Source organism: Proteiniphilum sp. LBM24028 (assembly GCF_056629195.1).
Genome location: NZ_CM152817.1, coordinates 2,249,188 through 2,364,530 on the forward strand (window position 1 = coordinate 2,249,188; position 115,343 = coordinate 2,364,530).

Here is a 115,343-nt window from a genome sequence, read left to right on the forward strand (position 1 = left end):
GATAGATAATATATCTGAAAACATTTTATTGGATAAACCTTTAACTGTACAAGGCAAAATTTTACTTGAAAAACAGAGTGTGATGATGTGGGTGGTGAAAAAAGTGAAAAATTGAGATTATCAATTGTTCTTCTTTGAGTTTTTATTATTTATAATATTGCGATAAATAAACAATAAATGAGTCATTCAATAGGATTAGTAGTGTTAGAGAAGGATAATTTCTTAATACCTCCGATAATGTTTAAGGGTTAATTATGAAGAAGTAGATAAAAATTAAGGTTAAACGATATAAACTCAAAGTCTTGGGATATTGTAAGTTGCTGATTATGCTTGGACAAACAAGCTATTATTCAAAGGCTTTGTGTGGAGCATTGGTTCAAAAACTTTATTTAGGGTTTTATTCTTACAATTCACTTATTCAGTATTGTATAGAGAACTATTTCGGGAAACTATTCACTCTGGTAGATTTAACTCCAAATTCTTATCAATCAGGAATTGAAATAATAATTAAAAACAAATTACTGGAAGAAGATTATATTGTTTGTAATTAATCCTTTAACCACTACATTTCAATCCATTATTTAAACAGATTAGAGAGAATTTCTTTAATCTGTTTTTTTGTTTGTTCTAAAAAAGAAAAATTTTAATGTTAAAGACTAACTTAATTACTGTTTAGTAATTTATTTTATATACTTTTGTAACGAAGTACTATCAGTTATTCATTTTCCCTGAAGTATAGCTGGACAAAACATACAGACAACAAGATATAGATTTCGATTAAACGCAATAACATTGATATAATACTAAAAGTGAACATTTACTCTTTTTATAAATAACGTTATAAACCATAAGCTAAAATACTGATGAGGGAGGTTTTAAAAGAAATATTAGCCTCAATAAAAGTTCATAAAGTTCGCTCTATGCTTACTGGTTTTGGTGTTGCGTGGGGAATGTTTATATTAATTGTATTATTGGGTGCAGGAAACGGTTTTCGCTCCGGAATGCTATCCATGTTTAGTGGATACGCTTCAAACAGCATCTGGATTACCGGTCAATGGGTAAGTCATGCAAAGATTGGAGGAGTTCAATCCGGCTCCAGGGTTCATTTTGACAAATCTCTTGAAGGTAAACTAAAAAAGAGATTCCGTGAGGTTCAATATATATCTTCTGAAATCAGTTTGGAAAATGCAAATCCCGTTCGTTTTGAAGGTCTTAGTGGAAATTTTGATGTAAAAGGAATTGATCAGAATTACAATACGATTAAATTGCTTGAAATAGAAGAAGGACGCTTTTTAAATGATTTTGATTATCAGCAGAAGAGAAGAGTTGTTGTTATAGGAGACAGAATAAAAGAAACTCTTTTTAAGAACCAGAATCCAATAGGGAAACAAATTAGTATAAATGGAGTTTTTTTTCAAGTAGTTGGTATAATTAAAACGGGGACAATTTTCAGTATGATGGAGCGAAATAGTATTTATATACCTATTGTGACCCTACAGAATACTTTTAATTTAAACAACGATTTTTATACGTTTGGCGCTCTTTTACATCATAAAACAAAAGTTGAAACCTTTGAAAACGAATTACGCAATTTTATCGCCCAAGAAATAGGATTTGATAAAAACGACAGAGGAGCTCTATATGTAAACAATGTTCAACTGCAGGTTTCTGCATTTAATAGTCTCTTTAAAGGTATAGATATTTTTCTTTGGGTCTTAGGCATTTGCTTCTTATTAACAGGAATGATAAGTATTACTAATATTATGTTGGTTGTTGTAAAAGAAAGAACAACCGAGATTGGTATTAGAAAAGCTTTGGGTGCCACACCCGAAAGCATTAAATTTTTAATCATATATGAAGCTCTAATTATTACTATGTTGTTTGGTTTAATTGGGATATTCCTTGGGTACATTGGTATAGGTATATATAATTGGATTGTTTCGGCATTGCAAACGGGGCAGCAAGAAATATTTGCAAGTGCATCGCTTGGATGGCATATCGTATTTCCTGCATTTATTCTGTTGATTTTATCGGGTGTGTTTGCCGGATTATTTCCTGCTCAAAAAGCAGCAGAAATTATGCCTGTCGAAACATTAAACAAGGCTGTTTAAAAAACATGGCAAAGAAAAATAAGGCACATATAATCAGCATGGTTCTCTCATTTCTTATTTTGGGGGCAGGAGCCATTTTCTTTGCAGAGAAGCAATCTGAGAAGCAGAGACTTATTTCTCAGACCATTTCTCCCCAAATCATGACAATAACTCAAAAACAAGTCATTTCCGGCAATTTATATCCCATTAAAGAGATAGAAGTAAAATCAGCTATTGCCGGTATTTTAGAGACATATTATGTAAACATAGGTGATAGAATTCGAAAAGGAGAGCGTATTGCCAAAATAAAAATTCTTTCAGAACCCATACAAATTGAAAACGCAAAAACGAATTTAAAAACAACCGAGATAACATTTGAAAGGAATAGGTTAAGTTATGAGCGGGATAAGAAACTATATGAAAAAGGTATTATTACACCATTTGAGTTTGAGGAAATAGAGAAATCCTATCGAATTAGCAAAGAACAATATGAACACGCCCGAAATCAGTTACGCCTATTGCAAGAAGGCTATATTCCCTCCAGTAACGTTTCGAATGTTGTAGTAGCTACCGCCGATGGCACCCTTATTGATTTACCATTGGAAGAAGGTACACCTGTGGTAGAGCGAAATAACTTCAGAGATGGTACAACCGTTGCATTGATTGCGAGATTAGACTCGTTTCTTTTTAGAGGGAAAATTATTGAAAATGATGTGTTGGCTCTAAAGAAAGGTCTGAAATTGACTGTTTTACCCACTTCAATGCCAGGCTTCACTACAGAAGCTATAATTCGAAAAATATCGCCGAAAGGCTATTGGGAGCAAGGAACAATGAAGTATGACATCGAAGCTGTGTTTACACTACCTGATAGTGTACGGATTTATTCCGGCTTTAATGCAACGGCAGAGTTTATCTTGAAGGAGAAGAAAGATGTGATAGCTATTCCTGAAGCAAGTTTGAGTTTCCGGAATGACTCAACATTTACTCATGTCTTAATAAATGGCAAATTAAAAGAAAAATATGTCGATATTGGAATATCTGACGGAATAAATGCAGAAATAATAAGTGGAATAGGAATAAAAAGTAAAGTAAAGAAATAACCATGAAGTTAAGGAATTTAATGTATATTCAAGAAAAAGGAATTCGTATAATTGGACTCTTGACCCCACCTTTCTTTTGTCGGGTATCTGATATTATGTCTGAGTTTATCCAACTATGTGAAGTGAATAATATTGAAAATTCTATGGTTATTTTGAAAGAAAAATATCCGCTATCCGTTTTTCAAGAATTTCAGCAGCGTTTAAACAAAGTAAAAGACAAGTTTTTTGTGGATGATACTTATAAAGAATATATCCAAATTGACTTATCTCAAAAAGTAAGTACCTTAACATTAAATGTAACTAGAAAATGTAACTTAAAATGTTCTTATTGTTTTGAAGATAGTGAATACCGAAAATTGGAAGATATGTCTTTTGATATTGCAAAAAAAGCAATTGATACTTTTTTTACTGATAATAGCACAGATTGGGTTATAATATTTACCGGAGGAGAACCACTTCTTAATTTTAAATTACTAAAACAGGTTGCAGCATATATTAATAGTAAAGAGTTAAAAGTAGAATATCGCATCAAAACAAATGCGACATTAATTAATAATGAAAAAACAGATTTTCTCATTAGAAACAATTTTAAGATTCAAATATCTCTTGATGGGAATAAAGAAGCACATGATACGCATCGGAAATTCACTAACGGTAAAGGTAGCTTTGCTATTGTGGACAAAGTGATAAAAAATTTCATAGCAAATGGATACGGTTCTCTTTGGACTTGCAAACTTATTTGAGACATAAAGTTAAGCGACATTTTTAGTTGATTCTTTTTTAAGATTATACTGATTCCAAAATTCATCAATGGTTAAGTTACCCAATGCTGAGAATCTCCTTTTATGATTATACCAGGATTCAATATATTCAAATACATGCAAGCGCATTTGCTCTCTTGTTTTGAGTTTGGTACCATAGACCAATTCAGATTTGAAAGTTTTGAAAAAGCTTTCAGCCACAGCATTATCCCAACAATTTCCCTTTCCACTCATACTTTGCTCCAGCTTCAAGGATTTCAACAGGTTTACAGTTTGTTTGCAGGCATACTGGATGCCCCGGTCAGAATGAAATATCATTCCTTCTCCAAAAGGTCTGTTCCTGTTGGCCATCCTGATGGCCGGGACTACGGTATGGGATGCATTCATATGATCACTTATGGACCATCCGATCAGTTTGCGGTCAAAAAGATCCAGCACACAGGTCAGATAAAGAAATCCATCCTTACACGGAATATACGTCAGGTCAGAGACACACGCTTTCACAGGCTCATTCTGATTAAATTCGCGATTCAGCAGATTTGGAGCAACCTTATAGTTGTGAGAGGCATCCGTCGTCACTTTGAATCGTCTCGAAAGTTTGCTGCGCAAACCCATTTCTTTCATATGGCATGCTACAGTGGTTCTCGAGACAGGAATTCCGGATGCCTGCAAATCCTTCGCCAGCCGGGGGCTTCCATTGCGTCCTTTAGCCGTAAAATATGCATCCCTGATCTTTTCGTCCAACTCCATATACTTCCGCTTACGTTGTCCCTCTGGATCTTTAAGCCAGCGATAATAACTGCTTCTGGGCACTTTCAATACTTTACACATCACCTCGATCGTCCATTGTTTCGAGTTGTATTCCTTTATAAAGAGAAAGATCAACGATCTCTCATGGAGATGATGCTCAAAGCTTTTTTTAATATGTCACGTTCCGTTTCAGCCTCACCCAGACGTTTTTCCAGCTCAGCTATCCTTTTGGCGTCTTCACTTAGAGACGGGACTCCATTTCCGGGGAAACTGGCTTTCCCTTTCTGCTGGAACTCTTTCCGCCAACGATATAAAAGAAAGGGGGCAATACCCAATTCCTGCGCAAGCTCGGAAACATTCTTGCGCTCTAAACTGAGTTTGACCGCATTCTCTTTGAATGCCTTGTCAAAATGTGTTCTTTGTTTTCTCATATTACACAAAAATAAGCGTTTATGCTTAACTATGTGTCCCGGCAAAGTTAGTAATTCCACTTGTTTCCCTTTCCGGAACACTAACAAATCAAACTATTCAATATGTTGACAATTGTTATAACCATTTGAATTCCTACGTTGGAATATACAACTATTCTTTAAAACCAGTAATGCCTAATTCTCATGAAGGATACGCTTTTGATTTGAAAGACTATAGAAAATCATATATTGCTAATCTTAAACATAATCGATACTTAAAAGAAGTACAATCAAAAGTTTTTGAAAAAATTACTAAAAAGGAAATTTATAACGTGTGTGGAATAGGTATCTGGAATATTACAATTGATGTAGATGGCAAGATATATCCTTGCTATAGAATGTGTGGGAATGAAGAATATGTTATTGGGTCTTTGGATTCTTTAACTCTGCCCTTGAATTTACCTCAGGACCTTAAAAAGATTTATTGCTTGGAAGAGAATAATGAACAATGTTCAAAATGTTATCTAATCGATATTTGCAAAACAGGATGCTATACAGATAAACTGATGTATAAATGTATGGAACAACAATGTTTCCAACCTACAAAATTGGTAATTGAAGACTTGATTAAAAAAGAATTTATTGATAAAAAAATATATCTATCATTAGATATAGTGTGATTAACTTATTATTAATTTTTTAAATTTTATCATCATGAATGATTTATTTAGTGAGAAATTAGACAGTATGCAAACTGTAGATGAAGGTTATGCAACAGAAGGCGGGGTTGGAATTATAACAGCGGTATGTTATATTGTAATTGGAGCCATTGTTATTTCCACAACTTGTAGTGGGGGCGAATAAGGTTGAAATTGGGTGCTGTTTCAAAACGAGACAGCTCTTTTACCCACCTACTTACAAGCAAGTAGGTGGGTATTAAAAAAAGATTGGTAAATTTTCATAGATAATTCGAGTATAAATATAAATAGTGAGTCCCCTCCGAAAAATCTTTTTTTGCCGAAATTTCCCTAAAAACGCTTATTTGATATACTTTATTTTATGTATTCCATGCAAGGTTTGTACTAATTATTTAACACATTATACGATGAGATTTCTTTTTATAGATGGCTGGGCTGATTATTCAAATATATTTAATGATTATAGAGATAATTCAACAAATTCAGTCTTTTTATTATATGCCTCTGCATTCAAGAAAATAAACAAAGACACATTTTACATTAATGCAAGTGAGAAGGACTTTAATAAAGAAAAGCTATATAAATTCATAGAAGAAAAGAAAATAGAAGTAGCTATTTTTTATTCAAATATTGATAATATACTTCCCTTATTACGGTTAGACCTAAATAATTTCAAAACAAAAATAGATGTAATATTCCTATCAATTAATGAAAATCTATCATACTTACTGAATGGCAAATCTCCCCAAAATGTAATCTATAATGAAAAATATAGTTTGATTGAAAACATCAACATTCTATTAAATAAATTTAACCTTCATTTTGACAATAATCAATATAATTTAAATACAGATTTCTCCTTGATAAGGAATATTCAAGAAAAAACAATTACGATAAATACAGGAACTGGCTGTAAAGGCAAATGCAAGTATTGTAATATTAATGACTCCAAGATATTATATAGAAGTCTTGATATTATTATTGAAGATATTAGGACAGTTTTATCGTTGGGAATAAAATATTTCCATATTATAAATCATAATTTTGCTTGTGAAAGAGATTTTGTAGAAAAATTTTGTTCTAAACTAATCGAAATAGGAACAGAATACGATTTTGCCTGGTCTTGTTTTATTATGCCTAATTTTATTATTAATAATCTTGATTTAATAGAATTAATGACTGAAGCAAAATTGAAAAGAATTGAGATTGGTTGTGAAAGTGGAAATGAAAAATTATTGGCGAAAAACGGCATTTACCATTCTTTGATGGATGTTGAATCAATAATTAATTCTGCAATGGTAGCAAAAATACCTAATATAGTCTTACATTTCATGATAGGAATGCCTTCAGAAACAAAAAAATCCCTATTAGAAACAAAAGAATTCATAATGAGATTACTTTATTTGACAACTGCTTTATGTGACATTCATTTACATTGTTATTTCCCTGAAAAATTGCCAATAAATAATAAATATGAAGATATATGTCAAAAGAAAAGAGAATTCATACAAGGTTCGAAAGCTCTAAGTACTTTAGAACTTTCTATGTATAAAAAAGATATGCTGAAAGAAATTAATGCAACAAAGAATGAACTTAGGAAAAATATCCCCGTAAAAACACTTTATGAGCAATTTGAATTAGAACATAATTATAATATTAAAACTCAAACACAAAAAGAATTTATAAGAAGAACACAAAGATACATGGTATTTACAATTAAGAATGAAAGTTTTAATACATATTACTCGTGGGAAATAGAAGAAAATCTAGATGATTATACTCCAGTATTTTTTACCCAAAAGCAGTATCTCCCAGAAGAAAAATTAAAAAGTGATTTATCGAATTTAAATATAGTTCTAATCAATTATATTTTGAGTGGATTCTCTTTAGGCGAAATAGTGTCATTATTAAATCAAGAATCATCAGGTAAAGTTAACAAACAAACTATTATTTCAATTCTTAATGTCTGGGAAATGAACTTAGAACTAAATTACCGGAAATATTTAAAAATTTAAATATTTAAAGCAGCAATAATTAGTTATAATAAAAAACTTATTTGCATAAAAGGTTGTAATACTACTGAGGGGATCTAAGATAATTAAAAAAATTGAAACAAATTAATAAGCAATGAAAAACTCAGAATCTAAATTGAACATTATTTTCATAGATGGACTTGAACCACAAACTAATGTAAATGCAATGGTTCTTGGATATTTATTTCCAATAGGTGCAATGCTAGAGGAATACAATATGAGTTTTAAAGTGTTAAATGTAAAAACTCTATTAAATTACTCTATTCTGGGTATCATAGATGAACTTAAAAAATGGAATTTTGATGCAATAGGCATGACTACTAATTCGGATAATATTCGTTATGTATACAAGATTTGTAGTAGTATAAAAAATCAATTTCCTAAAACTACAATCATATTAGGAGGGCCTGAAGCTTCTTTTGCTGATGAAAAAACATTATCAAAATGCGAATGTGATGTAGTTGTACGAGAAGAAGGAGAAGTTAAGCTCGTAGAAATTCTTAAATGTATTAGTCAAAATAGATCATTTGAACATGTAAGAGGTATTTCTTTCAAAAAAAATGGCAAAATAATAAAGAATGTAGATGCAATGCCGCTTGATGTCAATTCGTTGCCAATCCCTCAATATGCGATATTATCAAACAAGAAGTATTGGATAATCCCATCTGGCGTAAAAGAAGATGACTATACTCACATTCTAGACAAGCTGAGGAAATCATATAAGTTTTTCATGTCTGGAAGAGGATGTCCTCACAATTGTGCTTTTTGTGTAGAAGGAAGTCTAAAAAGAAAATATAGAGCAAAAAAAGTAGAATTAGTAAAACAGGACTTAGAGTATTTCATTTCTCAAACAAATACCGATTATTTAATAATTTCAGACGATACATTTACGTCCTCTCCTAAAAGAGTTAAAGATATGTGTTCAATGATAAAAGAAGTCAGACAAAAATATAGATTTGTTTGGTTTTGTGAGGGAAGAATTGATGCTCTATCAAAGAATCCAGAATTGTTGTCTGTAATGTATGAAGCAGGACTTAGAAAAATTCAATTGGGCGTAGAATCTGGTAATCAAAAGGTATTGGATATTTATAATAAAAACATTACATTAGAACAGACAAAAAAAGTCATAAATGAAACTGCTAAATATGAACGTCTATTAGTACATGGTAATATACTATTAGGAAATCCCGAAGAAACTTTTAATGAGTTTAAGGATAGCTTAAATTTTATTAAGGATCTAATAAAGTTATCTGACTTTAAGTTAAATATTTCGAATGCTTATGTAACTCCGTTTCATGGAACTCCACTTAGAAATAATCCTGAAAAATATAATATAGAAATTTTAATTGATGATTTTGAGTTTGTACGCTTTGGAATGAATGATATTGTATGTAGACCAAAATCTCTGTCGCTAGATGAATTAATAGCTCTAAAACCATATACTGATGGAGAGATATTAAAATGTATCAATGAAAATATTTTTAAATATCCAAGGAACAAAATAATAAAATACTTTACAGAACCTAATCGAGTTACATTTCATCAAAATGGTATATTAGATACATTAGGTAGACTTGCGTCTTTTCAAAAGTATTTACAAATCGTAACACGATCCACAACAGTAGATTCAACTCAAATAGATGTTATTCAGAAATCTCATACTCTATCTCCTTTAAGGCTTTGGGAAATTGAATATAATAAAGATACGAACCAGTATAATTTTATTGATTTAAGTGGAATAAATACAATTATTGATGGGAAAAATGCTTATTTATGGGAAAAAGCAACAGGTAAAAATACACTATATGAAATATTTGCAAAAGCTGATGATTTATCTTTAGAATATATTGCAGAATTTTACCAGACTTTAGAAGCTAAAATGGCTATTGTTTTTGTTGAATTTTAATAATAAATATATATGCAAAGACTGAGTAGTGTTTCTTATTTAAGCAAAGAAAATAAATTTCATATACTGAAAAAAAAGAAGATAAAACGAGTTTTTTCAATTGTTATAATTATACTGTTGATAGTAATCAATGGTATATTATATGTATTTTCCCCTATTACCATATTCTTTTCAATAAGAAATATAATTTTAGGTGTTATGACTGGAGTTTTTGTTTTTTTTGTGAATTTTTCGATTACCTACCTTATTACCTTTTTCAGAAAAAAAATTAATCGTTCTGCTAAATTCATTAATAACTTGTCAATTTTAGATCTTGATCTTATTTCCTTTTCATTAATACAGACATTTTTAGTAATAACCTTGCTTGCATCAGTTGAAGAATTTATATTTAGGTCATTTTTACTCTCATTTTTTAACAGGCTGTTTTCACCCCTTATTTCTATTGCAGTAAATGCATTATTATTTTATTTATTTCATTTTAATAAAAAGGTTATTGAGCTTATGTTTATGGCTATTGTTTTTTCGGCAATTACCTTATATTCAAATAATCTCTTATCTGTAATTGTTGCCCATTCATTGAATAATATAATGGTTTACGTATACAAGAAGTATTTATTTAGTAAAACTAAAGTTGATATTATTGAATAAACTAGGGGAGGATATGTACCTCAATGTTAAATAGAATAGATTATGAAAATCAATAAAATTATTTTTATTACGTTGTTTTTTACGCTTCTTGACCAATTGATCAAAATAATAATCAACATTTATTTTTTTGAATGCCGATTTATTATATTGAATCCAATTTTGGAATTCCATCCAACATTTAACAATAAGTATAGCTATTTGAACCATTTGCTTCATAATAAATTTAATATTGATTTAGGCATGCCATTTCATTTAATTCTAAACATTATAACATTTATCGTGATTATTCTTTTATATTACTATTTACGGAATTTACAAAAAACAAGACTACTTGATATTTCTTTCATTTTTGCTTTTTCGGGGATAATATCTGTATTGATATCTACATATATTTGGGAAAATGGGTGCCTTGATTATATTTATTTAAAACCACTATTTGTATTTGATTTAAAAGATATATATTTAAATTGTTTCGCTATTCTTTTTTTGATTTATTTAAATAAGAATAAGGCTATAATAAATATAAAAGGTAAAAAATTATTTTAGAATATTTTCTCGATACACTATAATAAAATTAGTCAAACTTTGTGTCCAATTTCATGGCACGGATACTTAATCATTATTTATGAAGTTCTTATTTATACCATTTTATAAAAAATCACATCAAATTCCTTTACTGGTTTTGTACTATAAGTATTTTAGAAGTATAAAGGGAATTGAGTGTTCCTTTCTTCTTCCTAATTCTGACGAGTACTATAGTAAATTATACAAGGTCAATAGGTTGGATTTTGATTATTCTCCTCCTACTTTTAAAGAAAACACAAACTATATCAATTTAAAAGCAATCCATCCATTCTTAGATAATAGAAATAAAGTAATTGACCAATATAAACCTGATGTTATTATAGAAGATTTTTCTTTTGATATTTATCAATATTGCGAACAAAGGAATATTCCGGTTATATCCATACAGCGTACAGGGGTTTTTAGAATACTTAATCCTGCTATAAGAAATCCTTTACATGTACATTCAATTGAAAAAGAATTGATTAATGGTAAACGATTTATGATCTTCAGGTATAAAAATTACACTGGCAATTCAGATGATTTGACCAATAAAGAATACTACGTTGCAAAATATGCATTAGATTTAAAGTTAAAAAATGCCTTGAATCCACCTATAAAAATAATTCCAGGTATTGCTTCAATTGAAAAATTGCCACCTTTTGTAGATACAAAATCATATTACTTTTCTGGCCCTTTAATCCCAAATGATCAAATAGAAATTTCATTATTAGGTAGGATAAAAGCTTTTTTTAATGAGAATAAAAGTAAGAAAAAAATCTTTCTGACAACAGGTCTTGTTGAAAATCAAGATATATCTGGAATATTTAAGTATTTGATAAAAAAAGAATATGCAATAGCCACTACAGTATTTCCTCCATTTGATGTAGATAAAAGATGTATTTTTTTTAATCCTTTTTTCCCGTTACATTATATTTCAGAAAATGTTGATTTGATAATTCATCATTGCGGTAATGGAATTTATCATTATCCATTGCTCCATCTCAAGCCATTTATAACAATTGGCACACAATGTTATGATAGAGAAGATGTGGCTATTCAATTACAAAATATGAATATTTCAACTCATATACCATCACCATTTGATGATATAAATTATATGGAAAAGTTTATGGACTCTATAGAGAAATTCGAGAATGGAAATTTATGTAATTATGAAAGATTGAAACAAATAAGAAATGAAATTGAGACAACAATGAATAAATTTAATATAAAGACGATCTTAAAAAAACTATAGAAATATTATGATTCAGAGAGATTTTATATTGAAAGAAATAGAAAAAGTTGGAGTAATTATAAGTAATATTTATCAAAAGTTTTTAGGTGGTAAAGATAATTCGGCAATAACTATTGAAAAGCAGATTGAAAACATCAAAATGTTGTTGTTGAATGAAATTAGCTTCGATCTTGACAAATATTTAATTTTAGGTTGTGAAGAATCAAAAGAATATTTATCAACTTTTGTAGGATTCAATGTTGATAATATTGAACTTTTAGCTGATTTACTATTTCATACAGTTATTGATTGTAATTTTAGTGATTCTAATTTATATATTGAAAAAACGTTACAACTATATAATTTCTGTAACTTAATGTCGAAAACTTTTTCTTTAGAAAGAGAGGCGAAAATCATCAAAATTAAAGAACGACTCCAAGTATTAAATGTTAAAGATAATCAATTATGAAATTGACTCCTCACAAAATACTCCAATCGAAAAAGATATAAACAATGGGTTTTGCTTGAGATTTATATTAGGACAAAATAATCAACAAAATAAAAAAATGATAAATATAGAAAGAGTTAAAAAAGATTTTAGGTGTGTAAAAGCTTTAGATGGTGTCAATTTTAGAATACCTCAAAATGCTATCTTTGGTTTTTTAGGTCCTAATGGAGCTGGTAAGACTACGCTAATCCGTATCCTAACAGGTATTATTACTCCTGATTCAGGTCAAGTTCTTATTAACGAACAACCAATAAACAAATTAAGTATAAAACGGATTGGTTATTTACCTGAAGAACGTGGTTTATACAAAAAAATGAAAGTTGGCGAACAGGCTATTTATTTGGCGGTATTAAAAGGACTAACACATCAGGAAGCAGAAAAAAGAATAAAAGAATGGTTTGAAAAATTAGAAATAACCGATTGGTGGAATAAACGGATTGACACTTTATCTAAAGGAATGCAACAAAAAATTCAGTTTGTTATATCTGTTATTCATCAACCGGATTTATTAATATTGGATGAACCATTCTCCGGATTGGACCCCATTAACCGGGAAGTGTTAGGAAAAGAAATTTTAGAGCTTAATAAATCCGGAATGACTATAATCCTTTCAACTCACGACATGAATTCGGTTGAACAGTTTTGTGATCAAGTTGTGTTAATTGATAAAGGAAAGATACTTTTGTCCGGGAAAGTAAATGAAATAAAACAACAAAGAAAGTCATTCTTGTATGAGTTTTGTTTTAAACAACACGAAGAATTATTTAAGGATGAATGTCTTAAATATAAGTCTGATATATTGTTGATTCAAAGAAATGACAATTTTATTTGCGCAAGAGTAAAATTTCACAATGAATCGGAAGCGGAATCTGTACTCTTTAATATATTAAGGAAAGTTGGAATAATTTCGTATAAAGAAATTCTCCCTTCTATGCACGATATTTTTGTGGAATCTATCACTTCAAATAATGATATAAACAAATAATTATGAATGAACTACTACATGTGATACAGCGCGAATATGTAACCAGGGTACGAACGAAGTCGTTTATCTTGATTACGCTGTTAACCCCTCTGTTATTGTCTTCCATATTTGTGTTACCGGCATACTTTGCCAAGCAACATGAAGATTATAAGCAATTGAAAATTGGTATCGTTGATCCGACACATGCTTTGGACGGAACATTTAAAGACTCTGAATTCTCAGTTGAAAGGCTCGAAAATCAACCTATTGAAGAGATAAAGCAATTGTTATTGAATAATCAATGGGAAGGTATTATATATGTAGTGTCTTCTGATTCTACAGGAATGAATGTTCAATATTACAGTGCAAAACAACCAAGCATTTTTTTACAAAACAGAATTAAATCGGAAATAGAAAAAGTGATTGTTAACGATAAGTTGAGTGTTTACGGCATTCGTGACATAGAGTCACTAATTTTTACGGCAAAACAGTCTGTGAGAATAGAGAATATACGGGTTGGAACCGAAAATAAACAAACAGGATATGCCGGGTATCAGCGTTCTTTATGCTTAGCTTTAGGTGTAACCATTTATATGTTTATTTTTCTGTTTAGCTCTCAAGTAATGCGAGGGGTCTTGGAAGAAAAATCTAACCGGATTGTAGAATTAATAATAACTTCTATTTCTCCTGTAAAATTCATGATTGGAAAAATAATTGGCATAGCATTATTGGGACTTACCCAAATTGCTTGTTGGCTTATAATCATGTATTGTTTTTCATTATTTTTTTCAAGCGGTTCCGAAATGCTTCTTAACAACAAGATGATGAGTAACCGTATAAGCCCTGAAGATATAAATCAAATTCTAAGCAACTTGAGTCAGATTGACTTCAATGTAATTATTCCCGTTTTTTTATTTTTCTTTGTAGGAGGTTATTTGCTTTATTCATCCATATTTGCGGCCATATCCGCAACTGCTAATCACAGCGATGACATTCAGCAAGTAACAATGATCGTTACTATTCCATTAATTCTGTCTGTTTTCGTCTTATCTAACACGATAAATAGTCCCGACAGCACTCTATCCTACTGGTTTTCAATTATTCCATTTACATCTCCGATAATTATGACAAGCCGTGTGGTTTATGGAGCTCCCGTAAAAGATATACTCTTATCTATGGCACTTTTAGTTACAACCGTTTCTTTGATTATCTGGTTATCAGGGAAAATATATAAAACTGCTATTTTATTTACGGGTAAGAAGATAAATATAAAAGACATAATATCCTGGATAAGAAAAACTAATTAATACAATTTACATCTATGAATACTTTATTTTCGACACTACTTCGTCCTGCAAAAACTTTCAATGAAATAAAAACCGCAGGTAAATTTCCAACAACGAGCTTGATTATCGTTTTATTTTTGATGTTGCTTAATTTGATTTTAATGGTGCCTATTATGGAGAAAATAACTTCATTGACTTTTTCAACAATGAATATTCCCGAAAATCAAAGGGAAACCATATCACAGGTAGCGTATAAAATGAGATATTTGCAAGCCTTTGGTTCATTTATAATGTATGCTTTAACAATCTTTTTTTACGCTTTACTTTTATATGCCATTGGTGCTTTAGCAAAAGCCAAATTAAAGTATAAAGAAGCGCTAACATTAATTACGCTCAGCACATTTGTTATTGTGCTTGGTGATTTAATTAATACCGGGATTCTTTATATACGTAGCTTAGATGCAATAACAAATCCATATGAAATTGTCTCGACGGGAATTAATATGCTCACCTCTGTTGATCAAGTTGGTCCAACCCTATATACGTTTTTAGGCTATATAAATCCTTTTCAAATAGCATTTATCATACTATTGAGTGTTGGTCTAAAAATGTTTACCGATATTAAATATGCAAAAGCATTTTCTATCGCATTTTTATTGTGGATAATTACAATACTGATTCCTACTATGTCCGTGTATTTTTCTCAACTTACGTTGGCAAAATCAGGGATGTTATAGAACTATATTCACTAAAATTATGCGTAAGACGGAGTTAGTCTTGGATAAAAGTATCATGGCGTTTTTATGCCTCGTATTATGCGTAGACTTGTGGATTTTATCCATATTCTATATTCCTGTGCTGGTATTTATTCTTGGACTAACAGGTTTTACGGTCTTACGTAGCTTTTATGGGAAGTTGTGTATCTCTACTATTACAATTTCAGTAGCACTTCTTTTACTGTTTGAAGTTATCAATTATTTTTTTTCAGATTATAAACCAAATAGCATTTTATTTTTGAGGGAGCTTATTGTTATATTCTGTTTTTTTATAATTCTTGATTTTTTCTTGAAAAATAAGGCGAATAGGAAGTATAAAGTTTATTTAATCGGATTTATTAGTTTGCTCGGAGGGTTACTGGCATTATTCAATATACCCATTTTCTTTTTTAAATATTACGAGGCCAGCATTTACGGATTTAGTGATTTCACACAATTTCGTTTTTTATACAACCCCATGGGGTTTTTATCCAATGAATGGGTTACCATAATATTATGCTTTTTACCTTTCCCTTTTATGGGGCTACTCTTATTGTGGAAAAAGAAATATGTCAGATTAGTTTTTATTTTTATTATTGGAGTATTAATATTTAATATTCTGATTTCATTTTCAAGAGCAGGAATTTTAGCTCTTCTACTTTTTGTTATTTTGCTGAATATTTTTTTCATTTTCTATGAAGTAATTCCCATTAAAAAGATTCTAATAGGAAATGCAATTGCACTATTTTCTCTATCTCTTTTTATTTTCTGTTTTTTCGAAAGTTTTCAATCTTCTTTTAAGCAATCACAGAGTCATCAAAGAAGTGTAGATGGAAGGTTGAGCCAATGGGAGCAAGTGATAAATACAGCTAATGTTAAGCCTTTTTTTGGCATTGGATCAAAAAATTATGCTCTTCTTGGTCGCAATTCTCAAGAATTTAATGTTGAGTATGCGTTTACCGGACGAACGAACAATACATTTCTACAGTTAATTTTAGAGAAAGGATGGATTGGCTTTTCTTTATGGCTAAGTATTATCGGTTTTTTTTGTTTTCACTTAGTTACCGGGATCAAAAAAAGAAAAAATAAATTAAGTATAGCAACTAATAGTATTATTCTTATAGGTGTTATTTCAATTTTATTTAGGGAATTGTTCTTTTCATCCTTATTTTACAACAGTGGATTGTTGTTATTGTTTCTAGTTTTATTGTCTTTCAATTATTCACGTACTTATACTATATTTAAAAAGCCACTAATAATTAGTACAATGGCATTTGTGTTATTGATTGGTGTTTATTTTTACAAACAACCGGAAAATGCCTTGTCCATTGCAAAAAAAGGATTGGAGCATGAAAGAGAATTGAATATTCATTTCAAACAAGACATGACAAGAACACAACAAGATTCACTCGTAAAGGTCCTTCAGTTATTTCAAAGAGCCAATGAATTAAGTCCATCGGACGCTATGTTTCAGCATAATTTAGGGTGGCTTTACTGGTCAATTGAACAAAAAGATTCAGCTTATATATATTTATCTAGGGCTGTAAGAACAGAGCCAAATATTGCTTTATACCATATAAGTAAAGGGTTGATAGAAGAATCTATTGGCAATGAAGCAGAAGCATTTGCAGCTTTCAAAAGAGCAATATTATTATCGCCTGACATTGTAGATTCTCCTTTTTTCAATGATTTAAAAGAACGTAATCCCTTAGCGGCAGAGAAGTTATTGAGAGATATATCCGATGATTTATTACAAAGACTTGCTGTCCGATATAGTTCTATAATTGATGCCAAAAGTGGAAAATTATTATTGTCTATTGGAGAAACGGAACAAGCTTATAAAAAGTTTGTGCATGTAACTCAGTTCCATCCAAATTTAAGCCGACCTTGGTTTTATTTGGGATTGATTGAGCAAAAAAGAAAAAATTACGAAGCGATGAAAAATTACTATAAGAAATGTCTTTTCCTGTCCCCTTTTGACCATCTTCCTCTTTTTGCTTTTGCCACCTATTACAAAAATATTAATGATATTTCAAAGTATGAATCATATCAGAAGGCTGCCGAAAAGGCTTGGGAAAATAAACGTTCGGTACATTCATCGCAGAGCAAACGACAATATTTTTTAGAAACGAATAAAGATGATGTCATTCCCAACGGTTTATTGGACTATATTACCCCATCTTTTAAGTTAAGCTTTTATGATTAAAATTGAAAATTTACATAAAAGCTATTCAACGGCTCTTACTCCTTTGCATGTATTGAAAGGTATAAATTTATCAATTGAGTCAGGAGAAATGATTTCGATTATGGGAGCGTCCGGTTCCGGTAAATCTACCTTGTTGAATATTTTAGGAGTTTTAGACAATTATGATGATGGCTCTTATTTTTTTGACAATGTTTTACTGAAGAACTTAACAGAAAGAGAAGCTGCCATATATCGAAATAAATACATCGGCTTTGTATTCCAATCTTTTAATTTAATAGAATATAAAAATGCGTTAGAGAATGTAGCACTTCCTCTTTATTATCAGAAAATAGGGGAAAAAGAGAGAAACAAAGTGGCTATGTCTTATCTTGAACAATTAGGATTAAAAGAGTGGTGGCACCACAAACCCTCGGAATTGTCCGGTGGACAAAAACAAAGAGTCGCAATAGCCCGGGCATTGATTACTAACCCACGTTTAATTCTTGCGGATGAGCCAACTGGTGCTTTAGACTCCCAGAATTCGCGAGAAATTTTAAATCTTTTGAAAGCTATCAACAGAGAGGAGAAAATTACCATGATTATTGTAACTCATGAGTCGGAAATAGCCAAAGCAACTAACCGGATTATTAATATAAAAGATGGAATAATCTACTCTGCTAAATAGATATCTTCACTATGATGAGAAAATTATTTATACTAATTGCACTGTGTTTTTTATCCTTTTTATCCTATTCTCAAAAAAAGGTATATAGCCTTCATGAATGTATAGAAATAGCACAAAAAAACAATCTTGATATTCGGGAAAAAAGGCTTACACATGAACAGAAAGGAGTTGCTTACCAGCAAGCGCGTGCCAATTTGCTCCCAAACCTCAATGCTTCTGTTGGACAGAATTTTATTTTTGGTCGCTCTATTGGTATAGATAACACTTATCAAAACACAAATTCATTACAGACTAGTTTTGCGCTAAGCAGTAGTTTCACAATTTTCGATGGGTTAAAAATGAAACATGATATTGAAGCACGAAAAGCATATTTAGCAGCTTCAGATGCAGATTTAGATAAAATAAAAGAAGATATTGCAATTAATGTTTCAACTGCATTTCTACTTGTCTTAATGAATAAAGAGCTTGTGCAGATAGCTACCGATCAAATCGAACTGAGTAAATACAATATTAGTAGAAAAAAAGAGTTGGTTAATAGCGGAAAATCTTTGCATGGGGAGGTGCTTGAGCTAGAATCTCAATTAGCAAAAGAAAATTTCAACTTGGTTAATGCGGAAAACAAGTTAAAACTGTCGAAACTTGATTTGATGCAAATAATGGAATTAGAAGACCTGGAAGATTTCGACATTTCCATAGAAACACTTGACTCATTATTTGAAGAGGGTCTTATTTTCTTAAATAACTCGGTATATGAAAACGCATTTAACAATCGTCCGGAAATTCGGAGTATAAAATTTCAAATAGATGCGGCAAAGAATGAATTATTAGCAGCCAAGTCTCAATACTTTCCATCCATCTCTTTAGGTGCACAGATGAATACAGGCTATTATAAAATGAACGGGAGAGATAATATTTCGTTCAACTCACAAATTCAGAACAATCTTAGTAATTCCATTGGAGTAACTCTAAACATTCCTATCTTTAATCGGTTTCAAGTGAGAAATGCGGTAAAAAATATGAATATTATTTTAGAGAAAACAAAATTAAATGAGAGTAAGGCCAAAATCGAACTTCGTAAACATATTGATCAAGCTTTTTATAATGCACTTGCGGCTCAAAGTAGATTGGAGGCTGCTCAAAAATCTGAAACAGCAAATCGTGAAGCGCTTCGATTTGTTCAAGAAAAATATGAAAACGGACGTGCGACTTCCTACGAACTTTTCCAAGCTAAGAATATTTTAATACAGGTTTTGGGTGAAAAGACTCAAGCTAAATATGAATATGCTTTTCGTTTGAAGATATTAAAATTTTTAGTAAAATAAATTATGAAAGCCAAATTAGTAACATTATTGGGCTTTATTACCATTTTAAGTATTTCATTCATTCTTTTTTTAGAGAGTAATACTGAAAAAAAAATAAGAATAATTGAAAACTCTATTAAACAGCAAGATGATTCTTTGCTATCGAATTCTTATCTTTTCATAAAGGAAAATGCTTCTTTTAATAACAAGCTTTTAACAAGAAAGACAGATCTAAATTATACCATAATAGATGATATAAATTTCACACTACAGCAATGCAGAGATAAAATTGTAACCGGATTTTTACCATTTAATGTCTTTTGTGAATATATATTGCCGCCGGTAATCTATCAAGAATCATTTGAAAACTGGAGGTTGAGTTGTATTAAAGAATTCAGTTTTATTAATCCTAACTCCCATGATATCTTTTTTGTTTGTGATACTGTAAATAAATATTTAGGTAAGAATTTTAGTTTTAAAAATCGAGGAAATGAATATAAGGATAAATCTTGGAGTGATTATCAAAAAGGTATATCCGGAAATTGCTTTGATATGACTAAAGTTGTTCTTTATCCTCTCAGATCTTTAGGTTATGCCACAACGGTTGATTATATTTTAGGTTGGGGAAACGCGGATGGAAGTCATGCCTGGAATGTTATCTACGATGTTAATGAAAAGAAAATGGTTCCGTTTATGGGTTTACAAGAATCAACCACATATAATCCGTTTATTTTGTATGATTGCAAAATAGATTCTACAAAAAGTGGTTATAGGTATCCAGCAAAAGTATTTCGCAAAACCTTTTCTATTGATGAAAAATACAAGAAAATTAAACATCACTTTTTGCCTAAAAAGAACATTTTATTTAAAGAACTAAATTTTAAAGATGTTACTTCAGAGTATTTTAATGTAGCTGATGTTATTTTGGAAGTAGATAAAAAATATGACGGTGAAGTTTTATTCTTATGTGTTTATAACAGAAACAAGTGGGTTTCTGTATCAGCCGCTATTTGTGGCAAGAATAGTATAAAATTTGAAAACATGAATAAAGGTTTACTGTATATTTTATCTGACGGAACTAATACTATATCTGAGCCTTTTATACTATCGGAATATTCGGAAATGAAAAAGTTAAACCCATTAATAAATAGTCATATAGAGATTGAAATAAGGTTTCTAAGATCAAGAGAAGAAGAATATGCGCAAGCTTGGGGTGATTTGAATAATTTGCCCAATGATATATTTCAAGGTATTGCGAATGATTATTATAGAGAAAAACCAGTTAATGGCACAAAGTATCAAATATATATTTATAATCAAGGTTGGCAATTTATTTCCGAATCAATTGCTAAAAACGATAGGGTAATATTTTCACGTATTCCCGGTAATTGTCTCTATATTATTAAGTGTCAAGAAAAAACAGTAGGGAGACCTTTCACTTTCAAGAATAATATTTGTAAATGGTGGTAAAATACTAAATTTTAAATGTAAACATAGAAAACTTAATCTTGAATACGTAACAAAATAATAGACTGTCAGATCAAAATCTAAACTTTTACATATTAGTCTTTCTTCTCTTTGATAAGGTGCTTCAAATTATCGTCATTCTCTATGCGGTGTTTCTCCGATTTTACAATATTTTCCACATCCGCCTTTATTTGTCTGTAATTTTTTTCAATATCCTGTTGCATCGTATCGTTCCCGTTTTCATCGGTAAAAGAGACTATTTCGGGGATGTTGCAGTACGCTTTTGTTTCGGCGGCAACACGAGCATTATCCACCACGATTTCGCAATGAAAAATCTTCTGCTCGATACGTTCGTCGAAATTGTCCGAAACCGCACCCACGAACATTCCTTGTGTTAGATTACTGATTTTACTTGCCGGGATAAGGCTGTCCATCTGCGTAGAAATAGAAGTCGATTTATCCTGCCGGTTAATGGTCATTGATTGCCGTTTCTGCAACACTTTTCCGAAACGTTCCGATAGAGTTTTTGCAGTTTCGCCAACAACCTGCCCCGAAAAGATATTGCCTACCGTATTTTGAATAACCTTGCTTTCCTTATCGCCGTAATCGCGTGTCAGTTGCGAATAGTCCTGAAATCCCAAGCAAACAGCCACTTTATTGCTTCGTGCCGTAGCAATCAAATTATCCAATCCACGAAAATAAATGGTTGGCAACTCGTCGATTATTACCGAACTTTTCAACTGCCCTTTCTTGTTTATCAGCTTCACGATACGGCTGTTGTATAATCCCAATGCTGCCGAATAGATGTTTTGCCGGTCGGGATTATTGCCCACGCAAAGAATTTTCGGCTCTTTCGGATTATTAATGTCCAACGAAAAATCATCGCCCGTCATTACCCAATAGAGTGCGGGCGAAATCATTCTCGACAGCGGGATTTTTGCCGATGCAATTTGTCCCTGTAATTGGTCTTGTGCACCGCCTTCCCACGCATCCATAAAAGGCGAAAGGTAATTTTCCAATTCGGGATAGCTTGTGAGAATAGTAAAGGTATCAGCATATTTCTTATTCAGAAACTCGATAGCGTGCGGAAAAGTACAGTATTTGCCGTTTTCATATATTTTCAGATACCAAATAATCGCAGCCAATAAAATTATCGGACTTTCCACGAAGAAATCGCCCTGTTTCTGAATCCACGTTTTATTGAGGTTTAGCATTATTGTGTAAGCGCTTTCATAAGCATCCGAGATATCGGTCATAAATGCCGGATTAATTGGATTACAGCGATGGCTTTTGCGTGGATTATCAAAGTTTATTACATAAAATTTTGGCGGAACTTTGTACTTGTCGATATGCTTTAGCAAGTGGTTGTAGGCGATGGTGGAAAGGTCGTCGAACTTGAAGTCGTAAATGTACATGGAAAAACCTTTCTCTATTTGTTGTTTGATGTAGTTGTTAACCACGGCGTATGATTTTCCGGAACCAGGCGTACCTAAAACAATGCTCGCCCGAAACGGATTGACCACATTTATCCAGCCGTTGTTCCACTTTTTTTTATAGTAAAATCGTGTAGGCAAATTCACAGAATACTCGTTTTCCATCAGACGGGTTTCCTGCATAAAACTCTCGTTTTCGGTATTAAACACATCGTCCATCAGGTTGTTTTTCAAAAGGCGACTAATCCAAAGTCCTGCCATCAAGAGGCAAATATAACCTGCCGAAATTGTAAAAATATACCATACCGCAATGCCTGTTTTGGCAATCGGCAACGCCAATATCCAAAAGTCCAGAAAATACAGTGCGATGCCGAAACCCAACACAATCCAAATCTTCGTCCACGTGATTTTTTCATCTTTCATCCCTTTTGTTCCCAAGCAGGATAATGCCAGAAACAGCACCGAAAAGAATTTCGTAATCAGCGGATGTTTGTACAGTCCTGCTGTTCGATGAAAATTCATCAAAATTCTGTCTAACACGGCAATCGTTGCGTGCCATTCCCGAAACGCCTCATAACAGTACCAATAACAGTGGATAACCACAAATAAAATACTTACGGCCCGCATAAATTCCATTGTTTTGGCGAGTCCCCTTAAATCGTCTTCTTGTTGCATAATATGCCCCCCAGCCCCCTAAAGGGGGAGTTTTGGTTAGTAAAATTGATTATAGTTTTGGTTTCTTAATTGTTCTTCTCTTTTTTCGCATTTTACGTTTGAAAAGTTCATCTTCGTAATCGTCGCCGTGCATTTCGAGTAAAGAAACACCCGGAAAAACATCGTTTGTTTCCGGTGCTTTTTCCAAATCGGCAAACGGATTATATTCTTTTTCTTTGGATTGGATTTGAGTATCCGATTTTTGGGAAACTTCCGGCTTAATGCCGTTTGCAAACCACTCGTGAAACACGTTTGCCGAAAACTCTTTTCCCAAACGAGAACCGTTGAGAACAGTTTTACTTTGATGGTCGATAAACGTTACGCCGTAAATACGTCCTTGCTCATTCTCGCGGAACACCACTGAAATCCCCTTTTTAAGCAGATTTTTCTCGAAGTTTTTTCGTTTTTTTGAGTCAGAAATAGTTTTCAAAATATTCACTCGAAGTCGGTTTTTGGTTGCTTTATCCATTTTCCAAGTCTGTTTCTCTTTGTCCATTCTCTTATACAAAGCATCGCAACCGACCGATTTGCCAAAAAGCGACGATTTAAAGGGATTACCAACCTTTTCGCCCTTCTTGTTCAATACCGAATAAACCAATCCATTATAAGGTTTTCCTTTGTGTTCGCCTTTCACTTCTTCCGCTGTCAGATTAAATAATGATAACAGTGCCCGATACTCGCTAAAACTTTGAAAACGGTATGATTTTGCCAACTCACGAACCGCATTGGCAACTTGCCGTTTTACATCACCTTTCGAGTAATCCACTTTTTGAAGCGGAAGTACATTTTGCCGTTCCTGTTTATCGGCAGGAGTTAAGTTAAATTCCTGTTCCAACTTCCGGCAGATATCCATCGACCGCCGTTTCTCATAGGCATCGGAAATGCAACTTCCGTCGGCTTTCACCCTCACCGAAACAATGTGAATATGTGTCCGGTCAATATCGGTATGTTTGAAAACGATGTACGGTTGTTCGCCAAAACCGAGTTCGTCCATATACTGTTGAGCCATCTTGATAAAATTTTCGTCAGTTACTTTATCGGTTGGGTTTGGGTTTAACGAAATGTGAATTACCGGCTTTTCAGTACGTCTGTTGGCTGACAGATAAGGCTTGAAGGAGTGCAAAATGTCCGGCATTTGATATGTTCCGTCTGCCTGTTCTATGATATTTTGAGCGAAAAGCACCTTGCCGTTTTCATCATCCACCTTCAATTTATTGTACGAAATTGCCCCGAAAAGCGATGTTCCGTGTCCGATTTTCGCCACCATTATACACCGTATTTCTGTTTAAACTCGTTTGCCAGTGCCACGATTTTCTGCGACAGTTCCACCAATTTTATCGTCTCTTTTTCCAATTTGTAGAGAAAAGCCAATGCCTTTTTCTCTGTAAAATTTGTTTTTAACGCCTTAACAATCTGGTTGTAATTGACACCTATTGCTCGGAATTGCGAATGAAAAGTGGTCAGTCGCATATAAAAATCCTGTCCAGCTTTATCTATTTTCACCGTTTTAATTTTACGATTAAAGAGTACTGCGAGAATATATTCCGCCTTGGTCTGTAATCCCGACTCATCAAAAAGAGTCAAAAAACGAGCATTTTCATCGTCCGTCAGACGTACCACATAGCGATTATTTCGCTTTGAGAGTTTGGGTTTTCTGCCACCCGAATATTTTTTAGTTGTCATAATCAGTTCATTCTATAAAATCAGTCCGTTTCAAAAAAATCCCGACTTCGGAGAGGATTTTAAAGTTGGTTTTCAGGCACGGCGAAAGTTTCGAGTGCCTGAAAACACAACTTGCTCTATTCCGGCGAATAGAAAATCCCGACCGTGTCGGGATTAAAACCAGTCGATTGAAAAGAATGGGCAGATGATTTATCCGAAAAGGCACGTCAGCCTGCATCTGTTTCAATACAGTGCAAAATTAAGGGGAAAAATAGTCGTGAAAGCTCGTAGTAAAAACGCCAAATACTGCCAAACGACGCCACGAAACGCCAAAACCGACAAGCGCGTGAAGATTCTGTTTTTATTTGCAGAAAAAAAGAAAGTATGAAATTTCCGGCATTATAAATCAATGGAAGTTGAACTTTAAAAGTTGCCCTTTTAATTAATTCACAATTTCCAATAAGAATTATGAATGCAATATTGCTTGAATGCCATTTCATGCAAGCATTCAAAAAAAAGGGCATAAAAATGAGCAAACTAAAAATTTAAATCATTGATAATCAAGTTATAATAATTGGATTATTTAAAAAGAAAGACAGCATTATAGAACAATTTCTCTTTTAATAATTAGCGAAAAAGCAAATCAAAACATTAAATTTTTTCAAAAATGTGATTCAATACAACAAGAGAATTAAAACAGAATTATTCATTAAAAAAAGCATTGGAAAATGAAAAAAGAAACATTATTTATTGCCTTCACAACACAGAAGGGAGGAGTAGGAAAAAGTGCGATGACTACGATTACAGCAAGCATCCTGCATTACCGGATGGGGTACAACGTGGCTGTATTTGACTGCGATTATCCACAATGGAGTATTGTCAAAATGCGCGACAGGGACACCAAAACCGTGATTGAAAGCGAACGTTTCAAGCTGTTGGCTTACGAGCAATTTACCTCCATCAACAAAAAGGCATACCCTGTTATTTCGTGCAAACCCGATGAGGTAATCCAAAAGGCAGAAGTATTTTTAAAAGAGACACCGATTGATTTCGATTTCGTGTTTTTCGATTTACCGGGGACTATTAACTCGGCAGGAGTAATCAATTCCATTTCGCGTATGCACTACATTTTTTCGCCCATCATTGCCGACCGCTTGGTGTTGGAAAGCACACTTGCTTTTATGAACGTGCTGAACGGCGTGTTGGTAAAAGGCGGGGATACCGGCATCAAAGGGATTCATCTGTTTTGGAATATGGTGGACGGCAGGGAGAAATCGGAACTTTATGCTCATTATGACCATATAATCAAAGAATTGGATTTATCACTGATGAAGACCTACCTTCCCGACAGCAAGCGGTTCCGGAAAGAGATGTCCGCCCAAATGGAAAATCGACAGATTTCACGCTCTACACTTTTTCCGATTGACAGGCGACTTTCCAAGTTCGCCCGGATCGAGGAGTTTATCACGGAATTTTTACAAATCGTTCAACACTGATTTTTATGGAAGAAAACAGAAAACCACCCATTAACGAAGAATATATCATGTCCATAGTTTCCGAAACACGTTCCGGACACGATAAGTTAGCTCCTGCCGTAAACGAGCAGATACGTCAAGTTTCAGAAAAGAAGATGGCAGATAATCAGACACAGGAACGTGATAACGATTTACAAACAGAAAAACAGGAGATTCGGGAAAACAAGAAACGTAAAAATCGACAAAACCTGATAGATTATGAAAGTCGTTTTATAAAAAAAGCCGATTTAACCGTCCGTTCGGGCAAAGGTGTATATATCCGTGCCGATTACCACAACAGCATCAATCGCATAATCAGCGTGATAGGAAATAATGAAATATCCATTACCGATTACTTGGATAACATTTTGACGCATCACTTTGAGATGTTTGAGCAGGAGATAACAGATGTATTCGACAAAAACTATAAGCCATTAATCAATAAAAACAGATAACCATGAATCCTTTTTTTATATCCACCTTGTGGCAGTTCCTGCTTGTTATTGTCGGAACAGCCGCTTTTTCGCTTACCGTCCTGCTTATCGGTCTCTACATCCAGACAAGCAGAAAAGATAAGCGAGAAAGTTACGGACGCAGTATGAAACAGACATCTCAAAAACAGTTGAAAATACCCGATATTATGGGTACAGCCCGGCAGCCGGAACGCCAATCACAGCCAATTGAAGCCACCGAGTGCCAAACTGAAAATCGTGAAGATAAACCGGCTACTTTTGCCCGTGAAATTCCGAGCGAGGAACTCGACCAAGTTTTCGGGACGGAACAAACCGATGAAACCGACACACGGGAAGACCCCGACCCGGACGAAGACGAAGTAGATTGGCAAGAGGAAGAAACCGAATTGCAGGCGCACCGCACGACAGCCGATAATGAGAATGATTTTGCCACGGGAGTCTCTTTCGATGAGTTGCAACAGATAACTCGCCTGATACAGAAAGATGCGTTGCAACCCGATGAGCAAAAATCCGTAGCCACGGCTGCCATCAAACTTGCCCATACCGATTTATGGGAAAAAATAATGAATGCGTTGCCCGACGCAAACCGAAAGATTGCCAAGATGCTTGATGCTTCGCCACAAAAAGTACAAACAGCCGAAGATTGGCGAAGTTTCGACATCCGGAATTTCATTTGATTACAGTAAACGAGTTTACAAATAAACAGGTAAACAACATTTACAAAACCACTAAATCCAATTTTATAAACCCGACTTCTGTTGTTCCTCATCCAAGAACGACAGAAGTCATTAAACAAATGTTTGTATGGCAAAGAAAAAAATCCTCTCAACGGCAATCGTTCTGATTGCTGCTTTTAATGCCTTTGCACAAGGAAACGGTGCTGCCGGAATCACCAAAGCTACCGATATGGTAACCGGCTATTTCGATCCCGCCACCAAACTCATCTACGCCATCGGCGCCGTTGTGGGACTTATCGGCGGAGTAAAAGTTTACGGAAAGTTCAGTTCCGGCGATCCTGACACGTCCAAAACCGCGGCTTCGTGGTTTGGTGCGTGTGTGTTCCTGATTGTGGCAGCCACTATTCTACGTTCCTTCTTCTTGTAAAAATGGCGGAATACGAAATCAATAAAGGCGTGGGCCGCAGCGTCGAGTTTAAAGGCTTGAAAGCCCAATACCTTTTCATTTTCGCAGGCGGACTGTTGGCGATGTTTATCCTGGTGGCAGTGCTGTACATGGCAGGTGTAAACCAATTTTTATGTCTTGTACTCGGTATTGCCGGTGCAACGATTATCGTGTGGAAAACCTTTTCGATGAATAAAAAGTACGGGCAGCACGGCTTGATGAAAATTTCAGCCCGAAAGAACCACCCCCGCTATCTAATCAACCGAAAACGTATGCGTTCACTCTTAAAAAGAAGAAAAGGAGCATGAGAAACATCAGTAAAATGACAACCTTGGAAAATAAGTTTCCGTTGCTTGCCGTTGAAAATGGCTGTATCGTGAGTAAGGATGCCGACATTACCGTGGCGTTCAGGGTAGAACTGCCCGAACTTTTTACCGTAACCGCGGGCGAATACGAAACCATTCATTCGGCATGGAATAAGGCGGTGCGGGTGCTGCCCAACTTCACGGTGGTTCATAAGCAGGATTGGTTTTTAAAAGAGAACTATCAGTCTGACATTCAAAAAGATGAATTGAGTTTTCTCAGCCGAAGCTTTGAACGGCACTTCAACGAACGTCCCTATCTCAACCACGAGTGCTATCTGTTTTTGACCAAAACCACCAGACAGCGAATGGCGATGCAGAGCAATTTTTCTACTCTTTGCAGAGGGAATATCCTGCCCAAAGAGATAAAGGACAAGGAGACCGTTCTTCGTTTTCTGGAAAGTGTGAGTCAGTTTGAACGTATAATAAACGACAGCGGTTTTATTTCGCTTGTCCGTCTTTCGGAAGATGAAATCTGCGAAAAAGGAGGTCTGTTGGAGCAGTACTTTTCATTGAAAGGAAAAGAGCACGCACCGCTTGAAGACATCTCGTTAGGTGCGGAAGAAGTGAAAATCGGCGACAATATCCTATGCCTGCACACGCTTTCAGAGAGCGATGATCTGCCGGCTGCAGTCAGTCCCGACAGCCGGTATGAAAAATTATCGACCGACCGCTCGGATTGCCGATTGTCTTTTGCCGCGCCTGTGGGCTTGCTGCTTGCCTGCAACCACATTTACAACCAGCTGCTTTTTATCGAAGACAGCGATGAGAACCTGCGTAAGTTCGAGAAAAGCGCAAGGAATATGCACTCGCTCGGACGTTATTCGCGAAGTAATCAAATCAACGAGCAGTGGATTCAGGAATATCTGAACATAGCCCATTCTCAAGGCTTGACTTCCATCAGGGCACACTTTAACGTAATAGCGTGGAGCGACAACCGCGATGAACTCAAACATATCAAAAACGATGTGGGCAGTCAGTTGGCTTTAATGGGCTGCACACCCAGACACAACACCGTAGATACGGCAACGCTCTATTGGGCGTGTATGCCCGGCAATGCCGCCGACTTTCCGTCGGAAGAAAGTTTTTACACTTTCATTGAGCCGGCTCTGTGCTTTTTCAGTCAGGAAACCAACTACAAAAGTTCTACATCGCCGTTCGGCATTAAAATGGCGGATAGGCTGACCGGAAAACCCCTGCATGTGGATATTTCCGATCTGCCGATGAAAAGAGGCATTATCACCAACCGAAATAAATTTGTGCTGGGGCCCAGCGGAAGCGGAAAATCGTTCTTTATGAACCATCTTGTCAGACAGTATTACGAACAGGGAACGCATGTGTTGTTGGTGGATACGGGAAACTCGTATCAAGGTTTGTGCAGCCTGATACATCAAAAGACCAAAGGCGAAGACGGAATTTACTTTACCTACACGGAAGAGAATCCTATTTCTTTCAACCCGTTTTTCACGGATGATTATGTGTTCGATGTTGAGAAAAAAGACAGTATCAAAACTCTGCTTTTAACGCTTTGGAAAAGTGAAGAAGAGAAAATATCGAAAACCGAAAGCGGAGAACTCGGCAGTGCGGTAACGGCCTACATCCATAAAATTCAGTCCGACCGGAGTATCACGCCCAACTTCAACACTTTTTACGAGTTTATGCGTGATGTGTATCGTCCCGAATTGGAAAACAGGGAAATCAAGGTAGAAAAGGATGATTTTAATATCGATAATTTTCTGACCACACTCAGACAATATTACAGCGGTGGACGCTTTGATTTTCTGCTTAATTCCGACAAAAACATCGACCTTTTAAACAAACGCTTTATCGTGTTCGAGATAGATGCCATCAAGGAAAATCGCGAGCTTTTCCCTGTTGTCACGATTATCATCATGGAAGCCTTTATCAATAAAATGAGGCGATTGAAAGGAGTTCGTAAACAACTGATAGTGGAAGAGGCATGGAAAGCCGTTGCATCGGCAAATATGGCTGATTATTTGAAATACATGTACAAAACGGTGCGCAAGTATTTCGGCGAAGCCATCGTGGTAACGCAGGAAGTGGACGACATCATTTCCAGCCCGATAGTCAAAGAGAGCATCATCAACAATTCAGACTGCAAGATATTATTGGACCAACGCAAGTATATGAACAAATTCGATCAGATACAGGCACTGCTCGGACTAACGGAAAAGGAGAAAGCGCAAATACTTTCCATTAACCAGAACAATGCTCCGAACCGTAAATACAAAGAGGTCTGGATAGGGCTGGGCGGAACGCAATCCGCAGTTTACGCCACCGAAGTATCTCGTGAAGAGTACCTTTGCTACACCACCGAAGAAACCGAAAAATTGGAAGTGATGAACAAAGCGGAATCGTTGGACGGAGATATGGAGAGGGCGATAAAACTCTTGGTAAACAAGTAAGCAAGAATTTTAAACCAAATCCAAAAACAATGAAACAGAAACTTTTAATTTTAGTAACGGCATTGACTTTAAGCGGTTTCTGCGCCAATGCCCAATTTATCGTGAATGATCCGGTAAACGTTGCCACCTCCATTGCGAATACGGCAAAAGAAATTATCCAGACGTCCAAAACGGTTAAAAATACGCTCGACAACTTTAAGGAAGTAGAGAAAGTATATAAGCAGGGAAAAGAGTATTATGATGCTCTGCGTAAGGTGAACGATTTAGTGAAGGATGCCCGAAAAGTACAGCAAACCATCTTGATGGTGGGTGATATTTCGGATTTGTACGTGAACAGCTACAAATTGATGCTGCAGGATAAAAACTTCTCATTCGAAGAGCTTACCGCGATCGCGTTCGGCTACACAAGACTCTTGGAAGAAAGTGCGGCATTGTTGAAAGAGTTGAAACAGATTGTCAATCCCACAACCCTTTCACTCAATGATAAGGAGCGGATGGATTGGATTGACCAAATCTATAAAGAAGTCAGTGAATACCGTTCATTGGTCAGCTATTACACCAACAAAAACATCTCGGTCTCTTACCTGCGTGCGAAAAAACAGAATGACGCACAACGGGTACTCGACCTGTACGGTTCGTTAAGTGACAAATACTGGTAAAACTGCCCCTGACCTCCTATAGGGGGAATAGGACGTTAAGTAAATAAATATTTTCTAAATGAAATAACGATGAATAATGACACTAAAACACCCCCTTCAGGGGGAAGGGGGGCTTATGGATTTTGAAAATTTACATCAGGTACTGCGAACGCTGTACACTGAAATGATGCCCTTGGTGGGCAATATGACAGGCATAGCCAAGGGTGTTGCCGGACTCGGCGCTCTGTTTTACGTGGCAAGCCGTGTGTGGCAGTCCCTTGCGCGTGCCGAAGAGATCGACGTTTACCCGCTTTTGAGACCTTTTGCCATCGGGCTTTGTATTATGTTTTTCCCTACTATTGTTTTGGGGACGATAAACAGCGTGCTTTCGCCCGTGGTAAAAGGAACTAATCAGATGATGGCAGCACAAACCCTGGATATGAACAATTTGCGTGAACAACGCGACCGATTGGAACGGGAAGCGATGCTGAGAAATCCCGAAACAGCCTTTTTGGTCAGCAACGAAGAGTTTGACAAAAAGATAGACGAAATGCAGGGACTCAACCCGAAACACCTTGTTACCATTACATCAATGTATCTGGAAAGGGGGATGTACAACCTGAAAAAGTCGATGCAGGATGCCTTCAAATCTTTTCTGGAGATATTGTTTCAAGCTGCCGCTCTGATAATCGATACCATTCGGACATTTTTCCTTATCGTTCTTTCCATACTGGGACCCATTGCTTTCGGAATTGCCGTGTTTGACGGATTCCAATCTACTTTGACGGGATGGTTGAGCCGCTATGTTTCGGTTTATCTGTGGCTGCCCGTATCGGATCTGTTCAGTACCATGCTTGCCAAAATCCAGACGCTGATGATAGGCAAAGAGATTGCAGCTCTTGAAAATCCGGCGTACATCCCGGACGGTTCGAGTGTGGTTTATATCATTTTTATGCTGATAGGCATTGTCGGATATTTTGTAATTCCTACCGTTGCCGGATGGATTATCCAGGCAGGCGGAATGGGCAACTACGGAAAAAACATTAATCAAACCGTGCAAAAAAGCGGTGCAGTGGCGGGAGCCGGCGCAGGAGCCGTAGGCGGAAATGTTTTGGGTAAATTGAGAAAATAATAAACGAGTAAACAAAGTAAAAATATGGAATTCAAGTCATTAAAAAACATTGAAACATCTTTCAGGCAGATACGGCTTTACGCCGTTGTTTTTGGTGTGGTGTGTCTTTTGATAGTCGGTTTTTCTCTTTGGAAATCATACGCTTTTGCCGAGAAACAACGGGAAAAAGTCTATGTGTTGGACAACGGAAAATCACTGATGCTTGCGCTTTCGCAAGATGCGGCAACAAACCGTCCGGTAGAAGCGCGCGAACACATTCGCCGTTTTCATGAACTGTTCTTCACGCTGTCGCCCGACAAGTCAGCCATTGAAAGCAATATGAAACGAGCATTTTTTCTTGCCGACCAATCGGCTTTCAACTACTACAAAGACCTTACGGAAAAAGGATATTACAACCGGATTATATCGGGAAATATCCAACAGCGTATCGAAATTGACAGCATTCAGTGCAATTTTGAGGTCTATCCTTATGAAGTGAGAACCGTTGCCCGTCAATACATCATCCGTTCGAGCAACCTGACCGAACGCAGTTTGGTTTCAGAATGCCGTCTGGTCAATTCCATCCGTTCCGACAACAATCCGCAAGGTTTTATCGTCGAAAATTTTATTATTCGTGAAAACAGAGATATCCGGACAGTCAAACGATAAAGGAATATGAATAATATCTTGATAAAAATACGCCAAAAACGAAATCGTTTTAACGATAAATTAAAACGGAAATTAGGTGACCTTTCGTCTACGGCAAAACTGAACGGCATTTTGCTTGTGATGCTCTTTTATGCGGTAATGACATTGATAATGCTTGTCAGAGCATTCGATAAAAATGAAAGATCAATAATTATCAAGCATATCGAGCCTGCTCCGTTGATTGACACACCGATAAAGCTTGAGCCCGAAAAGGACACGTTATCAGCAGAAGAATTTAAGTAAAACAACCACTAATCCACAAATTTCAAATTATGACAATGAAAGAAAATAATGAAACTTCGACTACTGTTTCGGAAGAAAAAACTTCGAAACAGGACGAACAGAAAAGAGAGGAGCCACAGACACGCAAGCTACCCACGATCGAAGAAATTCAAAAGCGAAAGAAAGTATTGGTGTATATGTTGCTGGTTTTGGTTTTTATCGGTGTGATGCACTGGATTTTTGCACCTTCAAAGGCCGAAAAGGAGAAATTGCAAACCGAACAGGGAATAAACGTTGAAATACCGGAAATATCCGGCGGTGAACTGCCCGAAGATAAGGAAACCGCCTACAAGCTGGCAGAGAATGAACAAAAGGAGAACGAACGTCAATGGACAATGGGTACACTTTCCGACTTTTTCGGTGATACTCAAAAGTCGGATAATCGTCTCGAAGAGAGGGAGTCGTTTGCTGATCCGGATTACCGTTCCGGTAAAGGCAACGAAATTAGCCGGTCGGCATCGGCTTACGGTGATATCCGGAACACGCTCGGCAATTTCTACGAAGAGAACTCCCAAATGGAAATCTTGCAACAACAAATTGATGAATTGCAAGCACAACTGGACGAGAAAAACGGTTTGGTAGATGAAGACCGGGAGATACAAAGACAACTCGAACTGATGGAAAAATCATACGAAATGGCAGCCAGATACCTGCCGCAAAATCAACAAGCGACAACACCCAATCCTTTTGAAACTGCCGTTGAACGGGAAATGGACGAGCCGTTGCCGAATGCTTACACCAAAACGGAAGCCAAAGAGTCTGTGTTTACCGTACTGCCCGAAGTGAAAAACGTGGTGTCGGCTCTTTATCAGGATGTCCCCGACAGCGTGTTTATGGCCGAACAGATGCAGGAGCGCAACCGCTCGTTTCTTCCCGGCACCGAAACCGTCGACGACATTCCGCTAAAAAACACGCTGAAAGTGGCAGTTTATGAAACACAAACGTTAAAAGACGGCGAAACCGTGCGCTTGCGCCTGTTGGAACCGGCCCGCGTGGCGAACATGCTTGTCCCGAAGAACACGCTGCTGACGGCTGTAGCCCGGATACAGGGCAACCGCTTGACGCTTTCCGTAACCAGCATCGAACACCGGGAACGGATTGTCCCCGTAAACCTTTCGGCATACGACCTGGACGGACAGCCGGGTGTCTTTATCCCCAATTCCCTGGAAGTGAATGCCGCCAAGGAAATTGCTGCCGGAATGGGACAATCCGCCGGAACGAGTTTCACGTTTGCATCATCGGCAGGACAACAACTGGCCGCCGATGCGGGGCGCGGACTGTTGCAGGGTGCATCGCAATACTTCGGGAACAGGATGCGTGAAGTGAAGGTGACGCTCAAAAGCGGTCACAAGCTCTTTTTGATGCAAAACAGATAAACCGATTATAAACCACTAAAATCCAATTTGTATGAAACTAAAATTAAAAACAATCTTTTTCTTCGTTGCCCTGCTTTCTGGGGCGATTACCTCAAATGCCCAAATTAACACGGGCGATCTCTATCAGGGAATGAGCCGGACAATTCCCAACGGCAGAGTAGTATTGCCTTACGGACTCTCTGTAGCTTACGAGAAAACGGTGCACCTGATTTTTCCTTCCCAAATACGTTACGTTGATTTGGGTAGCAGTAACATTATTGCAGGCAAAGCGGAAGATGCCGACAACGTACTTCGGGTAAAGGCTGCCGTTCGCGATTTTGAAACGGAAACCAACCTGAGCGTAATCTGTAACGACGGAAGTTTTTTCTCCTTTAACGTGAAATATGCCGAAGAACCGGAAAGGTTGAATATCGAAATGCAGGATTTTCTGTATTCGGGTGTGAATAATTTGCCGACCAACAAAGCCGATATTTACTTCAAGGAACTCGGTAACGAATCACCGGTGTTGGTGAAACTGATCATGAAAACGATTTGGCAAAACGACCGCCGGGAAATCAACCACATCGGCAGTAAGAAGTTTGGCTTACAGTTCCTGTTGAGAGGATTATACTCAAACAACGGGTTACTTTATTTTCACACGTTGATTAAAAACCAAAATCAAATGCCTTATCAGGTAGATTTTGTCACGTTCAAGGTTGTGGATAAAAAAGTGGCGAAACGCACAGCCATACAGGAACAGGTATTGCAGCCGCTACGCTCGTTCAACGAAGTAACCCGTATCGGCGGATACCAAACCCAACGTTCCGTCTTTGTCCTGGAGCAATTTACGCTGCCCGATGACAAGCAATTGGAAGTAACACTCTTTGAGCAAAACGGCGGTCGCCACCAAACGTTTGTGGTCGAGAACGAGGACTTAATCCGTGCCAAAGATATCGATAACCTGAAATTGAAATTCTGATGAAACGGATACTGTTATTCATGGTGGTGACGGTGGCGATAGCTGCCGTATCACACGCTCAACGGCTGATACCCGGACAACGGGGATTACAGTTGTCCATAGGAGTTCCGATTACGGAAAGTAAGCTGTTTGAAAACGGCAATTTTACCGCCGAGATGGCGATGACCATTAATCACAAACGAGCCAATCATTGGCTGCTCGGATTGGAATACACGAAAAGGCATTTTGCTTATCGTGATATGCAAATCCCGTCCGAAACGGTTGTTTTTGAAGGCGGTTATCTCTTAAATCTCTTTTCCGATGCAGGAAAGAATGTATTGCTCAACACCGGAATTACTGCCGTTGCAGGTTATGAAACGGTTAATCGAAATGAAAAGCTTTTACCCGATGGTGCAACGCTATTGACACGAGACCGATTTGTTTACGGCGGTGCTTATCACTTGGCATTGGATCTGTTTGTAATCGACAATCTTGTGCTTTTCGTAAAAGGGAAATGTAATGTGTTGTGGGGAAGTGATGTGGAGATGTTCAGACCTTCTTTACAAACAGGAATAAGACTAATTTTTTAACAATGAAGACTAACAATATAATAAACTATGAAACATAAAATAATCAACAACTTTTGGGTGGTGGGAGTGCTTGCCCTTGCAGGGTTTTGTCTATTTGCTTGTAATCACGAGTTGGATATTCAACAAGCATACCCGTTCACGGTAGAGACAATGCCGGTGCAGAAGCACATCGCCAAGGGGCAGACGGCGGAGATACGCTGTACGCTCAAACGACAGGGACGGTTTGAAGAAGCATGCTATACCATCCGTTATTTCCAACCCGATGGCAAGGGGATATTGAAAATGGATAACGGTACGGTCTTCAAGCCCAATGACCGCTATCCGCTCACGAAAGAGGAGTTCAGGCTATACTACACATCTGCTTCCACCGACCGGCAGACGATAGACGTGTATGTGGAGGATAATTTCGAACAGACGGCAAAACTCTCGTTTGAGTTCAACAGCCAAAAGGACGAGGAAAAGGAGAAGACGAATGAGAATAAGAAATAAACTTATCGTCTTGTGCCTTGTCTGCCTCTCCTGCTTGCGGCTTTCCGCTCAGGATGGTAGAAATGCTCTGCTCTTGCTTCCTCCGTTCGAGCGTGCCACCGTTTGCATCAAGCACTTCGAGGGTTTACACGGGTTCAAGGACGCACCCTATGTCGGATATGGTAATAAGTTGCAAAAGGGAGAACGTTTTACGGCGGCGATGCCGGAACGGCAGGCGGATTCGCTGCTTCGGGCAGACCCGATGAAGCGTCTGATGATGTTCAAGGATTACGGAAAGGATGCCCTGCTGCTTGCCGTCCTGTCCTACAATGTCGGAGCGGGCAGATTACTGGGATACAGTAAACATCCCAAAAGCCGATTGCTGCGGAAGATAGAGGCGGGAGACAGGAATTTCTACCGTGAATTTGTCTCTTTCTGCTGATACAAGGGACAAGTCCTGCGAGGGCTTGTCAAACGACGAAATGTGGAGTTTGCCCTATTTTATATACCCTGATTTTCAAATACACCTCTTGCGACATTTTTATGCTCCACAAGGGGCGTTTTCTTTCTGTTTTATTCGCCTTTCTCGTTATGAATGAGTAACTTTGTCGTCTGAAAATAATAGAACATTAGTGCAATATATGAAACCATTGAATTCTAATAAGGCAAATCTTTTACTCCTTTTTACAAGAGACCCGTTTGTTAAACTTGTAAACAAGGAGTTGGAATATTATTCTTCTAAAGATGACTCGCTGATAGGTTTTGTTTCTTTAGATAAGGAGGATAAAACATTCCATGCCATGCTTCTCGACCGAGATTCAAGAAACAAGTATTGTCTCGTTTCTATGAATTTGGATCTTAATTCAATAGAGGAAGGAAGAAAAGCTCTAAAAGACATGATGGGTACATATGTACGAAATGAAGACGCTCTGAAGAAAGAGCTTCCAGCAAATGACTTTTTCTCTCCGATTGTAAAATCTGAGCAGCAACATCCATACTTTACCATGTTATTGGATAAGGATGGATTCTTTACTGCGGCAAAATCTGTCATTGAAGAGTTGTCTTTTCACTACGAGGATAGAGATGGCAATTTTGTAGATCAATTCCAATCAATAAATGGCTTTGATGCACGAATTTGGGAATTATATTTATGGTGCTATTTTAGGGAGGAGAACTTTCATTTCAACTATAATCATACAGCTCCAGACTTTTTGATAGAGAAGATGGGATATAAGATTGCAATAGAGGCAGTTCATATCAATCGCAAACAAGGATTAGACGAACCTGCAAATATTCCGACAGTTGAAGAAATTTTCAAGAAAATGGAGAATGAGATTCCATTAATGTATGGTTCTCCTCTATATTCAAAGTTAAATCACACATATAAAGAACAACCATATTGGGAGCTTCCACATGTAAAGGGCAAGCCATTGGTCTATGCCATTGCCGATTTTCATGCAGATATGTCTATGACTTGGTCTTTTCCAGGAATTATAAGTATCTTATATGGTATTGATCAGAAAGCAATCCATAATAATGATGGTACAATATCATTGGAAAACGAAGCCGGTATAACATTTCAGAAAAAAGAAATTAGCATTAAACCACTTTTCCTTGATGACAAATTCAAACATGTGAGTGCTATATTGTTTTCTCCTTGTGGTACTTTGCCAAAATTCAACAGAATGGGAATACAAGCCGGCTATGGGAACAATAACAACAAGTTATATCAAATTAAGATGTGCTATAATTCAAGCCCAAATGCAATTTTACCAGATGTAATTGGTAAGGTCGTGAATGAGGAGTGCAGGGAGACATGGGCAGATGGCATTCAGATATTTCATAATCCATTTGCCGAGATACCATTAATTCCAGAATTTTTTCCACATGCTGGACATCATTTCTACAAAGATGGACTTCTTAGAAGTATAGTTCCCAACGAGCATACCATTTCAACTATGACGTACAATATCAAAAATATTCCTATTGTTCCTCCTTCATTTAATATGCATTCTTCAGAAGAATACGATGAGATTATTAAAAAATGGAGAATGTGACAAACAAGTACGTATTTAATGAAATCGCATGATATTACTTTCCTATAAATCCAAATCCTATTGTAAACAACAAAGAAATGATGACTATAGCAAAAATTAAGCTACACAACTTCAAGAGATTCAAAGATCTGTTTTTTGATGTTAATCCCGATATTAATATTTTTATTGGAGATAATGAATCCGGAAAGAGTACAATTCTACAAGCGATAGATATTGTTGCTCGAGGAAGTAGAACACGCATTGAGAATATTGGTCTCGACAAACTTTTTAATATTGAGGCTATCCGTGAATATATGAACGGGGATCGAGATTTGAACAAGATGCCAGAGATGTATGTGGAACTCTACTTTCCTGATCAACCAGATCCCTCATTAGAAGGGATGAACAATAGTAAAAGAAACCTATGTTCAGGTATAAGATTGTGTTGTATCCCCAATGATGAATATAGTCAGCAGATTGCACAATTGCTGCAAAATCCTAATGCTTCTTTTCCTTTGGAATTTTATAAAATTGTATTTGAAACTTTTGCAGGTGAATCATTCAATGCTTATACTAAAAGGCTAAGTTGTATTTTTGTTGACAACTCTACAATAGGTAGTCCTCGTGCCATGCGCGACTATGTAAGTGATATTTATCATGTACAGCTAACTGATGAGCAACGTATAAATGCAAGATATGCTTACAAGAATAATAAAGTTCAATTTCAAAATCAAATATTGGCTCAATATAATGCTTTGATACCACCTTATAGTTTTGCAATAAGAGAATCTGCTGACGATAATATTGAAACAGATATTACACTTTTAGAGAATGATATTCCATTAGAGAATAAGGGAACAGGCACTCAGTGCTTTATAAAAACAGAACTTTCTATAAACAGGGCCGTCAGCAGTATTGATGCTGTATTGATTGAAGAACCAGAAAATCATTTGAGCTATACAAAGATGCTGGAACTTATTGAACTTATAAGAGGTTCTCAAAATCGACAGCTCTTTATCTCTACTCATTGCGACCTTATTGCTACAAGATTAAACCTAAAAAAATGCCTGCTTTTTAATAGTTTATCTACCAATGTTGTTAGTTTGGGGAATTTACCTGATGATACCGCCGATTTTTTCATAAAGGCTCCAGATAATAATATGCTACAATTTGTATTATCCCCAAAATCCATTTTGGTAGAAGGAGATGCGGAGTTTATTTTAATGGAGGCTTTGTATAAAAGAACAATTGCTAAAGAGCTATCTTCAAGCGGGATAGGAGTTATCGCTGTTGGTGGAAAATGCTTCAAAAGATATTTGGACATAGCAAAATTATTGAATAATAAAGTAGCGGTAATAACCGACAATGATCATGATTATGCTGTTAATGTAACAAATAATTACTCGGATTATATCCAAAATCAGTTTGCAAATATCAAGATTTATTCGGATGCAAATAATGAAAGGAACACTTTCGAAGTGTGTATTTATCAGGATAATCAAGCTATATGTGATAGTGAATTTCAAACTCCTGGACGTAGGTTAGCCACGGTAGATTTTATGCTAAAGAATAAGGCTGAAGCTGCATATTTGTTGCAGAAGAATAAAGCTGATACAATTGTTGTTCCTCAATATATACAAGATGCAATAACATGGATAGACGCTTAATACTTGCAGTCGCAGGATCTGGAAAAACGACTTTCTTGATAAATACATTAAACTTGGAACAGCGTTTCTTGATAGTTACCTACACGGATAATAATTTAGCAAATATCCGCCAACGCATAATCAGCACTTTTGGTTATGTGCCTCATAATATAACGCTTATGTCATATTTTCAATTCTTAATACGTGTCTGTTATCGCCCTTTTCTCAAGGATAAAGTTCGGGCAAAAGGTATCACGTGGGATATGCCAAACCAGAAAACATTAAAATTAAAGAGAAACAATCCTTTATTTTACCTCACGAAAGGGCGGTATTTATATCATAATAGGATTGCCAAGTTGTGTTTAGAATGTTGTGCAAAATTGATTAAAGAGCGTATAGAGAAATTTTATGACTACTTTATGGTTGATGAAATTCAAGATCTTGGTGGGCATGACTTCAATTTGATACAAGCCATCACTCCTACTACCATTGATTCTCTATTTGTAGGAGATTTCTACCAACATACTTTCGACACCAGTAACGATGGGAATGTTAATAACGGACTATATAATGACTACAATAAATACAAGAAAAAATGGTCTGCGATTGGAGTTACTATTGACGAGACTACGCTTTCCAACAGTTATAGATGTTCGCCTACAATTTGTCAACTTGTCACGCAACAATTACACATCCAAATTTCTTCTCATCGGCAAGATAATACAAAAATCATTTTAATAGATAATCAAGATGATGCAGATACCTTGTTTGTCGACAACGAAAAAATCAAATTGTTTTACAGAGAGGCTAATAAATACTCGTGCTATGCAGAGAATTGGGGAAAATCTAAAGGCCTTGACAAGTTCCAAGATGTTTGTATTGTATTGAACCAAACTACCTTGAAAGGATACAATGACAATACATTGCATCAATTAAATCCGTCAACCCGGAATAAACTTTACGTTGCTTACACAAGAGCAAAAAGGGATATATACTGTATTCCACATGTGTTTTTAGATAAATACAAACAATGACTTTACTTTCCCTCTAAAACAAACATATCTACCTGTATTTGAGAGAATGATATTATATTATATTATATTATCTTATTGGCTTTTTGTTACTTTTGAGCCGTATCAACTCACTGTCAAAAGTAACGAGGTGTTTTTCGCTGGGGTTTCTTTGCTCCTTTCTTTGTCCGCCCGAAGCTCACGAAAGAAAGGAGCGGTCGGCAAATCTGCCGACCGCTTTACTCCGTCTGTTCTTCTTGAACGGTTATCCGTCCCGTCCTTATATCGGGGTGAGTGGAGAAAGCCCAATTCACCTCCTCATCGGGAAGGGTGCTGTGAATGTTTCCACCCATCACCATTCCGCAATCCTGAATGACCTTTTGTCGTGCTTCTTCTCTGCTCTCGGCAACCACCTCAAAAACACCCTCGAAAATGTATCGTGTCCGTACTCTGTAAACTCTCTTCTTCATATTCTCAAAATTCAACCTTTAATAATCTGTATTCCTTTGGTTCTCCATTGGATAACCTGCGGTGGGTAAGCCAAAAATGGTGTGCGCCATAGCCGTATGCAAAGGACTTGTCAAGTTCCGTTTTCTTCGGCTATCCGCTTGACGGCAGACCTCAGTTCCTTCTCATTGGCAGATAAGGTAATGGCATTGATGACCCTTATAAGGATATAGGGTATCTCGTCCGCCCAATTGCATACGATGCTTTCTATTTCTGCTTTCATATCTGTGATGTTTTGGTGATTGTTGCTTATGCTGTCGCTCTCATTCTCTGCCTTATCAGTTTGCGGTTGGCATTGACAAGGCTAACGATTTGGTCGTGATATTCCGTATTCTTATTGCACACGCCACGGGATTGAATGACTTGAAAAGTGTCCAGCGACACTTCCACCGTTTCAATCCGCTGTCCGTTAATCTGTGCCGAAAAAACAAGCGTATCGGGTTTCAGAAAATATTCGTTGGTAAAAACGCAATGCTTTAGTGTTTTTCCTTCTTCGTAAAACTCTTTCACACTTTGCAATACCCGAATGTTCAATTTACCGTCCGAAAACTCCAGACCGAAAAACTTGGCTTTTAATTCTTCATAAATTTGCTCGTTTTTTAACAAGCATTCCCGTTCTCGTTCACGTTTCTGACGTTCCTGCCACGCTTGTTTTTTGTGCATCCATCGGTCGTGTTCCACTTTTAAATCAGCCGGACAAACAAATTTGGCGTTGAGTATGTCTTTTCCGAAAAAACGCAACAAGTCCATATAATCGCACCAAAGCGAAGCATCCGATACGGTGTACTTATTGCGAATGCAAATGCGGATACTTGCCCAAAAATCATCCAAATCTTGCGAACATTTTATGGAAAAGTGGCGAAACAAATCAATCTGCCCCGATTTTAACAAAGTTTCCATCCGGCTGTCAGACAGAATGTTTCTGAAAAAGTTTCGGGGCGAAAGTCCGTGAAAATTGCCACGAAAACCGTTGCGTCTCACTTCGGGGATAAAACGTTTGTACGGATAGGTGGCAACGGGCGATAGGTGGCAACGGGCGAAATGAGATGTGTCTGCCGTTCTTGACGGATTTCGAGGTCGGACGACCAATTCCAAATATCGCAATAAAACACGCTCATACTTCGCGAACGTGCCATTATTTCGGACTTTCCGCTCGGAGCTATCCAATGTTGAACAACTTCCCGGCATTGCGAACGTGCCGAACTGCCTACTCGACAATATTTTTCCAAAAAGAAATAGCGTAAAACTTGAAAACCACCGTTAACGGTAATCATCCCAAAATACTCTTTTTGTGCAAAACTCTGCTTGCGGGTGTCAATAACTTGCAAATTCTCACCGCAATTAGGGCACGTGCATCCGCAAATGCTTTCGGCTAAAACGTGTCCGCTTTTCCACGAATGTCCGGTTGGTCAAAACAGTTTTGAAATGCCCAATCTTGTTGCTTTTGTGTAATCGGGGCAAGTCGCTTACTTTGTTCGGCGACTTTTTTCTGTAATAAAGTTCTCGGTTTCATTCGTCGAAAAGGCTTTTTTGAACGCACGGTTCGGGTTGTACATTCGGACGTTTCCTTATTCGTGTCATACGTTCGTAAGCATCATTTTCGGCTCGCTTAATGGCGTTCTGACGTGCCTGTTCCTTTTCTTCGGCAGTCAATTCAATAGTATGATTTACAATAATATTGCAGTCAATGGGATTGCCGATTTCAATATTGTCTTCATCATAAAAATGTACAGCCATCGAAAAAATTTCATCATCGGCAAAACCGTTGCATCCACTCTGCTTTACGCAATTGAGAATATAAGTGATGCAGTCGTCAAGGTTTTTTTCCGATTTATTGAACGAAACGGCAAACAGTTTGTCCGTTTCGGCTCTGTTTCTCAGATAGGCTTCTATCGTATTTTTGAAATGTTCGGTTGTTTTCATCTTTTATATGTATTACTTCCTTTCAACCTTTCCGTCAAATGACGGAAAGGTGTTGGGAATATTGATTAAACTAATTGAATGATTTTAACGGTCTGTTGATGATAATTCAGTATGTCTTTAATTGAAAATTCCGAAGTCCAAAACTCCTCTCTGGAATACTTTCCGTGTGCGGAGTAAATTGCCGTTCCGTTTCGGTAAAACGACAAACGATAAGTGTCCAACCGGTTTTCCGGCACAAGAAACGTATCGTGTTCGTTCTCGTCCAATTCCACAAACGTCCAATCATTTTCGCCTAAAAGGACGTTTATATCTTCGTCCGTACGGTAAAAATCGACGGATGTGTCGTAAAAGTTGAGCGATGCAAATCCGATTTCGTTTTCGATAGACTGAACGGTTTTCAGCCGTTGTTTCATTTGTTCTCTCCACTTTTTCGTACAATGGATAAGGGCAAAATGGCACTCATCCCAATCGCTGTTGGTATCGGCTTTTACCAAAATATAATCTGTGATGTTCGTTGCTGTTTTCATTTTTTGTTTGTTTTTAAGGGTTGCTCTTTCACTAAAATGGTTCTCGGATTTTTCGGGTCATAATTTACTTGGTAGCCGTTACTTTGAATAATACCTTCCAAAAGGTTACGTGCTGCACAACTGTCCCAATCGTCTGATTTAGTCATATCCAAATTGGTTAGCTTTTCAAATTGGCGTACCATTGTAGCTATAATTTTTAAAGCTCTGTATTCTGTTTTGTCTGCTAAATTGCTCATAATACTGTATTGTTTACTGTTAAATAATCATTGTCAAAATCAACCCGATTACCCCGATTACGGCAATAATAACTCCCCACTTCAGCATTTTGAAAACGATGTAAATCGTGGCTCGGATTATGAATTTCATCACAGCAAATGTCGCGAAAATCATTGCAAACGCTACCGTTTCTTGGGCGGCGATAACCGAAACGGCGAACACCGTTCCGATTATCAATGCTGTGGCTGTTATCAGCCGTAAGGGGATTGTTTTCATTGAGTTATTTGTCAGGTATTTCCACTATTTGGTCTATTTTCCCGAAAAGGACACTCCGCAAACTCGTTTTATCGGGGGCGTAATACTCCGCCCAATGGTCGTATTGCTTGACCACATACTTTTTCAGTACGTCTGAGAAGTCAAAACGCCAACCCATCAGCGGAACGGCTGTTCTGAAATAAGCGTTACTCCTAACGTTCTCTGTAAGCCAATTCTTTTCGGCTCTGTTCATCGGCTCTCCGTTGTTCAGTTTCACTCTCAACTTGAAAACTTTGCTCTCGTTGTAAGCATCTAAAGGTGGAATTTCGTGCGATACGAATTTTACGGCTATCGGTTTCATACGGCTTGTTCTCGAGGATTAATAGCTAAAAAATGGGTTAATACGACTTCCAAAAAAGTATCGGGATGGATGTAGTTTTCAAAAGACATTTCTACGCTCCGCACCTCTTTCCCGAAACAATCCCAATCCACATAATCTGCCAACTTGAACAGTTTTACCGCTTTTCCTGTAATATAAGCCGTCATAAATTCTGACCGATACCCCACCTGACACATTAGAAACTCACACTTACTCAAAGGCTCACAACCTTCTACCACTGCCATTAACTGCACTTTTGTGCCACCATGATTTATGCGGTAATGAGAGGAGGTGTTATTTTTGTTTCCCAAAATCAATTCGTTATTTGCATTTTCTCGTTTCATAATTTCTGACATTTTTTTTTATGCGTCTAAAGAGCCGGAGTATGTTGATTTTCGTTTCGAGGGCTATCAAAAAGGTAGTGCGGGGGCAAAGGCAAGGTTTTTTGAGAAAATACTACCCGAAAGGTGTGGAGATTTTTTCAAAAACACGTGAGGGCTTGACCTTGCCGACGGTAACGCACGTTTTACCTTTGCCCGCAGATACAAAATCAACAGTAATACACGGCTCGATGCGATAAAAAGCAGACGGGAAGAAATTACAGCGGAGAAAATGCAAGGTTGAGATGAAAACAAGATATTTTGAAATAATATAGGCTGTATCGTAAAAAAGAAAATAGGCAAGTTCAAGGATGCTCCGGTATTCCGGGCGTTCTTGAACTTGCTTTTTTTCGTCTTTTCCCGGTAAATTTCGGCGAGGCTTGCCGGATGATTTTTTGAACCTGACTGAACGGAGCATCGGCGAAGTGATTGAACGGCTTCAAACAAATCGGACGATGTGCCGCAGACGAAAAGAAAAACCACGATTTATCGGATAGAAAGTATGCGGAAAAGAGAAATGCCTTATTTTACATGTTGATTTATTTTTCATTTCCGCATTCTTTCGTCATTTTCCAGAAGAAACTTCCCTACCACCTTTTCTCAAGGAAGGGGCGGAAGGGAAGAAAGGGGAATGGTTATAAAAATTGAAATTCAGATAGTTTTGAAGATAAATTCAGCATGTCATTTTGTATTTTTTCTTTAGTAATCCTTGCATATATTTGTGTCGTTTTTATGTTCGTATGTCCCAACATTTTGCTTACTGTTTCAATCGGAACACCTTTCTCTAATGTAATCGTAGTTGCAAAAGTATGCCGGGCTACGTGAAAGGTCAAATTTTTATTGATACCGCACAGATCTGCTATTTCTTTCAAGTAGCTGTTCATTTTCTGATTACTCAAAACAGGTAAAAGTTTATTGTTTTTTGTTTTACCCTTATATTTTTCAATAATTTGCAATGGAATATCAAGTAGTAATACGTTGGATTGTACATTAGTTTTTTGCCTGTTAATCACAATCCACTTCTGACCATTGGTTTCAAGAATATTGTCATGACTTAAATTATAAACATCAATATAGGAGAGTCCCGTAAAGCACGAAAAAATAAAAATATCCCTAACAATTTCTAATCTTTGAATGCTGATTTTTTTATCTAACAGACGATTGATTTCTTCGCTCGTAAGGTAACCTCTGTCCACTTTTTTCATTGAAATGCTGTAATTTAAAAATGGGTCGTGGTGGATTAATCCTTTTTTCTGCGCATGAATAATTATTGTTTTGATATATTTCAAGTACTTTGCAGTAGTGTTGTGAGAGCATTGCAAATCTGCTTTTAAATATAATTCAAAATCATTGAGAATTGTAAAATTAATGTCATTCAATGAAATGTCATTACGACTGTATTTGTTCTTTAAAAAGTGTACAAAGTATTTTTTTGTACGTTCGTATTTTTCGAGTGTAGCAGGGGACTTTGTTTTGTTGACTAATAGTGAAAAATCGCTATTGAATTTTTCAAACAACTCTATAAAAGTCATCATGGACTGGTTTCCATGAAGGTATAAAGATTTGATTTTTTCGGTTGTAAGAAACTCATCATCTTGTAGTTTGAAAAACAGTTTATTCAAAGAGTTGGTTATACCATCAAGCCGGTTGTTGAGATTTAGAGCTTCAGCCGTTTTGCCTGTCATTCTATTAAACTTTGCATTCCACATTTCGGGCTTGCAAGATAGTCCTGATGAACCAACGTTACACATATTTCCATTAAGAGAAATTCTAATCATAATGGGACATTTCCCGGATTTGTTCTTGTAGTTGCTTCGTAAGTAGTACGAAATTTTAAATACCGCTTTCATAATTTAATTTTTCTGTAGCATTTTGCCACAAAGTTCGACATAATAATTTAATTATGAATTAGATATGAGTAGTCAAATGGTATTCAACCGGTATTCATTGCTACATTTTTTATTTCAGAAAAAGCAGTGTAGCAGAAAATGTAGCAATAAAGTGAACCAAACTTGGATACCAAGTCTTACCAAATGGTATTCAACTGGTTTGATAGATTGTACTTTTTCGTTTTACAACACATTGATTATCAGTAGCATTCAGGAATAAACATAAAAAAAGAGAATACTAAAATAGTACTCTCTTTAATGTTTTAGCGGTATGGACGGGACTCGAACCCGCGACCCCCTGCGTGACAGGCAGGTATTCTAACCAACTGAACTACCACACCATTTTTTTGTTGCCATCTTCTTTTTTTAGCAGGAGTCTCCACTCCCTCACATAACACATCCCGATAGCGAGTGCAAAGGTAAGCATATTTTCCAATTTGCAAAACATTTGGAACCATTTTTGAGAAAAAAATTGGGAAAATTCATTGCACCCGCTTCCGGAAACATACTATTCCGCCCCGTCGCTCCCCGATGATGTGAGACTACTCTTACTTCTCCGCAGCGTGGTCGGTTTTAAGCCAGTGGTCGAACCAGCGGAAGAACTCGCGTTGAAACAGGATGCCATTCTGCGGTTTGGATATCCAGTGGTTTTCGTCCGGAAAGATAAGCATGCGGGAAGGAATATCGCGAAGCTGTGCGGCGTTGAATGCCATCATTCCCTGCGAAGCCAGGATGCGATAGTCGAGTTCACCATGGGTTATCATGATGGGGGTATCCCATTTATCGACGAAACGATGGGGAGAATTTTCATAGGTACGCTGCGCAGTGGCATTGGACTTGTCCCAGTAAGGGCCTCCCATATCCCAGTTGGCGAACCACATCTCTTCGGTCTCGAGGTATTGCGCTTCGAGGTTGAAGATGCCGGCGTGCGAAAGGAAAGCCTTGAAGCGTCCGCCGTGGTTGCCTGCGAGCCAGTAAACCGAAAATCCGCCATAGCTTGCGCCGGTGCATCCGAGATGTTCCTCATCCACAAAAGGTTCTTTGGCAAGTGCGTCGATTGCAGAGAGATAATCTTTCATATTTTGTCCACCATAGTCACCACTGATCTGCTCCAGCCATTCCTGGCCGAAGCCGGGGAGGCCGCGGCGGTTGGGAGCGACCACGATATAGCCGTTGGCAGCCATCATCTGCAGGTTCCAGCGGTAAGACCAGAACTGGCTTACCATGCTCTGCGGGCCACCCTGGCAGTAGAGCAAGGCAGGATAGGTCTTTGTGGAATCAAAGTCGGGCGGATAAACCACCCAGGTGAGCATCTGCTTCCCGTCTGTGGTTTCTATATGGCGTCTTTCCACCTTTCCCATGCGGAGCCGGGCAAGGATATCCCTGTTCTCAAAAGAGAGCTCCGTGGCATCACCCGTAGCAATATCCACCGCGTAGAGTTCGGTGGGTTGAGAAAGCGACTGGCGGCTGGCGATGAGATTGCCGTTGCCTGTGGTGACGGAAAGGTAATCGTAGTCTCCCCGTGTAATGGGCTTCAGTTCACGGGTAGTGACATCGGCCGCGTAAATTTGCGAGGTACCCTCCACGGATGCCACCAGATAGAGCGTATTTTCATCATCCCAGGTGAAAGCATCGGTATTATAATCGAAGTTTTCGGTGATATAGGATTTGGTGCCTGTGGCAAGGTCCATCACAAAGAGGCGGTTTTTATCCGATTCATATCCGTCGCGCTCCATACTCTGCCATGCAAGCTTCGTGCCATCAGGCGAGAACTGCGGGTTGGTGTCGTATCCCTCCATGCCGTCTGTCATGTTGCGGGTGCGGCCTGTAGCCAGCTCGTAGAAGTAAATGTCGGAGTTGGTGGATAAACTATATTCCTTGCCCGTTTTTTTGCGTGACGTGTAGGCTATGATCTTACTGTCGGGGCTCCAGGCAAGCTGCTCCATGCCACCGAAGGGTGCCAGGGGCGCCTCATAAGGTTCGTCCCCGAGCAGGTCCCTGACATTGGTGAGTTTGTTGCCAGCAATGTCTGCCACAAAAGGATGGGGCACACTTTCCACCCACTGGTCCCAGTGCTTGTACATGAGGTCGTCTATCACGCGTCCGGAGGCGCCCGGCAGATCCGGATAGCGATCGGGAGCAGTGACCGCTGTCTTCACCCTTTTGATGAAAAGTACCTTTTTGCCATCGGGAGAGAAGGCAAATCCTTCAATTTCCTCCTTCAGATCCGACAACTGCCGCATGCCTCCTCCATCGGGGTTTATGCTCCATATCTGGGAGCTGCCCGTCTCATTGCTCAGGAAGGCAATTTTCCTCCCTCCCTCGATCCATTGCGGATTGCTCTCCTGCGTGTTGGTGATGGTAAGTTGCTTTTTATCTGAGCCGTCACTCTTCATGATAAACAGCTCTGCATTCGTTTTATTCTGCGGGATGCTCACGTAGGTAACCGGATAGACAAGATGGCTCTTGTCGGGTGAGAGCGTGGCATTCCCCACCCTGCCGAAGCTGTAAAGCACCTCGGGAGTCATGATACCGTTTTCTATTACAGGCGTAACTTTCCCCGCGGGCTCATTTATCTCGTTCCCGTTTCTCGCACGTTCAGCCTTCTCTCCTGTCTCATTACAGGAGAGCATGCTACCGGCTATTACGATTGCCATAAATATTATTTTGAATTTCATACGATTAAAATATCTTTTCACATTATGGTGTATGGAACTCGCTTTTAATCATCACATTGTGTGTAATCAGTTTTGACTATGTCGATTGCAAAGCAATTCATGCTCGTTTCATTTGATTAAAGTATGATGTGCCAAATACCAATCAATACAGGGCGCTACTCTTCCACTCTCCCATCCTTCATATGAATGGTACGATCGGTGAGCGACGCCAGATGCTCATCGTGCGTCACGATCACGAAAGTCTGATTAAGCTTGTCACGCAGTTCAAAGAAAAGTCTGTGCAGTTCCTCCTTGTTGTCCGTGTCGAGGCTGCCGGAAGGTTCATCGGCAAAGACCACAAGGGGGTCGTTGATGAGTGCCCGTGCCACGGCCACGCGTTGTTTCTCGCCCCCCGACAGTTCGCCGGGCTTGTGTGAAGTACGTTCACCAATACCCATCATCTGCAGCAGCTCCCGGGCCCGTGCTTCGGCCCGTGCGTGTTTCACATTGCCGATGAGTGCGGGGATCATTACGTTCTCCAGCGCAGTGAATTCAGGAAGCAGCTGATGAAACTGAAAGACAAAACCGATATTTTTATTCCGGAAGTCGCTCAGCTTCTTTTCACTCATCCTGCTCAGCTTCTGCCCGTCGATGGTGATTGTACCGCCATCGGGTTCTTCCAGTGTGCCCATGATCAGGAGCAACGTGGTCTTGCCTGCGCCGCTGGGTCCCACGATGGAGACGATCTCTCCCTTCTCCACTTCCAGGTCGATACCTTTGAGTACCTGAAGTGAGCCGAAGCTCTTTGTAATATTTTCTGCCTTAATCATCACCAAAAAAATAGGATGTGCGAAGATAATTAAAATTGGTGATTTTAGCGGATTTTGGTGCCAAATACAATAATGACTCCACATTTTCATAAACAAGAAATTTGCATATGATTAAATATTTATTTTCAATGGTGTCATATGGAACTCGCTTTAGTCATGATCTTGTGTGATAATGATTTTGACAAAGTCGATTACTTCGTAATTCATGCTCGTTTCATATTATCAAAGCTATTATTCTCAATTTCATTGGCCTTTTTCCACGTTCAACATAGTCAAAACAAGTTTTGCCTCTGTATTTACCTGTCGAAAAAGTTCGAAGGTATCATATGGAACTCATTTTTAATTTCGCCTTGAGTGCAAAGATGTACATGCCCGTTTCATATTATTAACAGCTCCTTGTCGGAAGAAAGGCTCTCTCGTCCGTTATAACTGCAAAGACATGGGTCCGGGACCTTAAAGCGAGAGATCAAGGACGGAGCAGACTGACCGTTCACCGGCCCAAAACCCTAAAACGTGACATTATGGATGAACTGAGCAGGATGAGGCAGGAATATGAAGCCGATATACTCGATGAAGGGCTGATGGCGGCAGATCCGCTGGAGACCTTCACCGAATGGATGTACGATGCCATTGCCTTCGGATTGAAGGAGCCCAATGCGATGACTGTGGCCACGGCATCGTTGGAAGGAAAGCCCTCGGCACGGGTGGTGCTGCTGAAGGAGGCGACGGTAGACGGGTTTGTCTTCTTTACCAATTACCTGAGTCGCAAGGGCATGGAATTGTTTGCCAACCCTCATGCAGCGCTGGTATTCGACTGGCACGACATGGCACGTCAGGTGCGGGTGGAAGGTCGCGCGGAGAAGCTGCCGGCAGAAGCGTCGGATGCCTATTTCGATGGACGGCCTGCAAATGCGAAGATTGGCGCATGGACATCTCCCCAGAGTAAGATCGTGAAGAATCGTGCCGAGATAGAACAGCTGCAATGGGAGATGACACAGCGTTTCGCGGGGAGAAAGGTGGAAAGACCCTCGCACTGGGGGGGATTCCTGATCAGGCCGACGGTGATGGAGTTCTGGCAGGGAAGACCCGATCGGCTCCACGACCGCATTGTTTACTACAAAACAGAAGAGGGATGGAGTAAGCATAGGCTTGCTCCCTGAAATCGCATGGCTACCTAAAACCATTAACCCTCGAAACCCATCCCTCCGCGGCGAACCGGCGCAAAGGGGTTTCAGCATTTATTAAATGGGAATGATTTTATTCCTGGGCTGGGTAGCCACAAACTCTTTCAAATAAAAAGGTTCAAAGTAGGCACTGTCGACGAAGTCGCCGGCGAGATAAGCCTGCTCGGCAAGGGGGACCATACCCGAAGCGAGAGGGTGCACTCCGTCGGTAAACAGTGCATGGGGATGGGTGAGGTGAGCTTTGCATTTCTCCGCACCATTGCCAAAAAAGAGCACCTTGTGCGCAGCCAGGATATCGGCATAACTTCCCTCCTCCACAATATCGGCTGCCGTTTCACGTATGACCTGAAGCGAATGGTTGTAGAAGGTGGCGTAGACCTCCATACGCCGCGCATCGATCATGGGACAGAGCAAGAGATCATCGCTTGTATTTTCTTGTATCATGGAGGCCATGATACGGGGTGTGGACAGCGCAATAAGCGGAATACCAAGCCCGTAACTGAGCCCTTTGGCTTCCGAAACACCAATACGCAGTCCCGTATAGGAACCGGGGCCGCTGCTTACGGCGATGGCATCCGGCATGAGGTTTTGTTCCCGGGCGGCAGTCATGATCTCATGAACGAAGCGTCCCAGCAGGGAAGCATGCGATTGGCCGAGGAAGTCTTCGCGGGTGACCAGCAGTGCGCCATTGCGTGACAGTGCGCAGGAGCATGCGGGAGTGGATGTTTCTATGGAAAGTATAACGGGCATATATATTAATATTGTGAATGCAAAGGTAACAATAAAAGGATGACCCTAAAAGTGGGCATAAAAAAAACTGCATCGCGGGGATGCAGTTTTGTCTTTTTAATCTTTTCCGATTAATACCTGTTTCTGTCGCGGTTACCGTAACCACCGCGACTGTTGTTGCGGGGTGCACGTTCGCCTTCGGCGCGAGGACGAGCTACAGATACGGAAAGGGTACGTCCGTCGTATTCTGCATCGTTCAGTTCTTCAATGGCACGTTGTCCTTCTTCATCGTTGGACATTTCTACAAAGCCATACCCTTTTGAGCGGCGGCTTTCACGGTCGGTAATGATTTTTGCTGAGGATACTTCACCATACTCCTCAAACAGTTCTTTTAAATCGGCGTCAGTAATCTGATAACTTAAGCCAGCTACGAAAATGTTCATGTAAAATAATTAAAATAAAAAAAATAAATAAATTCTGCAGAAGTTCTTCGATAAGAGGAGTTAGGCAATAACTTGACGTGTGTGAAGTGACTAAATAACGGCCCGCTAAAAAAATACTTTTGCGCAACAAAGATAAACATAAAATAATTGTCTCAAAATATTTTAGCAGAAAATTTTAGTATTCCGTATCAATTTATCCCGCTTCTCTTCAACAGTGCCTCCACTGATGCTTCGCGGCCGCGGAACCGCTTGTAGAGTTCCACGGGCTCTTCGGTGTTGCCCCGTTCGAGGATGTTGCGCCTAAACGAGTTGGCTGTGCCCTTATCGAAGATACCTCTCTCCTTGAACAGCGAGAAGGCATCAGCATCCATCACCTCGGCCCACTTGTAGCTGTAGTAGCCGGCCGCATATCCACCGGAGAAGATGTGTGCGAAGGAGGTCGACAAGCAGGCATCGGGTATCACCGGCAACAGCTGCACACGTGCCATGGCTTCCTGCTCGAAGGTGCGCACATCGCCGCTATATGGCTCGGTGAGCGAATGCCAGGCCATATCGAGGTAACCAAAGGAAAGCTGACGCAGGGTGAGGTATCCCACGTTGTAATTGGAGGCATCAATGATCTTCTGCAGCAACGTGTCGGGCATTTTTTCGCCTGTTTCGTGATGGAAGGCAAACCGGTCGAGGTATTCCTTCTCGGTAAGCCAGTTCTCCATGATATGTGATGGCAGTTCCACGAAGTCGCGGTAGACCGAAGTACCTGAGAGGGTTTCGTAGGTGCAGCGCGAGAGCATGCCATGCAGCGCATGTCCAAACTCGTGGAGGAAGGTCTCCACCTCATCGAAGGTGAGCAATGCCGGACGGGTTTCCGTTGGGCGGGTGAAGTTCATCACGATAGTGACATGAGGGCGGCTGTCTGTGCCATTCTTAATATACTGGCTCTTGAAGGAGGACATCCATGCGCCGGAGCGCTTGCCCTCACGCGGATGGAAGTCGGTATACAACACGGACAGGAAGTCGCCCCTCTCGTCCAGCACATCGAAGGCCTCCACCTCGGGATGGTAGACCTGTATGCCTGGGTTTGGCACAAACTGCAGCCCGTAAAGCGAGGTGGCCAGTCCGAAGACTCCCTTCTTCACATTTTCAAGTTCAAAGTAGGGCCGGGTCATCTCGTCGTTCACCCCGAAGCGACTGTCTTTCAGCTTGTCGGCATAGAAGCTCCAGTCCCACGGTTGTAAATCAACAGGCTTTCCCTCCATCTCCGCGGCAAATGTCTCCATAGCCTTCACCTCTTCGCGGGCAACGGCACCGAAGGCATCCGTGAGCCGGTTGAGCAGGCCGAACACCCCTTCGGCATTCTTGGCCATGCGGTTCTTCAGCACATAGTCGGAGTAACTCTTGTAACCCAGCAGGTTGGCGATCTCCAGACGCAGGTTGACGATCTTCTGCACGAGCTCCCGGTTGTCGTATTCGCCCCCCTTCACTCCCTTGGTATTGTAGGCCATGTACAGTTTCTCGCGCAGGGGACGCCGTGTGGAATATTTCATGAAACCGATGTAGCTGGGTGCGGAGAGGTCGATCAGCCACCCTTCCCGGCCCTTGGCTTTTGCCTTGGCGGCAGCGGCATCGATCACACTTTCGGGCAGCCCCGCCAGGTCTTCCTCGCGGGTGAGCAACATCTCGTAGGCGTTGGTCTCCCGCAGGTTGTTCTGCCCAAAGTTGAGGGTGGCCATGCTCAGCTCCGTGGAGAGGGTACGATACTTCTCCTTCCCTTCGGGCGAGAGGGTGGCCCCGCTATTTTCGAATCCTTCGAAGTACTTCTCCGTAAGACGGATCTGTTCAGGGGTGAGCCCTGCGGTGTAGCGGGCGTCGTAGACTGCCTTCACCCTCCGGAAGAGATCTTCGTTCAGGTTGATGTTGTTACTGTGTTCCGACAGCTTCGGACTAAGCTGCTGCGAGATCTCCATCATCTCCTCGTTGCTCTCGGAGCTGAGCAGGTTGAAGAAGACGCTGCTTACGCGGCTTAGCATCTCGCCGGAGTACTCCATTTCCGCGATGGTATTGGCGAAGCTGGGTGCGGCGGGGTTGGCGGTGATCCGGTCAATCTCGGCCTGGTGTTCCACCATGGCCTTTTCGAAGGCCGGCTCATAATGGGTAATGTTAATCTCTTGAAAGGGCGCCGTACCGTGCGGCGTATTAAACGGCCGGAAGAAAGGATTCTCCTGCGCCGTGGCAGTTGTCATCGTCATTACAGAAAAAAGGGTTATAAGGATTGTCTTCATAAAATTTTCTTTACATTTGCAGGAACATCATGGCTGCAAAGATACGGAAATTTTGGGATAGCTGAACGCGAACGCTGGACGCTAACCACTGAAACAACTTAATTTTAAAAATATGACAACTTCCGAAAAGAACGAAGAGAAAACCAAAAAGAGCACTTCTGCCAGTTCCCCGAAAGCAGGCACAACAAGACGCCGCAAAAGCAGCGCTGCCGGGGCCAAGAAAAACTTCATACTCGACACCAACGTGATTCTTCATGATTATAACTGCCTGGACAACTTCGAGGAAAATGACATTTATATTCCCTTTATGGTGCTGGAGGAGTTGGACAAGTTCAAAAAAGGAAGCGACCAGATCAACTTCAATGCCCGTGCATTCGTGAGAGAGCTGGACCTGATCACCGATGACGACCTCTTCACCCATGGTGCCGACCTGGGCGTGGGCAAGGGAAAACTGTACATCGTGAACGGATCACGCGACAATAAACGCATCAACGATGCTTTTCCGGAAAAGATACCCGACAATCGCATCCTCACCGTGGTGGCCGACATTGCGGAAAAACATCCGGAGATGAAGACCATACTGGTATCGAAAGACATCAACCTGCGGATGAAAGCCCGCTCGCTGGGGATGACGGCGGAGGACTACATCAACGACAAGGTGACCAACATCGATATATTCGATCAGGGCGAGGTGGTGATTGAAGGGGTAGACCCGGAACTCATCGATAAAATTTATGCCCATCCGGCGGGTGTGGATCTGGAGGAGATCACCTTTGAGACGCAACCCGAACCCAACCAGTGCTTCATCATGAAGAGCGAACGCAACAGCGTGCTGGCGCGGTATAATCCATTCACACAAAAGGTGAAGAAGGTAGAGAAGGAGAACAACTTCGGCATACAGCCGCGCAATGCGGAGCAGGCTTTTGCCTTTGAGGTACTGAACGATCCGGAAGTGAAGCTGGTGGGCCTCACGGGCAAGGCGGGTACCGGAAAGACACTGCTGGCACTGGCAGCAGCTCTCAAACAGAACAAGATCTATAGTCAGATACTGCTGGCAAGACCCATCGTCTCCCTGTCGAACAAGGATCTGGGCTACCTGCCCGGAGATGAGAAACAGAAAGTTGCACCCTACATGCAGCCGCTGTTCGACAACCTGAATGTGATTAAACAGCATCTGGGTCAGAACAGTTCCGACCTGCGGACAATCGAGGAGATGCAGAAAACGGGACAACTGGAGATTGAAGCACTGGCTTTTATTCGTGGACGAAGCCTCAGCGGCACCTACTGCATCATCGACGAAGCACAGAACCTGACGCCACATGAAGTGAAGACAATCATCACCCGCGCCGGCGAAGGGACCAAGATGGTATTCACGGGCGACCTGCAGCAAATTGACTCTCCCTATCTCGACATGCAGTCGAACGGCCTGGCATACATGATCGACAAGATGCGCGGACAGCAGATATTCGGACATGTGAACCTGGTGAAGGGCGAACGAAGCGAACTCTCAGAACTGGCAAGCAACCTGCTTTAATATGTTGCTGACCGATGAAAGCGGACTACTGAAAGCTAAAAAACTAACCGCTGATCGCTAATTTTTACTACCTTTGCATCCCAAATAATAAAAGAAGAACGATGCAAAAGCCCTCGATTCCCAAAGGTACGCGCGACTTCTCCCCCGAGGAGATGGTTCGCCGCAACTATATATTTGACACTATCAGGGAGGTATACCGCCTCTATGGCTTCCGGCAGATTGAGACACCGGCAATGGAAAGCCTGTCGACACTGATGGGAAAATATGGCGAGGAAGGAGACAAGCTGCTGTTCAAGATACTGAACTCGGGCGACTTCCTCACTTCCATGAATGACGATGACCTTGCCGAAGGGAACTCAGTGAAGACCGCCAACAAGATATCGGAGAAGGGACTACGGTACGACCTCACCGTGCCCTTCGCGCGCTACGTGGTGATGCATCGCAATGAAATCACCTTCCCCTTCAAACGCTTTCAGATTCAGCCTGTATGGCGGGCCGACCGTCCACAGAAAGGACGCTATCGTGAGTTTTTTCAATGTGATGCCGATATTGTGGGATCGGATTCGCTGCTGAATGAGGTGGAGCTGATACAGATCATGGATGAGGTGTTCACCCGCCTGGGCATCAGGGTGCAGGTAAAGCTGAACAACCGCAAGATACTCTCGGGCATTGCGGAGATCATTGGTGAGGCAGACAAGATCACCGACATTACCGTGGCCATCGACAAGCTGGATAAAATTGGCCTGAAGCTGGTAAATGAGGAGCTGGAGGCGAAAGGGATTGCCCGGACGGCCGTCGACAGGCTACAACCCATCCTGATGCTGAGTGGAACAACGGAAGAGAAACTGTCGCGGCTGCGGGAGGTGCTTGCTGCATCTGAGACCGGGCTCAAGGGAGTGGATGAGATGGCCTTCATTTTAGGGAAGACCAGGATGCTTGCCCTGAACAACGAGGTGACACTCGACCTGACACTGGCGCGCGGACTGAACTACTACACCGGAGCCATCATTGAGGTGAAGGCACTGGATGTGGAGATCGGAAGCATCACGGGCGGCGGCAGGTATGACAACCTCACCGGCATCTTCGGGCTGCCCGGCGTGTCGGGCGTGGGTATCTCATTCGGGGCAGACAGGATCCATGATGTGCTGAATCAGTTGAACCTCTTCCCGGAAAGTTTCGCCCAGGATACCGACCTGCTCTTTGTGAACTTCGGCGAGCGGGAAGCGGACTACCTTTTGCCGGTGATTACGCAACTGCGGCGTGCAGGTATCAGTTGTGAATTATATCCCGAGGCGGCCAGGATGAAGAAGCAGCTCTCCTATGCCGACAGCAATCATATTCCATTTGTAGCGATGGTGGGAGAGAATGAGATGAAGGAGGGAACAATTACTCTGAAAAATATGCAGACGGGGGAACAAAAAAGTGTCACCCCCGACGAGGTGGCGTTAATTATCCGCAAGGAAACGGTATAAAACAAAAACTCCGGGATTTCCGGAGTTTTTGTTTTATGAACGGATGATCTTCACATCCACGGCATTCATTCCTTTGAGACCTCGTTCAAGCCGGAAGGTAACCATGTGATCTTCCTGAATTCCCGGCTCAGCATTACTCTTATGAAAAAAGTATTTGTTCACGCTGTGTTGCTCCTTTATGAAACCAAAGCCACGGCTCTCATCGAAAAAGTCGACACGCCCGGTGGGGTCTCCCACCTCTTCTTCAACTTCCTTGCGAGGTACCGATACTTCAATATTCTCCAGTTCAATTTCTTGGGCTTTTGTGGGAACAGGACGCTCATCAACGATCACGCCATTGACATCCACATAGGCAATCATATCCTCAAAGGAGCTGACACCCTGCTGCCTGCGCTCCTCCCTGCGCTGTAATTTTTCTTTTTTCTTCTGCTGTTTGTTCTTCTCGATCTCTTTTTTGTGAAATGAATTTGATTTTGCCATTTAAATGTATATAGTTTTATAAAATTTGATGCAGCACTGTCGGTAACTTACTACCGTAAATGTAACTTAAAATCCAGCCGCCTTTTTCAGCACCCTTCCCGTCAGTTTCTGAATATCCTTTAGCATAGGCTGTTCGTCGGTAGCACAGAAGGTGAGTGCCATACCACTGTTTCCCGCACGTCCTGTACGGCCGATGCGGTGAACATAAGTCTCGGGCACATCGGGCAGGTCATAGTTGATCACCATGTCGAGCTGATCAATGTCAATGCCACGGGCTGCAATATCGGTGGCGATGAGTACCCTTGTCTCGTGCGACTTAAAGTTCATGAGCGCACGCTGTCGGGCGTTTTGTGACTTGTTGCCATGGATCGCCTCGCTGCCGATGCCTGCCTTGGTGAGTACCCGTGCAATCTTGTCGGCACCATGTTTCGTACGCGAGAAGACCAGCACCGACTTGCGTATATCCTTCTTCAGCAGGTCGATCAACAGATCTTTCTTTTCCTGCTTCTCCACGTAATAAATATACTGTTCTATGGTATCCACAACAGAAGAGGCGGGATTAACCTCTACCTTCACCGGATCACGCAGGATAGAACGCGAGAGGGAAGCGATTGATACGGGCATGGTTGCCGAGAAGAAGAGCGTTTGTTTCTCACGGGGGAGCAGTGGTAACAGCCGCTTGATATCATGAATAAATCCCATATCGAGCATTCTGTCTGCCTCATCCAGCACGAAATGGCGGATGGCATGCAGGCTGATGTAACGCTGGTTAATAAGGTCGAGCAGACGGCCCGGTGTGGCAACCAGGATGTCTACGCCGTTCTTCAGCGCACTTACCTGTGCATGTTGTTTCACTCCGCCATAGATCACGCAATGCCGGATGCCGGTGTAAGTGGTGTACTCCCGAAGACTGTCGTCGATCTGGATGGCCAGTTCACGGGTAGGCGTAAGGATCAGAGCTTTGATCTCTCTTCTTTTTCCATGGCTTTTATCCTGATAGAGTTGTTGAATGATGGGGAGTGCAAAGGCGGCGGTCTTTCCGGTGCCGGTTTGTGCCAGTCCCAGTATGTCACGGTTTTTCAGTGCAGGGAGGATGGCTTGTTCCTGTATGGGTGTGGGTGTGGTGTATCCTTTTTCATCGAGCGCCTTTAAAATGGGCTCAATCAATGTTAATTCTTTAAATGTCATCTATTTTAGTTATGCTGCACCTCGCCGGGGCAGCGGTTGTTTATTTTTCGTTTTTCGCATTGACAGTCATGAATCATTTGTCGATATCTGCTTAAAACGGTTTTAATTTAACAAATGGTGGGGGAAGAACTGTACGAGTATAAACCAACACAAAATGTTACCGGCTACAAAATTAATCAAATTTTTCCAATTATCCTATTTACCTCCTCTATTAAATTTGATTCATTTTATTTCCGCCCCGAAATCCACTCTGCTCCTCTTAACCGCTGACCCTCACACGAACCCTGATAAAAAAAGTTGACCACTGACTGCTGATCGCTTCTTCCCGAATCGATGATCGATAACTGCCGACCGCTGACCGATAAATTTATTTTCATAGTCCCCTAAAAAGCATTTCCTTTGCATGCACAAAACTTGAGAAAATGGTTTCTATCGAAAATATCACCGTCGAATTCGGGGGGTTCACCCTCCTCGACCGGATATCGTTCGTACTTAACAAAAAGGAACGTGTGGCACTGGTCGGCAAGAACGGGGCCGGAAAATCCACCCTGCTTAAAATCATGGCTGGCCTGCAGCAACCCACGCACGGCAACATCTCCTACCCAAGGGAAGTATCTGTGGGTTACCTGCCGCAGCAGATGAAGCTGAACGATCAGGGAACGGTGAAGGAGGAGGCTTCCAAAGCTTTTGATCATCTGCAGAAGATGGAAAAGGAGCTGGAGGAGTTACACCGGGAGATGGCGGAGCGGACCGACTATGAGTCGGGAGCCTACCACGCCATCATCGAGCGGGCTACAGACCTGCAGGAGCTGCTGCAGATGTCTGGCATCCACAACTTTGAGGCGGAGGTGGAAAAGACGTTGATGGGACTGGGTTTCCTGAGGAGCGACTTCGACCGCCCCACGCGGGAGTTCAGCGGTGGCTGGCGCATGCGAATTGAGCTGGCGAAGATACTGTTGCAGGCTCCCGACGTGTTGCTGCTGGATGAGCCGACCAATCACCTCGATATTGAGTCGATCCAGTGGCTGGAAAACTTTCTGGCCACACATGCCAATGCAGTGATGCTGGTGTCTCACGACCGGGCCTTCCTCGATGCGGTCACCAACCGCACCATTGAGATCCTGCTCGGCAGCATACACGACTACAAGGTGAATTATTCAAAATATGTGATCCTGCGCCAGGAACGCCGTGAGCAGCAACTCAGGGCGTATGAAAATCAACAGAAGCAGATAAAGGATACTGAAGACTTTATTGAACGGTTCCGGTATAAGGCAACCAAGTCGAACCAGGTGCAGTCGCGCATCAAGCAGCTGGAAAAGATAGATCGCATTGAGGTGGACGAGGTGGACACCTCTCGTCTCAACCTGAAGTTCCCACCAGCACCGCGCTCGGGCACCTACCCGGTAATCATGGAGGATGTACAGAAGAAGTATGGCGATCATCTTGTTTTTCAAGATGTAACGCTCACCATTGAGCGGGGTGAGAAGATTGCCTTCGTGGGTAAGAATGGCGAAGGGAAATCGACACTGGTAAAGTGCATCATGCAGGAGATTGACCACGAAGGCAGACTCACGTTAGGACACAATGTGAAAATCGGCTATTTTGCCCAGAACCAGGCACAGCTGCTCGATGAAAATCTATCGGTTTTCGAGACGATTGACGATGTGGCTGTGGGCGATATCCGCACGAAGATACGCGATATTCTTGGTGCCTTTATGTTCGGCGGTGAAGCTTCAGAGAAGAAAGTAAAGGTACTCTCGGGGGGTGAACGGAGCCGTCTGGCCATGATCCGGCTGTTACTGGAACCGGTGAACCTGCTGATTCTGGATGAGCCCACAAACCACCTCGACCTGGCATCGAAGGATGTGCTGAAGAAGGCAATCAGGGAGTTCGACGGTACAGCGATCATCGTCTCACACGACCGTGATTTCCTCGACGGGCTGGTAAACAAGGTCTACGAGTTTGGCGGTGGAAAGGTGACAGAACACATCGGCGGAATTTACGACTATCTGTCGGCAAAGAAACTGGATAACCTGCAGCAGCTGGAGCTTTCAAAGTCGCCGGCCACAACAGGGCGGAACACGTCGTCACCAGAAAAGGAAGAGAAGCCAAACAAGAGAGAAGAAGTTGCAAATGAAGCAGCCGGACAGAAGCTTTCATACCAGGAACAGAAAGAGTTGAACCGTCGGCAGCGAAGGCTGGAGAAACAGATCGAAGAGGCGGAAAGTGAGATTGAAACACTCGAGGCTACTCTTGCGGCCATGGAAGAGGAGCTGGCCACGCCGGAAGGGGCAACGAACACGACAATGATACAAAACTACCTGGAAATCAAAAAGAAACTGGATCGGATCATGAACAATTGGGAACGATTCACGTTAGAACTGGAGGAGTTTACACGATAGACTTTATATAAAAGAGGATGAGTTATTTCAGCAAATTCATATTAAACAAGATGATGGGATGGAAAGTGGTTAACACCTTTCCCGTTGTACCAAAATGTGTAATGGCAGTGGCACCGCACACCAGCAATTGGGATTTTGTGGTGGGCAAACTGGCCTACTCCACCCTGGGACGTCAGGCGAACTTTCTGATAAAAGCGGAATGGTTTTTCTTTCCTTTCAATATTTTTTTCAGCAGCATTGGAGGGATACCGGTGAAGAGAGGGAAAAGCGGATCATTGACCGACGTCCTGTCACGGGAGTTCCAGACAAGGGACTGGATGCACCTGGGCATCACCCCTGAAGGTACGCGCAAGCCGGTAAAGGAATGGAAGAAGGGGTTCTATTTTATTGCCGTGAAGGCGAAGGTGCCCATTCTTCTTATCGGGCTCGATTATGGCAGAAAGGAAGCCCGCGTATTGGAGTTGTTTTATCCCACGGGCAACTACAGGGAAGATATTGTGAAGATAAAATCATACTATAGAGATATCCAGCCAAAGAAACCGGAAAACTTTATCCTGTAAAACAGACATAAGCGGTGCAGTACATCCGTGTTGACTCACGGTTTCCTTTTATTCACACATGCTGCAACTTATGATGCGGGCTTAATCCTCGAACTCAAGCATTAACTGTACGCCTTCTCCGGGAAGAGCACCCTGTTCGGTATCGGCATTTTTGAGGGTGAGCCCCATCAGGCGGATCTTTTGCTCCTGGAAGTCATCGATCTGCAGGAGCAGTTCCTTGCCCAGGTCAAATAGCTGCCGATAAGTACGGATATAGTGTCCTACAGTGCGGCTGCGGGTAATCACCGTGAAATCGGCATATTTTATCTTCAGCGTGAGCGTACGTGCCAGAAACTTTTTCTTGTCGGCACGACGATGTACTTCGGCAGCGATCTGATCGAGCGCTGCAAGGATGTCGACCATCTCCCCCAGGTCTTCAGTGAATGTCTCCTCGGCACCGAGAGACTTACGCACCCGTTCCGATTCGACCTCGCGGTCGTCGATGCCCCTGACAAAATGAAAATAGGCTATGCCGGCCTTGCCGAACTCGTGTATCAGATCCATCTCGGACCATTGTTTGAGGTCGGCCCCCGTTTTGATGCCCAGTTCCTCCATCCGTGCAGCCGTCACCCGCCCCACACCAAAAAACTTATTCACAGGCAGCTTCTCCAGAAAAGCTTCCGCCTCGGCCGGTTCAATCACGAAAAGGCCGTCGGGCTTCTTGTAGTCGGATGCAATCTTTGCCAGAAACTTATTGTAGGAAACACCTGCGGAAGCAGTGAGCCCGACGCGGTTCAATATCTTTTGTTTGATCTCTTTGGCAATGAGCGTGGCCGAACGATTTCCCTTGTGGTTGACGGTGACATCGAGAAAGGCCTCATCGAGCGAGAGTGGCTCCACCTTGTCGGTATACTCGAGGAAGATCTGCATGATCTGGTTGGAAACATTGCGATAGTGATCAAACCGGGGCGTCACGAAAATGAGGTGAGGACATTTGCGCAACGCCGTAACCGAAGGCATGGCGGAGTGGACTCCATAGCGGCGCGCCTCATAGCTGGCAGCCGCCACCACGCCTCTCTTCTCACCATAACCTACCGCAAGGGGCTTCCCGCGGTAATCGGGGTTGTCGCGTTGTTCAATGGAGGCATAGAAGGCGTCCATATCTACATGGATGATCTTGCGGTTCATATCCGCAAATATACCTTCATTTTCCGAAAAAACAGCATCGAGTCTGATAAATTATCTCAGGGTCAGTGATTTTTATCGGACTGCATTCATCGTTGTCGTTTTTCATATTATCAATATTAAAATCGACTCCGGGGGAACTCCGTCACGAAAGATACTTCAATGCATGCGGTTGCGCATCAATTCATCCGAAGTCTTTTGCGATCCAACCAGTACGGGAGTTCTCCCCGGAGTAAATGATGAAGAAATTTATTCTTCTTTGGCTTCTTCATTTATCGATTCCACAGCCAGGATGGTGAGGTTTACATCGGTGGTTTTCTCCTCATCGAGTGTTTCTTCAAGGAGTGCTGCCGCATCACCGAGGCCCAGTGTTCTTGCCAGCTCGGCCAGACTGCCGTAGGAGGCAATTTCGTAGTGTTCAGCTTTTTGCATGGCTATAATGATGGCTGCATCACGCACCATGGTGTCAGTGTCCGTATCTTCCACGACTGTTTCTCCATCCTTGAGAATGCCGAGGATGCCCTCGCATTTCTTTTTTGCCGGCTTTTCACCAATCACCGAAAAGACCTCGTCGAGACGGGTCACCTGCTCTTCAGTTGTGACACGATGTAAGTTGATTTTTTCCTTCAAAGCCTGCGAGGTGGCAGCTTTCTCCATCTTTTTTAATGCCTTGAGCAATTCGTGTTCGGCAAAATAGATGTCTTTCAGTTCTTCGACGAAAAATTCCTTCAATTTGCCTTCATTTTTCTCATTAAAACGGGCTTTACTTTGCTTATTTGCATTACCTTTGCCCTCAGATTGGCTTTTAGCTGATTGTTTTGAGTCCATAATTTTTGATAATTTTTTGGATTTACCGACCGGAGTGCGCTTCCAGGCAACCACTCCGGTCATTTTAATTTGATTGCTTTAACCCTGCTTCGGACCCCCTACTTGTATTCATCGAGTCCATGATTGATTTTTATTCCAGTAACTGATTTGGTTCAATTACAACTATGTAACCCGACAGTCGGAAATATTGTTCGTAGGTACACAAAGCATTATAGTTATTTAAGTTTTTCATACCTGGGAACAGTCATTCTGAAATAATTCACCCTAATTTGAATAATGTGATAAAAAACACATTACATTTGTTGCTTCTAATAAGTTTGGATGTATAAGAACAGTACGGATCGGGTGAAGTAAATAACCTTTGTAGCCAAAGGTTATCCCTCAGTTTTTCTCCGGCAGTTTCCTGCCGGGACTAATTACTATTATATTCACACAGGGTGGTTTCAAACAAGTCCCGAAAGATGCTTGTTGCATCACCTTACTATTCAAAAACATCATGAGTAACGAAAACAGTTCAATACACGACTTCGACTTCAACCTTATCTGCGAATATTTCTCCCACATGGACCGGCAAGGTCCCGGCAGTGCGGAGGTGACGCTGAGGGCGCTCAGCTTTATTGAGTCCCTCACCAACAGTGCCCGTATTGCCGATATCGGCTGCGGCACGGGGGGACAGACCATGATACTGGCGCAGCACTGCCCGGGCCGGATCACCGGCATTGACCTCTTCCCGCATTTCATCGACCTTTTTAACGGGAATGCGGCAGCGCTTGACCTGCAGGACCGGGTGAAGGGAATCCAGGGTGATATGGCTGCACTTCCCTTCACAAAGGAGGAACTGGACCTGATCTGGTCGGAAGGAGCCATCTACCATATCGGCTTTGAGAAGGGAATGAGCGAGTGGCGTAAGTTTCTGAAGAAAGGCGGATACATTGCCGTCACGGAAGCATCATGGTTCACTGTGGAACGCCCTGCCGAGATCCAGAGTTTCTGGGTAGATGCCTATCCGGAGATCAGCACCATCTCCCAAAATGTGGCAAAGATGGAGCAGGCGGGCTATCTGCCCGTGGCGACCTTTATTTTACCGGAAGAGTGTTGGACGGACCATTTCTATGCACCGCAGGCTGCTGTTGAAAAGATCTTCCTGCAGGAGCATGCGGGTAACCCCACAGCCGAAATGCTGGTTCGGGAACAGCGACGCGAACGGGAGTTGTATGACCGGTACAAAGAGTACTACGGGTATGTCTTCTATATAGGAAAGAAGATCTGAGTTCATTCCGAGAGGAGGGTGTATCATAATGTGATTTCACCCTCTTTTTATTCGGATACCTATCTGAGAACATATCCCAATATTCATTTCTCAGGAGGTTAAATTTTATTTTGAGACAGCCTCTCTCTTTCACTTTTGCCCCCATTCTCATGATTTTCAACGTCCATCGGGAACAACCACTCGGCGACCTGCCGGACGTTGCCTGATTTAAAAAGAGGCTGAAATGATTGGCAGCGTTGCCAGGTAAACTGAAAGAACCGCTGATAACCGGCGAAGCGTTGCATCCCTACGCATAAAATTGCTCCAGCCGTGCTACTTCCGGCTGAAAAAGGCGGATGGTATTTTTCGGTACGTTACCAAAGAAAGTAAGTGTGATCCGTGGAACGTTCTTCTTCATGCTCTTTTTCCAGGAACCAATGGCCGTGCCGTTCAGCATGATGGTGGGAGAAAAAATACCATTTCTGGTTATCACTTTGCTGTAATGCGCCTCTTCGATTATTCCGGAGCGATCTTTATAGCTTACCACAAACTCATCAAATGGCGCCAGAAGCAGGGCTGAATCCTGATCTGGAGAAGGTGTCCGGATATCATTGGACATCCAGTACTCCCTTTCGTTTACTGTCTCCCGGATGAAACGGGGACGGATCATCTCCATCGCCTGCCGGCACTCGGTAGCCGACAAGCCGGACCACCAGTTGAAATCCTGCAAGGTGGCCGGGCCGTGGCTGGAGAAGTACCGGCATGCAAGTCGCTCCAGGGCTTCCTCGCGGGATATATCCCGAATACGGGAGACCCACTCCTCCAGCAGTGTGAAGGTCTGCCGGTTGCCGTCCAGTATACCGTTCACGATCACCCCCTCCAGCTCCGCAAAGGAGAGCAACAGCGACAGATGATTGTCATCGAGGATCACCTTCCTCTCCGCCAGGGCATTGCCCATCTCCTGTTTTGTAAGATGCATACCTCCGGAGAGGAGCTCCCCGATAAGGGGAATGTAACTGTACAACAATGTTTCATCGGCACCCAACATCTTCGCATAGGAACGGTAGACGGGCTTCAACCGGGGATAGGAAAGCGTGTACATCCACCATAGATCTTCCGCGGCCACAAAATGCCAGGTGGGGCGCAGGATGTGGGTGCGAATCACCTCACCCCGGTTAAGGGCATCCGTAATACTTTTCGCTGTATGGCCCTGCAATCGTGAGCCGATGGCCCACTTTGCCATATCCAGTGCCTGCGACTGCATCGCCCCCATGCGGGCTACCACTTCTCGCGGTTCCTTTAATTCATGCAGGGTCAGCAATTGGTTATAAAGACGGATATGCTGCAGTTCACCAGGGGTCATAAATAATCTCGGATATAAAACTCCAAATGTACATAAATTTTCAACCACCACAATACCATAAAATGTATAAATAGTTTGCAATGCCAGGAAAAAGTTGTACCGTTGCGAAATCGGTTCCTCTTCCCTTGACACAGCCCCACTGCCGCATTTAAATTTTCAATAAAGTCTGTTGTCGGCACTACAAAATCATTTCTGAGCCATAATTCCACATAAAGATAATGCAACGGCACAATGGCGGAGAAGACGGCAGACTGTTGACGAGAGTATTGTCAACAAAAGTCTTTGTTTTTACAAATCATAACAAATATCCATGCAAGGTTTTTTAAATAAATAGATTAGAAATATAAACCAAAGTATATCTGAAACAATTTACAAAGAAAACCGTTGAACTATATGATTAACTAAAACCACGTACTTCTTTAAAAAAAGAGTCAATAAAAACATAAAATTATGAGAACAAGGAATTTAATCATGCTGTCCTGTAGCCTTTTGCTGTCTACATCAGTTCCAGCACAAAATCTGTCAGGAAATAATGACGGAAACAACAAAATCACAACAGAAGATTTTCCTGCGGCCCAGTCGAATCAAAAACAGGTCGTAATCAAGTTACCGGCAAAAGCAGATCCTAAAAACGAAAGGGATTACAAAGTGGAACTTATTGCCGGAAAAAATATGATGGTGGACTGTAATCATCACGGACTAAACGGGATTATAGAAGAAGAGACATTGGAAGGATCAGGCTTTAAATATTATACGTTTACTACTACAGGCGATGTATGGGCTACCCGAATGGGATGCCCGGAAAATAGCAACCACGAGGAGTTTGTGACGGCCAAGCCCTTGTTGATTGAATACAACAGTCAGGTTCCGGTAGTGGTATATGTGCCTGCGGGCTATGAAATAAAATACCGTGTATGGAGTGCCGGGGAAATCATGGAAGCCGGTAATCCCGCAGACAATTATGCCGTAAATGACGATGCACTCTATCAGACATGGGAATGGGCAAGCTCCGAGGGCGGATACACAGGCGGCAAGACGGCACTGAAAAACACCGGTTTAAGTAAGATCTATACCTTCAAGAAAGATGGTACCTATCTACACTACAAGAACAGGAAAATGGTACCGGCAGGAAAATTCCAATTGAGTAACGACTTTTCCATCTTCATCAAAGGTAAGCTTCCCATGATAGAACTTGCCGGTAAAGACAGAAAAATGTCATACATGTTTAACGGAAGGGATACGCTTATCCTGTCTGAAGAATGTTATGATTGCTACAAGCATGTATATGTCCGTAAATCAAAAAACATAACCCCCATATTATCCAAAATACAGGATTGTCCGGATGTGATGATAGAAAATCGCATGCCTCGGATTATCGATCGGAATGTGAAGACCAAACCGGCTCCCTCTTCCTACTATATTTATAAAGGGAAGCGTCGCGAAATCTCCGAATTTGATGCGGAATGGGTGAAAAAGAATTGTGATGTAAAAGTTGAATTAGTATACTAGGCATCGGGTCAACAAACACATAAAGTATTCTTAAATTCAAATCCTGGTAAAACCCCAAATTCAACAGCACAACCTGTAATTTCAGGGAAAAATACCCGGCAACGTCGCCATGATGGCTGCCCAGTGAAGAGCGATACAGGAGAACCATATGACATAACGATTGTGGACGAAAACTTTGAACCTCTTGGCGTGCTGGGTCAAAACATTATTCCCAATCAGTGGGCGTATTTGGATGTTACATTTGACACCCTTATTAACAGATATTACTATGTGGTATTTTACAAAGCCGGAACAGAAGAGCCCTATAAGGGGGGCGACATCAATTCCAGTGTCACCTCGGGTGATGAATACGGATTTACCTATGTGAATGGGGAAAATGTCTACAATCCCCCGGCACCCGATCCCAACACCAATAAAGTGGGCTTTTTTCTGGCCGACCCTTTATTCAAAGATGCGATTGACATTGTGGCGAAAACATCCATTTATATAAGTAATCCCGACGGCAGTTCTACGATAAAAGAAGAGAAAATGGTTCTTGTCAAGGATTTAAAACCTTTTCAGTGGAAGTATGTGGATTACACACCCCAAAGCATGTTTGCCAGCCCCGATATTTATAGGATCGAACTATCCTATTACAAGTCGGGTACCGATATAATCGCTTTTCCCACCGGGTCAGAATACACGGAAAACAATGAAATAGACTTGACAAAAAAGGAGAAGAGTACGTTTCCCGTGTTAGACCAACGAGGAAGAGTGGTCAGTTATCTTATAAGTATTGAAAAGATCCGGGAAAATGATTTTATCAAACAATTCAGTGCGGTAGACTGGTAAATAAATAGATTGTCAAACATGATCTTCGGAGTGGTTTTAACGCTTGTACAAGCCGGATCGCTTTTTGCAGATTCTAACACGTTACATTATATCTTTTTCTCCATGATTGAAATATCCACCTCTGTTTTCATTTTCCTTTATGCCTGGAGATGGAAAGAAAAAAGTGAGCTCTGATTTATTATTTGTATATTAGCACAAAAAAGTTATGAAACATATTTCAATTTTAATCTTCATCTTTATGGTCGCAGCCTCTTGTCATACAAAGACCAAAGAGACTGGATCGTCGTCCGCACAATACAATGACACAGTAGTCACGCCTGCTGACACAACCTATCTTATCGGAATGGATATTCCTGAGTATAAAGATTTGCCTCGTCAGTTTGTAGCCAATCATGACCGTTCAATGACCTACCATATGAATTTAATGGAATCATTTGAAGCGGCGGGATACGGCACCTATTCAACCCGTCCCGATTATTATGGCGGATCGTACATCGACGACAATGGAAATTTTGTCATCCTTATAAAAGGCAATCCTTCGGATTATCGCGCCGAAATTGAAGAGCGTATAAAAGGAAAAGATGTTATTTTCAAACAGACTGATATTTCTTTTGTCGAGCTCAATGAAATAATGGATACGATTAATATATGCGCGTCTGAAAACAGACAAAATAACAAAATCGCTCAAAACATCCTCAGTGTGGCTTTGGATGAAGTAAACAGTCGAATAAGAGTGGGATTGAAAGATTTTAACCCTCAGGCCATTGAAGAGTTTAAAGAAGAAGTAATGAATTCTCCCTATATTGAATTTGAACAAGGAGGTTATATTCAACTTGAGTGAATTCATATTTTACTTTTTGATATATTCGTTCATCCGGGGTTGTGTAAATTAAACTGTGTAATGAAAAATATTGAATTCATATTGTTGTCAACAAATTAATCGAAAAGTTTAAATCTCTCCGTAAAATGAATGGCCGGTTGCCGGGCTGTCCGGTCCCGGTCTTTCAAGGGCATTCTCCTTTTCTGTCCGATCCTTGTTTACAGCCTGATAAACAGGCTCAAGATCCTTTATAAATGATTTTTGATACTTGCCGACAATATATTAAGGGATTTGCGTATCTGATGAACAATCCCTGTCGGTACTGGTACTGTTCCTATTTTTGACAAAACGTGAACTACGCACAGATTTTCAATTCAAATAAAATGTCAAAGCACTCGGGCATGGGTCATCTCTGAATAATTATTATCGCAACAGCAATTATCCGGATAAGAAAGTTACGTATATTTGTGTGTTCTCCCGACATCGCCTTCGGCTCGTCGGGAGAACGGACGGAGGATATTTGAAATTTTTCGTTTTATTTCCAACTCTGTTTCTCTACATGTAAGGTATACTGTAATGGAAGACAAAAAAATATTTGGATTACAGAGAAATGTGTTTTTCACCGGATTGACCAGCTTTTTTACCGATACATCCACAAAAATGATTTATAGCGTGATGCCTCTCTTTCTGTTATCGATTGGCGCATCGAAAACGTCCATTTCACTGATTGAGGGTATCGCAGAAAGTACGGCATCCCTATTTAAAGCTTTTTCAGGACATTGGAGCGATAAAATCGGCAAGAATAAGCCGTTTATGCTGATCGGTTATGGGGTAACGGCATTGATAACGCCGCTATATGCTTTGGTCAGGTTGCCTATTCATGTTTTATTCTTCAGATTTATCGAAAGAATAGGCAAAGGTTTAAGAGCTGCCCCAAGAGATAGTCTTATTAGCAGTTCAGTTTCTAAAAGCGAAACCGGTAAAAATTTCGGATTTCACAAGGCAATGGATAATAGCGGAGCAATATTGGGCCCTCTGGCCGCCTTCCTGCTGTTATACTTTTTCCCATTAAACTATACCAATATTTTTTTCATAGCCACTATTCCTGCAATATTAGGTGTCGTTACAATTGCCGTATTCATCAAAGAAGCAAAAGTGGTGAAAAATGACAAGAAAAGCACATTCCATTTAAACCAATTACCGAAAAAGTTCTATTTCTTTTTGTTTATTGTGTTTATTTTCACGCTCGGCAATTCGGCTGACGCCTTGTTGCTTGTCAAAACTGCCGAAACGGGTATCGACAAATCGTACGTTCCCTTTGTGTATATGATTTTTAATACGGTTTCTGTTTTTTTGGCAATACCTGTCGGGAAAATCTCCGATAAGAGAGGACGCGAAGTATTGATTATTCTGGGATTCATTGTTTATTCAATCGTATATTTCTTCTTTGGAAAATTCAACAGTTTAAACGTTTTTCTTGTTTTATTTGTATTTTACGGATTATATAGTGCATTGGTAGATGGCAGTCAAAAAGCCCTAATATCGGACATTGTTAGTAAAGAGTTGAAAGGTACCGGATTTGGGCTTTATCACGCTGTGCTCGGAATAACGCTTCTCCCTGCCAGCCTCATAGCCGGTTTGTTGTATGACCACGTCAATTCAAATGCACCGTTTTATTTCGGTTCTCTAATGGCATTACTTGCTGCGGTTTCAATGATTGTATTTACAATAATAAATAAACATAACTCACACTTGCCTGTTGTTCCAACAACTTAATTTGCCAAACCGTGTATCTAAAACCGAAAAAAAACTGCACGAAGATTATAACCAGTCGACCAGGCCTATGAAAGAAGTAGCACAGGAAATCAAGACCATTTTCGACCCCTATTTTCAAGCGCCCATTAAAGTCTGTTAATTTGCGATGTTAAAAATAAAAAAAAGTACCTGCATAAAATTAATTATGTAATTTTGTCTTGATATATCTTTGGTCACCAAATAAATAACATAAACTTTAAATAAAAGTGCAGAAAAACAACAGACAAATTGAAGTAAATAAATATTGGAAGATGTTTCTAGAAAACAAAAATGGATACGATGCTTTTTCTTTCATCTACAATTTTTACGTCAATGATCTTTTGTCTTATGGTGTGAGTTTGGGCTTCAATGAAGACACATGTAGAGATGCTGTTCACGATATATTTTATAAAATACTTATTGAGAAAAATAAATTTATAAAAGTAGAGAATTTAACGGCTTATTTGTTTATTTCTATAAGAAATTATCTTCTAAATATCCAAAAAAAAAATCGTAATATATCTGATTATCCAGATTTTAGTTTTGAAAATATTCCTTTTTCCACCGAAATAACAACTTTAGAATCACTAATTAACAAAGAGGATACTACAAAACTAAAACAAACCGTTGAAAATCTATTGAATGACTTGACTCCGCGCCAAAGAGAAGTTATTTATTTAAGGTATATGCAAGAGATGGATTATGAAGATATTGCCGTACTTATGGGGATAAATTATAATTCGGCAAGAAGGCTTGTCCATCGGAGTATCGAGCATCTACGATCCATAAATAAAGATTCGGGAAAACCCTTATTTGTTATTTTAGTGGCACTTACCTACTATTGTTATCTGTAAACTCCTTTCTGAAATGTTAATTTTTTGTTTTTTCTTTTGTTTTTGACTACAAAAGAGAAGTTCAATTGTCCCTTGTATATACGCATATGTTTTATGGGTTAATTCATGTGAATGAGTAAAACTAAAAAAATGAAGGAGAATAGATTTACATACAACCCTTATTTCTTGGAAAACAAAAAATTTATCCAATGGAGGTTAACGCGAACGCCAGAGCTGGAAGATTTTTGGATCTCTTATATTCACGAAAATCCCGATCTCGAAGAAGAGTTGTGGAAAGCCATCGAAGTATTTGATAAAATAGAAATCAATAAAAGGAGATTCAAGGATACGGACGTTCTATATGACCGAATTATTGAAAGCACCTTGTACAGTAAGCATAAAAAGAAACGGTTCCTTTATTCCATTTCGAGCGCCGCAGCCATCGCCCTGTTATTGCTTGCGACTACTTTCTATTTTATCCGGAAAGACAGTAGCTCAAAAGAAGCTATAAGCGCAGAGGTTATCGGTAAAACTCTTCCCGAACAAGAGGTGATGCTGTTAGCGGGAGGAAAAGAGATCGTCCTGAGCCAGAATGTTACGGTTCAATTGAATAATGGGCAGATTTCCTATACCGACAGCACGAATACCGAAAAGATATTTGAAGCAAACAGTATACAGACGAATAAACTCATTGTCCCTGACGGGAAACGTTCTTTTCTTGTCCTTGCCGATGGAAGCAAGGTCTGGATAAATTCGGGTACGGAGTTGGAATTCCCCACAAAATTTTCGGGAAAAACACGTGAAATCAAAGTCAACGGGGAAATCTACATAGATGTAGTCCGATTGGATAAACAACCGTTTATCGTCCATACCCCCGATCTGGATGTCCAGGTTTTCGGAACCCGTTTCAACGTGTCGGCTTACACCTCCGATAAAACCTCATCGGTTGTTTTGGTAAACGGAAGGGTAGAAGTGAAAACCAGAGACAATCAATCAATCCGGATGAATCCCAACGAAAAGGTTGAATTTCGCGATGGAGGCATGAATAAGGAAAGTGTGGACGTTTCTTTATACACAAGTTGGGTAGAAGGGGTATTCATATTTAACCGGACCCCGGTTTCGGAGTTATTTAAAAAGGTTGGCCGCTACTACAACGTCTCTTTCGAAAATGTCGAAAGCGATAAAAGGATTACGGGAAAACTTTATTTATCGGAAAATCTGCAGGATGTCCTGGCATCGATTTCCCTTTTGACCGGAAAAGATTATACGATAGAAAACAACATCATTAGTGTAATAAAATAAACAAGATTCTGCCTATGGATAAACGGGAATAAAAAAAGTCGAGCGATGTTGCTGCACCGCTCGACCAAAGAAAGATTAATTCACAAGATAATCCTCATTATTTCGTAAACTAAAATTCAATACAAATGTATGAAACAAAAAATTAACTGTAAAATTATTATACCGAAAAGATACGATCGGATTCTAAAAATCATGAAGATCTCAACCCTATTCCTCTTTTTGTGTGTATTTTGTGCATTGGGGGAGAACATTTATTCGCAAAACAACGAAATCTCTCTGGATCTGGAGAATGTGTCGACGAAGGATGCATTTACAAAGATAGAGCAAGAGGCGGGTTATGTTTTTATATTTAACGAAGATGTGGAGGTCAGACTCAAAAAAAGCGTAACCATTAATGTTGAAAATAAAGCGATAGAGACTATTTTATCCCAATTATTGAAAGGTACCGGCCTTGATTACCGGATCATCGCAAAACAGGTCACTCTTTACGTAAATAACAGACTGGAAAAACAGGTTACTACAACCTCCCCCACCCTTTTAACTGTAAAGTCTCAGCAGCAAGGAAAAACAATAAAAGGGACAGTGATAGACGAGCAAGGAGAGCCTCTCCCGGGAGTAACTATCGTGGTAAAAGGAACAGCAATGGGAACAACTACCGATGTTGACGGTAATTATATGTTGCACAATCTTCCCGGTACTCCCGTTCTCATCTTTTCGTTTGTCGGCATGCAACCGCAGGAGATCACCGTTGGAAACAGAACCACGATCAACGTAACGATGCAAGAAGAGGCCATAGGTCTTGAAGAAGTTGTTGCGGTGGGATACGGTGTACAACGAAAAGAGAGTGTGGTGGGTGCTATCTCCCAAGCATCATCCAAAGAATTAACAAGAAAAGGGTATGTCTCCGATTTTAAGCAAGCTTTATCCGGACAACTTCCTGGATTAGTGACAATCACATCTTCTGGGGAACCGGGTGGAGTGAAAGGAGAAAGTGCCACTTCTATTTTTATTCGCGGTCAAAACACATGGAACGGAGGGCAACCTTTGATTCTGGTAGATGGCGTTGAAAGGGATATGAGTAATGTAGATGTCAGCGAGGTTCAAAGTATTTCCATATTAAAGGATGCATCAGCCACAGCTGTTTTTGGCGTAAAAGGTGCTAATGGAGTGATATTGATAACTACGAAAAGAGGAGAAGAGGGGAAAACAAACATCTCATTTTCATATAATACTACAGCTCAAATGTTGTCAAAAGTGCCTGAGACATTAGAATCTTTTGATGCAATACAGATGAGAAATTTAGCTATTGAACGTGAAACACCACTAAATGAACCTTCATGGTTGGATTATATTCCGTATGAAATTTCAACCCGATATAAATCACCGCGGCCAAAGGATTACGAGATGATATATCCGAATGTAGATTGGGAAAAAGCGATGTTTAAAGATGTCGGATTTTCCCATAAGGCCACAATAAGTGCTTCTGGCGGAAATAAATTTGTTCGCTACTTCGGTTCATTAGCATATCTTCACGAAGGAGATATGTTTAAGGACTATGACAATCATAAAGGATACAATCCCAATTATAATTTTGATCGTTTTAATTTCAGGAGCAACCTCGATTTTCAGGTTACCAAAACCACCAATATGAAAATGAACCTCTCCGGGTATTACAGCCAAAAAAATTCAAATTATAATGGTACAGAAGGTAGTCATGACTACCTGATGTGGCAGTCCATTTATTTTATGCCCCCCGATGTGTTTTTACCTCAGTATCCCGATGGTCGTTGGGGATGGACACCATTGGTAGGAAACCTGTATAATCCTGTGTCGGTAGTTAATAATGTAGGAGTTAGAAAACTAAGGCGGACACAACTGAATATTGATGTTGAATTAATCCAAAAGCTCGATTTTATTACAAAGGGATTAAGTACAAAGGCTGTATTAAACTATGACAATGCCATCACAGGTGAAGGAGGAATATATGATTCTACGAATTCAGTATGGCCTCTTATGGATACGAGCAATACACCTTTTGCAGTTATCAATCCGATGTTATATACCGGACCCGATCAGGATCCAAGTGAATATACCACCTATTATCCTATTGGAGGATTATATAAGTATGACTGGGTTCAGCAACCCTGGACAATTCGTCCTGAAAGCATAGGCTCTAGAGTAACCCGAAGATTGAAGTACCAAATTCAATTAAACTACTTACGGCAATTCGGACTGCATAATATAACTGCCATGGGAGTTTTTACGAGAGACGAATATGCAAGCGGGGATATGTTTAAAAATTACCGTGAAGATTGGGCATTTAGGACTACCTACGATTATGACACCCGTTATTTACTGGAGATAAATGGTGCATATAACGGTTCAGAGCAATTCGGCCCAAAATATAGATTCGATTTCTTCCCCTCGATAGGTATTGGATGGAATATCTCGAGTGAAAAGTTTTTCGATATAGATTGGATGAACAAGCTGAAATTACGCTATAGCTTGGGATATGTGGGTGACGACAGGGTAAACGCCCCCAGATGGTTATATTCCACTCGGTATTCATACGGAGGAGCTTCGAGACTGGTTGATAATATATCGAGTACAAGCCCTTATTTGTGGTATAAAGAATTGGCCGTTGGGAATCCGGATATTCACTGGGAAAAAGCTCAAAAGCAGAACTACGGAGCTGAAGTAGGGCTGTTAGATAATCTAGTTACTGTTAATTTTGAGTATTTCAAAGAAAAAAGGACTGATATTTTACTTGCAGGGGGCGGTAGAAGCATTCCTGATTTTTTTGGTGCTACACCTGCTCCCGCAAATGTCGGACAGGTAAATTCGGGCGGTTACGAACTGGAGCTAAAGTTTAATAAACGATTCCGTGAGTTGTACTTGTGGTCATCATTCGCTTTGACTCATGCGAAAAATGAAATTAAATTTGCAGATGATCCGGTATTGTTTCCCGATTACCAAAAAAAGCAGGGATTCCCCATAGGCCAAATAAAAACGCAGTTAAATACCGGATTTTACAATAACTGGGATGAAGTGTACGCGAGTGTTCAAACAGAGACAAATGATTTAGCTATGCTCCCCGGATATTATGATCTGCTCGATTTTAACGCTGATGGAGTTATCAATAGTTTTGACGCCGTTCCTTATGGTTACTCCGAGGTACCTCAAAACACTTTTAATGGTTCACTGGGTTTTGAATATAAGAATTTTAGCGTAATGGCGCAGCTGTATGGCGTGACAAATGTATCGCGCGTGATACCTTTAATGAATTTTGCAGCAAACACAAACGTGGTTTTTGATCATGTAAGGGATTATTGGTCAAAAGAGAATCAAAATGCTACCTCTTTTCTGCCCAGATGGAAGACGCAGGGAGAGAATATCGGAGATTATTATTTATATGATGCCTCTTATATCCGTCTTAAAACAGTTGAATTGGCTTATCTTTTTAACAGAAATGAAAATAGATGGCTTGAAAATACGGGAATAACCTCTCTTAGGTTGTATGTGAATGGAGATAATTTGTTTTTTTGGTCAAAACTTCCTGATGACAGGGAGGCTGCATGGTCTGGAGGATCTGCAAATACAGGTGCTTATCCTACAGTTAAAAGAATAAATTTTGGTATTAACCTAACATTTTAAAAACAAGCGAGATGAAAAAAACAATCTATATACCACTATTCATATTTTTGATATTGATCACTTCCTGTGAAAGTTACCTTGACAAGGCTCCTCAATCTGATATTGAGGAAAATGATGCTTTCAGAAATTTTATAAGTTTCCAGGGATTTGTGGAAGAGATGTACAATTGCATTACTGATTATAACAAAGTAGGGGCATGGAATGCATATCTGTTTGCCGACGAAACATTATATAACAACCCTTATGCATTTGATTTAGGAAACTATTGGGCTCAGGATCGCCCGTTTATGGGGAGAACTGCTGATACAGGCTTAAATCCTAAAAATAAGAGAGTATGGCCGTTGTGTTGGTATGGCATCCGGAAAGCTAACTTGGGACTAAGCAAACTTGATTTATTGACCGATGCAACCCAAGAGGAAAAAGACCTCATCAAAGGGCAATGTTTATTTTTCCGTGGATGGTTCCATTTTGAATTAATGCGCTATTGGGGTGGATTGCCCTATATCGATAAATTCTTGTCTTCAGCGGATGATTTAAAGTTACCCAGATTAAGTTACAGGGAAACAGCATTAAAGGCTGCTCAAGATTTTGAGGCTGCGGCAGAATTATTGCCACTTGACTGGGACCAAACTGTTGTTGGAAAAAGAACGTTGGGAGACAATCGTCAGCGTATTAATAAAATTCATGCGTTGGGTTACTTGGGCAAAGATCTATTGTATGCCGCAAGCCCAATGATGAATGAGGAGTCCACTGGACATAATTCCTACGATGCTGAACTGTGTAAACAGGCGGCAGATGTTTTTGGAAAAGCGATCGATCTTTGTGATAAAACAGGAGTGTATAAATTACAAAGTTGGAATAACTGGACCGATAATTTCTGGGTGTGGTCTCCCAGTAATACGAAAAATTCAGGTGGTACGGAAGTAATTATGAATCCGACCGTATATGACCGGGGCAGAGTGCGTTGGTCAACCGTTTGTGGAACTCTACCCACACAGTTTGGAGGAGGATATGCCGGAGTTGAGGTTCCTGCACATAACTTCGTTAAAAATTATGCGATGGCAAACGGATTGCCGATCGGGGACCCCGAGTCAGGTTATAACCCAAATGATCCGTGGGTAGGGCGTGAGCCGCGCTTTTATTCGGACATTATTGTTGACGGTGATCAGATGGTTAAAAGTACTGCTGGTGGAAATAATCGCTTTGCCCAATTATACAACGGAGGATTTCATCGGGCAACAACAGGTGGAAGTATTTCCGGTTATTATTATAAAAGGTTTTCGCCTATAGGATGCAATCCTTGGGACAAGGGATGGAATAATTTTCAGGCGTATGTCCCCTATCTACGTCTTGCAGATGTATATTTAATGTATGCCGAGGCTGTATTACAAGGATATGGCTCCGCCGCTTCCAGTTCCACCGTTTTAAGCCTTACGGCCGAAAGCGCTGTGAACAGGATTAGAAACAGGGCGCAACTTCCGAATCTCGTTTCAAAATATACTGCAACTAAAGAGGCGTTTATGGGAGAGATTATTCGTGAACGTGCTGTAGAGTTAGCTTATGAAGCTCATCGTTTTTGTGATCTTCGCAGATGGAACTTAAACGGTGAGATGGAATATAGAGAAAAAACGGCTATTGATTTTGATCGTGGGATAGATGGCAAACCTATCAATTTACAAGAAAGGATTATTATTACCAGGATTGTTGAAAAAAAACACAACTGGTTGCCATTACCGCTTTCAAACACTAATTTATATCCTGAATTTCCTCAGAATCCGGGGTGGTGATTCTAATATAATTATTTAAAATTGCGAAAAATGAATAATAAATATTTCAAAGCATTAGCCTTGTTCGTCTCTATAACCTTATTTTTTTACGAAGAGGCATTTGCCGAAAAAACAATCAATATTACTGAACAGGTGAATGAAGTTCAATTTTTACCTGTCAATGGAACAGCTATTCCTACGAATGATATCCTAAATGATACTGTAAATATTGCTTTTGGAAAAATAAGGCGCGAAAATATTGTAGGATCGGTAAGTTTTATTAATTCAGAACCAATATTAAAAAATGACAATGTTCAATTTACTTCTGATGCGATGCTTGCGCGCATTCCCGGCTTACTGGGTTTTAGCAATATACGGGGTATTGGTAATACTTTATTTATAGTTGATGGTTTGCCGCGGGATATATCGACAATCAACTTTGCTGAAGTAGAACAGGTAACTGTATTGAAAGATATCAATTCGTCGGTACTATATGGTAGTGCAGCTGTAAATGGAGTGGTTCAGATCACTACAAAAAGAGGCAATGCCAGAAAAAAACAGATTAACGTCACCGGTTATTACGGTATTTCGACACCCTCAATACTACCCAATTATTTATCATCGGCTGATTATATGACTTTGTATAATGAAGCACGTCAGAATGATGGCTTGTCAAAATTGTATGACGACGAATTGATAGCTAAATACCGTAGTGGAAGCAATTTATACATGTATCCCAATGTTGATTATTATTCTCGGGAATATCTCAGATCATTCAAACCGTTTTTCAAAACGATGGCTGAATTTTCTGGAGGTAATAATGTGGCAACTTACTATTCAAATGTCGGTTGGGAACAGATTGGAAGCATATTAAATTTTGGTGAAGGGAAGAAGAATCAAATGAACAGATTTAATATCAGAGGCAATGTAGATTTGAAAGTAAATTCCTTTATTACAGGGGCTATAGATGCCGTTGCCGTAATAACAAATGAGAAAGAGTCCATTTCAGATTATTGGGCCGGGGCTGCAACGCTGAAACCCAATTTATTCACGCCGCTGCTTCCTATAGACAACATAAGCCGGGAATTGAGAGAAACTTTGTTGTCATCCCGCAGAAACGATGTAGATGGAAAATACATCCTTGGTGGAACACAAAATTATTTAACCAACCCGATTGCCGACACCTATTTTGGTGGAGAAAACGTAAATGTACAAAATTATCTTTCTTTCAATAACAGGATTAAGGTTGACTTAAATAAAGTATTAGAGGGCTTATCTTTTCATACCAATTTCAGTTTTGATTACTTGTCACTCTATGATCAGTATATAGAGAATACTTATGCAGTATACGAAGCGAAAAAATGGGAAGGAGATACAATTGTAGAACTTTCAAAATATGGTAATGACACGAAGCCTGGAGTCCAAAAAATTAGAGATGCCAGTTATCAACGAAAGATAGGCTTCTATGGTATGTTTGATTATAAAAGAACATTGAATGAACGCCATCAGCTATCTGCTTCATTGTTGGGAATGGGTAATCTATATAAGGTTGCGGAAGATTATCAGAGTAACAAAAACTCCAATTTAGGGTTGCGGCTAAATTATATTTATAATCAAAAGTATATATTTGACTTTAGCAGTGCTTATACGCATTCGGTGAAATTAGCCGAAGGTTCCAGAAATGCTTTTTCGCCAACTTTCGGGTTTGCCTGGCTGATCAGTTCGGAGGATTTTATTACACCACTGAATTCAATCGATTATTTAAAGATTAAATTAACCGGAGGCATCATCAACAGCGATGCCGGGATAAATGGTTTCTATTTCCATATTAATCCATACGAATACAGTGGAAGTTATTCCTGGCAAGAAAAAGCATGGATGCAACAAGGGGTGAGGTCTCTTTACGGTAGTAATAAAAATTTAGGTTTTGAAAAGCGAAAGGACTTGAATTTAGGTATCGAAGGCCTCTTCTTCAACCGGATACTCGGATTGGAAGCAAATGTTTTTTACAGCTACTATTCAGATCAGGTCACTTTTTTTAAAGCAATGTTTCCCAGTTTTTATTCGAATTTCGTACCGTATGTAAATTTTGGAGAAAATGCTTACAGGGGAGCTGAAGTCGGATTGTCCTTTAATCACAAATATAAAGATTGGGAGATCGCTTTGGGAGCCAATGCTTTATATACAACATCTGACGTGAGGAAAAAAGATGAAATATACGCCAACGATTATCAGTATCGTAAAGGCCATCCGGTTGATGCTATCTTCGGATTGGAAGCCGAGGGGTTCTTCGCGGATGAAAATGATATTTCTAATCATGCATTCCAGGCGTTCGGGACTGTGAAGCCGGGTGATATAAAGTATGTTGACCAAAATAACGATGGAGTTGTGAACGAAGATGATGAAGTTCCAATCGGACGCGCACAGGCCCCGTTCTCTTACGGGTTGAATCTACTGTTGTCTTATAAGAATATTTCATTATTTACTATTGGTAATGGGCAGCTTGGGGCTGATTCATATATTAATGGCAGCTATTACCGGACAGATGGAGACAAGAAATATTCAGATTACCTATTGGGGCGTTGGACAGAAGAAACTAAAGCAACGGCAACTTATCCGCGCCTAACGACAATGGAAAGTACAAATAACTATCACAATTCAACTTTCTGGCTTTACAAAGATGATTATTTTACCTTGCAAAGAGTACAGCTGACTTATCAATTTCCTTCTAGAATAGCGGAATCACTGTTTATGAAAGGCCTGAATTTTTATTTTGCAGCTTCTAATCTGCTGACTATTTCTAAATATAGAGATATAAAAGAGTTAAGAATAGGTAGTGAACCTAACTACAGATCATTCTCGTTAGGTATGAAAATAATATTTTAAATCAAGAACGATCATGAAACATAATAAAGCATACTTATTCATCATATTGATTTTATCAATTCAATTTATCTCCTGTGAGAATATATTTGAACCAGAGGATGAGAACTTAGGGACAATGGACAGAATTTATCAAAATCCAGCTTTTGCGGAAGGTTTGTTGATGACTGCATATATTAAACTACCTACAAATGGATTATCCTTTAATGATTTAGCCACAGACGATGCGGTTAGTAACGATGAATCGAATGGATATCGCCGAATGGCCACGGGACAATGGTCTGCACAATACAATCCGGCAAGTTTGTGGGATAGCTCAATTTCTGCGATATTTTATCTTAATAAGTTTATTTCTGTCATAGACACAGTTACCTGGAAATGGACTGACAGTGAATTAAACAGGTTGTATAAAGTACGCCTTAGAGGTGAAGCGTATGCATTAAGGGGGCTTTTTGAATATTACCTATTGGTTACAACCGGAGGCATAGGAGGTGGCGGGGAGTTGTTGGGAATTCCGCTTTATAATAATTTTATTGAATCAGACGGCAATTTTAATATTCCAAGAGCAAGCTTCAGAGAATCTGTTGATCAGATTTATGCTGATTTCGATAAAGCATTGGAATATCTCACGATGGATGATTATGGGGATATTAGTTCCCTAAGCGAACTTCCTGAAGGATTAGAAGATATTAAAAGTGTTGCAAACTATAACCTCGTTTTTGGGAAAGATATTGTCCATCGTATCAGCGGAAAAATAATAAAAGCCCTTAAAGCTCGTGTTGCATTATTGGAAGCAAGCCCTGCTTTTTCAGCAGGAGATATTGTTTTATGGGAAAAGGCGGCAAATTATGCTGCAGAGGTGTTGGATAAGATTGGAGGAATATCAGGACTTGATCCGAATGGCCATCGTTTTTACAATGGTAGTTTTATAGACGCGATCGATATGTCGAAAGGTAAGGATCAAAAAGAAGCGCTTTGGCGAAATGCAAAATACTCTTCTCTATCGTTGGAAACCAGGCTTTTCCCTCCCTCCTTGTACGGACAAGGTGATGTCAATCCAACCCAGAATTTAGTAGATGCCTTTCCTATGGCGAGCGGATTTCCCATCACCGATCCAGAAAGCCTTTTCGATCAGGAAAAGCCTTATGTAAACAGAGACCCGCGTTTATCATTGTATATTTTACATAATAATAGTGTTCTGAAAGGGGAAAATATACAAACTGGAGCAGGAGGCGGGATCAATGCGAAAGATTCTATTTCGCAATCGACACGTACAGGCTATTATATTCGCAAGTTACTAAGAGAAGATGTGAATTTAGACCCTGTGGCACGGATATCTAAAGACCATTATAGTGTTCACATGCGTTACACTGAATTGTTTCTTATTTATGCCGAAGCGGCTAATGAAGCGTGGGGTCCCGATGGGGTCGGTGCGCACTCATATTCTTCAAAAGATGTGATAAGAGCAATTCGTAAGCGTGCAGGAATTAATCAACCTGATTTATATCTGGCTTCTGTCTCCACCAAAGAGGAGATGAGAGAGTTAATCCGTAATGAACGAAGGATTGAGCTCTGTTTCGAAGGTTTCCGGTTTTGGGATCTGAGGCGTTGGAAAGAAGACTTGACAGAATCGGCAAAGGGAATAAATATCAGCGATTCGAACTATACCATTGTTCAAGTGGAAGATCGCAAATACGATAATTCTTTCATGATCTATGGACCGCTTCCATACAATGATATACTGAAATATAATTCCCTTATTCAAAATAAAGGCTGGTAGTTATTGAAGTAAACACATTATTTATAGAAATTCATTATGAAAAAAATATTAATAATCATAACGCTTGTTGTTATGTTGATCGCTTGTAGTAATCAAGATGTTGACTTTCCTGATTTTGATTATACCGCTGCATATTTTCCGCGTCAATATCCGGTGCGAACACTAATTTTAGGTAATGACATATATGATAACACGAACGACAATAATCATAAGTTTCTCATCTCTGCAAGGTTTGGTGGAGTTTATAAAAACAGTAAGGACAGGCTTCTCAAAATAAGGGTTGATGAGAGTTTATGCAATAATGTATTATTCAAATCCTCATCTGAACCGATACTTGCATTACCTCATGAATATTACAGTTTGAGTTCAACTGACCAGTTGATTATTCCATCAGGTGAATTCTATGGCAGCATAGAGGTACAACTTACCGATGCTTTTTTTAACGATCCCTTAGCCATTGAATTGGCTTATGCTATCCCTTTACGTATTGTTAGCTCGAATGATGTTGATTCGATTTTACAGGGAAAGTTGCGTAATCAAATTCCCGATCCTGACTACAGAATAGCAAGTCAGTGGGAAATAACGCCAAAAAATTTCACCATGTTTGCAGTCAAATTTATCAATCCATATCATGGACATTATCTTCATCGCGGAGTAAGCGCCGTAAAAAATAAGGAAGGAGAGTCACTCGAAACGATATCTTATCGCACAACTTATGTAGAACAAAATGAAATTTGGAAGCTTATAACTACGGGGAAAAATCAGGTGTCTATCAAAGAGAATACCCATTCTTCCAAATTTACCGGAGACCTGAATTTATTGCTGGATTTTTCAGAGGATGGGAATTGTACTGTGAGTGGAATAAGTTCCATAAAAACGGGAACGGAAGTTACCATTGATTATCCTGTGACCGGCAATGGAACTTTTATAAATGATGGAGATGCCTGGGGAGGATCAAAACGAGATGCTATTCATTTAAAATACCAATTTACGGATGGAATCAACACTTATTCCGCTACCGATACTTTGGTAATCAGGGATAGGGGCGTTGTTATGGAGGCTTTTGAACCGGTAGTGATCAATTAATTAAAATGCTCCATTATATTTGAACATTGGAGGATAATAACATGTAAGGTTTTATTTGGGAAGATTAGCCTTTCTCATTCATCAAAAGTAGTGAATATACCGGAAAGGGAATGCATCTTTGTCGATGCTTTAAGCTTTGACAAAGGTCGTTCTCAATACTCTCTGATTGATTCCGGATTAAGATGAAATCTAATTATTACGGATATAAGGCAAATTATGTTTTTGCGGTTAAGTATTATTATTCATTATAGATGAGTGTGCCTTGTCCATTTATCGTTTTACGTCTAAACTTATTTATCACCAAGACTTAAAGTAATGTTCCTTATGAAATCAACACCTGTTATTTTAGGATTGTTTTTAATTTCGATGTATTCATTCAGCCAACATAATTGTCAATTTAAAGAATATACAGCGGTTTACAACACATATCCCTATTCCGATGCAAATCCCATACCCCTGTTTGGAAAGATATATCCCTATTTCCGATACGACGGCTATACGACCTTGCCGGAAAAGAAATCATGGAAAATCGTCGAACTTGAAAATGACTTTTTAAAAATTAAAATATTTCCGGAAATTGGGGGTAAAATATGGTCGGTGATCGATAAAAGATCGGGAAAAGAGATGTTTTATGGAAATGAGGTGGTTAAATTCAGGGACATCTCCTTACGTGGGCCGTGGACAAGCGGAGGTATCGAATTCAACTATGGAGTTATCGGACATTCCCCATCCTGTTCTTTTCCGGTAGACTACCTTGTCCGAAACAACAAAGACGGAAGTGTCAGTTGTGTCGTCGGTACGTTAGATTTGTTAACACGTACTTATTGGAGTGTTGAAATCAATTTGCCCAAAGACAAAGGTTGGTTCACCACAAAATCTCTTTGGCATAACCGTACAGGCTCTCCACAGCCTTACTACAACTGGGTGAATACGGCTATTACAGCCAAGAATGATTTAAAACTTATTTATCCGGGTACTTACAATATCGGCCACGATGGAATGCTTATTTCGTATTGGCCCGTTGATTCCATCCAAAAAAAAAATATTTCGCTCTGGCGGGAAAACAACTTTAAAAGTAATGAATACAAATCGTATCATGTTGTTGGACGTTCCGGTTCTTATTTTGGAGCTTATTGGGAAAGTGATAATTTCGGTTGGCTGCATTATGCCGATAGAGAAGAGAGGCTCGGAAAAAAGATGTTCAGTTGGGCTTTATCCGATGTAGGCAAGATATGGGAAGAATTGTTGACGGATCAAAACGGACAATATATTGAATTACAGAGCGGTAGGCTGTTTAACCAGAATATGGTAAGCAGTTCCCTTACTCCTTTCAAGCAGATCTTGTTCCAACCCTATCAGACCGATGTATGGACGGAATACTGGTTTCCTTTCGAGGAGATGAAAGAGGTGAAAAATGTCACTTTGACAGGAGCAATTGATGTTGAAAAAAACCGAAACTATTACGATATTTCAATCTACCCGTTGCAAGCAGGTGAGGACACATTGACAGTATATAATAATGACGGTCAAATAATTAAAAAAGAACACGTAAAATTAGGAGTCCGGCAACTTTTTTCCCTGAATATTCCTGTTTCTGACAACGAAGAACTGACAAGAATATTTTACGGAAATCGGTTGTTGTGGCAAAATGAGGATAACAGGTTAAACCGTCCGGTAAAAACCGTCGACGATTTTGATTGGGATACCGGTTACGGAAAATACCTTAGAGGCCGGGATTTAATGGGATTTCGTTTGTATGACCGGGCCGAACCCTATATGAAAGAATCATTGGAGTTGAATCCGAACCACATTCCGTCCCTGGTTGAGTTGGCCAGGCTGTATTCCCATCAGATGAAGTACGACAGTGCATTTTCAGTGGCCCAAAAAGCATTGTCCATTGATACGTACGATGCGGCAGCCAATTATGAATACGGTTGCGCGGCATTTCGTCTGAAAAAATATTTCGATGCGCTCGACGGTTTTGAAGTGGCTTCTTTAAGTGAATCTTACCGAAGCGCGGCATATACCAAAATTAGCGAGATTTATCTCGTCCGGAAAGATCTAGTGCAATCCTTGGAATACGCCCAAAAAAGTCTTGTAAACAACCAAAACAACATTCAAGGATTGCAATTAGCCTATTTAAGCTATTCACTCACCGGCGAGAGCAAAAAAGCCGGAGAGACCGGAAAGCGGATATTGGAACTGGATCCGCTGAATCATTTCGTACGGTTTGAAAACTATTTAAAACGTGGCGATACCCAAGCATTGGCTGAATTTAAGGACGGCATTCGTAACGAAATGCCGGAACAAACCTATCTGGAACTGGGAACGTGGTACTTTCAACTGAATTTGCCGGATAGAAGCCTTAAAATATTGGAGCAATCGCCCGAAACTCCGGTTGTATGCTATTGGAAATCGTTTTTAAATGACGCCCTGCATGCGGAAGATGAAAAAACGGTCAATTTACAAAAAGCCCTTGAAGGGAAACTTTCTTTTCAGTTTCCTTTCAGGGAAGAGAGCAAAGAGATTCTTGAATGGGCGATAAAGGAGCAACCGCACTGGATTCCACGTTATCTGTTGGCTTTGCTTTATAGGTCCAGGAACAGGAATAACGAGGCATATAACCTGATGTCATCTGTCCGTGAAGAGGTAGACTTTGCCCCTTTTCATGCATTTTTCGCACAGTTGGAAACAGACCTTGCGACTAAAGAAGGTTACCTGAAAAAAGCGGTTTCATTAGCACCTGCCGAATGGCGATACATCAGCGATTTAACCCGTTATTACCTTGCCAACAACGAGCATATAAAAGCACTCGAAACCATTACACCTTTTTACAAGAAATATTCGAATTCTTATCTTATGGGTTTTTTATACATACGGGCTTTAATCAAAAACAGACATTATGAATCTGCAGAAAAAATCTTGAGTGACTTAGTTGTTTTACCGGCAGAAGGCAATTCCGATGGACATCGGTTGTACCGGCAGACAAAATTGATGTTGGCGGCGGAAGCTCTTTTGGAAGACGATATACCCAAGGCTCAACGAAAAATAGAGGAAGCGCGTCACTATCCCCGGAACTTGGGCGTGGGCAAGCCAAACGACGAAGATATTGATTTCAGGCTGGAAGACTGGTTGGATGCATTAATCGCACAGAAAATAAAAAAACCGGATGAGCAAGATGAATATTTGAAGAAAGTCGCTTTTTCAAAAAAAAGCGACAATTCAATGCATTATTTATTGGAGGTACTGGCATTTTATCGGCTAGGTGAGAAGCAGCATGCAAATGACATGATGCGCAAATGGTCGTCGGTGCAAAACGACCCTCGTGTGAAAGATTGGGGAAACACCTTTTATCATACCCATAAAGACAAAGAATATGCGTTTGATTATAAGGCGATTGTAGAAATTATAAAATCAATAGCGAGTGCTGAATTTATACGATTATTTTAAATAAATCGAGAAATGCAACCCCTTAATTATACAAAAACAACTAAAAAAAATATCATGAAGTCTTGTTTTTTAATGTTATCGTTGTCGGTTTTTGTGATTTTTAATTTTTCCCGATCGTATTCACAAACCGTATCAAACGTACAAAAACCGGAAGATGCGGCGGTGGTCTATGTGGAGAGAAATCCCAAACCTGTTGCAACAAAGTCTGAGCAGGAGAACGGTTTTATCGTTTACCCCGGTCATTCATTGAAAATGTCGTTTGAACATTCAAGGCCCGATTCAATGCGACTCACGGTTATCGATGCCTTTGCCGCGCAAGGAGAAATCATTCCGGTGACTTTTTGTATATATGCACTGCGCGATATAGAAAACGCACAATTAAAAATATCCGATTTGAAGAAGAACGACGGAACGGTTATTCCCGCAACAAGCATGAAACCGTATATAGTCAAGTACTTGACTAAAAGATTCATGTATCAGAAACTTCAACATTTGGTGAATGCTCCCGTGTACATTACATCACTTGAAAATCCTGTCTCAATTTCTACCGATAGAAGTGAAAAATTCTGGATAAATTTTCATTCTCCCGAGCATGCCCTACCCGGGGTATATACCGGCACAATCACCCTTCAAACAGAGGATGCATCCGAAGAGATCCCTTTAAAAATACGGATTTTACCCTTTAAACTCCCGGAGCCAAAAGGGTTGCTGTATGGATTATACTATATGGCTTACAATCAGGTATTCGGAAATCTTAAAACGGTTGATGAGATGCGTGCACAAGTACGGCACGATCTGGCGGATATGCGGATGCACGGCATGACCTCCATAGGGATATGCAATGGGGTGGATCCAAGCAGTTATACGGTTTCCGATAAGGGAGAAGTGAAATTTCATTTCGATGGCAACACGCTTTTCGAATTAACCATGGAGGCATACAAAGAATATAAATTTACAGAACCGGTTATTGACATGTCCCGGGCGGCACAAAAGGCAACGAAAGGGTATCAATTCGGTACGCCGGAATATGATTCAATCTATGTCAGCTTTTATAAAGAACTGTTTAAAGAGGCAGCATCCAAAGGTTGGCCGGCAATGTATGTGCAACCTTACGATGAACCGGGTTGGCATTCACAGCAGGAACGCGATGAAAACCTGCATCTGTTGAAAGTATTGAAAGCAGCCGGTATTCCAACGGAAATAGATGGTCCTGGCGACAATTACTTTGTCAATATTGCGGGACCGCATGCCGATTTTTGGAACTACAATGCGGCAATCAGTTCGGAAGAAGATGTGCAAAAAGCACGGTCGGAAGGCCGTAAGGTTACCCTTTACAATTACGATGTTTCCGGCTGGCTCGGCGAATGCGGCCGCTGGGCTACCGGACTGTTTAATTGGAAATTCGGACTCGACGGCGCTTTTAACTGGGTCTATTTTGGTGGAAGAGAAGATCTTTATAATGACTTCGATTCGAAAATTGGCGATTGGATGCACCATTATCCCAAAACAGCCGCGCATCCGGGTGGCAGCTCCATCGGCTGGGAAAATATTCGTCAGGGAATAAACGACAGGCACTATCTTGAACTTTGTCAGCAAACCATCTCAAGAGCGAAAGCCAAAGGAGGAGTATCAGCGAAAGCTGCCGAAGAGGCGGATAAAATGCTCAAAGAGCTTCGCACAAGTTTGAGCAACAATCCGGCAGCTCAATACAAAAACATGGATTGGACAATGTATCTTCCTGAAGAGGAAGCTAAAAAACACGCTTTTGTTTCTCCCATTCACGGAAAAATTTCTGCTTATGCCAGCGGCGCATACAAGTACGGGAACAATCTGCAATTGGATGATTACGATAAAATCCGCCGGATGGTAGCGGCACACATCGTACATATGATGGAAAAAATGGAAGAGGTCTCCCCTACCGGAATAACGATCCCTCCCGATGTGAAAATATCCAAGACAATCCCCAAACCGGAATTTGCTCAAAAAACGATCCATATTCCCGTTTTAAAAAGCGCTCCGGTTATTGATGGCCTAATTACTCCAAATGAATGGGAAGAGGCTGCCGAAGTGGAATTGACGCTGAATGATGGTTTCGAAGCACCTAAAATGCCTACAAAAGTACATTGCGGGCTGCGTAACAATATGCTTTACATTGCATTCACCTGCACGGAGGAAGTGATCGATTTTCTTACCGTTAATGCTAACAAACAAGGGGATAATGTTACAAGTGACGATTGTGTAGAAGTATTCCTTGATCCCGGAATTACGCAGAGTAAATTTTATCATGTAGCCGTAAATCCGCTTGGAATCTATTTGACGGATGGAAGTTACAAGGATTGGAATCCCGATATAAAAACGGCAGCGACTATCAACAAAGAGAAACAGGAATGGATTGTGGAGCTCGGCATCCCTGTAAAAGGGATGGAATTAGCTCCCCGGTTTGGATTGAACTTCAATCGTGAACGCAGGCCAAAAGATGCGTTGCTCGAACTTTCATCGTGGGTAATGACAAGAGGTGGCTTTGGCAGGCCGGAGAGATTTGGAACCGCGATTATAGTTGATTAGCGAAGCAGACTTTTTATTCTATAGAATTGTGGTCTGTTTTATAAAAAGAATAACAAGGAAAGTTTGAATATTATGTAATGAATTATTTTGAATGGTGCGTTAGAAATGAGTGTTTATTATTTAATTTAAAAAGTGAAGATCATGAAAAATTATATCTATTATATTATCATTCTACTGCTTTCTGGAGTGTTTATTCACTGCCGGCAAGATGAAATACCTCTTCCGGAAGAGATAATTCCAGAAGAACCGGCAACCCCGGAAATAGTGACGCGATATTATGTTTCAACAAAAGGAAACGATGCAAATTCGGGTACGGGTTCATCCAAGGAAAAAGCCTGGCGCACCATTACCTATGCGGCAACAAAGGCGGTAGCAGGTGATACAGTTTGTATAGAAGGAGGGAATTATGAAAAGGAAAATGTGATCATCTCCAATGCGGGATCGGACGGCTCTCCCATTGTCTTTATGGGTTACAACGGTACACCGGTTCTCGACGGCGGAGATTATACGAAAAAGGGAATTTATATCTATGGCAAACCCTATGTAGTCTTAAAAAATATACGTGTAAAGCGATACCTGTACGGTATCTGGGTTGACAACAGCCATCATACGGTTTTAGATGGTTGCATAGCCGATTCATGTAGTAATGTCGATTATGTGAATAAGGGCTACGACGGCTACGGTATTTTAATCAAAAAGAGTAATTATTCAACGGTAAAGAATTGTTCGGCAACAGATAATGGGGGCAATAACTTCTTTTTATCCCAAACCGATGACTGTACCCTTGAAAATTGCAGGGCATACTGCAAGCAAACGACCAATAATCAGTTTATGACAGACTATTTTGTAGTGCTGGCATGGAGCAGCAACAATACGGTACGGGATTGTCATGCTGAAGATATCCACGGTTCATACAAGGGAAATCACGGTTTTATTGTTAAGGATAATCCCGGAGACGGTGGAGGACAACCTCATAGCACAGGTAATCTATTTGTAAACTGTACTGCGAAGAAATTTGAAGAATGTTTTGTATTTGCCCATGAGGCCTATGATAATAAGGTGGATAGCTGTTATGCCGACAATACCGGAAAAAGCTCAACGTTTAATTTCTGTGTACAGAATCGGGACGGTGCTTATCACAACACAATAGAGAACAGCAGATTTACAGGTAAGACCGGTATTGTTAGTGTGTACGATGGTACTGAGGGTTTAAATCCTCAAAATCAATCAGATAATATCTTTTTAAATTGTCTCTTTAAAGGAGATTTACAGAATAATACCATCGGTGTTTTTCTACGAAACTCAAAAAATCTCACATTTAAAAACTGTAACTTTGTCAATATCCCCTACTTGTTTCGCTTTAGCTTAAGTAGCTCAGGAGCTGATGGTAATTCGGAAACAGTCTTAAAGAACTGTATCCTTTCAGATGTTAAAAACCAATTTGACACGCGCTCTCTTTCGGCTCCATGGGGTTTTAATAAAACGGAAACTGGCTATGATGATATGAGGGATGTTTCGGTTTCATACACCAATTTCTGGAACGGATTTGCACGAATCACCGGCACTGGAAATATAGTCGTTGATCCCTTATTTGCGGATGAAACGAATGGTGATTATCACCTGAAATCAAAAGAAGGAAGATGGAATGGAACAGCGTGGGTTACCGATAACATAACCAGCCCATGTATAAATGCCGGAAACCCTGACGATGACTATTCAAAGGAGCCTTCTCCAAACGGGGGTAGAATAAATATGGGAGCTTACGGGAATACTCCAGAGGCTTCAAAAGGGAGTGAAGATGTGCCTCCACCGGTGAATACGGATAAAATAACTTTTGTGACTGAGAAGTCTGTCGGAGAAACAATAAGAATAGCTTTGTATGCGATGGCGGAAAACCAGTCCGACATTTGGATTGATCTCAATAATAATGGAATTAAGGATGAAGGCGAAACGCCGGATTTCCCCTATTCTGTTTCCACAGGACTCACGAATTATGTGATTGGCGCACAAACCATCACCGTCTATGGGAACGCGTATCGGCTAGATTGCTATAGCAATAATAGAATTACCGCTCTGGAGCCGACGAGCAGCTCTCTTACTCACCTGTTCTGTCATAATAACAATATAAAAGGAACAAATATGACAGCCTTAATGAACTCCTTGTTTGACCGTGAAAATCTCTCAGCGGGCACACTTGTCATCGTTGATACAACTCTGCCTTCAGAACAAAACGTAGCTTTAAAGTCTGACGTGGATATTGCCGTTGCAAAAAACTGGGCAGTGTATGATTACAAGGGTAGTAATTCAAACAAAATACCTTACGAAGGAGAGTGAAAGGTATAAGTATAAAAATCGTATGAAAATAAAATTCTGAATCAAACCTGAAATAATAATTAAAATGAAATTAAAATATAAAAACTATTCACGTCGTGAATTTATAAAAACGAATTTAATTGCCGGAACAGGTGCTGTCATGGGAGCGGGAACGACAAGCAGGATGCTGGCAAGTTGTACGGCGATAAACAAAACCACGCCCGCCATTTTAGGTGGAAGCCCCCTGATAACCTCCCACGACTGGCCCTCGTGGCCTGTGTGGAAACCGGAAACCGACGAGAAGAGATTGCTTGAGGTGATGCGCGGCGGGGTGTGGTCGAGGGACAAGGTTACGGACGAATTCGAAAAGAAATGGGCGCAACTGCTGGGTTCCAAACGCTGTCTGGCCCTGGTGAACGGTACCAACGCCCTCAACGCCTCCCTGGCGCAGCTGGAGATCGGATGGGGAGACGAGGTGCTGGTCACGCCCTACACCTTCATTGCCTCCGTGTCCTGCATCCTGTTCAACGGAGCCATTCCCGTTTTCGTGGACGTCGACCCCGAAACTTTCCAGATGGATCCGGACAAGATCGAGGAAAAGATAACCCCCCGCACCCGGGCGATCCTGCCCGTCCATATCCTGGGGCTTCCCTGCGACATGATGCGGATCATGGGCATTGCCCGCAAACACAACCTGCTGGTGGTGGAGGACGCCTGCCAGGCATGGCTGGCGGAGATTGACGGGAAAAAGGTCGGGACTTTTGGAAATGCGGGGTGCTTCAGCTTCCAGACCTCCAAGAACATGCCCATGGGCGAAGGGGGAGCCATCGTCAGCGACGACGACGGATTCATGGACCGGTGTTTCTCCTATCACAATTACGGCAATCCTTACGGTTCCACCGCCGGCCAGATAGGAGCCGGCACCATGATGATCGGCACAAAGCTGCGCATCACCGAGTACCAGGCGGCCATCGGGCTGGCCCAGTTTGAGCGGCTGGAAGAACAGACCATGGCAAGAAATGAAAATGCAGGGTATCTCCGGTCGTTAATCGGGAAAATACCGGGTATCGTACCTTACAGACTATACAAAAACGTTACGAAAGCCGCCTTCCACCTGTTTCCCTTTCTGTACGACAAGGATGAGTTCAACGGATTAAACCGTAATGAATTCATGGAGGCGTTGCGCGCCGAGGGCGTTCCCTGTTCGGCAGGGTACACCGAACTCAACAAAATGCCTTATTTGAAAAATGCTTTTGAAAGCAAATATTACCGGAAATTCTATCCGGCTGAACGGCTGGATTACGGCAGATACGCTCACGAGAACAGGTGTCCGATGAACGAAAAATTATGCAACGAGCTGGCGGTCTGGATCCCGCAGAACATACTGCTGGGTTCCCGGTCGGACATGAAGAACATAGCATCCGCTATCGAAAAGGTATATGATAACGCGGAACGGATAAAAAACAAACGAATAAAAAAACAATCATGAAAAGAATTATATCATTTGTTGCTTCAGCTCTATTCCTATCATTTTTCATCGTATCCGCGCAAGGAATGAATAACATCCAAGACACGGCAATAACAAAAGATCTGCAGGTGGCCGTTTTTGATGTCGATATAACCCCGCCTAAAGACTATAAAATGCCGTATGGAGTTGCATTAAATACATGGGACATGGGACTTAGAGCTAAAGGAATCGTTTTGTTCGGTACGGAAAAACCTATCGTATTGGTTTCTTTGGACTGGCTCGGTATAGCAAATGATTGTTACGACGAATTCAAACGCTCGCTTGCCCAGGCTGCCGGAACAATACCCGAACATGTAGCCGTTCATGTTATTCATCAACATGATGCGCCTTATCCCCGTGATTGTTTGAATGACAGTTTTGTCTTATCGGTCATCCATCGTCTTGAGATGGCAGTGATTAATTCTTTAGAAAACGCTATTTCGATCACACACATAGGATTTGGTGAAGCACCGGTGCATAAAGTGGCATCCAATCGCCGGATTCTTGGAGAGGATGGAAAAATTAAGGCTATGCGTTGGACGGTCTGCAAGGATTCTTCCTTACGAACAGAACCTGAGGGATTGATCGATCCGGTACTGTCTGCGGTAAGTTTCTGGAATGAAAATAAACCGGTTGCTGTCTTGAACTTCTATGCCACCCATCCGCAGAGTTATTACGGTACCGGCGTACCCAATCCCGATTATCCAGGGATTGCCCGTTTTTACCGCCAACTGGCAATACCCGACGCATTACAGGTTTATTTCACGGGCGCTGGCGGAAACGTAGGGGCCGGTAAATATAATGACGGTTCCCATGAAAATCGCGGTGTTTTAGCCGAACGGCTTGCCGATGGGATGAAACGGGCATGGGAAAATACCAAACAAGTCTCTGTCATATCTTCTGATATTCAATGGACTTTCGACTCTGTTGTTTTGCCATTGGATTCGGCAAAAGCAGGAGAGGTTCTTTGGAAACGGTATAAGGCAGACAAAAAAGTTGATATACAATGTTTGACGATTGGTAATGAAGCACGAATTCTTTTTATGCCTGGTGAGTTGTTGGTCGAGTATCAGATTGCCGCGAAAAAAATGCGTCCAGGTCAGTTTGTCGCCATGGCGGCGTACGGCGATCTGAGCTTTGGATATATCCCTCCGGCCGCGGCTTTTCCGCAAGGAGGTTATGAAGTGGATGTTGCAAAGGTAACTCCCGAAGCGGAAACAGTGCTTTTAAATGCAATTTCCAAATTACTGAATGATGAAACAAAGTGATAGTGAAATAGACCAATAAGGTCTTTCCTATGCCAAACAACTGGTTATTAATTGTTTGAAAAAAGGTTTTAATTTTTATAGAGGATGAATCGATATTTTAACTTCTTTGTTTTTTTATTTCTTTTTATTTTTTTGTTTGCTGGTAATTGTAAAATATTTGCCGATTTTCCCAAAAAACAAGAAAAAATAAATTGTATGGATACGCTATTCAATAAACAACTTTCAGAACACCCACGGCTATTGTTTTCTGTTGAAGAAGAAAATAATATTAAGCAATTAAGTAAGCAAGATACTTTACTGAATAATTTACTTGGACTATTGAAATTAAAAGCCGATATATTACTTACAAAGCCAATTTTAAGATACGAATTGCGACAAAAGCATTCTGATTTATTGTGGATCAGCAGAGAGCACATCTATAGGATAATCACATTGTCACTGGCTTATCGCATGTTTGATGAACTTAAATATGCAAAGAAAGCAGAGGAAGATTTAATTAACGTCTGCAATTATCCTGATTGGGATCCTGCTCATTTTTTAAGTGTCGCTGAGATGGCTGAGGCCGTTGCTATTGGGTATGATTGGTTATATAACTATTTACCACAAGACACAAAAAATTTAATAATTAAATCATTAAAAGAAAAAGCATTGTATTTTGCCGTTCAGGAATATGACAGCGGTAATTCGGATTCATGGGCGAGGAGAAGTACAAATTGGAACATTGTATGTAATACCGGAATGATTATGGGGTCATTGGCTATTGCGGAAACAGACTTGAAGTTAACTGAGAAAATTATTTTTAAAGGTATTACATTTATTCCTAACTGTTTACAGTATTTTAGTCCTGATGGTGTTTGTTATGAAGGCCCGGGTTATTGGTATTATACGAATATTAATCTGGCTATGTTATTAAGGTCTCTAAATGATAATTTAGGACATGATTACGGATTATCTGATATTTCCGGAATAAGCAAGACGGCTTCATATTTTATTACTACTGTAAGTCCATCAGGGCGGGTATTTAATTTTGCAGATGTGGTAAGTGAGACAGTAAACGTAGGTCCGGTATATTTTTATTTCAGTAAAAAATTCAACTTACCGGATGTAGCTCAGTTTTATCGTTCTCATTTATTAAAGATATTGAAATCACCTGATACATTTCCAAGATGGCATTTCTTTCTCAATATTCCGTGGTATGATGCTTCTATATCTACTTCCGTTAAAAAGCCAAAACTTCAGGTTTTTGATAATATATTTAACCCAATCATGGTTTTTAACGGTAATAGTGCTTCCACTAATTCAATTTATTTAGCAGCAAAAGGCGGCGCAGGTAACATGCCCCACCAGCATTTGGATGTAGGTTCATTTATAGTGGAGACAAACGGTGTAAGATGGCTTGATGATCTGGGATGTACTGCTGCAGATTACAGTTTACCCGGTTTTTGGGATTATACTCCTTGGAGTGGGCAAAGATGGAAGTATTTTCGCTACAACAATTTCAGTCACAACACCTTATCAATAGATAATAACCTACAATATTCGGCGGGTAGAGGAAATATACTACGTTATAATAAAGATTCGGATAAACCATTCGGTATTATTGATATGACTACTGCCTACAATAATTTAGCTACAAAGGTTTATCGTGGTTTTATGCTATTATCTGATAATCTCACCCTTATTCAGGATGAAATCAGTCTGACATCCCAAAACAAGCAGATTGAATGGACTTCTATAACCAACGCCATTGTTACTATTAACGGGAATAGAGCCGTTTTACAAAAAGGAGACAAAAGTTTCCATATAAAAATAATCTCACCTGCAGATGCAACTTTTACAACAACCGTGGCAAAAACGAATAGTTCCGAGGAGGCTCCCCTTGTCAACTATTATTTGTTAAAAATAACTGTATATCCTACGAACGAAACAGATCGAACTATCCGGGTAGTGATGAGCAGTGATCAAGATGCAATCAATGATGACCGGTTAATCGGGTCGTTAAGACCATTATTAAATTGGAATTAATTATGAAACCAACATGATTAAAATAATCTTTGGACAATCAAGAGAATGCTCCATACAACCTTAGTGTAAAAATTAAATATTATCGCATAAAAAGAATATATATACATTATGACGTATAATTACCAAAATATTAGAAAAACTGAAATAATTTACAAATGAAAAATAAAATTTTATTGACAATTGTTATTATGATAATAGTAACGAATTGTTCTAATGTAAATAGACAAGAAAGAGAGCAATCAACACATAAGAAAACACTGATTGCCATCCGTTACTTTTCAGGTTTTGACCTGGCGCACGATACCTACAATGCCATTTCCGCCGCCAGCGACGGTAAAATTTATTACGTGCTCTCCTCGCAACCCCACGATGTAGCGGGACAGGTTCACGTATACGACCCGCAAGCGGATACAACACGGTTTCTGGCCGACTTGACGGAGATCTGCGGAGAGAAAGATAAAAAGGTTATTGCGCAGGGTAAGAGCCACGTCCGTTTTTACGAAAGCGGCGGAAAATTATATTTCTCCACCCATGTGGGCTACTATGAGATGATAGACGGGATGGAACGTCTGCCGGTAACCGCGCCGGAAGGATACGGGCTATACACGGGAGGACATTTCCTGTCATACGACCTGAACAGCGGAAAATTTGAAGACCTGGGGCTGGCCCCCCATGGGGAGGGAGTGCTCACCATGACGATGGACACTGTCAGGAAACAGATCTATGCCATCACGTGGCCGAAAGGATATTTTGTACACTACGATGTGAACAGCGGCGAAATGAAAGATCTCGGACCGGTCTCCGCCAACGGCGAAGCGGGCCGGGTAGGCGAAGATTACAGGGTCCTGTGCCGGTCCGTGTTCGTCGACCCGCGCGACGGGTTGGTTTACTACTCAACGGCCGGGGGGGATATCATGTGTTATGATCCCGAAGACTGTACAATTGAAAAATTGGAAGATGTGGACCTGCGGCTGGATTATTTTGGAAGTTATGATCCTGCCGATGCGGGAAGCATGGGCTACAACTGGCGTGCCGTCGTATGGTATCCCAAAGAGGAGGTGGCCTACGGAGTACACGGAAATTCAGGCTACCTGTTCAAGTTTGATCCGGAAAAAAGGAAAATAGAAATTGTGGACCGGATCACATCCGGACCCTCCCGGAAAAGCGGAATGTACGACCAATTTAGTTACGGATACTTGGGATTCGATTTGGGAAATGATAAGGAAACCTTGTATTACCTGACGGGAGGACCTATTTATGAGGATGGAAAAAGAGTGAAAGGTCTGGACAAGATTTCAATGGGTGCCGCACGCGGAGTGGAAAATCTCCACCTGGTCACGTACCACATCCCTACCGGACAATACATCGACCATGGCCCCGTATTTTACGAGGACGGATCGCGTCCCGCGTATGTGAACTCGATCGCTTTCGACAAGCAGGGAAATGTGTATACCCTCGCCAGGTTTGAACACGAGGGTAACTTGGTAGAAGATTTGGTAAAGATACCGGATCCGTTTAAATAACAAACAATGCTTTAAACAATGGTAGAGAAGACTACGGGAGGAAAGGCCTATTAAATAAACTACAATCGATTATAAAAAATGATGAAACATTTTACTGCACTGGTATTACTTCTGTTCTCTTTTTTAGGGGTTCATTCCCAGGAGATCATCCCTTTTCCCAATCATTATGAACAACGTGAAGGTGTGTCAATTGTTCCGAAAGTGATCACCGTCTCGGCCCAATCGGGAGAATTCAGCTCACTGATTCCCGGATTCTTGGAAACGCTGGAAAATTTTTCCCTGCGGGCAAAGAAAATGGAGAAAAAGGGATGGATACAACTGGTCAGGAACACCGCCTGTTACAATCCCGAAGAATACCGGTTGATTGTCTCCCCCGCAGGCATTGTCGTCGAAGCCGGATGTGCAAACGGCTGTTTTTACGGGTTGCAGTCGGCTTTTCAGTTGATAAACAGTGCCGGGACGGGAGGTTCTATCCCGTGTGCGGTTATCCGTGATGTTCCCCGTTACGGATGGCGCGGCCTGATGCTCGACGAATCGCGTCATTTTATAGGGAAAGCCGAAGTGAAAAAACTACTCGACTTGATGGCGTTGCACAAGCTGAACAAATTCCATTGGCACCTTACCGATTCACAAGGATGGCGAATTGAAATCAAGCGGTATCCCCTGCTGACTTCCGTCGGCGCAACAGGAAACCTCACCGATCCGGATGCCCCGGCACAATATTACACCCAGGCCGAAATAGCCGAAATCGTCCAGTATGCGGCAGACCGGTTTATCGAGATCATCCCCGAGATCGACATGCCGGGACATGCCACCTCCGCGGTTAAAGCCTATCCCGAGTTCAGCGGCGGCGGTTCAAAGCAGTATCCCAACTTTACCTTTAATCCCGGGAAAGAAGGTACCTATACGTTTTTGACCAATATCCTGAAAGAGATAACCGCTCTTTTTCCCTCAAAGTATATCCACATAGGCGGAGATGAGGTGCACTTTGGCAACGAACAGTGGAATCACCTGCCTGAAATCGAGGAGCTAATGAAAACACAACAACTCAACGATCTGGTGGCAGTGGAACACTACTTCCTGAACAGGATGTCGGACTCCATCCGCACCCTGGGCAAAACCGTTATGGGATGGGATGAGGTGGTCACTGCCGGTTTACCCGTGTCCAACACGGTGGTCATGTGGTGGCGCCAGGAGAGGCCGGAACAGCTTGAAAAAGCGATAAGCAAAGGCTACGAAATAGTGCTGTGTCCGCGATTACCCCTTTATCTGGATTTCGTCCAGCATCCGTCGCACAAATACGGCCGGAAATGGTCGAAAGGCGAGTACGCACCCATGGAAAGGGTCTATCATTTTCCCGGTACGGGCTACACTTCGGGCATACCTGTGGCCACTCCACTGGTCAAAGGCATACAGGGGAATGTATGGACAGAAAGAATCCATACGTCCGAGCGGTTGCAGTTTATGCTGTATCCCCGGATGTCGGCGTTGGCGGAAGCCGCGTGGACGCAAGACCGGTCAAAAAATTACGAGAGCTTCAATTTACGAATGGACAGGATGATGGAAATTTACAAAAAATCGGGCATCGTTTTCTTCGATTATAAAAATCCCGATTCAACTCCGGAAGTTGCAGGGCCGGAGAAGAGATGAAAAAACTGGAGAGATGAAGTCTGATCAAACAAGCGATGCAACTGCCGGCCTGAGCAAGGAACAGGGAAGGATCCTTTCCGTCGACTTTTTCAGAGGACTGGTAATGTTTATCCTGGTATCGGGGATAGCGACCCTGTTTCACCAAATGGTGGAACAGGGGGAGGGAGGTATTTTTATTGCCTGGCTCGACAAGCACTCCAATCACGGCACCTGGTTCGAGATCTATTTCTGGGACTTGATACAACCTTTCTTTATGTTTATCGTGGGTGTCGCCATGCCTTTCTCACTTTCAAAAAGGCTTGCCCAAGGCGATAGCTGGAAGCAATCGTTTATTCATGCCTTGAAGCGTTCTTTCTGGTTGCTTCTGCTCGGCTTTATGCTGGGAGCAAAGGACGACACCTATTACCTGACTAATATCCTACCCCAACTGGCGTTTGTGTATGTCTTTGCCTTTCTGCTGTTGCAAAAGGATATTAAATGGCAACTGGCCGTTTCTTTTGCACTGATACTGGTCTCCGATCTGCTCTATCATTTTTGGCCGATAGAAGGATACAATATGCCCTACACGCCCGACCACAATTTCGGCGCGTGGTTCGATTCGGTCACGGTAGGTCACCTGCATCCCGACCATTGGGTCACATTCAATGCGGTGCCCACCTGCGCCCACATCCTTTGGGGTGTCTGTACCGGCAAATTATTGATGACGGATTTGTCACCAATGAAAAAACTGTCGATCATGCTTTCAACTGGAATCGCCGGGATCATGGGCGGGTATCTGCTGGGATTGTATATCCCCATGATAGAGCGTATCAGCACCGGCTCCTTTGTCGTTTTCAGCGGCGGCTGGTGCCTGCTGGCGATGGGATTGTCCTATCTCTTTGTGGATATACTCCGCTTCAGGAAGATTGCCACGTTCTTTGCCATTGTGGGAATGAATCCCATCTTTATTTACATTTTCAGCATGCTTGGCGGAAAAAATCTGCTTACCCGGATGGCCCGTCCGTTCACGTACCGTCTTTTTGGCTGGGGAGGAGATATGGTGATCAACATGGTGACGATTGTGGTGGTGGCGTTTATGGTCTGGGGCATCTGCTATTATCTGTATAAGCGGAAGATTTTCATTAAATTGTAAAATAATAAAATAACATGAGAAGAATTCATTTTGTATGGGTACCGTTTCTGCTTTATGCTTTGTCGGTGAATATCCCGGCTTTATCGGCGAAAGAACCCGAAAGGGTGATCCTGTTCATGATCGACGGAATGCACTGGCAGGCGCCGGAAAAGTTGAACATGCCGGTGCTAAATTCCCTGATAAAGGAAGGAACGTACGTGCGGAAATCGCACATGATCATTCCCCATCACCCCACGGTGGGGGATTACAGCCTGTCGAACAGTTGCTCCTTCCCCAATCCGATGCTCCACGAAGGAACCATTTTCCTGAGTCCGGAAAACAAAATGATCCAGGAGATGATCTCCCCGAAGCAACAAACGGCATTCGTGGTGAACACAACGGCCTATCGTTCCGTGGGAAGAGGTTTCTCCACCTGCATCATGGATAACTCGCTGACCGACGATCAAACAGTGGAACAAGCCATCAAACTACTCGAGAGTCAGAACATTCGTTTTATGCGTGTCCATCTGCAAAGCCCGGGCTCCATCGGTACGTCCATAGCCATGTTCAGTGAAGGAAAGCCGTATGCGAGAGATATTTTCGGAAAAGGCTCTCCCTATGTCAATGCTATTGAAAATGCCGATAAATTGTTGGGAAAATTCATCGATCATTTGAAAAAGACGGGAAAATGGGAGAGTACCGTTTTAATTGTAACCTCCGATCACGGACAGAGCAAGGTGGGGTGGCATCCCATGCTGGACGAAGACAGTTGGGTAACTCCCTTGGTCTTTTGCGGAACCGGAATCGCCCGGGGACGCGAACTTCCCTACTTTGAGCATACCGACCTGGCGCCGACAATCGCCCGGCTGTTGGGCGTGGAAGCCCCGAACACCGGCGGAGGAGCGGGAAAAGCCGTGGAAGAGATCATGAAAAAAACGGACGCATCATACTATCATCCAGCCCGATATATCAAAACCATCAACCAACAGATACGGCAATACAACATACTGTATGCCCAATTGGTTCTGGTTGCCGAAAAGAACAACTGCGTGGCCAACATCATCTCCTCCCTCTCCAATGAGAACCTGACCCCCGAGCCGTTTTACCACCAGGACAGGATAACGGAGTGGCACAGGGCGGGTTCAACGGAACACCTGATAGAGGCCAACGAGGAGGTATTGCATAAAATGAAAGAAACATTGCTGATCAAATAAAAATTTATGGTACAAAATTTATTGAACAAAAATCGGTTGCGGTTCGGTATGGCTTTTCTTTGGATGATTTCCATTTGCTGCCTTCACACCACAACCGTACATGCACAGGACACGGAAAAGATGGCGAAGCAAAACGCTTTTGAGCAGATTTTCGGCGATGCCGTCAGACTGGATCCTGCTATGGTCGAAAAAGTAAAAAATGATACCCCGGGTAAGCGCCACTATGTGGACAGGGACGGTGACGGCAAGCCGGAGGAGGTGTGGTTTATCGATATCGAACCGCGCCATACGGAAGCAAAGAAACCGATACTGGTCAAGGTGGTTGACGAGAATGGTAATCTCGAGACGGGCAAGGAGCCCGAAAAGTATGGGGACCTCTGGATCGCCGACTGGCATGCCGACGGATTGGTCGATGCCGTGATCGGTTATCGTGACCTGGATGGAGACGGGGATCTCGACGTGATGGAATGGTTCACTTACGGCAAGAAAGGCTGGCGTGTTCCTTTCGACGGATTGCGGGCACTTGTCTCCACCGACGATGGAGACGACAACCTGCTGGATTACGATATGGATTACGTCTATTATCAGATCCCTTGCCAGAACCACTCGCATTTTGGGGGAAACGAAAGTTTTGTCGTTTATTACCTGAATCCCGAACAAGACAAATGGATTCCTCATTTTGAAAACCCGTTCCTCTTTTACGATTTCGATAACGACGGCATCAGTGAAGAGGTAATCCGCGTAGAAGGAAAGGAAGAGCTGGTGAAGTCACTCCGGTGGAGCTTTAATGTGAACCCGATAGCGGGAAAGCAAAGAGACTTCGATGTCTCCGTTTCGGCATGTGCAAAAGGATGGACACAAGACAAAGATCGGGAAAGCGATTTCACCATGTATTTACCGGAAGAGCAAACGGAACATTTTATGATCCGGGGCATTCCTACCGGTCCGGTGTTGAAACGCTCTACTGCACGCAATTACTTGCAAACAGTTACTTGGGAACGTGTGTTGATGACCTGGAACGAGAATAACCTGAATATTGCTTTTAACGATCCGAAAGATACCATTGAACGTTGGGAAGGAGTGATCAATGCCGCATCCACCGATTCGGGATACGTGATGCCGCGGATCGGAGCTCCCGACTGCGGACCTTTCAACAAACGCTATGAGCTGGTGCTCAAGCCCGCCGGACCCAACGAGTTTTATTTCAATCCCGCCGACCACCGCGCCCACATCAAGAACAGCGACAGAAGCTGGATCAAGGTGGATTACGACTTCGACATAAAAACAGACATGACCTACCTCTGGGTGGATACAGACAAGGACGGCATCGTGGACAGGGTGGATATCGACACGGATGGCGACGGCATAACGGATGACTCCTACCCCATCGATGTGTCGGACGTAAAACCGGTGGGCTGGACATTCAAGGAGTTAAACGGGACGTTGGCGCCCATTTTTAAAACCGAACCGGAAAATAAATACAATCTGGTGATGGCTCTTACGACAGCACTCCGATCCACGAAAGAGGGAATGGAAGAAGACGCGGTGTGGGATATGCTTGCAAATCGCATGCAGGATAAAAATATTCCGGACGATATTGCACGTCGCCTTACGAACAGCGACCAATCCATATTGTACTACCTTACACTGGTGCAGGACCGGCAGATCGACCGGCTGAAAAAATCGGGATACAAAAACCGCTCTTTCTGGAAAAAATTCAACGTAGCCCGCAGTAAAGGCGACACACAAGCTATGGTCAAAACCGTTGCGAAACATTTCAAGACGGGCAGACCGGAAGAAGATTATCATGTATGGACGGCACGGTTGCGCAGGGAAGAGGACAGACCGCGCGTGGCCTGGAATAACCAATGGCTTCCGCCCAACTGGGGATGGGAATCGGAAAAAGCGGCCTTTCGCTTCTATTTGGGTCATTTCGACCTCTTCGGTAAACGTCAGTGGATCGACATGCTGATCATGCCAAAAATAGCCGAGGGCAAGAGTTACCATATCGACCAGAACGGCTGGGGAATGGATATCCTGCACGTGGGAAAAACGGCAGGATGCGGAGGGGTCATCCTCTATGTGAACGGCGTGCCCTACCCCGTGCGTAACGAAACGGGCAAGGGAAATCCCACTTTTACCGGCCGTGTGGTTGAGCAAACCAACAACCAGCTTACCCTCGAATTTGTAGCGGAAGGGGTCGGCCCTGAAAACACCCCTTGCACCGTACGCCTGCGTCCTTCAATCGGCGCCGGGGATCTTTACTCATCGGTGGAAGCAACGGTGGACGGCGGAGCTCCCGGCGATAAGATCGAATTAGGTATCGGCCTGGTGCGGTTACCAGACGAGACATTCTTTTCCGACAGGGATGCCGGCATCATCGGTTCGTGGGGATTCCAGGATCCGGAGATCGGTTGGATAGGCATGGGGATCATGTTCCCGCCGGACCGCTTCCTGCGTTTCGACGACCAACCGGAAGAGCACCGGGTCGTGCTGGAATGCAAAAAAGGAGTTCCCGTAACTTACCAAATCCGAGGTGATTGGTTACGCGGTCATCAATTCCCCTGCTGCCCTTCGGCACAAGATTGGTTTGATATATTAAAAAAATAACAGTGATCAAAAAAAAGTAGAAATCAATAAAATAATTCACAATGAAAAAAAATCTTTTAAAACCCACACCCTAAATTTCTAGGTAATCAAAATTTTTCATCTGCTTGAGTAATGTTTTGGTTGACTTATTGATTTCAGCCGTAACAAACTCATCGGAAGGATTATATTCTTGACCAATGGAGTAGAGGCTGTCTCAAAATAGAGGCAGTCTTCCCTTTCTGGTATAAGCCCACTCATATGCCTTGTATCTGTTGATACCCAGCTTAACGAGATTAGCCCACTTGGTACTGATACGTTTCCATTGTTTCCATATTACCATGCGTAGCCTTCGACGCAACCAGGCATCCGTTGTTATTAGTAACGTTTTAATGTCCGCCAGTTTGAAGTACTGCACCCAATCCTTTATATATTGGTTTAGTGCTATCTTTCTGCGCTCATTCACCCATCCATTGCTTCGGGATGTAAGCTCTCCAATTCTGGCTCTCATCTTTTCCACACTTTTGGGGTGAACCCTCAGCCTGCATTCTCCATTGTATCGGTAAAAGCTATAGCCAAGGAACTTGACATCCCTGATGCAGGCAACTTTCGTTTTGTCCCGATTGACTTTCAAAAAGAGCCTCTTCTCGATGAACGAGATGATGCTCTCCATCGTTCTTTCGGCATTATGCAGCCTCATCCCGACGGGTATGCCTGATATGATTCGTGTTCCTCGGGGCGGAACTTTGCCTGGGACTTCCTTCAGATTCAACCTCATGATGGACATCCTTGTCTTCGGTTAATGGTTGGCGATCACAAACCCCCATAGTGGACTTTCACCACCAAGCCAAGTGACATGCATGGCACACAAAAAAGAGGCTGTCGATCTTTTGTAGTGACCCCAAAAAGTTGGACAAAATACTTTTGGGGTCACTACATTTTGAGACAACCCCTACAGTTTATTTTTAGTCTATTGAATGTTGTTATGGTTTGGTTGTGCTGCTTTTGTACTTCTGAAAGTTCGTTGTTTAAGCGGTAGAGGTGCTGTATCTGGTCTATCTCTTTTTGGCATTGCGCGGAATAATCGGGCAGCTTGGGATTGATAAAATCAACGCTGGATTGTTCGTATCTGATTTTTTTGGTGGTGAGAAACATATTTTTTTGGTGTAGTCCGCCATTGTATCTACCTTGTTTTTACCTCCTTGAATGAGAAATAGCGTTCTTCGCATTCGGCGTTTGTATATTGCATTGGCGGCTTGTGTTTAGAATGGCGGTAATACCAATGCTCCAAGTCTTCGCGTTTGCTTTCGATAGCGGTAAGCGAAAACCTCCTGTGATTGTGCGTAAGGCAGTGCAAACACTTTATCTATCAACGTTTGGCAAATAAGCGGCATTGTCGGCAATATTATCTTCCTGCAAAATATCAAATAAAGCATTGTCGGACTGTTCTTTGGAAATTACCGAGTGTTCAGGGAATTGAACGGTAGCGGTTATTCGAAAATTGTTTAACTTCATTTCTATGTGAGAAGATTATTGATTAATCTTGCATCATTTTTTTACGGAGGACATCCTTGAGGTTTTCCTTCGGAGAAAGTCCTAGTTTTGTCCGTATGTGGGAACGCTGGCTGGATATATTAGTTTCTGTTTTATTCAGTTTATAGCATATTTCCAGCAGTTTACACCCTTTCAGTATCAAATCGCATATCTCAATTTCCGAACGAGTGAGTTCGGGGAGCTTTTCGCTCAGTCGCGTGTAGTCTATCTGCTCCTGTTCCATCAGGTAACGCACCTTTTTCCTAATATTTTTCTCCGCTTTCTCGCCCACAAGTTCCAGTACTTCACTAATCTGTTGTTTGCTCATAGTTTTTTCCTTCGCCAAAGACATCAATGCGTCCAATTGCTTTTTGTTAAGTTTCAATTGTTCCGAAATCTCTTCATTTTCGGTTTTCAACTCTAAATTTACTTTGGTTACCTGTTCAGTCATTCGCCCTATGAAATACGTAAGGAAAGCTACCAAGATGAATATTGTCAAGAATATGGGTATCAGCGTAAGCAGGAGATCGCTTTGAGCCAGTTTTGCAGATGCCACATAAGAACCTATTGAACAGGCAAATATTACCAGATTCAGATTGCGTATCTGCGACAAATGTGCCACAAAGAAGCATAATAGCAGCAGTGTCATATTGATAAGAATGAAACTGTGAGCCAGCGGAGCACTCAGGGGCGCGTAGGCCAAATGTATCATTTTAATGGTTACATCTGCCTGAATCAGAAGAATATTACAGAAAAGAGCCTGTTTTAATGTAACAACCTTTTTCCAATAAAGTACCAACAAAACTGTTGGTAAAATAATAAAAAAGAGATTACTCGCATAGAAAAAGCCATCTTTGTTCACACTTTCAGACAAAAGTAACACATACGCGCTGATAAACATAATACCGAACTCACAGACAATAAAGACGGCTATCTGCTGTCTTTCAATGAGTGAATTTTCATCTAATATTCCGAAAGGACGAAGAATAAAACGCTCTATTTTTTCAGCCTTCATAATAAAAAGGAATTTTGAAACAAAGTTAATTAAAAGTATGGTGAAAAATACAGTTTCATGGTATTTCAAGGTATAAAAACAATTTTTTTCAGCCTTTTTCAAGGTGCGTATTTTGTTTAGCCCCATAAGAATGAATTAATTTTACAAAAAAAATTAAAACTCCGTTCCATACATAGTTAAATTAAATAATAACGTGAGTTCGGGATAAGAAAAGCATAAAAAAAGTTGTGATATAGGGAGATTATTTGTATATTTATAGCTGATAATCAAACAAATAACAAACATCAGCCCTATGATCACAACAGACAAAGTTATTGAAATATTTTGTATTGCCGACGATTTTTGTGCAGAATATGAGAATGAAATTCAGAATCATCAACTTCAAGCCGGGGGTACAACTAAAAGGAGAAACAGGAAAACGCAAATGTCCCAGAGCGAGATTATTGCCGTGATGGTCTGTTTCCACTGCGGAACCTTCCATAATTTCAAGAATTATTACCTGTTTTATATTTGCAAACACATGAAGAGCTATTTTCCAAATGCCGTTTCCTACAACCGTTTTGTCGAGTTGCAACCCAGGGTGATTGTACCTTTCATGCTCTTGCTCAAACTCTTTGGATTTGGTGAATGCTCAGGCATTACATATGTGGATAGCACTCCCATTAAAGTATGTCATAACAAGCGTATACACTCGAATAAAGTATTCAGGGATCTGGCACAAAGAGGGAAAAGTACGATGGGCTGGTTTTTTGGATTCAAGCTTCATCTGGTCTGTAACGAAAAGGGTGAATTGCTGAATTTCTCTCTCACAAAAGGCAATGTCGACGATAGAAACCCTGACGTAATCAATGTTCTTACCAAAGATCTTTTCGGTAAACTATATGCAGACAAGGGTTACATCAGCACAAAGCTCTTCGAGATGCTGTTTGACCAGGGTGTTCATTTAGTGACCGGTATACGCTCAAATATGAAAAATTCCCTGATGTCATTCCGCGACAAGATTCTCTTACGCAAAAGATCTGTAATTGAGTCCATCAATGATGAACTGAAGAATATCTGCCAGATAGAACATTCAAGGCATCGTTCCACACATAATTTCATCATGAACATAATTGCTGCATTGGTGGCATATTGTTTCTTTCCCAAAAAGCCTTCAATCAAATTTGAAGTGGAAAAGTCAAGTCAATTAACCATTTGGGGATAATATGTTATCCCGAACTCACGTTAATAATATATAGTTTATCAATGAAGAAAACAATAGTATCGACCTTTATTCTTCTTGTTGCATCGTTTGGCTTAGCCCAGGCACAAGAAACGAAAGAACAGGTTACTTTCCGCTTTGTGGCGGGAAACGACATGCTCTTCTCTCCGTGGAACGGTAACGGGGAGAATCTTGCCCGGCTCACGGAGTTTATCACTACGCATAAGGAGACCTTTGTTTTGGGTGAAGGGGCAATCTACGTGAACGGCTACTGTGCCACTACAGGCAATACTGCTCAACGATTGCAACGCGCCAAAACCATGAGTAACCGTGTAAAGAGCGAACTGATTACGTGTTGCGGTCTCACGGAGCAACACTTTATTACGCAAAACGTCGCTACCGCTTACGAGGGGCAAAAAAATATTGTCGTGGTAACCGTTACCATTCCTGCACAACAAGCGGAATCCAAGACTGAAAAGCCGGAAGTATTGCCACCAGAACAGCCCAAACAAGAGCTGCAAGAGCTACCAATGGAACAAGCAAAACAAGAGCCGGAGCCACAACCGGAGCCGGCAGTGGCGTTTTCGCCTGCTTCAGCGACAACCACACGCACCGTCTTTAACCTGCGCACCAACCTCTTGTATTGGGCGGCTGCCACACCCAATATCGGTTTACAATGGCGTATCACTCCTTCCTACGGAATTAAAATTGATGGGGGTTACAGCAAATGGGAATATAATGGTGAGAATAAAATTCAGAAACTGTGGTTTATCAACCCTGAGGTGCGTCGGTTTATGCTCGAAAACAAACGCTTCTATATGGGTTTGGGAGCTACACTGGGCGAATACAATCTGAAACTCGGCAGTACAGGCTATCAGGGAAGCGTATATGGAGGCGCACTCACGGTAGGATACCAATTGTCTATGGGCAGACATTTCTCATGTGATTTCAATATAGGTCTGGGTGCGGCACATTTAACCTATGACACGTTCGGAGTAATTGACGGCGTGCGTGTTTTCAAGGCAAAAAAAGTCAGTAAAACAATTTTTGGTCCTACTCAAATCGGGGTTAGTCTTATATGGCATATCAGTCATCCATCTCTAAAAAGGCAAGCATTATGATACGGAATAAAAAAATAACGACGAGTATATTCATTGCTCTTTTGCTATTTTTCTCCTGCGTAAAAGAGGAAATTTACGATACCGCCCATCCCGATAAGGGGCAGATAACCCTCGTTACCGACTGGAGCAAAAAAGGGGAGGGTATTGCTGCCCCAGAGAGTTATACCGCGCAAATTGGCGATTATGCAGTCGTTTTGAAAGGAGATCATAGCGCACTACCCCACCTTTTTACTCCGGAAACATACCGAATGCTGGTATATAATCCGGCGGAGAAGATAAGTGTGAAAGATGAAACCGCCACAGTTGAAACCACTACAAACGGTTATATGGAATCGCTTCCGGGGTGGTTCTTTTCCCATGCGGGCGAGGTAACCGTGGAGAAAGACCGCGATTACACCTTTACCGCTACCATGCAGCAACAGGTGCGCGAGCTGAACCTGTGGATAGAACCCACAGGTGGCACAGTAAACAAGGTGGGATCGGTTACGGCGGAACTCTCGGGCGGGGCGCAGCAACTAAACCTACGGGACGGAACGTTGCGCGTTGAGAAAAACATCAGCCTCACCTTTGCCAAACAGCCCGACGGCAAATACAAGGCAACGGCCCGATTGCTCGGATTTGTTTCCGCCATGCCCAAACTTACCGTTAAAATTGCGTTTGCAGGAGGCTCTCCCTCAGAAATCACGCAAGATTACGACCTTGGCAATCAGCTAAAAACATTCAACGTGGAGAAAAACAAACCGTTTTCGTTGGGTGCCCAACTAATGGAAATGCCCACCGCAGCCGGATTTATAATAACCCTTACCGATTGGAAAACCGTAAAAGAGGGCAATGGAATCGCTGACTAACAAACTCATCCACCGAACTTAATTTAATTAATAATATACAATAATGAAGAAGTACTTTTTTTTAGCAACAGTAGTCATAGCCTCTTTATCGGCTTGCAACGAAGAAGAGATTAATAATCAGGTAGATAACCAACAAGCAGTACATTTTACCACTGCAATAGCCAATAAAGCAGCCACCCGTGCCGCAGGCACGCAGTGGACGGCAGGCGACAAGATAGGTATCCGTATGTTTGATGCCGCATCAGCTACCGTAAACAATTACGACAATGTGCCTTACACCATCGATGCCGCCGGCATTATCACGCCCGCTGACGCGGATATGTATTATCCGCTTGACGGTTCTAATGTAGGCTTCTTGGCATACTACCCTTACAAGCAGGGAATTACCGATACATATTCGTTAAATATTGCAGACCAAAGCACGCCTGAAGCCATAGATTTGCTGCATGCAAAAACAACCGTAGATTACAATAAACGTTCAACAGCGGTACCCCTTACTTTCAGCCACAAACTGAGTAAATTCGTTATCAAAACCCAAAAAGGAGCAGGCATTACCTCGCTTGCAGGAATGACGGTTACCACCAAATGCAGGACTACCGCATCATTCAACCTCAAAAGCGGCTCGCTGGACAATTATGACAATCTTGCAGCCATCAATTTCAGGACAATAAAAGAAGGAGAACACTATGAAGCCATTATTCTTCCGGTAGCCTCCGCATCCGCAGAAAATTCCATGACGGTACGCTTTGTCATCGGAACAGATGAATATGTATGGAAAGTACCCACAACCGCCGCATTCACCGCGGGTAGCATCCACGAATGGGAGATTACCGTTAGCCGCACCGCCGTTACGGGCATACAGGGAACTATAGCTCCGTGGAGTACCGGACCTGGCGGCAGCGGAACTGCATTGTAAGAGAATTCTTAAAAAACTACGATATGAAGATACACAAAATACAGACGTTGTGCGTTGTCAATGTTGTAGAGACGCAATTAATTGCGTCTCTACTGATGCTGGCAGCCGTATCCTGCAGCAAGGAGAAGGAAATCCTGCCGGATACCGCGGCGGCGGTGCGATTTTCCGTTGCCATTGCGGGTAATAATGCCACCACCCGCGCCGCAGGCACGCAATGGACGGCGGGCGACAAGATTGGCATACACATGACCGACGGCATGGTGGTAACAGCATACCAAAATATGCCTTACACCGCCGATGCCAACGGCAACTTTACCGCCACGGCGGGCGATATGTACTACCCTGCAAACGGCTCTATGGTGGGCTTTACGGCTTACTATCCCTACAACACCGCGTTGCAGAACGGTAGTTTTGCCGTAGATCTCACCGACCAAAGCAATCCCGAAACCATCGACCTGCTCTATGCCTCTACCATGGCGCAGCATAGCAAGCTTAGCACAGGGAGCGTAACCCTGCCGTTCCGCCACGTGATGAGCAAATTGGTACTGAAAACCGTAGCGGGAGCGGGATTTACCGCCACCGATCTCGCGGGAATGAGCGTGTCGATAACGGGGCTGAACAGCGCCGCTACGTTCAATACCGTTTCGGGCGAACTGACCGACAGGGCAATGCATGCCCCCATTGTGCCCTACATCGAAATGGACGGCTCGCACTATGAAGCCATTGTACTGCCCGCCGCCATTGCCGCGCAAAGCATGAAGGTAACGTTTACCGTGAATGGCAATCATTACGTGTGGTATGCTCCTGCGCTGTCGCTTGCCCCCGCCACGCTCCACGAGTGGACAATCACCATCAGCCACACCGGTATTACCGCCACGGCAACCAACATTGCCCCGTGGGACACCACCAGCCCTATTGTGAATGACGACACAAGACCTGTTTACA

The 115,343-nt window shown here is 41.1% G+C and carries 96 protein-coding genes, 1 tRNA gene and 3 pseudogenes (2 of these 100 only partly in view); 71 read left to right on the forward strand and 29 right to left on the reverse strand.

The features are described from left to right. From AC1HCU_RS08875 to AC1HCU_RS08890, 4 genes are all read left to right on the forward strand, one after another. On the forward strand, nt 1-115 hold the end of the coding sequence (locus tag AC1HCU_RS08875; RefSeq protein WP_418893129.1) for a hypothetical protein. 374 nt of this gene lie to the left of the window's left edge; the window shows 115 of its 489 coding nt (coding positions 375-489); the start codon falls outside the window, past its left edge; the stop codon is at nt 113-115. Between the two features lie 748 nt (nt 116-863). Continuing rightward, nucleotides 864-2,111 (forward strand): ABC transporter permease, encoded by a 1,248-nt coding sequence (locus AC1HCU_RS08880; protein ID WP_418893128.1) that lies wholly within the window; start codon nt 864-866, stop codon nt 2,109-2,111. A gap of 5 nt (nt 2,112-2,116) precedes the next feature. Beyond that, nucleotides 2,117-3,190 carry an efflux RND transporter periplasmic adaptor subunit gene (locus tag AC1HCU_RS08885; RefSeq protein WP_418893127.1) on the forward strand — a complete coding sequence of 358 codons (1,074 nt, stop codon included), beginning with the start codon at nt 2,117-2,119 and terminating at the stop codon, nt 3,188-3,190. 2 nt (nt 3,191-3,192) lie between these two features. Continuing rightward, the gene (locus tag AC1HCU_RS08890) at nt 3,193-3,933 is read left to right on the forward strand and encodes a radical SAM protein (protein WP_480365286.1); all 741 of its coding nucleotides are present in this window, start codon (nt 3,193-3,195) and stop codon (nt 3,931-3,933) included. Between the two features lie 9 nt (nt 3,934-3,942). Here the strand turns inward: AC1HCU_RS08890 and AC1HCU_RS08895 are convergent, their stop codons facing one another. Then, nucleotides 3,943-4,836: an IS3 family transposase gene (locus AC1HCU_RS08895; protein WP_480364822.1), complete on the reverse strand. Its 894-nt coding sequence runs from the start codon at nt 4,834-4,836 to the stop codon at nt 3,943-3,945. Further along, nucleotides 4,833-5,132, reverse strand: coding sequence for a transposase (locus AC1HCU_RS08900; RefSeq protein WP_480364825.1), 300 nt, complete (start codon nt 5,130-5,132; stop codon nt 4,833-4,835). Before AC1HCU_RS08900 ends, AC1HCU_RS08895 begins: the two co-directional genes overlap by 4 nt. Nucleotides 5,133-5,302: 170 nt before the next feature. On the opposite strand from AC1HCU_RS08900, the gene AC1HCU_RS08905 reads away from it, so the two are divergent. The 15 genes from AC1HCU_RS08905 (at nt 5,303) to AC1HCU_RS08975 (ending at nt 21,351) form a co-directional block, all read left to right on the forward strand. Beyond that, nucleotides 5,303-5,791: an SPASM domain-containing protein gene (locus AC1HCU_RS08905; protein ID WP_480365288.1), complete on the forward strand. Its 489-nt coding sequence runs from the start codon at nt 5,303-5,305 to the stop codon at nt 5,789-5,791. Nucleotides 5,792-5,825: 34 nt separating this feature from the next. Beyond that, nucleotides 5,826-5,975, forward strand: coding sequence for a hypothetical protein (locus AC1HCU_RS08910; protein ID WP_418893125.1), 150 nt, complete (start codon nt 5,826-5,828; stop codon nt 5,973-5,975). A gap of 241 nt (nt 5,976-6,216) precedes the next feature. After that, the gene (locus tag AC1HCU_RS08915) at nt 6,217-7,824 is read left to right on the forward strand and encodes a B12-binding domain-containing radical SAM protein (RefSeq protein ID WP_418893124.1); all 1,608 of its coding nucleotides are present in this window, start codon (nt 6,217-6,219) and stop codon (nt 7,822-7,824) included. A 112-nt stretch (nt 7,825-7,936) separates the two neighbouring features. Continuing rightward, nucleotides 7,937-9,748 carry a B12-binding domain-containing radical SAM protein gene (locus tag AC1HCU_RS08920; RefSeq protein ID WP_480365291.1) on the forward strand — a complete coding sequence of 604 codons (1,812 nt, stop codon included), beginning with the start codon at nt 7,937-7,939 and terminating at the stop codon, nt 9,746-9,748. A 12-nt stretch (nt 9,749-9,760) separates the two neighbouring features. Beyond that, on the forward strand, nt 9,761-10,396 hold the full coding sequence (locus tag AC1HCU_RS08925) for a CPBP family intramembrane glutamic endopeptidase (protein ID WP_418893122.1): 636 nt from the start codon (nt 9,761-9,763) through the stop codon (nt 10,394-10,396). A 42-nt stretch (nt 10,397-10,438) separates the two neighbouring features. Continuing rightward, a complete protein-coding gene (locus tag AC1HCU_RS08930; RefSeq protein WP_418893121.1) occupies nt 10,439-10,942 on the forward strand; it encodes a signal peptidase II in 504 nt (167 codons plus the stop codon). Nucleotides 10,943-11,177: 235 nt separating this feature from the next. Beyond that, nucleotides 11,178-12,218 carry a hypothetical protein gene (locus AC1HCU_RS08935; protein WP_418893120.1) on the forward strand — a complete coding sequence of 347 codons (1,041 nt, stop codon included), beginning with the start codon at nt 11,178-11,180 and terminating at the stop codon, nt 12,216-12,218. Between the two features lie 7 nt (nt 12,219-12,225). Further along, nucleotides 12,226-12,666, forward strand: a complete 441-nt coding sequence (locus AC1HCU_RS08940; protein WP_418893119.1) for a hypothetical protein — start codon at nt 12,226-12,228, stop codon at nt 12,664-12,666. Continuing rightward, the gene (locus AC1HCU_RS08945; protein WP_418893118.1) at nt 12,644-13,690 is read left to right on the forward strand and encodes an ABC transporter ATP-binding protein; all 1,047 of its coding nucleotides are present in this window, start codon (nt 12,644-12,646) and stop codon (nt 13,688-13,690) included. Before AC1HCU_RS08940 ends, AC1HCU_RS08945 begins: the two co-directional genes overlap by 23 nt. A 2-nt stretch (nt 13,691-13,692) precedes the next feature. Next, a complete protein-coding gene (locus AC1HCU_RS08950; RefSeq protein WP_418893117.1) occupies nt 13,693-14,976 on the forward strand; it encodes an ABC transporter permease in 1,284 nt (427 codons plus the stop codon). A 14-nt stretch (nt 14,977-14,990) separates the two neighbouring features. Then, nucleotides 14,991-15,692, forward strand: coding sequence for a YIP1 family protein (locus AC1HCU_RS08955; RefSeq protein WP_418893116.1), 702 nt, complete (start codon nt 14,991-14,993; stop codon nt 15,690-15,692). 19 nt (nt 15,693-15,711) lie between these two features. Further along, complete coding sequence (locus AC1HCU_RS08960; RefSeq protein ID WP_418893115.1) at nt 15,712-17,916, forward strand: O-antigen ligase family protein; 2,205 nt, start codon at nt 15,712-15,714, stop codon at nt 17,914-17,916. Beyond that, nucleotides 17,909-18,580, forward strand: a complete 672-nt coding sequence (locus AC1HCU_RS08965) for an ABC transporter ATP-binding protein (protein WP_418893114.1) — start codon at nt 17,909-17,911, stop codon at nt 18,578-18,580. The genes AC1HCU_RS08960 and AC1HCU_RS08965 overlap by 8 nt, the downstream gene beginning before the upstream one ends. A gap of 11 nt (nt 18,581-18,591) precedes the next feature. Further along, nucleotides 18,592-19,902 (forward strand): TolC family protein, encoded by a 1,311-nt coding sequence (locus AC1HCU_RS08970; protein ID WP_418893113.1) that lies wholly within the window; start codon nt 18,592-18,594, stop codon nt 19,900-19,902. A gap of 3 nt (nt 19,903-19,905) precedes the next feature. Then, entirely contained in the window at nt 19,906-21,351 is a 1,446-nt protein-coding gene (locus AC1HCU_RS08975; RefSeq protein WP_418893112.1) for a hypothetical protein, read from the forward strand. Between the two features lie 92 nt (nt 21,352-21,443). On the opposite strand, the gene mobC is transcribed toward AC1HCU_RS08975, so the two are convergent. From mobC to mobA, 3 genes are read right to left on the reverse strand one after another with little or no spacing between them, the layout of a single operon-like run. Then, on the reverse strand, nt 21,444-23,456 hold the full coding sequence (mobC, locus tag AC1HCU_RS08980; RefSeq protein WP_418893111.1) for a conjugal transfer protein MobC: 2,013 nt from the start codon (nt 23,454-23,456) through the stop codon (nt 21,444-21,446). Between the two features lie 49 nt (nt 23,457-23,505). Next, on the reverse strand, nt 23,506-24,762 hold the full coding sequence (gene mobB, locus AC1HCU_RS08985) for a conjugal transfer protein MobB (RefSeq protein ID WP_238867492.1): 1,257 nt from the start codon (nt 24,760-24,762) through the stop codon (nt 23,506-23,508). Next, complete coding sequence (mobA, locus tag AC1HCU_RS08990) at nt 24,762-25,181, reverse strand: conjugal transfer protein MobA (protein ID WP_456107270.1); 420 nt, start codon at nt 25,179-25,181, stop codon at nt 24,762-24,764. The genes mobB and mobA overlap by 1 nt, the downstream gene beginning before the upstream one ends. A 704-nt stretch (nt 25,182-25,885) precedes the next feature. On the opposite strand from mobA, the gene AC1HCU_RS08995 reads away from it, so the two are divergent. From AC1HCU_RS08995 to AC1HCU_RS09080, 18 genes and pseudogenes are all read left to right on the forward strand, one after another. Beyond that, nucleotides 25,886-26,653, forward strand: coding sequence for a ParA family protein (locus tag AC1HCU_RS08995; protein WP_238867494.1), 768 nt, complete (start codon nt 25,886-25,888; stop codon nt 26,651-26,653). Nucleotides 26,654-26,658: 5 nt separating this feature from the next. Beyond that, nucleotides 26,659-27,126, forward strand: coding sequence for a DUF3408 domain-containing protein (locus tag AC1HCU_RS09000; protein WP_238867495.1), 468 nt, complete (start codon nt 26,659-26,661; stop codon nt 27,124-27,126). A gap of 2 nt (nt 27,127-27,128) precedes the next feature. Further along, the gene (locus AC1HCU_RS09005; protein WP_238867496.1) at nt 27,129-27,821 is read left to right on the forward strand and encodes a hypothetical protein; all 693 of its coding nucleotides are present in this window, start codon (nt 27,129-27,131) and stop codon (nt 27,819-27,821) included. A 127-nt stretch (nt 27,822-27,948) separates the two neighbouring features. Next, nucleotides 27,949-28,248: a DUF4134 domain-containing protein gene (locus AC1HCU_RS09010; RefSeq protein ID WP_238867497.1), complete on the forward strand. Its 300-nt coding sequence runs from the start codon at nt 27,949-27,951 to the stop codon at nt 28,246-28,248. Nucleotides 28,249-28,250: 2 nt separating this feature from the next. Then, entirely contained in the window at nt 28,251-28,574 is a 324-nt protein-coding gene (locus AC1HCU_RS09015) for a DUF4133 domain-containing protein (protein ID WP_238867498.1), read from the forward strand. After that, a complete protein-coding gene (locus AC1HCU_RS09020) occupies nt 28,571-31,054 on the forward strand; it encodes a TraG family conjugative transposon ATPase (protein ID WP_238867499.1) in 2,484 nt (827 codons plus the stop codon). Before AC1HCU_RS09015 ends, AC1HCU_RS09020 begins: the two co-directional genes overlap by 4 nt. Before the next feature lie 29 nt (nt 31,055-31,083). After that, entirely contained in the window at nt 31,084-31,713 is a 630-nt protein-coding gene (locus AC1HCU_RS09025; RefSeq protein ID WP_238867500.1) for a DUF4141 domain-containing protein, read from the forward strand. A gap of 115 nt (nt 31,714-31,828) precedes the next feature. Further along, nucleotides 31,829-32,824 carry a conjugative transposon protein TraJ gene (gene traJ / locus AC1HCU_RS09030; protein ID WP_480371141.1) on the forward strand — a complete coding sequence of 332 codons (996 nt, stop codon included), beginning with the start codon at nt 31,829-31,831 and terminating at the stop codon, nt 32,822-32,824. A 24-nt stretch (nt 32,825-32,848) separates the two neighbouring features. Next, complete coding sequence (traK, locus tag AC1HCU_RS09035) at nt 32,849-33,472, forward strand: conjugative transposon protein TraK (RefSeq protein WP_238867501.1); 624 nt, start codon at nt 32,849-32,851, stop codon at nt 33,470-33,472. A 6-nt stretch (nt 33,473-33,478) separates the two neighbouring features. Next, on the forward strand, nt 33,479-33,754 hold the full coding sequence (locus AC1HCU_RS09040) for a hypothetical protein (protein WP_238867502.1): 276 nt from the start codon (nt 33,479-33,481) through the stop codon (nt 33,752-33,754). A 35-nt stretch (nt 33,755-33,789) separates the two neighbouring features. After that, nucleotides 33,790-35,169, forward strand: a complete 1,380-nt coding sequence (traM, locus tag AC1HCU_RS09045) for a conjugative transposon protein TraM (RefSeq protein WP_238867503.1) — start codon at nt 33,790-33,792, stop codon at nt 35,167-35,169. Between the two features lie 31 nt (nt 35,170-35,200). Continuing rightward, nucleotides 35,201-36,127: a conjugative transposon protein TraN gene (gene traN, locus AC1HCU_RS09050; protein ID WP_238867504.1), complete on the forward strand. Its 927-nt coding sequence runs from the start codon at nt 35,201-35,203 to the stop codon at nt 36,125-36,127. Next, nucleotides 36,127-36,696 carry a conjugal transfer protein TraO gene (locus AC1HCU_RS09055; RefSeq protein ID WP_238867505.1) on the forward strand — a complete coding sequence of 190 codons (570 nt, stop codon included), beginning with the start codon at nt 36,127-36,129 and terminating at the stop codon, nt 36,694-36,696. The genes traN and AC1HCU_RS09055 overlap by 1 nt, the downstream gene beginning before the upstream one ends. Before the next feature lie 27 nt (nt 36,697-36,723). Continuing rightward, nucleotides 36,724-37,185, forward strand: a complete 462-nt coding sequence (locus AC1HCU_RS09060; RefSeq protein ID WP_238867506.1) for a DUF3872 domain-containing protein — start codon at nt 36,724-36,726, stop codon at nt 37,183-37,185. Next, nucleotides 37,169-37,678 (forward strand): annotated as a pseudogene (locus tag AC1HCU_RS09065) (glycoside hydrolase family protein). The gene AC1HCU_RS09060 and the pseudogene AC1HCU_RS09065 overlap by 17 nt, the downstream one beginning before the upstream one ends. 127 nt (nt 37,679-37,805) lie before the next feature. Beyond that, entirely contained in the window at nt 37,806-39,221 is a 1,416-nt protein-coding gene (locus AC1HCU_RS09070; protein ID WP_480365302.1) for a glycosaminoglycan attachment site, read from the forward strand. Nucleotides 39,222-39,298: 77 nt separating this feature from the next. After that, a complete protein-coding gene (locus tag AC1HCU_RS09075; protein ID WP_238867508.1) occupies nt 39,299-40,867 on the forward strand; it encodes an ATP-dependent nuclease in 1,569 nt (522 codons plus the stop codon). Then, complete coding sequence (locus AC1HCU_RS09080) at nt 40,852-41,880, forward strand: DEAD/DEAH box helicase (protein WP_238867509.1); 1,029 nt, start codon at nt 40,852-40,854, stop codon at nt 41,878-41,880. Before AC1HCU_RS09075 ends, AC1HCU_RS09080 begins: the two co-directional genes overlap by 16 nt. A gap of 215 nt (nt 41,881-42,095) precedes the next feature. On the opposite strand, the gene AC1HCU_RS09085 is transcribed toward AC1HCU_RS09080, so the two are convergent. The 13 genes and pseudogenes from AC1HCU_RS09085 to AC1HCU_RS09145 form a co-directional block, all read right to left on the reverse strand. Further along, nucleotides 42,096-42,326, reverse strand: a complete 231-nt coding sequence (locus AC1HCU_RS09085; RefSeq protein ID WP_238867510.1) for a hypothetical protein — start codon at nt 42,324-42,326, stop codon at nt 42,096-42,098. 4 nt (nt 42,327-42,330) lie between these two features. Next, a pseudogene (locus tag AC1HCU_RS09090) lies at nt 42,331-42,586 on the reverse strand (hypothetical protein). Nucleotides 42,587-42,612: 26 nt separating this feature from the next. Beyond that, nucleotides 42,613-43,876, reverse strand: a pseudogene (locus tag AC1HCU_RS09095) (PcfJ domain-containing protein). Then, nucleotides 43,873-44,286, reverse strand: a complete 414-nt coding sequence (locus tag AC1HCU_RS09100; RefSeq protein ID WP_238867511.1) for a PcfK-like family protein — start codon at nt 44,284-44,286, stop codon at nt 43,873-43,875. Before AC1HCU_RS09100 ends, AC1HCU_RS09095 begins: the two are co-directional and overlap by 4 nt. A gap of 65 nt (nt 44,287-44,351) precedes the next feature. After that, nucleotides 44,352-44,813 (reverse strand): hypothetical protein, encoded by a 462-nt coding sequence (locus AC1HCU_RS09105; protein WP_238867512.1) that lies wholly within the window; start codon nt 44,811-44,813, stop codon nt 44,352-44,354. Continuing rightward, nucleotides 44,810-45,049, reverse strand: a complete 240-nt coding sequence (locus AC1HCU_RS09110) for a hypothetical protein (protein WP_238867513.1) — start codon at nt 45,047-45,049, stop codon at nt 44,810-44,812. Before AC1HCU_RS09110 ends, AC1HCU_RS09105 begins: the two co-directional genes overlap by 4 nt. 260 nt (nt 45,050-45,309) lie before the next feature. Further along, nucleotides 45,310-45,645 (reverse strand): molybdenum ABC transporter ATP-binding protein, encoded by a 336-nt coding sequence (locus AC1HCU_RS09115; protein ID WP_238867515.1) that lies wholly within the window; start codon nt 45,643-45,645, stop codon nt 45,310-45,312. Then, on the reverse strand, nt 45,642-46,007 hold the full coding sequence (locus tag AC1HCU_RS09120) for a hypothetical protein (protein ID WP_238867516.1): 366 nt from the start codon (nt 46,005-46,007) through the stop codon (nt 45,642-45,644). The genes AC1HCU_RS09115 and AC1HCU_RS09120 overlap by 4 nt, the downstream gene beginning before the upstream one ends. A 112-nt stretch (nt 46,008-46,119) precedes the next feature. Next, a complete protein-coding gene (locus tag AC1HCU_RS09125; protein WP_480365308.1) occupies nt 46,120-46,461 on the reverse strand; it encodes a hypothetical protein in 342 nt (113 codons plus the stop codon). A 217-nt stretch (nt 46,462-46,678) separates the two neighbouring features. Next, nucleotides 46,679-47,893, reverse strand: coding sequence for a site-specific integrase (locus AC1HCU_RS09130; protein ID WP_238867517.1), 1,215 nt, complete (start codon nt 47,891-47,893; stop codon nt 46,679-46,681). Nucleotides 47,894-48,199: 306 nt separating this feature from the next. Continuing rightward, nucleotides 48,200-48,273 (reverse strand) — tRNA-Asp (locus tag AC1HCU_RS09135). A gap of 207 nt (nt 48,274-48,480) precedes the next feature. Beyond that, nucleotides 48,481-50,589: a dipeptidyl-peptidase Dpp5 gene (dpp5, locus tag AC1HCU_RS09140; RefSeq protein WP_480365310.1), complete on the reverse strand. Its 2,109-nt coding sequence runs from the start codon at nt 50,587-50,589 to the stop codon at nt 48,481-48,483. A 176-nt stretch (nt 50,590-50,765) separates the two neighbouring features. Beyond that, entirely contained in the window at nt 50,766-51,419 is a 654-nt protein-coding gene (locus tag AC1HCU_RS09145) for an ABC transporter ATP-binding protein (RefSeq protein WP_480365312.1), read from the reverse strand. A gap of 521 nt (nt 51,420-51,940) precedes the next feature. On the opposite strand from AC1HCU_RS09145, the gene pdxH reads away from it, so the two are divergent. Beyond that, on the forward strand, nt 51,941-52,579 hold the full coding sequence (gene pdxH / locus AC1HCU_RS09150; protein WP_480365314.1) for a pyridoxamine 5'-phosphate oxidase: 639 nt from the start codon (nt 51,941-51,943) through the stop codon (nt 52,577-52,579). 81 nt (nt 52,580-52,660) lie between these two features. On the opposite strand, the gene tsaB is transcribed toward pdxH, so the two are convergent. The 3 genes from tsaB to AC1HCU_RS09165 all read right to left on the reverse strand — a co-directional run bounded on the left by tsaB (nt 52,661) and on the right by AC1HCU_RS09165 (nt 56,054). Further along, nucleotides 52,661-53,353, reverse strand: coding sequence for a tRNA (adenosine(37)-N6)-threonylcarbamoyltransferase complex dimerization subunit type 1 TsaB (gene tsaB / locus AC1HCU_RS09155; RefSeq protein ID WP_480365317.1), 693 nt, complete (start codon nt 53,351-53,353; stop codon nt 52,661-52,663). Between the two features lie 110 nt (nt 53,354-53,463). Next, complete coding sequence (locus AC1HCU_RS09160; protein WP_480365319.1) at nt 53,464-53,775, reverse strand: RNA recognition motif domain-containing protein; 312 nt, start codon at nt 53,773-53,775, stop codon at nt 53,464-53,466. A 188-nt stretch (nt 53,776-53,963) separates the two neighbouring features. Further along, on the reverse strand, nt 53,964-56,054 hold the full coding sequence (locus AC1HCU_RS09165) for a M3 family metallopeptidase (protein ID WP_480365321.1): 2,091 nt from the start codon (nt 56,052-56,054) through the stop codon (nt 53,964-53,966). 112 nt (nt 56,055-56,166) lie between these two features. Here AC1HCU_RS09165 and AC1HCU_RS09170 point away from each other — a divergent pair, with 112 nt between their 5' ends. Together AC1HCU_RS09170 and hisS are read left to right on the forward strand one after the other, a co-directional pair. Beyond that, nucleotides 56,167-57,588, forward strand: a complete 1,422-nt coding sequence (locus tag AC1HCU_RS09170) for a PhoH family protein (RefSeq protein WP_480365323.1) — start codon at nt 56,167-56,169, stop codon at nt 57,586-57,588. A gap of 101 nt (nt 57,589-57,689) precedes the next feature. Then, nucleotides 57,690-59,060, forward strand: a complete 1,371-nt coding sequence (gene hisS, locus AC1HCU_RS09175) for a histidine--tRNA ligase (RefSeq protein ID WP_480365325.1) — start codon at nt 57,690-57,692, stop codon at nt 59,058-59,060. Between the two features lie 33 nt (nt 59,061-59,093). On the opposite strand, the gene AC1HCU_RS09180 is transcribed toward hisS, so the two are convergent. From AC1HCU_RS09180 to AC1HCU_RS09190, 3 genes are all read right to left on the reverse strand, one after another. Further along, a complete protein-coding gene (locus tag AC1HCU_RS09180) occupies nt 59,094-59,540 on the reverse strand; it encodes a cold-shock protein (protein WP_480365327.1) in 447 nt (148 codons plus the stop codon). 66 nt (nt 59,541-59,606) lie between these two features. Beyond that, nucleotides 59,607-60,728: a DEAD/DEAH box helicase gene (locus AC1HCU_RS09185; protein WP_480365329.1), complete on the reverse strand. Its 1,122-nt coding sequence runs from the start codon at nt 60,726-60,728 to the stop codon at nt 59,607-59,609. Nucleotides 60,729-60,955: 227 nt separating this feature from the next. Then, nucleotides 60,956-61,105: a hypothetical protein gene (locus AC1HCU_RS09190; protein ID WP_480365331.1), complete on the reverse strand. Its 150-nt coding sequence runs from the start codon at nt 61,103-61,105 to the stop codon at nt 60,956-60,958. Between the two features lie 45 nt (nt 61,106-61,150). Here AC1HCU_RS09190 and abc-f point away from each other — a divergent pair, with 45 nt between their 5' ends. Both abc-f and AC1HCU_RS09200 read left to right on the forward strand, forming a co-directional pair. After that, nucleotides 61,151-63,130, forward strand: coding sequence for a ribosomal protection-like ABC-F family protein (abc-f, locus tag AC1HCU_RS09195; RefSeq protein ID WP_480365333.1), 1,980 nt, complete (start codon nt 61,151-61,153; stop codon nt 63,128-63,130). Nucleotides 63,131-63,147: 17 nt separating this feature from the next. Then, entirely contained in the window at nt 63,148-63,690 is a 543-nt protein-coding gene (locus AC1HCU_RS09200) for a 1-acyl-sn-glycerol-3-phosphate acyltransferase (RefSeq protein WP_480365335.1), read from the forward strand. A gap of 81 nt (nt 63,691-63,771) precedes the next feature. On the opposite strand, the gene dinB is transcribed toward AC1HCU_RS09200, so the two are convergent. Together dinB and AC1HCU_RS09210 are read right to left on the reverse strand one after the other, a co-directional pair. Beyond that, nucleotides 63,772-64,857, reverse strand: a complete 1,086-nt coding sequence (gene dinB, locus AC1HCU_RS09205; protein WP_480365337.1) for a DNA polymerase IV — start codon at nt 64,855-64,857, stop codon at nt 63,772-63,774. Between the two features lie 246 nt (nt 64,858-65,103). After that, entirely contained in the window at nt 65,104-65,682 is a 579-nt protein-coding gene (locus AC1HCU_RS09210; RefSeq protein ID WP_480365339.1) for a YciE/YciF ferroxidase family protein, read from the reverse strand. Between the two features lie 496 nt (nt 65,683-66,178). On the opposite strand from AC1HCU_RS09210, the gene AC1HCU_RS09215 reads away from it, so the two are divergent. Further along, nucleotides 66,179-66,952, forward strand: a complete 774-nt coding sequence (locus tag AC1HCU_RS09215) for a class I SAM-dependent methyltransferase (protein ID WP_480365341.1) — start codon at nt 66,179-66,181, stop codon at nt 66,950-66,952. Between the two features lie 286 nt (nt 66,953-67,238). Here the strand turns inward: AC1HCU_RS09215 and AC1HCU_RS09220 are convergent, their stop codons facing one another. Further along, nucleotides 67,239-68,294 carry a winged helix DNA-binding domain-containing protein gene (locus AC1HCU_RS09220; RefSeq protein WP_480365343.1) on the reverse strand — a complete coding sequence of 352 codons (1,056 nt, stop codon included), beginning with the start codon at nt 68,292-68,294 and terminating at the stop codon, nt 67,239-67,241. A 450-nt stretch (nt 68,295-68,744) separates the two neighbouring features. Here AC1HCU_RS09220 and AC1HCU_RS09225 point away from each other — a divergent pair, with 450 nt between their 5' ends. The 23 genes from AC1HCU_RS09225 to AC1HCU_RS09335 all read left to right on the forward strand — a co-directional run bounded on the left by AC1HCU_RS09225 (nt 68,745) and on the right by AC1HCU_RS09335 (nt 107,788). Next, nucleotides 68,745-69,803, forward strand: a complete 1,059-nt coding sequence (locus AC1HCU_RS09225) for an ecotin family protein (RefSeq protein ID WP_480365345.1) — start codon at nt 68,745-68,747, stop codon at nt 69,801-69,803. 123 nt (nt 69,804-69,926) lie between these two features. Further along, a complete protein-coding gene (locus tag AC1HCU_RS09230; RefSeq protein WP_480365346.1) occupies nt 69,927-70,634 on the forward strand; it encodes a hypothetical protein in 708 nt (235 codons plus the stop codon). A gap of 18 nt (nt 70,635-70,652) precedes the next feature. Continuing rightward, nucleotides 70,653-70,808 carry a DUF6326 family protein gene (locus AC1HCU_RS09235; RefSeq protein ID WP_480365348.1) on the forward strand — a complete coding sequence of 52 codons (156 nt, stop codon included), beginning with the start codon at nt 70,653-70,655 and terminating at the stop codon, nt 70,806-70,808. A gap of 31 nt (nt 70,809-70,839) precedes the next feature. Beyond that, nucleotides 70,840-71,475 (forward strand): hypothetical protein, encoded by a 636-nt coding sequence (locus tag AC1HCU_RS09240; RefSeq protein WP_480365350.1) that lies wholly within the window; start codon nt 70,840-70,842, stop codon nt 71,473-71,475. A gap of 555 nt (nt 71,476-72,030) precedes the next feature. Continuing rightward, nucleotides 72,031-73,230: an MFS transporter gene (locus AC1HCU_RS09245; protein ID WP_480365352.1), complete on the forward strand. Its 1,200-nt coding sequence runs from the start codon at nt 72,031-72,033 to the stop codon at nt 73,228-73,230. A 245-nt stretch (nt 73,231-73,475) separates the two neighbouring features. After that, nucleotides 73,476-74,102: an RNA polymerase sigma factor gene (locus AC1HCU_RS09250; protein WP_480365354.1), complete on the forward strand. Its 627-nt coding sequence runs from the start codon at nt 73,476-73,478 to the stop codon at nt 74,100-74,102. Between the two features lie 129 nt (nt 74,103-74,231). After that, the gene (locus AC1HCU_RS09255; RefSeq protein ID WP_480365356.1) at nt 74,232-75,383 is read left to right on the forward strand and encodes a FecR family protein; all 1,152 of its coding nucleotides are present in this window, start codon (nt 74,232-74,234) and stop codon (nt 75,381-75,383) included. A gap of 192 nt (nt 75,384-75,575) precedes the next feature. Further along, nucleotides 75,576-79,037, forward strand: a complete 3,462-nt coding sequence (locus AC1HCU_RS09260; RefSeq protein WP_480365358.1) for a TonB-dependent receptor — start codon at nt 75,576-75,578, stop codon at nt 79,035-79,037. An 11-nt stretch (nt 79,038-79,048) separates the two neighbouring features. Continuing rightward, the gene (locus tag AC1HCU_RS09265) at nt 79,049-80,824 is read left to right on the forward strand and encodes a RagB/SusD family nutrient uptake outer membrane protein (RefSeq protein WP_480365361.1); all 1,776 of its coding nucleotides are present in this window, start codon (nt 79,049-79,051) and stop codon (nt 80,822-80,824) included. Between the two features lie 30 nt (nt 80,825-80,854). Further along, a complete protein-coding gene (locus AC1HCU_RS09270; protein WP_480365363.1) occupies nt 80,855-83,689 on the forward strand; it encodes a SusC/RagA family TonB-linked outer membrane protein in 2,835 nt (944 codons plus the stop codon). 13 nt (nt 83,690-83,702) lie between these two features. After that, entirely contained in the window at nt 83,703-85,466 is a 1,764-nt protein-coding gene (locus AC1HCU_RS09275) for a RagB/SusD family nutrient uptake outer membrane protein (protein WP_480365365.1), read from the forward strand. Nucleotides 85,467-85,502: 36 nt separating this feature from the next. Continuing rightward, nucleotides 85,503-86,552: a DUF5627 domain-containing protein gene (locus AC1HCU_RS09280; protein ID WP_480365367.1), complete on the forward strand. Its 1,050-nt coding sequence runs from the start codon at nt 85,503-85,505 to the stop codon at nt 86,550-86,552. 324 nt (nt 86,553-86,876) lie between these two features. Further along, nucleotides 86,877-90,002, forward strand: a complete 3,126-nt coding sequence (locus AC1HCU_RS09285) for a DUF5107 domain-containing protein (RefSeq protein ID WP_480365369.1) — start codon at nt 86,877-86,879, stop codon at nt 90,000-90,002. Between the two features lie 54 nt (nt 90,003-90,056). Further along, entirely contained in the window at nt 90,057-92,567 is a 2,511-nt protein-coding gene (locus AC1HCU_RS09290; RefSeq protein ID WP_480365372.1) for a glycoside hydrolase domain-containing protein, read from the forward strand. Between the two features lie 141 nt (nt 92,568-92,708). Continuing rightward, the gene (locus AC1HCU_RS09295; protein ID WP_480365375.1) at nt 92,709-94,901 is read left to right on the forward strand and encodes a right-handed parallel beta-helix repeat-containing protein; all 2,193 of its coding nucleotides are present in this window, start codon (nt 92,709-92,711) and stop codon (nt 94,899-94,901) included. A 64-nt stretch (nt 94,902-94,965) separates the two neighbouring features. Beyond that, complete coding sequence (locus AC1HCU_RS09300; protein ID WP_480365377.1) at nt 94,966-96,369, forward strand: DegT/DnrJ/EryC1/StrS family aminotransferase; 1,404 nt, start codon at nt 94,966-94,968, stop codon at nt 96,367-96,369. Next, on the forward strand, nt 96,366-97,655 hold the full coding sequence (locus tag AC1HCU_RS09305) for a hypothetical protein (RefSeq protein ID WP_480365379.1): 1,290 nt from the start codon (nt 96,366-96,368) through the stop codon (nt 97,653-97,655). Before AC1HCU_RS09300 ends, AC1HCU_RS09305 begins: the two co-directional genes overlap by 4 nt. Nucleotides 97,656-97,850: 195 nt before the next feature. Continuing rightward, nucleotides 97,851-99,680: a heparinase II/III domain-containing protein gene (locus AC1HCU_RS09310; protein WP_286880279.1), complete on the forward strand. Its 1,830-nt coding sequence runs from the start codon at nt 97,851-97,853 to the stop codon at nt 99,678-99,680. A 188-nt stretch (nt 99,681-99,868) separates the two neighbouring features. Next, the gene (locus tag AC1HCU_RS09315; RefSeq protein ID WP_480365382.1) at nt 99,869-101,203 is read left to right on the forward strand and encodes a hypothetical protein; all 1,335 of its coding nucleotides are present in this window, start codon (nt 99,869-99,871) and stop codon (nt 101,201-101,203) included. Nucleotides 101,204-101,281: 78 nt separating this feature from the next. Further along, nucleotides 101,282-102,853, forward strand: a complete 1,572-nt coding sequence (locus tag AC1HCU_RS09320) for a beta-N-acetylhexosaminidase (protein ID WP_480365383.1) — start codon at nt 101,282-101,284, stop codon at nt 102,851-102,853. 13 nt (nt 102,854-102,866) lie between these two features. After that, nucleotides 102,867-103,985, forward strand: coding sequence for an acyltransferase family protein (locus AC1HCU_RS09325; protein WP_480365385.1), 1,119 nt, complete (start codon nt 102,867-102,869; stop codon nt 103,983-103,985). A gap of 14 nt (nt 103,986-103,999) precedes the next feature. Next, the gene (locus AC1HCU_RS09330; protein WP_480365387.1) at nt 104,000-105,178 is read left to right on the forward strand and encodes an alkaline phosphatase family protein; all 1,179 of its coding nucleotides are present in this window, start codon (nt 104,000-104,002) and stop codon (nt 105,176-105,178) included. Nucleotides 105,179-105,184: 6 nt separating this feature from the next. Continuing rightward, nucleotides 105,185-107,788, forward strand: coding sequence for a DUF4861 family protein (locus AC1HCU_RS09335; RefSeq protein WP_480365389.1), 2,604 nt, complete (start codon nt 105,185-105,187; stop codon nt 107,786-107,788). 193 nt (nt 107,789-107,981) lie between these two features. Here the strand turns inward: AC1HCU_RS09335 and AC1HCU_RS09340 are convergent, their stop codons facing one another. Together AC1HCU_RS09340 and AC1HCU_RS09345 are read right to left on the reverse strand one after the other, a co-directional pair. Continuing rightward, complete coding sequence (locus AC1HCU_RS09340) at nt 107,982-108,551, reverse strand: group II intron maturase-specific domain-containing protein (protein ID WP_480365391.1); 570 nt, start codon at nt 108,549-108,551, stop codon at nt 107,982-107,984. A gap of 750 nt (nt 108,552-109,301) precedes the next feature. Then, on the reverse strand, nt 109,302-110,312 hold the full coding sequence (locus AC1HCU_RS09345; RefSeq protein WP_286850566.1) for a helix-turn-helix domain-containing protein: 1,011 nt from the start codon (nt 110,310-110,312) through the stop codon (nt 109,302-109,304). A 292-nt stretch (nt 110,313-110,604) separates the two neighbouring features. Here AC1HCU_RS09345 and AC1HCU_RS09350 point away from each other — a divergent pair, with 292 nt between their 5' ends. The 5 genes in view from AC1HCU_RS09350 to AC1HCU_RS09370 are tightly spaced (at most 43 nt apart) and all read left to right on the forward strand, a layout consistent with a single transcriptional unit that may run on beyond the window. After that, on the forward strand, nt 110,605-111,516 hold the full coding sequence (locus tag AC1HCU_RS09350) for an IS982 family transposase (RefSeq protein WP_480364839.1): 912 nt from the start codon (nt 110,605-110,607) through the stop codon (nt 111,514-111,516). 41 nt (nt 111,517-111,557) lie between these two features. Continuing rightward, complete coding sequence (locus AC1HCU_RS09355) at nt 111,558-112,634, forward strand: DUF3575 domain-containing protein (protein WP_480365393.1); 1,077 nt, start codon at nt 111,558-111,560, stop codon at nt 112,632-112,634. Then, a complete protein-coding gene (locus tag AC1HCU_RS09360) occupies nt 112,631-113,482 on the forward strand; it encodes a FimB/Mfa2 family fimbrial subunit (RefSeq protein WP_480365395.1) in 852 nt (283 codons plus the stop codon). The genes AC1HCU_RS09355 and AC1HCU_RS09360 overlap by 4 nt, the downstream gene beginning before the upstream one ends. A gap of 43 nt (nt 113,483-113,525) precedes the next feature. Beyond that, nucleotides 113,526-114,398: a fimbrillin family protein gene (locus tag AC1HCU_RS09365; RefSeq protein ID WP_480365397.1), complete on the forward strand. Its 873-nt coding sequence runs from the start codon at nt 113,526-113,528 to the stop codon at nt 114,396-114,398. 23 nt (nt 114,399-114,421) lie between these two features. Then, nucleotides 114,422-115,343 carry the 5' portion of a fimbrillin family protein gene (locus AC1HCU_RS09370; protein WP_480365399.1) on the forward strand. Its footprint extends 503 nt past the window's final position, so the window shows 922 of its 1,425 coding nt (coding positions 1-922); the start codon lies at nt 114,422-114,424; its stop codon lies off the right edge, out of view.

Excerpts from the sequence above, each read along its gene's own strand:
- AC1HCU_RS08880 (WP_418893128.1), top strand. The coding sequence starts at position 864 with ATGAGGGAGGTTTTAAAAGAAATATTAGCCTCAATAAAAGTTCATAAA.
- AC1HCU_RS08885 (WP_418893127.1), top strand. The coding sequence starts at position 2,117 with ATGGCAAAGAAAAATAAGGCACATATAATCAGCATGGTTCTCTCATTT.
- AC1HCU_RS08890 (WP_480365286.1), top strand. The coding sequence starts at position 3,193 with ATGAAGTTAAGGAATTTAATGTATATTCAAGAAAAAGGAATTCGTATA.
- AC1HCU_RS08900 (WP_480364825.1), bottom strand. The coding sequence starts at position 5,132 with ATGAGAAAACAAAGAACACATTTTGACAAGGCATTCAAAGAGAATGCG.
- AC1HCU_RS08905 (WP_480365288.1), top strand. The coding sequence starts at position 5,303 with ATGCCTAATTCTCATGAAGGATACGCTTTTGATTTGAAAGACTATAGA.
- AC1HCU_RS08910 (WP_418893125.1), top strand. The coding sequence starts at position 5,826 with ATGAATGATTTATTTAGTGAGAAATTAGACAGTATGCAAACTGTAGAT.
- AC1HCU_RS08915 (WP_418893124.1), top strand. The coding sequence starts at position 6,217 with ATGAGATTTCTTTTTATAGATGGCTGGGCTGATTATTCAAATATATTT.
- AC1HCU_RS08920 (WP_480365291.1), top strand. The coding sequence starts at position 7,937 with ATGAAAAACTCAGAATCTAAATTGAACATTATTTTCATAGATGGACTT.
- AC1HCU_RS08925 (WP_418893122.1), top strand. The coding sequence starts at position 9,761 with ATGCAAAGACTGAGTAGTGTTTCTTATTTAAGCAAAGAAAATAAATTT.
- AC1HCU_RS08930 (WP_418893121.1), top strand. The coding sequence starts at position 10,439 with ATGAAAATCAATAAAATTATTTTTATTACGTTGTTTTTTACGCTTCTT.
- AC1HCU_RS08940 (WP_418893119.1), top strand. The coding sequence starts at position 12,226 with ATGATTCAGAGAGATTTTATATTGAAAGAAATAGAAAAAGTTGGAGTA.
- AC1HCU_RS08945 (WP_418893118.1), top strand. The coding sequence starts at position 12,644 with ATGTTAAAGATAATCAATTATGAAATTGACTCCTCACAAAATACTCCA.
- AC1HCU_RS08950 (WP_418893117.1), top strand. The coding sequence starts at position 13,693 with ATGAATGAACTACTACATGTGATACAGCGCGAATATGTAACCAGGGTA.
- AC1HCU_RS08955 (WP_418893116.1), top strand. The coding sequence starts at position 14,991 with ATGAATACTTTATTTTCGACACTACTTCGTCCTGCAAAAACTTTCAAT.
- AC1HCU_RS08960 (WP_418893115.1), top strand. The coding sequence starts at position 15,712 with ATGCGTAAGACGGAGTTAGTCTTGGATAAAAGTATCATGGCGTTTTTA.
- AC1HCU_RS08965 (WP_418893114.1), top strand. The coding sequence starts at position 17,909 with ATGATTAAAATTGAAAATTTACATAAAAGCTATTCAACGGCTCTTACT.
- AC1HCU_RS08970 (WP_418893113.1), top strand. The coding sequence starts at position 18,592 with ATGATGAGAAAATTATTTATACTAATTGCACTGTGTTTTTTATCCTTT.
- AC1HCU_RS08975 (WP_418893112.1), top strand. The coding sequence starts at position 19,906 with ATGAAAGCCAAATTAGTAACATTATTGGGCTTTATTACCATTTTAAGT.
- mobC (WP_418893111.1), bottom strand. The coding sequence starts at position 23,456 with ATGCAACAAGAAGACGATTTAAGGGGACTCGCCAAAACAATGGAATTT.
- mobB (WP_238867492.1), bottom strand. The coding sequence starts at position 24,762 with ATGGTGGCGAAAATCGGACACGGAACATCGCTTTTCGGGGCAATTTCG.
- AC1HCU_RS08995 (WP_238867494.1), top strand. The coding sequence starts at position 25,886 with ATGAAAAAAGAAACATTATTTATTGCCTTCACAACACAGAAGGGAGGA.
- AC1HCU_RS09000 (WP_238867495.1), top strand. The coding sequence starts at position 26,659 with ATGGAAGAAAACAGAAAACCACCCATTAACGAAGAATATATCATGTCC.
- AC1HCU_RS09005 (WP_238867496.1), top strand. The coding sequence starts at position 27,129 with ATGAATCCTTTTTTTATATCCACCTTGTGGCAGTTCCTGCTTGTTATT.
- AC1HCU_RS09010 (WP_238867497.1), top strand. The coding sequence starts at position 27,949 with ATGGCAAAGAAAAAAATCCTCTCAACGGCAATCGTTCTGATTGCTGCT.
- AC1HCU_RS09015 (WP_238867498.1), top strand. The coding sequence starts at position 28,251 with ATGGCGGAATACGAAATCAATAAAGGCGTGGGCCGCAGCGTCGAGTTT.
- AC1HCU_RS09020 (WP_238867499.1), top strand. The coding sequence starts at position 28,571 with ATGAGAAACATCAGTAAAATGACAACCTTGGAAAATAAGTTTCCGTTG.
- AC1HCU_RS09025 (WP_238867500.1), top strand. The coding sequence starts at position 31,084 with ATGAAACAGAAACTTTTAATTTTAGTAACGGCATTGACTTTAAGCGGT.
- traJ (WP_480371141.1), top strand. The coding sequence starts at position 31,829 with ATGGATTTTGAAAATTTACATCAGGTACTGCGAACGCTGTACACTGAA.
- traK (WP_238867501.1), top strand. The coding sequence starts at position 32,849 with ATGGAATTCAAGTCATTAAAAAACATTGAAACATCTTTCAGGCAGATA.
- AC1HCU_RS09040 (WP_238867502.1), top strand. The coding sequence starts at position 33,479 with ATGAATAATATCTTGATAAAAATACGCCAAAAACGAAATCGTTTTAAC.
- traM (WP_238867503.1), top strand. The coding sequence starts at position 33,790 with ATGAAAGAAAATAATGAAACTTCGACTACTGTTTCGGAAGAAAAAACT.
- traN (WP_238867504.1), top strand. The coding sequence starts at position 35,201 with ATGAAACTAAAATTAAAAACAATCTTTTTCTTCGTTGCCCTGCTTTCT.
- AC1HCU_RS09055 (WP_238867505.1), top strand. The coding sequence starts at position 36,127 with ATGAAACGGATACTGTTATTCATGGTGGTGACGGTGGCGATAGCTGCC.
- AC1HCU_RS09060 (WP_238867506.1), top strand. The coding sequence starts at position 36,724 with ATGAAACATAAAATAATCAACAACTTTTGGGTGGTGGGAGTGCTTGCC.
- AC1HCU_RS09070 (WP_480365302.1), top strand. The coding sequence starts at position 37,806 with ATGAAACCATTGAATTCTAATAAGGCAAATCTTTTACTCCTTTTTACA.
- AC1HCU_RS09075 (WP_238867508.1), top strand. The coding sequence starts at position 39,299 with ATGATGACTATAGCAAAAATTAAGCTACACAACTTCAAGAGATTCAAA.
- AC1HCU_RS09080 (WP_238867509.1), top strand. The coding sequence starts at position 40,852 with ATGGATAGACGCTTAATACTTGCAGTCGCAGGATCTGGAAAAACGACT.
- AC1HCU_RS09085 (WP_238867510.1), bottom strand. The coding sequence starts at position 42,326 with ATGAAGAAGAGAGTTTACAGAGTACGGACACGATACATTTTCGAGGGT.
- AC1HCU_RS09100 (WP_238867511.1), bottom strand. The coding sequence starts at position 44,286 with ATGAAAACAACCGAACATTTCAAAAATACGATAGAAGCCTATCTGAGA.
- AC1HCU_RS09105 (WP_238867512.1), bottom strand. The coding sequence starts at position 44,813 with ATGAAAACAGCAACGAACATCACAGATTATATTTTGGTAAAAGCCGAT.
- AC1HCU_RS09110 (WP_238867513.1), bottom strand. The coding sequence starts at position 45,049 with ATGAGCAATTTAGCAGACAAAACAGAATACAGAGCTTTAAAAATTATA.
- AC1HCU_RS09115 (WP_238867515.1), bottom strand. The coding sequence starts at position 45,645 with ATGAAACCGATAGCCGTAAAATTCGTATCGCACGAAATTCCACCTTTA.
- AC1HCU_RS09120 (WP_238867516.1), bottom strand. The coding sequence starts at position 46,007 with ATGAAACGAGAAAATGCAAATAACGAATTGATTTTGGGAAACAAAAAT.
- AC1HCU_RS09125 (WP_480365308.1), bottom strand. The coding sequence starts at position 46,461 with ATGCTCCGTTCAGTCAGGTTCAAAAAATCATCCGGCAAGCCTCGCCGA.
- AC1HCU_RS09130 (WP_238867517.1), bottom strand. The coding sequence starts at position 47,893 with ATGAAAGCGGTATTTAAAATTTCGTACTACTTACGAAGCAACTACAAG.
- dpp5 (WP_480365310.1), bottom strand. The coding sequence starts at position 50,589 with ATGGCAATCGTAATAGCCGGTAGCATGCTCTCCTGTAATGAGACAGGA.
- AC1HCU_RS09145 (WP_480365312.1), bottom strand. The coding sequence starts at position 51,419 with ATGATTAAGGCAGAAAATATTACAAAGAGCTTCGGCTCACTTCAGGTA.
- pdxH (WP_480365314.1), top strand. The coding sequence starts at position 51,941 with ATGGATGAACTGAGCAGGATGAGGCAGGAATATGAAGCCGATATACTC.
- tsaB (WP_480365317.1), bottom strand. The coding sequence starts at position 53,353 with ATGCCCGTTATACTTTCCATAGAAACATCCACTCCCGCATGCTCCTGC.
- AC1HCU_RS09160 (WP_480365319.1), bottom strand. The coding sequence starts at position 53,775 with ATGAACATTTTCGTAGCTGGCTTAAGTTATCAGATTACTGACGCCGAT.
- AC1HCU_RS09165 (WP_480365321.1), bottom strand. The coding sequence starts at position 56,054 with ATGAAGACAATCCTTATAACCCTTTTTTCTGTAATGACGATGACAACT.
- AC1HCU_RS09170 (WP_480365323.1), top strand. The coding sequence starts at position 56,167 with ATGACAACTTCCGAAAAGAACGAAGAGAAAACCAAAAAGAGCACTTCT.
- hisS (WP_480365325.1), top strand. The coding sequence starts at position 57,690 with ATGCAAAAGCCCTCGATTCCCAAAGGTACGCGCGACTTCTCCCCCGAG.
- AC1HCU_RS09180 (WP_480365327.1), bottom strand. The coding sequence starts at position 59,540 with ATGGCAAAATCAAATTCATTTCACAAAAAAGAGATCGAGAAGAACAAA.
- AC1HCU_RS09185 (WP_480365329.1), bottom strand. The coding sequence starts at position 60,728 with ATGACATTTAAAGAATTAACATTGATTGAGCCCATTTTAAAGGCGCTC.
- AC1HCU_RS09190 (WP_480365331.1), bottom strand. The coding sequence starts at position 61,105 with ATGAAAATAAATTTATCGGTCAGCGGTCGGCAGTTATCGATCATCGAT.
- abc-f (WP_480365333.1), top strand. The coding sequence starts at position 61,151 with ATGGTTTCTATCGAAAATATCACCGTCGAATTCGGGGGGTTCACCCTC.
- AC1HCU_RS09200 (WP_480365335.1), top strand. The coding sequence starts at position 63,148 with ATGAGTTATTTCAGCAAATTCATATTAAACAAGATGATGGGATGGAAA.
- dinB (WP_480365337.1), bottom strand. The coding sequence starts at position 64,857 with ATGAACCGCAAGATCATCCATGTAGATATGGACGCCTTCTATGCCTCC.
- AC1HCU_RS09210 (WP_480365339.1), bottom strand. The coding sequence starts at position 65,682 with ATGGACTCAAAACAATCAGCTAAAAGCCAATCTGAGGGCAAAGGTAAT.
- AC1HCU_RS09215 (WP_480365341.1), top strand. The coding sequence starts at position 66,179 with ATGAGTAACGAAAACAGTTCAATACACGACTTCGACTTCAACCTTATC.
- AC1HCU_RS09220 (WP_480365343.1), bottom strand. The coding sequence starts at position 68,294 with ATGACCCCTGGTGAACTGCAGCATATCCGTCTTTATAACCAATTGCTG.
- AC1HCU_RS09225 (WP_480365345.1), top strand. The coding sequence starts at position 68,745 with ATGAGAACAAGGAATTTAATCATGCTGTCCTGTAGCCTTTTGCTGTCT.
- AC1HCU_RS09235 (WP_480365348.1), top strand. The coding sequence starts at position 70,653 with ATGATCTTCGGAGTGGTTTTAACGCTTGTACAAGCCGGATCGCTTTTT.
- AC1HCU_RS09240 (WP_480365350.1), top strand. The coding sequence starts at position 70,840 with ATGAAACATATTTCAATTTTAATCTTCATCTTTATGGTCGCAGCCTCT.
- AC1HCU_RS09245 (WP_480365352.1), top strand. The coding sequence starts at position 72,031 with ATGGAAGACAAAAAAATATTTGGATTACAGAGAAATGTGTTTTTCACC.
- AC1HCU_RS09255 (WP_480365356.1), top strand. The coding sequence starts at position 74,232 with ATGAAGGAGAATAGATTTACATACAACCCTTATTTCTTGGAAAACAAA.
- AC1HCU_RS09260 (WP_480365358.1), top strand. The coding sequence starts at position 75,576 with ATGAAGATCTCAACCCTATTCCTCTTTTTGTGTGTATTTTGTGCATTG.
- AC1HCU_RS09265 (WP_480365361.1), top strand. The coding sequence starts at position 79,049 with ATGAAAAAAACAATCTATATACCACTATTCATATTTTTGATATTGATC.
- AC1HCU_RS09270 (WP_480365363.1), top strand. The coding sequence starts at position 80,855 with ATGAATAATAAATATTTCAAAGCATTAGCCTTGTTCGTCTCTATAACC.
- AC1HCU_RS09275 (WP_480365365.1), top strand. The coding sequence starts at position 83,703 with ATGAAACATAATAAAGCATACTTATTCATCATATTGATTTTATCAATT.
- AC1HCU_RS09280 (WP_480365367.1), top strand. The coding sequence starts at position 85,503 with ATGAAAAAAATATTAATAATCATAACGCTTGTTGTTATGTTGATCGCT.
- AC1HCU_RS09285 (WP_480365369.1), top strand. The coding sequence starts at position 86,877 with ATGAAATCAACACCTGTTATTTTAGGATTGTTTTTAATTTCGATGTAT.
- AC1HCU_RS09290 (WP_480365372.1), top strand. The coding sequence starts at position 90,057 with ATGAAGTCTTGTTTTTTAATGTTATCGTTGTCGGTTTTTGTGATTTTT.
- AC1HCU_RS09295 (WP_480365375.1), top strand. The coding sequence starts at position 92,709 with ATGAAAAATTATATCTATTATATTATCATTCTACTGCTTTCTGGAGTG.
- AC1HCU_RS09300 (WP_480365377.1), top strand. The coding sequence starts at position 94,966 with ATGAAATTAAAATATAAAAACTATTCACGTCGTGAATTTATAAAAACG.
- AC1HCU_RS09305 (WP_480365379.1), top strand. The coding sequence starts at position 96,366 with ATGAAAAGAATTATATCATTTGTTGCTTCAGCTCTATTCCTATCATTT.
- AC1HCU_RS09310 (WP_286880279.1), top strand. The coding sequence starts at position 97,851 with ATGGATACGCTATTCAATAAACAACTTTCAGAACACCCACGGCTATTG.
- AC1HCU_RS09315 (WP_480365382.1), top strand. The coding sequence starts at position 99,869 with ATGATAATAGTAACGAATTGTTCTAATGTAAATAGACAAGAAAGAGAG.
- AC1HCU_RS09320 (WP_480365383.1), top strand. The coding sequence starts at position 101,282 with ATGATGAAACATTTTACTGCACTGGTATTACTTCTGTTCTCTTTTTTA.
- AC1HCU_RS09325 (WP_480365385.1), top strand. The coding sequence starts at position 102,867 with ATGAAGTCTGATCAAACAAGCGATGCAACTGCCGGCCTGAGCAAGGAA.
- AC1HCU_RS09330 (WP_480365387.1), top strand. The coding sequence starts at position 104,000 with ATGAGAAGAATTCATTTTGTATGGGTACCGTTTCTGCTTTATGCTTTG.
- AC1HCU_RS09335 (WP_480365389.1), top strand. The coding sequence starts at position 105,185 with ATGGTACAAAATTTATTGAACAAAAATCGGTTGCGGTTCGGTATGGCT.
- AC1HCU_RS09340 (WP_480365391.1), bottom strand. The coding sequence starts at position 108,551 with ATGTCCATCATGAGGTTGAATCTGAAGGAAGTCCCAGGCAAAGTTCCG.
- AC1HCU_RS09345 (WP_286850566.1), bottom strand. The coding sequence starts at position 110,312 with ATGAAGGCTGAAAAAATAGAGCGTTTTATTCTTCGTCCTTTCGGAATA.
- AC1HCU_RS09350 (WP_480364839.1), top strand. The coding sequence starts at position 110,605 with ATGATCACAACAGACAAAGTTATTGAAATATTTTGTATTGCCGACGAT.
- AC1HCU_RS09355 (WP_480365393.1), top strand. The coding sequence starts at position 111,558 with ATGAAGAAAACAATAGTATCGACCTTTATTCTTCTTGTTGCATCGTTT.
- AC1HCU_RS09360 (WP_480365395.1), top strand. The coding sequence starts at position 112,631 with ATGATACGGAATAAAAAAATAACGACGAGTATATTCATTGCTCTTTTG.
- AC1HCU_RS09365 (WP_480365397.1), top strand. The coding sequence starts at position 113,526 with ATGAAGAAGTACTTTTTTTTAGCAACAGTAGTCATAGCCTCTTTATCG.